This window comes from Longivirga aurantiaca (genome assembly GCF_042660085.1).
GTDB lineage: Bacteria > Actinomycetota > Actinomycetes > S36-B12 > CAIYMF01 > Longivirga > Longivirga aurantiaca.
Map to the genome: position 1 here is coordinate 226,222 of NZ_JBHSTI010000002.1, position 110,481 is coordinate 336,702.

The window sequence follows — 110,481 nt, forward strand, 5'->3', positions numbered from 1 at the left end:
CTGTCACGTCATGTGATGTTCTCGGGAGATACTAGTGAACGTTCCGACCGGACACCTCGCATCTCGAGGCCGTGCGCTCCTGCTCCTCCTGGCGGTCCTCGTCGTGGTGGGCGCGGTCTTCGCGATCCCCACGCCGGACAAGGTCGAGCGCCTCGTGCCGTCTGGCCTTCCGGCGTCGTACCAGTCGACCGAGGCCCAGCTGCGCCAGGACCAGCTCCCCGACGAGGGCGTCGCCCCGGCGTTCGTGGTGGTGAGCCGCGAGGACGGCGGCACCCTCACGGAGGCCGACAAGGCTGCGGTCGCGGCCATCTCCGAGGCGGTCGCCCCCCTGGGGGTGCAGGGGCCGCCGACGACGACGGAGATCTCCGCCGACGGGACGGTTGCCAAGACTCCCGTGTACGTCGACACGTCCGGAGAGATCCTCGACGTGGCCGACGATGTGGCAGCTATCCGCGAGGAGGCCCGAGCCGACGTCCCTGCCGGTCTCGTGGTGCAGGTGACCGGCCCTCCTGCGTTCCAGGCCGACATCGCAGCGGTGTTCGAGGGCGCGAACGTGACGCTCCTCGCCGCGACAGCGCTCGTGGTGGCCGTGCTCCTGCTCATCACCTACCGCAGCCCGTGGCTCTGGATCGTCCCCCTCGTGACCGTCGGCATCGCCGAGCAGTTCACGCTCAAGGTCGTCGGCCTGTTCGCGCCCCAGTTCGGCATCGTGGTCGACGAGTCCGCGGTCGGGATCACGAGCGTGCTCGTCTTCGGCGCCGCGACCGACTACGCGCTGCTGCTGATCGCCCGCTACCGCGACCGCCTGCGCACCGATGAGAGCCGCTTCGACGCCATGCGCTATGCCGTGCGGCGCACGGCCGAGCCGATCCTGGCCTCGGGAGCGACCGTCACCCTCGCCCTGCTCACCCTGCTGCTGGCCGAGCAGGAGACGCTGCGCGGCCTCGGCTTCGCCGCCGCCATCGGTGTCGTGGTTGCAGTGCTCACCGGGCTCATCGTGCTTCCCGCGGCGATGGTCGTCTTCGGCCGCGGCCTGTTCTGGCCGTTCGTCCCGCGCGTGGGCGACGTCGCCCGCGAGGGCAAGGTGTGGGGCCGCATCGGCGAGGCCGTGAAGCGTCGTCCCAACATCGTGGGCGTCGGTGCCACGGTGTTCCTCGTCGTCCTCTCGCTCGGGTCGATCGGCATCAGCGTGGGCCTCACCCAGAACGAGCAGTTCCGCGTGAAGCCCGAGGCCGTCGCCGGCCAGGACACGATCGCGCGGGCGTTCCCTGCAGGCAGCTCCCAGCCCGTGGCGGTCATGACGAACCCGGGTTCGGTCGCTGCGGTCACCGCGGCGGTCGAAGGGCTCGACGGCGTCTCGTCCGTGACCCCCGGCCCCGCCGAGGGCGACATCGCTCAGGTGAACGTCGTGCTCGACTCCGACCCCGGCAGCGACGAGTCGTTCGACTCGGTGCGCGAGATCCGGGCCGCGGTCGCCGAGGTGGACGGTGCCGACGCGGTCGTGGGTGGCGAGACTGCGACGTTGTTGGATGCCAACGAGGCAGCACTGCGCGACGCGAAGCTGATCATCCCGATCGTGCTCGTGCTGGTGCTGCTCGTCCTGGTGCTGCTGCTGCGGGCGCTGCTTGCGCCGGTGCTGCTGGTCGCGACCGTGCTGCTCACGTTCTTCGCCGCGCTCGGCACGTCGTGGCTGATCTTCCAGAACGTGCTCGGCTACCCGGCGCTCGACAACGGCGTGCTGCTGCTGTCGTTCATCTTCCTGGTGGCGCTCGGCGTCGACTACAACATCTTCCTCGCGACCCGTGCGCGCGAGGAGGCGATGGTGAGCGACACCCGCAGCGGGATGCTCACGGCGCTCAAGGCGACAGGCGGCGTCATCACCTCGGCGGGAATCCTGCTCGCGGCGGTGTTCGCGGTGCTCGGCGTGCTGCCGCTCATCGCGCTCGCTCAGATCGGCATCATCGTCGGCATCGGAGTGCTGCTCGACACCCTGCTCGTGCGGACGGTGCTCGTGCCGGCGCTGGCGTTCGTGTTCGGCGAGCGCTTCTGGTGGCCGGGCAGGGTCGACGGGCGCGAGCTGCAGGGCTCCGACCCGGACCCGGACGTGACCGAGCCCGTACCGGTCTCGTCCTGACAGTCGAAGGCCCGCCACCGTCCCTGGGGGGACACGGTGGCGGGCCTTCCTGCGTCAGGAGCCGGACTGGTCCTTGAGCAGCCTCCGCAGGATCTTGCCGGAGGCCGACTTCGGGATCTCGGTGGCGACGACGACCTGGCGGATCTGCTTGTAGTGCGCGACGCGCTCGGCGACGAACGCCATGACCTCGTCCGTGTCGAGCTCAACGCCGGGGCGAGGCACGACGTGCGCGACCGGGATCTCGCCGTGCTCCTCGTCGGGGAGTCCCACGACGGCGGCGTCGGCGATCCCGGGGTGGGTGAGCAGCAGTGCCTCGAGCTCGGCCGGCGGCACCTGGAAGCCGCTGTACTTGATGAGCTCCTTGAGGCGGTCGACGATCCAGAGGTGGCCGTCGGCGTCGATGTGCCCGATGTCGCCGGTGTGCAGCCAGCCGTCCGGGTCGATGGTCGACGCGGTCGCGGACGGGTTGCCGAGGTAGCCGTGCATGACCTGCGGGCCCTGGATGCAGAGCTCGCCGTCCTCGTCGACGCCGAGCTCCTTGCCCGTGGCCGGGTCGACGACCTTCGAGACCGTGTTGGGCGCCGTGACGCCGCACGAGCCCGGCTTGAACATGCCGGGCGGGGTCAGGTGGGACACCGGCGACAGCTCGGTCATGCCGTAGCCCTGCACGACGTCGCAGCCCAGCCGGGCACCGGCCTCCAGCGACAGCTCGGCCGACAGCGGCGCGGCGCCCGAGAAGACCTGGCGTAGCGCGGACAGGTCGTAGTTGTCGACCATCGGGTGCTTGGCCAGGGCCACGACGATGGGCGGCGCGACGAAGGAGCGCGTGATCCCGTGCTGCTGGTGCAGCGAGAGGAACTGCTCGAGGTCGAACCTGGGCATCGTGATGATCGTGATGCCGGCACGCAGGCCGGTGTTCATGAGCACCTGCATGCCGTAGATGTGGAAGAACGGCAGCACGGCGATGAACGTCTCGTCCTCGCGGATGTCGGCGGCGTCCAGCACCTGTGCGACGTTGGCGACGAGGTTGCCGTGGCTGAGCATGACGCCCTTGTTCACGCCCGTCGTGCCCGACGAGTACGGCAGCACGACGAGGGTGTCGGACGTGACGGGCACCTGCTCGGCGAGCGGCGCGCCGAACAGCGCCGTCACCGGCGTCGCGCCCTCGGCCTCGCCGAGGACGAAGATCTCCTTCACCGAGGTGCCCTCGGCGCCCTTCGTGGCGACCTCGAGGAACATCGGGATGGTGACGAGGATCGTCGCCTTCGAGTCGAGCAGCTGCTTGTTGACCTCGTAGTGCGTGTAGGTCGGGTTGATCGTCGTGACGACGCCGCCCGCCATGGCGACGCCGTGGAAGATCACGGCGTACTCGGGGATGTTGGGCGACATCAGCGCGAGGCACTCGCCCGGCGCGAAGCCGCGCGCCACGAGGCCGCCGGCCAGCATGCGGATGGCGCCGTCGAGCGCCGCGTACGTGATCGTCCGGCCCGTGGGGCCGTCGATGAGCGCGGGCTTGTCGCCGAGCTCGGCGGCCCGGGCGAGGACGTATCCGGTGAGCGGCACGTCGGGGATCTCGACATCGGGCAGGGGAGAGCTGAACACCATGGTGGTCTCCGGTCCGGTCGCGCTTCTGGGGTGAGCCGAAGCATGCCGCGACCGGCCGCGTCCCGCAGGGGAAAGCCGGAGTCGTGACCCGTCGTCTGCCGGATCTGACGGCGGTCAGACGGGCTCGAGCACCGCGCAGGTGCACGTGCGCAGCGGGGGGCACGCGCCGCACTCCGGCCCGCTCCGCCAGGCGAGGCGGGCGAGCACCAGTGCAGAGCCGACGGCGGCGATGGCGGCGTAGACGAGGTAGGCCGGGACGTCCGCCAGCACGCCGTACACGGCGCAGACGGCCGACTCGACGAGCAGCAGGATCCAGGCGCCGCGCGACACCCCCGACACGTCGGCGCTGCTCCAGGCCTTCCAGGCGGCCGGCGCGACGTACCAGAGGATCGAGCAGCCCAGGACGAGCGTGATCGGTGCGTCGCTGACGGGCACGAGGGCGGCGGCGGCCGCGATGGTCGCGGTCCAGGCCCAGGTCATCCAGAGGCCATCGCGCGAGGCGTGGCTGCGTAGCAGGACGACGAGCGCGGCGGTCAGGCCGGGGATCGCGGCACCCGAGGTCAGCACCACCCACAGGTCCTGCAGCCAGACGCCGTACGCGACCCACGCGAACGCCGACACGAGGGCGCAGCTGATGCCCGGCACCGAGACGCCCGCGACCGATCCGGTCCGGCGCACCTTCAGCCACTGCGGCACGCCGTACCCGAGGGCGAGCACGGTGGTGAGCACGCCGAAGACGACGACGAGGGTGTCGTGCTGCACGCCGTCCTCCTCGGTCATCGGCCGGAGGGCCGCGCGGTCTCGTCGTTGCTGACTCGCGAGTCAGGAACGCCCAGGATAGCCGGGGCGGGACGGTCCGCGCGAACGTGCGAGAGGCCCACGTGAGCCAGGCGACGGCGTGGCACGGCCTGATCGGTCGCGTGGGGGAGGCCGTTCGTGGCAACGTGGCCCCGACGCCCCGCCGACCCGGTGCGGCGTCGCTGGAGCCCGCGCCCGACGGAGGACCCGTGAGCATCACCGACGACGCCATCGCCTTCGAGCACGAGCACTGCGCCCACAACTACCACCCGCTGCCCGTGGTGATCAGCGAGGCGGAGGGCGCCTGGGTCACCGACATCGAGGGCCGCCGCTACCTCGACATGCTCTCCGCCTACAGCGCCATCAACTTCGGCCACGGGCACCCGGACCTGGTCGCGGCCGCCGAGAAGCAGCTGCACCGCGTCACGCTCACGAGCCGCGCCTTCCACAACGACCAGCTCGGGAAGTTCTGCGCCGACCTCGCGCGGCTCTCCCGGCACGACGCCGTGCTGCCGATGAACAGCGGCGCCGAGGGTGTGGAGACCGCGCTGAAGGTGGCCCGCAAGTGGGGCTACCAGAAGAAGGGTGTGCAGCACGACCGCGCGCAGATCATCGTGTGCGAGGGCAACTTCCACGGCCGCACAACGACCATCGTGTCCTTCTCCGACGACCCCGTCGCGCGCGACGACTACGGCCCCTACACGCCGGGCTTCGTCGCGGTGCCGTACGGCGACGTCGATGCGCTCGCCGCCGCGATCACCGACGACACGGTCGCGTTCCTCGTCGAGCCGATCCAGGGGGAGGCCGGCGTCGTCCTGCCTCCCACGGGCTACCTCGAGGCGGTGCGCGAGCTCTGCACCGAGCGCAACGTCCTCATGATCGCCGACGAGATCCAGGCCGGCATGGGCCGCGCGGGCGCGACCTTCGCCTGCGACCTCGTCGGCGTCCAGCCCGACATCCGCATCCTCGGCAAGGCGCTCGGCGGCGGCATCCTTCCTGTCTCGGCCGTGACGGCCGACTGGGACGTGCTCGGCGTCATCAAGCCGGGCGAGCACGGCAGCACCTTCGGCGGCAACCCGATGGCGGCAGCGGTCGGGATCGCGGTGGTGGCGCTGCTCGAGACGGGCGAGATGCAGGAGCGCAGCAAGCGTCTCGGTGAGCACGTGCTCGCGACGCTGCGCGGAGCGAACCTGCCGGGGGTCAAGGAGGTCCGCGGCAGCGGCCTGTGGTGGGCGGTCGAGCTCGACGGCACTGGGCGCACCGGGCGCGAGGTGAGCCTCGAGCTCCTCGCCCGCGGCATCCTCGCCAAGGACACGCACACCTGGACGATCCGCTTCGCGCCGCCGTTGGTGGTGTCCGAGGCGGACCTCGACGCCGCGCTCGCGACGATCATCGCAGTGCTCGAGGAGTCGGTCGTACCCCGATCGGCCGACAGCGCTCCCTGACCTGCTGAAACCGGGATGCGCCGTCCGTGGCGCCGACGTACCGTCCTTCTACACGTGAAGGGAGGTGGTCCGTTTCATGCATGCACATCGGACTCGTGAGGTGGCTGCCCGCTAGCCAGGACAGCCTGCTGACCGCGAGGTCGCGCCGTCCCCGGTAGCGATTCCACGGCAGTCACCGAGGCCCCCGGGTGCCGGCCCGTCCAGCCGGCCGTCACGCATCTGCGCGACGCCCGCCCGGGTGCCTACCCACGCCGTGACCCTGATCAGTCCGTCGCTTCCCGGCCCCGGAACCGACGGACTGATCAGGCTGAGCTGGTGGGGGACCAGAGCGCGGCGGCCAAGAGCTCGGCCACAAGCACCTCGGTCAGCAGCCGTACGTCGTGATCGTCGTCGTGCGCGTACCGCAGCGAGTACGCCGCCCCGTCGACGTCGGCGCCCACGGCCACGACGGTCGAGCCCCGCTCGGCGCACCAGCGGAGGAGCTCGTCCTCCCACCGCGAGCCGGGCATGAGCAGCAGTCGGTAGTCGGTGGTCTTGGTGAGGTACACGTCGACGTGGCTCCAGTCGCCCGTCTCGTGCGCGTGCGCCACGCGGCGCGGGCCCTCGCGCAGCATCAGTGCGGACTGCTGCGCCGACGATAGCCGGCTCACCGGCGCCACCACGTGGGTGCCGTCGGGCCCGACGAGGAGGTCGTGCATCCGGGGCAGCCAGTCGCCGGCGCGGGACGCGAGATCGGCTCCCGCATCGGCTGACCGACGTACGAGTGCAGACAGGTCACGGTCGAGCCCGAGCAGGTGCCGCTCGAGCGCGAGCAGCGCGATGAGGGTGTGCTGGAAGGTCCGACACGCCACCCCTCCGCGCTCCGCGCCGGCGCGCATGTCGACGACGGTCGAGACCGACTGCGCCAGAGCGGATTCCGGCTTGTTGGTCAGCAGCACCAAGGGAGCGCGATCGCGGTAGTGCTCGACGGCGGCCACGGTCTCTCGCGAGCCTCCTCCCGCCGACACCGCGACCACGACGTCGCCCTCGCGCACGTCGGTCAGCAGGTCGCTGCTCGCGAGCTCGCTCGCGGCGTCGAACCCCCGGGCGCGCAGCCTCGCCGCCGCCACTCCTGATGCGAAAGCCGACGAGCCCATGCCGACCAGCACGATGCGGCGTGCGTCGTCCGGCAGGACTGTCCACGGGTCCTCGGCGGCGAGCACGTCGGCAAGGGCAGCGAGCCGGGCCGGCTTCTCGGCGAGGTCGGCGGCGAACAGGTCGGGCTCCACGGTCACTCCTCGGACGGGATCAGGTCGGCGAGCGCGAGGTCCGGCACGTAGACCCAATGCGGGAGGTGGCGGACGGCGTAGAGGTACTCGCGCACCTCCTGGTGCAGGCGCAGCGGGAGGAGCAGTCGCTCGTCGAGGAGGTCCGCGGACATCATGCCCGCGAGGGTCTCGCGGTAGTCGTGCAGGAAGGCTGCCTGGGCCTGCTCGATCCAGATGCGGACGGCGGCGGCGTCGACGCCCTCGGTCCTGAACAGCACCACCCGCCCCACGTGGTCGAGGGACGCGAGCATCCCGGCGACGTCGACGGCGGCGGGCCTGCGCACGAGCCGCTCGGACGGCGTGAGCACAGGGTTGCCGTCGAGGTCGGTCACGGAGTACTGCGCGGGGTCGCCGTACCGGAGCACCTGGCCCACGTGGTGGTCGCCGTGGACGTCGATGAGCACCGCACCTGCGGCTGAGGCGAGCACGTCGAGCTCAGCCTCGATGCGCGGCGCGCGCGCCCGCAGCCGGTCGCCCTCGTGCCCGCCCACCACCTCGAGCGCCTCGGCGAGGTCGGCACGGGCAGCCTGCGACCAGGCCTCGGCCTGCTCGGCGGTCGCCTCGCCGCGCCCGGTCGCGGCGAAGGCGACGTGCATGCGGGCGGTGAGCGACCCGAGCCGGCGGGACGGCGCGAGCGCGGCGTCGAGGGCGAGGTCGCCGCGCGCGTACGCCCGGACGTCCTCGACCATCCAGTCCCAGCCGTCGACCGCGCCGGGCAGGAACTCGACGACCGCGGCGAGCAGCACGGCCCGGCCGTCGACCACCCGCTCCAGCGTGCCCCACGGCCGCGGGGTCTCGCCGAAACCTGCAGAAGCCAGGGCCGCAAGCCGTTGCGGCGCAGGCGATCCGGGTTCGCCGTCGGAGGGAAGGCGCAGGGACCACTTGACCACGGCTCGCTCGCCGACCACGACCGACTCGTTGGTCTGGTCGACCGTCACGCCCCGTTCTCCGGTCACCGTCTCGTGGTGCCAGGCGCTGACGCGGTACGGCCCGCTGCTCGCGTGCGTGTCCTGCACGAGCAGTGCCACGAGACGCTCTGCCGTGCCGTCACCCGGGAGCGACCGGCGCACGGTGTCGCCCTCGCGGACGAGCGGGACCGTCCAGCGGTCGCCGTCGCCGGTCTGCACGACGCCGACGCTGTGCCCGCCGCCGAGGTCGATCAGGTCGACGAGCGAGAGCGGTCCGGTGACCTCGGTCGTTGCGCCGCGCGGACGCACGGGGAGGACCAGCGACGGGTCTGCCGCCGCGACCAGGTCCGTCCAGGGCGACGTCACGCGCCCGCGCCCTCCGCGGCGTCGACGTGGGCACGACCGACCTGCTCGATGACGTCGGCGCCACGACGCAGCCCGTCCCGGAGACGCACGGCCGCGCCGACCGCCGCGACCCGTGCCTGCAGGCTCGGGTCGAGGACGGTCGCGAGCGCGGCGTCCATCTCCTCGTCGGTGAAGGTGTACGTCGCCAGCCGCACACCGAAGCCGGTCTCGTCCATGCGCTGCGCGTTGTCGTACTGGTCCCAGAACAGGGGGAGCAGGATCATCGGCTTGCCGAAGTGGACGGCCTCAGTGGTGGTGTTGTTGCCACCGTGGGTGATGACCGCGTCCACCTGCGGGATGAGCGTGGTCTGGGGCAGGAACTCCGCGCCGACCATGTTGTCGGCCAGCTCGTAGTCGGCGTGCTGCGGTCCCTTGCTCACGATGTAGCGGTGCGGCGTGCGCCCGAGGACGTCCACGAGGCGCTTCATGAGGTCGACGTCGGCGCTGCCGAGCGAGCCGAGCGACAGGTAGATGAGCGCGCTGCCCTCGGGCCGGTCGCGGACGATCTCGGGCAGCTCGTACTGGACGTCGGTCTCCCGGACGCTGGAGTCCATCCGGTGCCAGGTCGGGCCGAGCGGCCGGGCGTCGGTGTAGTCGGCCTCCTCCGGGAACACGTAGAGGTTGGCGACCTCGGACTCGTGGATGAACTCGAGGTCGGGCAGCGCGGGCGCGCCCTGCTCGACGACCCAGGCGTTGAACGTCTCCCACATCGGTCGGTGCGTGCGGTCGTACTCCGCGAGGAACGAGGCCCACTCGCTGCGGTCGTCTGCGGGGAGGCCGGAGTACGCGGGAGCGATGCCCTCGCCCTTCACCTCGAGCGGGTTGCACGACACGATGCGCACGAACGGGACGCCGGCCGTGACGAGCGCGGGGAAGGCGATGACGTTGTCCTCGACGATGACGTCCGGCTGCACGCGCTCGATGATCGCCTTGAGCTGAGGCTCGCAGTAGAGGGCGCCGTCGATCAGCGCCTGCCAGGTCGGTGCCATGAACGTCTCGAGCTGCTCGACGGTGGGCTTGCGGAACTCCGGTGCCGTGTCGCGGATGAAGTCCTTCCAGAACTGTCCGGCGTCCTGGTCCTCGGCTCCCTCGGCCGGCGGCGAGAGGTCGACGAGGTCCTCGCCGAATCCGAGAGCCTCGAGCTTTCCCCTCCACGAGGCCTCGGCCGCGAAGACGACGCGGTGGCCGCGCTTGGCGAGGACGTCGCCGATCCCGACGCACTGGTTGGTCGGGCCGTAGGCAGACTCTGGCATGAACAGGATGGTTAGCGGTCGGCCCATCGGGTCTCTTCCTCGCTCGTCGGTGGTGGGGAGGGACGTCGGTCAGGTCTCGTCGACGGGCAGAGGATGGCCCGTGGCAAGTCGTGCGTAGTCGAGGATCAGCCGGGTGGCTGTGCCGTGGTCGATGCTGGAATGCCGGGCCATCATGCGGTAGCCGTAGGCGTCCTCGAGCGACACGAGATTGCGCCCGATGGTCAGCGAGCTGTCGGCGAGGTGGAAGGCGCCCTGCGCGGCGCCGGACTCGAGGATCACCTGGTACATCGCGACCTGACGGTCGTAGAGCGAGGTGAGGAGCGCGGCGTACACGGTGTTGCGCGCCGCCGCGCCGCCCAGCTCGCACAGGAGCCGCACGTCGGGGTCGTCGCTGTCCACGGGCAGGCCCGACGCGATGGTGACCACGAGCTTGCGGGCCGGGTCGTCGATGCCCTCCACCGCGCGCATGCGGTAGTCGTGGAACCGCTCCATGCCCGCGCGGTTGGCGTCGAGGAGCAGGTCCTGCAGGTCGGGGTAGTGGTAGAGCACCGCGCCGGATGTGAGACCGGCCTGCTCGGCCACCTGGTTGAGGCGGACGGACGTGCCGTGCTCGAGCATCGCGCGCCGCGCGGCCTCCACGAGGTCTGCACGGCGCTCGGTGCGCGGCTTGGGTCTCGTCGCCACGTCTCACCTCCTCCGGTCGCCGCACAGTACCGGGCGATCCGGCCTGCGAGAAGACTCCACCGCGCATGTTTCGGTTTGAATCCGGATTCAACGATTCGGTAAACCTCGTGTTACGCCAACGGCTCTGACCCTTGCGCCGCTCTGAGTCCCAGTGCAACACTCCGCCCCACGCCGGGCTACGCCGGCGCCGAGCAGCACCGGGGGTGTGCGCTCGACAGGACCCGACCGGGAGCTTGCACATGCGACGTACTGCACGCACGAACCGCCGCACCGCGTGGCTGGCCACCGGGGCTGCCGCCTCCATGCTCGTCCTGTCCGCCTGCGCGAGCAGCGGCGGTGACGGCGGTGGGGCGAGCGCGCTCCCGAGCGACAGTCTCGACGCCAACGCCGATCTCAAGGCGCAGTCCCTCGTGGTCTCCAACTGGGAGGCCTATATGCCCGAGGACCTGCCGACGAAGTTCGAGTCGGCGGTCGGGCCCAAGGTGACGGTCACGAACCACGCCACCAACGAGGAGATCATGGCCAAGCTCACCGCGGGCGGTGACTCGGGCATCGACGTCGCGTTCGTCTCGGGCCAGTTCGCGCAGGCTCTCGCCGAGCAGGGCCTGGTGGAGCCGATCCACGCCGACCTGATCCCGAACCTCGCAAACCTCTACCCCGAAGCGTCTCAGCTCTCCTACGACAAGGGCAACAAGTACTCGGTCCCCTACTCGTGGGGAACCACGGGCATCTGCTACCGCAGCGACCTCGTCGCGACCGCCCCGACGAGCTGGGGCGACATCCTGAACCCGGCCCCGGACGTCACCGGCAAGACCACGGCGCTGGCGACCGAGCGCTGGCTGATGCTCCCTGCGCAGAAGCTGCTCGGCTACTCGGCGAACACCACCAACCCCGACGAGATGGCGAAGGTCAAGGAGCAGCTGCTCAAGACCAAGCCGACGCTCCTGGCCTACGACGACACGACCTTCTACTCGCGCCTGGTCTCGGGCGAGGCGTCGATGGTCGTGGCGTGGGACGGCTGGTGCAACTACGGCATCGCCGAGAACAAGGACATCAAGTTCGTCGTGCCCAAGGAGGGCAGCGACCTCTGGGCCGACACGATGGTGGTCCTCAAGACGTCGAAGAACAAGGAGGCGGCACACGCCTTCATCAACTACGTCCTCGATGCCGACAACGGCGCCTGGGTGATCGACAACATCCTCTACAAGGTGCCGAGCAAGGCTGCCATGGACAAGGCCGCCGGTGCGCTCGTCGCCGACTACCCCAACATGGGCATGACCCCGGCCGAGCTGCTCAAGGGCGAGAGCCTGGTCGACCTGGGTGAGTTCGGTCCGGAGTACACGAAGATCGCGACCGAGGTGACCGCGGGCTGATGGCCTCGACGACCACTCGCCGGGGGCGGGGCTCGCGCCTCGCCTCCGGCGAGCGGCTCGTGCTCACCGGGCCCGGGCTGCTCTACCTCACCGTCTTCATGGCGGTCCCGCTGCTGCTCGTGCTGGTCTACGCGTTCTTCCAGCGCGGCCGGTTCGGCGGGGTCGTGTGGCGGTTCTCGTTCGACAACTTCGTGCGCGCCCTCGACCAGGTCTACGTGTCGGTCCTCGGCAGCTCGCTCGTCATCGCCGGGGTCACCACCCTCCTGGCACTGCTGCTCGGCTATCCGGTGGCGTACGGCATCGCCAAACTGCCGCGCAGCTGGCGCACGGTGGCCCTCGTGCTCGTCGTCCTGCCGTTCTGGACGAACTTCCTCATCCGCACGTACGCGTGGATCGTCCTGCTCAACTCCGAGGGACCGCTCAACAAGGGACTCATCGGCATCGGGCTGATCGACGAGCCGCTCGGCCTGCTGTACACGCCGGGGGCGGTGGTGGCCGGCCTGCTCTACGCCTACCTGCCGCTCATGATCCTTCCGCTCTACGCGTCGGTGGAACGTCTGGACCCGCAGCTGCGCGAGGCCGCAGCCAATCTGGGCGCCACGCCCTGGCGGACCTTCCGAGACGTGACGCTCCCGCTCACCCTGCCCGGCGTCATCACCGGCTGCCTCTTCGTCTTCGTGCCGAGCCTCGGCAACTTCGTCGTGCCGGAGCTGCTCGGCGGGGGCAAGACGGTGATGGTCGGCAACCTCATCCGCGACCAGTTCCTGAAGGCGCGCGACTGGCCGTTCGGTGCCACGCTCGCGCTCGTCGTCATCGCCTTCCTCGTCGTGCTCTTCGTCCTGCAGTCGTGGGTGTCCCGTCGCGTCGCGGGGGGTGCCCGCGATGCGTAGTCTCGGCTGGCTCCGGCTGCCGCTCGTCGTGACGTACGTCTTCCTCTACCTGCCGATCCTCGTGCTGGTGGTGCTGTCGTTCAACGCGTCCAAGCAGCCGTTCTCGTGGGGCGGGTTCAGCACGAAGTGGTACGCCGAGCTCGCCGGCAACGCCGACGTGCTGCAGGGTCTCGGCAACACGCTGATCGTGGCTCTGGGGGCGACGGTGCTGTCGACGATCCTCGGCACCTTGCTCGCGGTGGGCCTGCATAGGCACTCGCGGTCCAGCCTTCTCGACGCGTACGCGCTGGTACCGGCGATCCTGCCGGACCTCGTCCTCGGCATCGGCCTCCTCGCGTTCTTCACGCTGGTCTCGATGACGCTCGGCCTGTGGTCGGTGCTGCTCGCCCATGTCGTGTTCGGCATGGCGTTCGTGACCGCCGTCGTGCGGGCCCGGCTCTCCCAGGTGGATCCCTCGCTCGAGGAGGCGTCGCGCGACCTCGGGGCCGGGCAGGTGTCGACGTTCTTCCGCATCACCGTCCCGGGCCTGATGCCCGCGATCGTGGCCGGCGCCCTGCTCGTGTTCACGCTGTCGCTCGACGAGTTCGTCATCGCCTTCTTCACCAACGGGCCCAGCTCGCCGACGCTGCCGATCGTCATCTACTCCATGGTGCGGTTCGGCGTGACACCGGAGATCAACGCCCTCGCCAGCATCCTCATGCTCGTCAGCTTCACCGCCGTCATCAGCGTGCAGCGGCTGACCCGACCCACGGACACCGTATGAACGCGACCAGCCCCCTCGTCAGCATCCGCGGCGTCTCGCGCGCGTTCGGCGACGTCGTCGCGCTCGACGACGTCAGCCTCGACATCCAGGAGAACGAGTTCTTCGCGCTGCTCGGCCCGTCCGGCTGCGGCAAGACCACGCTGCTGCGCGTGATCGCCGGGTTCGAGCAACCCGACTCGGGCGCCGTCCTCCTGTCGGGCGACGACCTGCTCGGGCTGCCGCCGCACCGACGTCCGGTGAACCTCATGTTCCAGTCGTACGCGTTGTTCCCCCACATGTCGGTGGAGAAGAACATCGCGTACGGCCTCGAGCGCGAGGGTCTTCCGAAGGAAGAGATCCGCACGAGGGTCGCCGAGGTGCTCACCACGGTGGGGCTCTCCGACCTCGCGCGCCGGAGGCCGAACCAGCTCTCGGGCGGCCAGCGCCAGCGCGTGGCGCTCGCCCGCGCGATCGTCAAGCGTCCGCGGCTGCTCCTGCTCGACGAGCCTCTCTCGGCCCTCGACCGCAAGGTGCGCGCCGAGATGCAGCTCGAGCTCAAGCGTCTCCAGCACGAGGTCGGCATCACCTTCGTGGTCGTCACCCATGACCAGGAGGAGGCGATGTCGATGGCCGACCGCATCGCGGTGATGGGTTCCGGCCGCGTGCAGCAGGTCGACTCGCCCATCGACCTCTATCAGCGGCCCGCCACGCGCTTCGTCGCGGACTTCATCGGCACCAGCAACCAGTTCACCGGCACCGCCGCCGAAGGCGGCGTGCTCGTCAACGGCGTCGTGCTCCCGGGCCAGCCCACGGGAGGGGCGCCCACCGGTGCGGCCGTGCTCGTGGTCCGCCCCGAGGACACGCGCCTGGTCGACGAGGCGTCGGCGTACGTCAGCGGCACGGTCGTCGACACGCAGTTCTACGGCGGCGTCTCGACCGTGGCCGTCGAGGTGCCCGGCCACGGTGCCCCCGTGCTGCACACTCGGCCGGGCGCACCCGAGGCTGATCGCGGTGCCGTGGTCCATATCTCCTGGGACGCGGCCAAGGCCGTCGTGCTCGCGGGCTGAGGGGCTGCGCCCGTGACCCTCGCCTCGTCGTCCGCGCTGGTGGACCCCGCACTCCGTGACGCGGAGCACCGGGTCTTCTGGACGGACCGCCCGGATGCGCCTCCGGCGGCGCCGCCGCTCGCCAGTCGGGTGCGCACCGACCTGCTCGTGATCGGCGGCGGTCTCACCGGGCTGTGGACCGCGATCGAGGCGCTGCGCCGCGACCCGTCGCGCGACGTGATGCTGCTCGAGGCCGACGTCGTCGGGTCCGGGGCTTCGGGCCGCAACGGCGGCTTCATCTCCGAGTCGCTGACGCACGGCATCGCGCACGGCAACGAGACCTGGCCGTCCGAGATGCCCGAGCTGCTGCGGCTCGGTCGCGAGAACCTCGCGGAGATCGCGGACTTCGTCGCTGCGGAGGGGATCGACGCGCAGCTGCGGCTCCGGGGCAAGTCGCTCATCGCAGTCACGCCCCACCAGCTGGCCGGCCTCGCCTCCGCCCACCGGCAGCACCAGGCGGCCGGTGAGGACTCCGAGCTCCTCGATGCCGAGGCTGCGCGTACCGACGTCGACTCGCCGACGTACCTCGGTGCGCTGCGGGTGCGGACCGGCGGCGGCACGCTCGACCCCGCGGCCCTGTGCTGGGGCTTGCGCTGCGCTGCCCTCGCACGCGGCGCACGTCTGCACGAGCACTCACCGGTGACCGGGATCGCGGCAACGGCAAGCGGTGTCGAGGTGACGACGGCGAGCGGCTCGGTGCAGGCCCAGCGGGTGGTGCTCGGCACCAACGCCTTCCCGCCGCTGCTCCGCCGGCTGCGCAGCTGGATCCTGCCGGTGTACGACCACGTGCTCGTCACCGAGCCGCTCACGCCGTCGCAGCGCGCGTCGATCGGATGGCGCGAGGAGCAGGGGCTCACCGACGCCGGCAACCAGTTCCACTACTACCGGATCACGCCCGACGGCCGGATCCTGTGGGGCGGATACGACGCGATCTACCACTTCGCCGGTCGTGGCCCGGCCTCGGTGGAGGCGCGCGAGCAGTCGTTCCGCACGCTCGCGACGCACTTCCTCGACACGTTTCCCCAGCTCGAAGGACTCCGTTTCACCCATCGGTGGTTCGGTGCGATCGACACGACGTCGCGCTTCACGCCGCTCTTCGGCACGGCGATGGGTGGGCACGTCGCGTACTCCGTCGGCTACACCGGCCTCGGCGTGGGTGCGTCGCGGTTCGGTGCGCGGACGGCGCTCGATCTTGTCGACGGCGTCGCCAGCGAGAGGACTGCCCTCGAGCTCGTACGCCGTCGGCCCGTCCCGTTCCCGCCCGAGCCGGTGCGCTACCCGCTCGTGCGGCTGACCCAGGCGGCGCTCGCCCGCGAGGACGTCAGCGGGCGCCGCGGCACCTACCTCCGACTGCTCGACCGGCTCGGCGTCGGCTTCAACAGCTGACCGCCGGCCCGACCTCGCACCGCGAACGCACCAGGAGCTGCCATGACCGCTGGCCTGCACATCGACGGCACCACCCGCCCCGGCACCGGTGGCGTCCGCGTGCTGCACGACCCGGCCGACGGATCCGTCACGGCCGAAGTGCACGAGGCGTCGACGTCCGAGGTGGCCGAGGCGGTCTCCTCGGCGCGCTCCGCCCAGGAGGCGTGGGCCGGCCGCACGGCCGGCGAGCGAGCACGCGTCCTCCTGAAGCTGGCAGACCTCGTGGAGGATCGTGGGGAGGCGCTGACCGAGCTCGAGGTGCGCGAGTCGGGCAAGCCCTGGGCGACCTTCCTCGACGGCGAGCTGCCCTTCGCCGCCGACAACCTGCGCTTCTTCGCCGGATCGGCCCGATCGTTGGAGGGCACGGGCGCGGGGGTGCTGTCGTCGGGCTACACGTCGATGCTGCTGCGGCGCCCGGTCGGCGTCGTCGGCTCGATCGCGCCGTGGAACTTCCCGTTCATCATGGGGGTCTGGAAGATAGGCCCGGCGCTGGCCGCGGGCAACGCCGTGGTGCTCAAGCCCGCACCGGCGACGCCGAGCTCGTCGATCCTGCTGGCCGAGCTGGCCGCCGAGGCGGGACTCCCGCCGGGCGTGCTCAACGTGGTGACGGGCGGTGCCGACGTCGGCACGGCGCTCGTCTCGGACCCGGGCACCGACATGGTGTCGGTCACAGGCTCGTCGGCCACGGGCCGTGCGGTGATGGCCGCGGCCGCTGAGACGGCCAAGCGCGTGCACCTCGAGCTGGGCGGCAAGGCCCCCGCGATCGTGTTCGCGGACGCCGACCTCGAGGCGATGGCGCGGGCTGTCGCCCTGGGGGCGACGTACAACTCGGGCCAGGACTGCACCGCGGCGACCCGCGTGTACGTCGATCGCTCCCGCTACGCCGACGCCGTCGACGCGATGGCCGCAGTCATCCGGGCGATCCGCGTGGGCGCGCCGCGCGAGGAGGGCACCGACATCGGTCCGCTCATCACGCGCGAGCACCGCGACCGCGTGCACGGTTTCGTCAGCCGGGCCGCCGAGGCGGGTGCGGAGATCGTCGTCGGAGGCGAGCTGCCGGACGGCGCGGGGGCGTACTACGCGCCGACTCTCGTAGCCGGACCCCGGCAGGACAGCGAGATCGTGCAGGGCGAGGTGTTCGGCCCCGTCCTCGTCGTGCTGCCGTTCGACTCCGAGGACGACGCCGTACGGCTCGCGAACGACTCGCGGTACGGCCTGGCGTCATCGGTGTGGACGCAAGATGTCGGGCGCGCGCTGCGGGTGAGCCACCGCCTCGACGTCGGCGTCACGTGGGTGAACGACCACCTGCCGATCGCGTCCGAGGCGCCGCATGGCGGCGTGAAGGGCAGCGGCTTCGGCAAGGACATGAGCCACGAGGCGGTGCTGGAGTACACCGTGACGCGCCATCTGATGGTCAAGCACGCGGCGCCGGTCGTCGACCTCAGCAGCTTCCGCCCCGCCTGACCCCTCGCCCCCGGGGTGCGAGTGATCAATCCGTCGCTTCCCGGCCCCGGAAGCAACGGATTGACCAGGGTGAGCGGGTGGGGGGTCAGGGGAGCCAGCTGACCTTGCCGCCGAGGAGGGCGTAGCCCACGAACGCGACGGCGTCGATGAGGAAGTGCGCGACGACGAAGGGCATCACGCGGCGCCAGCGGCGGTAGAGCACGCCGAACACCAGGCCCATCGCGATGTTGCCGACGAAGCCGCCGAAGCCCTGGTAGAGGTGGTACGCCCCCCGCAGGAATGCGCTGGTGCCCAACGCCTTCCACGGCTTCCAGCCGAGCTGGTCGGCGCGGTGCAGGAGGTAGGCGAGGACGATGACCTCTTCGACGATCGCGTTGTAGGCGGCGTACAGGATCGGGTATGCGGCGTTCCACCAGCCGCCCTCGAGCGTCACGGCGGCGATCCGCACGCTGAAGCCCATGTTGTAGGCGATCAGGTAGAAGACGAGACCGACGCCCCCGATGCCGGCGGCGAGCGCGGCGCCGCGCAGCAGGTCGCGCTTCCAGTCGCGGAGGTCGAACCCGATCGTGCGCGCACCCTCGCCGCTGCGGCGCAGCAGGTGGATCACGAGCAGCACGGGGATGAGCGCGAGACCGATGCGGGTGGCCTGGTACATGAAGTCGAGCCACGGGCGGTCGATGACGTAGGTCGTGATCAGGGTGGTCGTCTGCTGGCGCAGCGGAGTGCCCTTGGTGAGGGAGTCGACCAACGAGACGAACGAGCGCAGCGCCGACGCCGCGATCGAGACCCAGAGGACCAGCCACACCTCGGCGAGGAGGGTGCGTCGGTCGGGGATAGTCCGCGGGGCGGTCTCCGGTGCCAGGGCGGGCGGGCCCGGGCGCTCAGCCGCCTCGGCGGGCTGGTCGGGCGTGCCGTCCGTGCTGCTCATGCTCCCGACCGTACGGCGTGCGGGCGTGCTCCCGGTCGCCGGGACACGGTGCGGTCTGCGGGCACGGCGTCGTACTCCTGCTCGGTGGGGCCCAGGCGGAATGGGGGCGGGTGCGGTGGCGTTGCCTTCAGGGATGACGTGCGCAGGAGCGCGCGGGTTCCGACTGTTGGAGAATGGGCGCATGCGACCGGAGAACCTGTACGAGATCGTGATCGACGACGTCGACGTCGAGTCGCCCGTCCTCGTGCACGCGCTCGGCGGCTTCCTCGACGCCGGGGCCGCCCGGCAGCTGGCCGTGGCGCACCTGCTCGCGACGTACGAGCACCGGACCGTGGCCGAGTTCGACATCGACGCGCTGTACGACTACCGCGCGCGCCGTCCGCGGATGATCTTCGACACCGACCACTACGAGTCGATCGACTACCCCGAGCTGCGGCTCTCGGAGCTCACCGATCAGAACGGCACCGGCTTCTTCCTGCTGCACGGCCCCGAGCCCGACTTCGGGTGGCGCTCGTTCAACGCCGCCGTGGTGCAGCTCGTCGAGAGGTACGGCGTACGCCGCTCCATCGGTCTCAACGCGATCCCCTGGGCGACTCCGCACACGCGCCCGATCGGTGTGACCGCGCACGCGACCGATCCGTCGATCGTGATGGGACGCTCGACGTTCGTGGGTGCGATCCAGGTGCCCGGCCACCTGGCGGGTGCGCTCGAGCTCGCCATCGGCGACGCGGGGCACGAGGCCATGGGCTTCGCGGTCCACATCCCGCACTACCTCACCCAGGTCGAGTACCCGCGCGCTGCCGTGCAGCTGCTGCAGGAGGTCGCCGTAGCCGGCGATCTCGCGCTCGACTGGTCGGCGCTCGAGATCGCGGCCGACATCGCCGATCGCGAGATCAACGAGCAGGTGGCCGCGAACCCCGAGAACCTCGAGGCCGTGCACGCCCTCGAGGCGCAGTACGACGCCATGGCCCGCGGGGCGGCGACGGCGCTGCGGATGGCCGACCTCGTCGACGACGAGGAGCTGCCGAGCGGCGACGAGATCGCCGCCCAGCTCGAGGACTTCCTCCGCGAGATGGACGAGGGCAAGCCCGAAGACCGCTCCTGACCCTCGCTGGGGTTTGCGATGAAGGCGACCCTCATCCAATAGAGCCGAACAATCCTTCCCATCATCCGATTGCGATGACGGGGGCCTTCGTAGCTCAGAGCGCAACAAACTAGGCCTTCATCAGTCGACCGCGGGGGCGGGCGGCAGCGACGGCGACCGCGGTCAGCGCCACCGTCGTCACGGCCAGCGCCAGCATCGCCGCTCCCGGTCCCCCCGCGTCGACGAGCACACCGGCCAGCGCCGTGCCGAACGCCGTCCCCACGTTGAACGCCGAGTTCACCCACGACGTCGCCTCCGCGCTGGACCCTGTGACGGCATCGTCGGCGATCACGTACGACGCCACCACGGCCGGCGCGACGAACACGCCCGCCACGAGGAACGCCAGCAGCATCGGCACCAGCCAGCCCGAGACCGCCGCCGCGACCAGGACGGCCGAAGCGCTGCCGAGCACCAGCACGACCGCCTGACGCCGTACGCCGCCCGGCCACAGCCGGCGGCCGTAGAGCAGCCCGCCGCCGATGCTGCCGATCGCGATCAGCGCGGCCGGCACGCCGGCGAGCTCGGCACCGGCAAGGCGCAGCACGGCCGCCACCGCCGCGAGCTCGAGGCCACCGAGCAGCAGGCCGACCGCCGTCGCCGGCAGCAGCCCCAGCAGGAACCGCGCGCTGCGCCACGGCACGCGCGGCCGCACCGCGACGGCGTCGCCGACGGCGTCGCGCAAGGTCCGCAGCACCACCGCCATTCCGAGGCACGCGAGGAGCAGGAGCAACGACGACGCGATCAGCACGGGCCCGGGCGCGAGGCGCGCGACGGCGACCGCCGCGATCAGCGGGCCGACGACGTACAGCACCTCCTCGGCCACGGAGTCGAGGGAGAACGCCGCCCGCAGCGACTCGGGCTCGTCGCGCGTGATGTCGCGCCAGGCCGCGCGCATCACAGGCCCGACCGGAGGCGGGAGACAGCCTGCGAGAAGTGCCGCGGCGACGAGCAGCGGCAGCGGCGCGGTCGCGAGCAGGAGCAGCAGCCCGATGCCGAGCGCGTATGCGACGGCGGCGACGACCAGCACTCGGCCATGGCCGAACCGGTCCGCGGCCCGCGCACGCAGCGGGCCGAGCAGTCCGGCGGTCAGCCCGACGGCGGCGGTGGCGGCACCGGCCTCGGCGTACGAGTCGCGGACGTCGGCGAGCAGGAGCAGCGTGACGAGCGGCAGCACGCCGTACTGCAGCCGGGCCAGCGCTGCCCACAGGGTGAGCGAAGCGGCGCTGGGCAGGCGCAGCAGGGCGAGATAGCCGCGAGGAGCGGCGGGCATGGGGACGACCTTCCGGCACGGGGCGCGACGGCACGACAACGGTGCGGACGACGAGGTCCGCGGGCTGCGTGGCGTCAGGTCACGGCGGGGTGCAGGTCACGTCCCGACCGTAGCGCGAGATGACCGGGCACGGCAGGCGACGGCCGCGGGCCGCTGTCGGTGAAGGCCCAGTTTGTTGCGCTCTGAGCAACGAAGGCCCCCTTCATCGCAATCGGATGATGGGAAGGATTGTTCGGCTCTATTGGATGAGGGTCGCCTTCATCGCAAACCCAGAGGCGCTAGGGGAGGGTGAGGGTGGAGCCGGCGGGGTGCTCGACGCGCTTGCCGTGGCCGAGGACCCAGACCGACTGCCGGCCCTGAACGGTCCACTCGTGCGGTCCGCCGACGAGCGCGGTGTCCTCGTCGATGCCGAGCAGTGTCACGCCGTCCGGCAGGCCGAGCAGCGCGTTGCGCAGCATGTCGGGCACCCAGGCAGCCATCTTGTCGAAGTGCGGGATCACGCGGACGTGCGGCACGAGGCCGAGGCCCGTCGGCTGCTCGGCGCGCATCGAGCGCATCCGCGGAGCCCAGCCCGAGAGCGCCATCGCGCCGGCGCTGCACCCAGCGATCGCCGCACCCGCCTCGTGGGCGCGCACGATCGCGTGCCACACAGCCGTCTGGCGCAGGGTCTCGGCAAGGTACGCCGGGTTGCCGCCCGAGAGGTAGATGAGGCCGGCGCCCTCGAGGAGCGCCGCCAGGGACGCGTCCTCGGCGTCCTCGCGGGTGCGGACGTCGACGACGACCTGCTCGACGCCGAGCCGCTCGGCCTGCGCCCGTCCGAGGCTGTGCCAGCGCGCGAGCGACGCGTCGCCCTCGGGCGCGGCCGCGGTGGCGAGCTGCACGTACTTCGGTGCGCGGCCCGCGATGAGCGCGCCCTCGATGTCGGTCATGACGGGCAGGTACTCGCCCGAACCGACCAGTGCGATCGGTGCCGTGCTCATCGGCGTACCTCCCACTCGACGCCGTCGGCGGTGTCGCGCACCTCCACGCCCGCCCCGGCCAGACCGTCGCGGATCGCGTCGCTGTCGGCCCAGCGCTTCTCGGCCCGAGCCGACGTGCGGAGCGTCAGGAGCACCTCGACCAGGGGCCGCACGGTCTCCGTGACGTCGACGGGCTCGCCCACGGCAGCGGCGGTACGTGCCAGCAGCGACCGCACCACGCTGCGCTCGTCGTCGCTCGTCGCCATCCGGTCGAGCTCGCCGACCAGGGCGATCGCGCGGGCCACGTCGCCGTCCGAGAGCGCCGCCTCGACCGTGGACGCGTCGAGGGCGTCGGCAGCCGGAGCAGCCACGGCGACCGGTGACGGGGCGCCGGAACCTGCGCCGTGCGAGGCGATCTCGTCGATCGTCGTGGTGTCTCCGGCGTTGAGGACCCACTCGTCGCCGTGCACGCGCACGACCACCGTTCCCTTGCCCACGACCTCGCAGACCCGCGAGTCGAGGTCGATCACGAGGCCGGTGTGCTCGTCGACTCCGAGCACGAACGCATCGTCCGGCAGCTGCGCCTCGAGCGCGACGAGGCGACGCTCGCCGAGCCAGCAGAAGCGGGTGTCGTGCGTGCCGCCCTCCGCGTTGTTCCAGTGCGGTACGACGGCCGCGCGCAGACCGGTGGCACGGCCCACGACGTCGAGCCCGTCGAGCCAGCGCGGCGTCTCGCCGACCTTGTAGATCTCGTAGACCGGGATCGTGAGCAGCCCGAGCGTGAGGGCCGCCGCGCTCGCGAACGTGACGGCGCCGCCCTCGGCGAGCCGTGCGTGCAAAGCATCCGGCACCGCGCTGCCCGCCCACGTGCGCAGCGCGTACGACGGCGAGCCCGGGCCGGCGAAGATCCAGTCGGCAGCGCGGAGCCTCGCCATCTCCTCGGCGTGCTGCACGGGGTCCGGAGCGGGTGCCGAGCGGAAGCTGACCGCCTCGACCGTGCGGCCGACGCTCTCGCGGAAGTACTGCTGGGCCTTCTCGGTGAGCTCGTCGGCGTTCTCCTGGAAGCCGTACGGCGAGTCGAGGAGGACGGCACGGACGTCGGTGCCGAGCCTGGCGAAGGTCTTCTGATGCGGGGTGACCATCGTCGGGCTGGTCTCGCCCGAGCCGAGGATCGTCAGGACACGGGTCACCCCGCGATCATCGCCCACGGGCGACGATCGTGCGTGCGCGCGGGGGAAGTGTTCACCGAGGGCGCAGCCTCCTGCGGCGGTCAGGCAAGTGCGAGCGACGTGCCGGTGACGCGCATGACGTAGTCGAAGAAGGTGTCGAGGTCGTTGATCGTGTTGGTGAACTGGCCGTCGAGCTCGAGGCTGATGTGGCCGAAGAGCTGCGTGCGGGCCATGACGCCGCCCACCAGCATGGAGTCGGGGATCTCGTAGGGCAGGAAGTCCTTGAGGCCCTGCATGGACGCGGACACGGCCTCGGGCACCTCGGTCTCCGCCGGCGCGCGGCCGGCCTGGAGGGCGTCGCCCAGCACCTGGGTCAGCGTGATCGATACCCGGGTGCCGGGGCCGATGGTGTCCTCGGGCGCCTTGTAGCCGGGCACGGGCGAGCCGTAGATGAGCGCCCATTCCTGCGGGTGGGCGAGGGCCCAGTCGCGGGTCGCATGGCAGACGGCCATCCAGCGGCCCAGGTAGTCGTCGCGCGCGAACGCCGCATCGGCCTGCTCGGCGACATCCCCGACGGCGTTGTAGGCGTCGATGATCAGCCGGGTCAGGAGGTCGTCGCGGCTGGGGAAGTAGCGGTAGATCGCGCTGCTGACCATGCCCAGCTCGCGCGCGACGGCGCGGAGGCTGAGGCCCGACGGCCCCTCGGAGACGAGCTGACGGCGCGCTGCCTCGACGATCTCGCGGGTGAGCTCGGCGCGGGCCCGGGCGCGCGCCGTACGCGGGGCTGCCTCAGGTGCTGCGGACTCGGTCACGACGCCGATGATGCCACAGGAAGGAGAGCGGTGAGCACTTCTGTGAGCACCGATCTTGACACATGGCAGTGCACCGCTCCATAGTGTGAGCAGTGCTCTCGGAACGCGAGGGCAACGAGAGCCAGGAGCACCTCATGAGCCGCACCCACCTCGTCGTCGGCGCCGGACCCATCGGGTCCGCCGTCGCCCGCCGCCTGCTCGCCGCCGGCGACACCGTCCGCGTCGTGACCCGGTCCGGCAGCGGCCCCGAGGGCACCGAGCGCATCGCCGCCGATGCCGCCGACGCCGACCGGATGGCGCAGCTCGCCACCGGTGCCGACGTCGTCTACAACTGCGTGAACCCGCAGTACCACCGCTGGGTCACCGACTGGCCGCCGGTCGCCGCTGCGCTGCTCGGGGCCGCCGAGAAGTCCGGCGCGGTGCTCGTGACGACGGCGAACCTGTACGGCTACGGCCCGGTCGACCGGCCGATGACCGAGGACCTGCCGCTCGCCGGCACCTACTCCAAGGCCCAGGTGCGCAACCGGATGTGGCTCGACGCGCTCGCCGCCCACGAGGCCGGGCGCGTGCGCGTCACCGAGGCGCGCGGCGCCGACTACATCGGGCCGGGTGCGGAGAGCCACCTGGGCGACCGCGTCCTGCCGAAGCTGCTGGCAGGGAAGAAGGTCTCGGTGATGGCGAGCCTCGACTCGACACACACGTGGACCTACACCGAGGACATGGCCGCGACGCTCGTGGCCCTCGGCGCCGACGAGCGCGCCTGGGGCCGGCCGTGGCACGTGCCGAGCGCGCTCACGATGAGCCAGCGCGAGGCGATCACCGAGCTCGCGCGTCTCGCCGGCGTCGCGACGCCGAAGATGGGGGAGTACCCCGCCTGGATGATCAGGGCCATGGGCGTCTTCAGCCCGCTGATGCGCGAGCTGCCCGACGTCGCGTACCAGATGACGGACGACTTCGTCCTCGACTCGAGCGCCGCCCAGCGCGAGCTCGGCCTGGTGCCGACGCCGGCCGCCGACGTGCTCGCTGCCCACCTCGCGCCGTACCTCGCGACGCCGAACGCCGCCCAGCACGCCGCCTGACGGACGCGAGTTGCTGCCCGAATGCGCGTTGAAGGCTCGGCTTCAGCGACGATGTGGGCAGTAACTCGGAGGACCTGAGCGCGCGTCCGGGGGTCGTACGGCGATCGCGTGTGGGAGCGTGCGGCGGTGAGCACACCGACCTCGGGCACCGGAACGGCGACACATCCGCTCGACCTGACGCGGGCTCGTCTCGCCGTCACGGTCGCGTTCGTCGTGCAGGGCGTGTGCTTCGCCGCGCTGGTCACGCGCATCCCCACGCTGCAGTCGCGCTTCGACCTCTCCGACGGCGAGCTCGGCCTCATGGTCGGGCTCGTGCCGATCGTGGCCGGGATCGGCAGCGTGGTCGCCGGTGCGCTGTCGCCGAGGCACGGCAGCCGGATCGTGCTCCGCGTCATGGGCCCGGTGACGCCGCTCGGTCTCGTGGTCATCGGGTTCGCGCAGAGCATCCCGATGCTCATCCTCGGCATGGTGGTCGTCGGCATCGGGCTCGGCTCGGTCGACGCCTCGATGAACATCCAGGGCGTGCGCGTGCAGGACGACCTCGGGCACAGCGTCGTCGCGTCGTACTACGCCGCGTTCAGCCTCGCCGGGCTCGTGGGCGCGGTGCTCGCCTCCTTCGCCGCCGACTCCGCCCTCTCGCTCGGCGGCTTCTTCCTCGCCATCGCGGTCGTCGTGGTCCCGTTCCAGCTGCTCGTAGGGCGCCTGCTCCTGCCCGGCCACCCGACCCCCGACGTGGTGCAGTCGGAGAAGGGCCACATCAGCTGGCGTCCGGTGATCCTGGTCGGCATCGCGCTCATGTGCGTCTACATCGCCGACTCCGGCGCCTCCAACTGGAGCGCCGTCTACCTCAACGACGGCCTCGGCAGCAGCGAGAGCACCGCCGCCCTGGCCTACGGCGTGTACGCGTTCATGACCATGGTCGGCCGCATCGTCGTCGACCGGTACGTCGACCGCATCGGCCCGGTGCCGCTCGTGCGGATCGGTGGGTTCATCGCGGTGGCCGCAGCCCTCGCCCTCGCCGTCGCGCCGTCACCGGCGCTCGCGCTCGTCGCGTTCGGCATCCTCGGCCTCGGCATCTGCCCCGCGATCCCGCTCGCCTTCTCCGCGGCCGCCTCGCACGACAAGGCCGCGAGCGGCGTGGCCGTCGCCCGCGTCAACGTCTTCAACTACGCGGGTTTCGTGGTCGGCGCGCCGCTCATCGGTGGGATCGCCGAGGGGGTGGGCCTGCGCTGGGCGTTCGCCGCCCTCGTGCCCGTGCTGCTCGTCGTCCCGCTGCTGGCGGGCTGGTTCCGGATCGCGCCGCACGAGGCGCCCGACACCGTCGTCGACGGCGCCGTCACCGCCTGAGCCGACACAGCCGCGAATCGGCTGCGAGCGTCGTCGCGCGGCTGCCACCATCACGCTCATGGGGATGCAGACGCAGGTGACCGAGGCCCGGCTCGTCAACTCGAGGGCGGGCCTGACGCAGCGTCGGCTGCTCGTGGCCGCCTGGGTCATGGCCGCGCTGCTCGCCGCCCTCGTCGTTGCCCTGCTGGTGCAGGGAGCGCGCCTCGCCGAGCTGGAGAGGTCCGTGCAGCAGTCGACGCAGTCCGGCGGCTTCAGCGGCAGCGACGCCTCGACCTCGATGCAGCTCGACCAGGTCTGCCGCCTGCTCGGCGCGGTGGCGCAGAAGGACGGCGTCCCTCTCGCGGCCGTGTTCGACGGAGAGACGATGTCCACCTGCGAGGCGGCAGCCGGCAAGGGCGCCTCGGCAGTCCGCGCCGCCGGCTGATCAGAGCCTGAACGCGACAGCCCCCGCCTCGGTGAGGCGGGGGCTGTCGGACGTTCGGGGCGGTCAGGCCTGACGGGACTCGCGCGCCGTGCGCGAGCCGGTGAGCTCGGCGAGCTTCACCGAGCCGGGCTCGACCTCGTGCTCCTCGGCGGAGACGCCGGCCTTCTCGTGCAGGCGCTGCATGCCCTTGCGCTGGTTGCGCAGCACGAGGGTGACGACGCGGCCCTCGGCACCGGCGCGCGCCGTACGGCCGGCACGGTGCAGGTAGGCCTTGGGGTCCTCCGGCGGGTCGACGTGGACGACCAGCGAGATGTCGTCGACGTGGATGCCGCGGGCGGCGACGTCGGTGGCGACGAGGACGTCGATGCGCCCCTCCTTGAACTCCGCCATCGTGCGCGTGCGCGCGTTCTGGCTCATGCCGCCGTGCAGGGCGCGGGCGTTCACGCCGCGGTCGGCGATGTTGCCGGCCACGCGCTCGGCGCCGAGCTGCGACCGGACGAACATGATCGTGCGGCCGTCGCGGCGCGCGATCTCGGTGGCGACGACTGCCTTGTCCTCGCGGTTCACGACGAGCACGTGGTGCTCCATCGTGTCGACCGGCGAGGTCTCGGCGTCGAGCTCGTGGCGCACCGGCTCGTGCATGTGCTCGCGGACGATGGTGTCGACGTCGCCGTCGAGGGTCGCGGAGAAGAGCAGCGTCTGCGCCGCGGGGGAGCAGAGCTCGAGCAGCGCGGTGACCTCGGGCAGGAAGCCCATGTCGCACATCTGGTCGGCCTCGTCGAGCACGACCATCTCGACGTCGTCGAGGAGGCACTCGCCCTGGCGGATCAGGTCGGCGATGCGGCCCGGGGTGGCGACGAGGACGTCGACGCCGCGGCGCAGCGCGTAGACCTGCTTCTCCATCGAGGTGCCGCCGACGACGGTCTTGAAGTGCAGGCCGAGCGAGCGGCCGAGGGGCTCGAGCGCGTCGTTGACCTGCATGGCGAGCTCGCGCGTCGGCACGAGGATCACGGCGCGGGGGTGCTTCGGCTGCGCAGGCATGCCCGCGATGCGGGCGATGAGCGGGAGGCCGAAGGCGAGGGTCTTGCCCGAGCCCGTGCTGCCGCGGCCGAGCAGGTCGTTGCCGGCGAGGGCGTCCGGGATGGTCTCGGCCTGGATCGGGAACGGCGAGGCGATGCCGGCCTTGAGCAGCGCGGCGACGAGCGGCGCGGGCAGGCCCAGCGACGCGAACGTGGGGGCGCTGTCGACCTCGACGGCGGGGGCGGAGGGGTCGGAGACGACGGCATGCGTCGTACGGTCGAGCAGGGTGGTCACGGGGTATCCAGACGGGTTCATCGAGCGCGGTCGCGTCAATGAAAGTCTTCCCAGGTGACGCGGAGTGATCACCACGGTAGCGGGTGACCCCCGGATCGACCGAATCGTGCTCAGCCGCCGTACGCCGCCGAGCACCCGCCGTGAGCACGGTTCCCGCGGGAACGGGAGACGGAGGTCACCCGCGCGGAGCACGCCCGGAGGAGCAGAGTAGGGGCATGGCGAAGAACAGCAGCACGGGTGCAGGCGCCGGCGGCGGCGCGGTCTACGGCCTCGGCCTCATCGGCGCGGCGGTCTGGTACTGGCAGCAGGCGGACGGCTTCGGCGGCCACATCGTGGGCCTGCTCAAGGCCCTGGTCTGGCCGGCGTTCGTGGTCTACGACCTCCTGGCCCACATCTCCTAGGGCTACCCGGGTAAGCAGAGTGCGCTCTACCGCACGGTGGTTACCCGGGTAACGCGGAGTCAGCTGCGGGACAGGACGCCGAGGGCGGCGGCGATGCCGAGCACGCTGCGCGGCGCGTACGCCGAGCGCCACAGCCCGCCGTGCGCGGCCTGCCGCGCCCAGGCGTCGTCCGGGTGCGCGAGCACGGCGTCTGGACGGGCGAGCGACTCGGTCGAGCGCAGGTCGTGCACGAGCAGAGCGGCCATGAGCGTGTTCGACGTCGACGGCTCGAAGATCTCGACGCCGAAGCGGTGCGCACCGGCGTACGCCGCCGCGAGCGCGCGGTTCTTCACCACCGATCTGGTGCGGGTGGCAGGCGCGATGTTGAGCGAGGTCCAGACGCCATCTCGTCGGGACTGCGTCGCGCGCCAGCGCTGCAGCCGCTTGGCCAGCGCGTAGTTGGGGCCCTGCTGCGGCACGAGGCAGTCGGCGATGCCGATCTCGCCGCGCTCGGTCTGCACGGTGTCGGGGTAGTTCGGCGCGAACCGGCCGACCGCGCGCAGCGGCAGCTGGGCGATGCCGCTGAGACCGCGCCCCTCCCACCGGCGGCGCGACTCCTCGACCGCGGTGAGCGGCACGGCGTACACGTCGGTCGGCGTGGCCAGGAACGCGAGACCGACGTCGGCGCGCGCCGCGGTCAGCGACGCCCCCAGCGCGTCCGCGGCGAGGGCGACGCGGACGTGCATCGCGCCGTCGGCGTACGTGTAGGTGCCCAGGGTGAACGGACCCTCGAGCGTGCTGAGCCAGGTGCGCGCCTCGGGGAGCCGCCGCACGAGGTCGATGCCGGCCACCGCCGCGAGCTCGTCGTCGTCGGAGGGTGTTGCACCGAGCGGCACCGGGATGGTGAGCGTTCCGGCCGACGAGCGCGCGGTCGCGATCACACGCGCCCAGACGTCGGGACGTGGGAGATCAACGGCGACGACGTGCGCCCCCCAGCGGAGCAGGGAGCGCAGCGGCCCCATCTCCGCGCCAGCACCCAGCACCACGACCGTGACGCCGCTGAGGTCGAGCCAGTCGGGGTGGTCGAGGACGGTGTGCACCGAGGTGGCGAGCCCGCGCTCGACGATGCCCTCGTGCACCCACGAGTCGAGCTGGCGCCGTACGTCGACCGCGAAGAGCCGCTTGCCGTGGAACGGCATCGTGAGCCCGGGATCGAGGCCGGCGTCGCCGGTGATCGTCACCGACGAGTACGCCGGCTCCGTCCAGCGGGCGCAGGCGTCCAGCAGAGGCACCTGCTCGCCGTCGCGCCGGAACACCGAGCGGGCATGCAGCGCGGCGAGGCCGGTGCGGGCCACGGCGTCGGCGGCGTCGGCCGTCCTCGTGCCGGCGACGACGAGGTCGCGGTACGGCGCGAGATAGCCCGAACGCCACTCGCGCACCGCCGCACTGCGCGCCGCGGCGTCGGGGTCGATCGCTCCGAGGGCCTCGCCGACCACGGCTTTGGCCACGGCGGACGTGCTGACGCGCCCGTCCGGGCCTGCTGCGAGGTCGACGCCGTCGTCGTGGTCGGTCACGGTCCGATCCAACCAGCCGCGCGGGTGCGATGCAGCGAGGTCAGCGGGACGTCTCGGCGAGCAGCACGCCGGCCAGCACCACGGCGCCACCCAGGATCTGCACCGGCGTCAGCACCTCGCCGAGCAGGACGAAGGCGATGACCGAGGCGATGAGCGGCTCGGTCATGCCCACGACCGAGGCCTGGGTGGCGCGCAGGTGGCGCAGCGCCTGCAGCACGAGGGCGAAGGGCACCACGGTGCCGGGCACGACCATCCACGCGATCAGCGCCCAGCCGGGCACGGCAGGGCCGTCGGCGCCGAACGGCTCGGCGGTCAGCGCGAGCGTCTCCCAGGGGAACGACCACCACGGCTGGACCACGGCCCAGAACGCCGTGGCGAAGAAGAAGCCCCACATCGTGAGCGAGACGGGGTCGCGGTCGACGACGAGCTTCTCGCCGAGGACGTAGTACAGCGCCAGCGCGACGGCGGCGCCCAACGACGCCACCACACCGACCACGTCCAGCGAGAAGCCGGCCCAGACCTGCGCGACCATCGCGAGACCGACGAGCGCGAGCAGCAGGGCGAGGAAGACGCGATCGCGCACAGGCTCGCGCATCACGAACCGGAACCAGAGCGCCACCATGATCGGCGCGGTGAACTCGATGAGCAGCGCGACGCCGACGGCGAGCTTCTGGATCCCGAGGAAGTACAGCGACTGCGTTGCGGCGATGCCGAGGATGCCGTAGACCGCGAGCCTGCCGATCTCGGCCCGGCGCAGCCGCAGGCCGCTGCGCCGTACGAGCGCGACGACGAGCAGCAGGATCAGGAACGCCAGCGTGACGCGGAGCTGGGAGAGCCGCTGCCACGGCACTCCGCCGAGGAGCAGGAACTTGCTGACCGACCCGTTGAGCGCGAAGAGCGTCGCGGCGATGAGGTAGGTGCCGTAGCCGAGGGCCGGCCGGCGGTCGATCTGTGCGACCGGCGGAGTCTCGAACACGGTCACGGCGTGGGGGCCCCCGGCACGGCCCCGGCCTGCAGGTAGACCTCGACGGTCTGCTGGGCGATCACGTGCCAGCCGAACTCGGCGATGACGCGGGCCCTGCCCTTCACGCCCATGACGCGGGCGCGCTCGCGGTCGGCGACGAGCGAGTTGACGGCCTCGGCGAACCGGAGGCGGAAGCCCTCCTCGTCGTCGGCGTCGTAGTGCACGAGGAGCCCGGTCTCGCCGTCGACGACGACCTCGGGGATGCCGCCGACGTCGGACGCGACCACGGCGGTCTCGCACGCCATGGCCTCGAGGTTGACGATGCCGAGCGGCTCGTAGACCGAGGGGCAGAGGAACGCGACCGCATGGGTGAGCAGCTGCTGCACGACCGGGCGGGCCGCGTGCTCCTGGATCCAGACGACGTCGCGCATCTCGCGCAGGGTCGCGATCGCCTCGGCTGTCTCGTGCCCGATCTCGGGGGTGTCCGGCGCGGAGGCGCAGAAGACGAGCTGCACCTCGGGGTCGAAGTGGGCCGCGGCGGCCAGCAGGTGCTTGATGCCCTTCTGCCGCGTGATCCGGCCGACGAACACGACGAACGGCCGGCTCATGTCGACGCCGAACGGCTCGATCAGGTCGCTCGTCTCCCGCGGCTGCCACGCGACGGTGTCGATGCCGTTGCGCACGACGTGCACGCGCTCGGGCTCGACGAAGGGGTACGCGTCGAGCACGTCGAGGCGCATCCCCTCGGACACCGCGATGATCGCGGCCGCCTCGCGGTACGACGACGCCTCGACCCAGGACGACATGCGGTAGCCGCCGCCGAGCTGCTCCTCCTTCCACGGCCTGCGGGGCTCGAGGGAGTGGGCGGTGACGACGTGCGGCACCTTCCACAGCTCGGCGGCGAGGTGGCCGGCGAAGTTGGTGTACCAGGTGTGCGAGTGGACGACGTCGACCTGGTCGAGCACCCGCACCATGTCGAGGTCGACGGCGAGGGTCTGCAGGGCCGGGTTGGCCTTCTCGAAGCCGGCCGGCACCTGGTGGCCGATGGCGCCGGTCCGCGAGTTCCCGAAGGCGTGCACCCGGACGTCGGCGAGGGGCCTGAGCTCGCGCACGAGCTCCTCGACGTGGACTCCGGCACCGCCGTAGACGTCCGGCGGCCATTCCCTGGTGAGGATCCCTACGCGCAGCACGGGCGTCAGCCTAGGGGTCCGGCCTCGGGTGCGCGCCGAGAGCGCTCGGAGAGACCGCGAGCCACGGATCGCATCGCCTTACAGGCCACCGTCCACCGGTCTACTGTGAGCGCGTGGCCAACCGTGATGTCCTGGGAATCGTGCTCGCCGGCGGCGAGGGCAAGCGCCTCATGCCCCTCACGGCGGACCGGGCCAAACCCGCGGTGCCCTTCGGCGGCGCCTACCGGCTCGTGGACTTCGTCCTGTCGAACCTCGTCAACGCCGGATACCTGCGCATCTGCGTGCTGACCCAGTACAAGAGCCACTCGCTCGACCGGCACATCACGACCACCTGGCGCATGTCGACGCTGCTCGGCAACTACATCACCCCGGTGCCGGCGCAGCAGCGCCTCGGCCCGCGCTGGTTCACCGGCTCGGCCGACGCGATCTTCCAGAGCCTCAACCTCGTCTACGACGAGAGCCCGAAGTACGTCGTCGTCTTCGGCGCCGACCACGTGTACCGCATGGATCCGCAGCAGATGCTCGACCAGCACATCGCCTCGGGTGCCGGCGTGACGGTCGCGGGCATCCGGGTGCCCAAGGAGCAGGCGTACCAGTTCGGCGTCATCGAGACCGCCGCCGACGGCCGCGGCATCAACCGCTTCGTCGAGAAGCCGCTCGACCCGATCACGATCCCCGGCGACCCCGACCACGTCTACGCGTCGATGGGCAACTACATCTTCACGACCGACGTCCTGGTCGAGGCCCTGCGCATCGATGCCGGCGACGAGGGCTCCGTGCACGACATGGGCGGCAACATCATCCCGATGCTCGTGTCGCAGGGGATGGCCAACGTCTACGACTTCGACGAGAACGAGGTCCCTGGCTCGACCGACCGCGACCGCGGCTACTGGCGCGACGTCGGGACGCTCGACGCATACCACGACGCGCACATGGACCTCGTGTCCGTGCACCCGATCTTCAACCTCTACAACCGGCAGTGGCCGATCCTGTCGCACCTCCCGCCGCTGCCCCCCGCCAAGTTCGTCGAGGGCGGCAACTCGCATGAGTCGATGGTCGGCGCAGGATCGATCGTCGCGGGCGCGCACGTGCGCAACTCGGTGCTGTCGTACGACGTCAACATCCGTGAGGGTGCGTATGTCGAGGGCGCGGTCGTCATGAACGGCGTGAAGATCGGCCGCGGCGCCGTCATCCGTCGCGCCATCCTCGACAAGAACGTGATCGTGCCGGACGGCGCGCAGATCGGCGTCAACCTCGAGACCGACCGCGAGCGCTACACCGTGAGCGACAGCGGGATCGTGGTCGTGGGCAAGGGCCAGAAGGTCGAAGTCAGCTGATGCCGGGCGACGGTCGCACCGCGGTCGTCACCGGCGCGGCGGGGGGCCTCGGCCGGGTGCTCGTCGAGCGCCTCGCCCGCGAGGGCTACGACGTCGTCGGCGTCGACCTGCACGGCACCGACAGGCTCCTCGACGTCACCGACCCCGCGGCCTGCCGGGCCCTCGCGGACGAGCTCCGCCCCCGCGTGTGGGTCAACAACGCCGGCGTCCTCGGAGCCGGCGACGCGGCCACCCAGCCCGACGAGGTCGTCGACCGCGTCGTCCGCGTGAACCTTCTGGGCGTCGTGCACGGCACCCGCGCAGCCGTCGCCTCGATGCGCGCTGCCGGCGGCGGGCACGTCGTGCAGATCGCGTCGCTCGCCTCCTGGGTGCCGGTGCCGGGGGAGGCGCTCTACGCCGCGACCAAGGCGGGGGTGCTGTCGTACACCCTCGGGCTCCAGGCCGAGCTCCGCGCCCAGGGGGTGAAGGACATCGACCTGACCGCCGTCTGCCCCGACGGGATGCTCACCCCGATGCTCATCGACGTGCTCGACGACGACTCGCTCGCGCTGTCGTTCTCCGCGCCGCGGCTGGTGACGCCTGCCCAGGTGGCCGAGCGGCTGGTCGATGTGCTCGAGCGGCCGAGGCTCGTCACGAGCGTGCCGCACTGGCGCGGTGCCCAGGTGCGCCTCATGGCGGGTATGCCCGACGTCGTGCTCAGGGCGGCACCGATCTTCTGGGAGCAGGGGCTGCGCAACCTCCGCAAGGCCCGAGCCCAGGCGGTGCTGACGCGTCGCTAGGAGCGGCTGTCGACGGCCGGCTCTGCGGCCGGCTCCACGACCGTGGCCCGACCGGCGTACAGAAGGGCGTGGTCGCGGGCCTCGCTACGCACGATGCGGCGGTCGCGGCGGGCAGCCGTCCGCCACCCGCACGTGCAGACCGCATGGGAGAACCGGCCGTCCTCGATGTGCACCTCGTGCTCGGGGAGGCGGCCGTCCTGGGGAAGCGGAGCGGTCACATTCCGACGGTAGCCCAGGCACCCGGGCGGCGCGCAAGGAACCCCTCGAAAGGGTTGCCCGGGGGCCCACGACCCGCCGGGACCGAGCGCCCAGCGGCCGCCCTCAGGGTGCCTGGCCGTCCACGGCCCGTCCCATGACCGCCGTGGCGCGGTGGTCGTCCGGCACGGGCCGGTGTCTCTGACGGTCGGGCAGGCTCAGTCCTCGAAGTCGACGACGGTCTTTGCGCTCATCCGGTCCCTGATCCAGGCGCCGAACTCCTGGTGGACGGGGTGGTCCTGGTACGCGCGCAGGCCGTCGACGTCGTCGTGGGTGGAGATGAGCACGACATGCGCCGCGCCGGGATCGCCGAGCATGTCGATCCCGGCGGCGATCGACCGGATGGCCCCGATCTGCGGGCCGAGCGCCTCGATGCGGCTCTTGGTCTCGGCGGCGTCGGCCGGATCGGTCAGCGTGAACGAGACGACATGGGTCAGCACCGGGGCTCCTGAAGGTCGAAGGGGCCCCGCCAGCGTAGGCGGAGCCCCTTCGGAGGTGCTGATCGGCTCAGCCGAAGCGGCCGGAGATGTAGTCCTCGGTGGCCTGCTGGGTCGGCGTCGAGAACATCGTCTCGGTGGGGGCCATCTCGACGAGGCGCCCGGGCTTGCCGACGGCGGACAGGTTGAAGAAGCCGGTCGTGTCCGAGACGCGGGCCGCCTGCTGCATGTTGTGCGTCACGATGACGATGGTGAAGCGCTCCTTGAGCTCCTCGATCAGGTCCTCGATCGCGAGCGTCGAGATGGGGTCGAGCGCGGAGCACGGCTCGTCCATCAGGAGCACCTGGGGCTCGACCGCGATCGCGCGAGCGATGCACAGGCGCTGCTGCTGGCCGCCCGACAGGCCCGAGCCCGGGCGGGAGAGGCGGTCCTTGACCTCCTCCCAGAGGTTCGCACCGCGCAGCGACTTCTCCACGATGTCGTCCATCTCGCCCTTGCGGCGCTTCCCGCCCTCGAGGCGCAGACCCGCGATGACGTTCTCGTAGATCGACATCGTCGGGAACGGGTTCGGCCGCTGGAAGACCATGCCGATGGTGCGGCGCACGTTCACTGGGTCGACATCCGAGGCGTAGATGTCCTGGCCGTCGAGCAGCACCTTGCCCTCGACGTACGCACCGGGGATGACCTCGTGCATACGGTTGAGGGAGCGCAGCACGGTGGACTTGCCGCAGCCGGAGGGCCCGATGAAGGCCGTGACGGAGCGCGGCTCGACGGACAGGGAGACGTTCTCGACCGCCTTGAACGCGCCGTAGTAGATGTCGAGGTCGGCGACGTCGATCCGCTTGGCCATGGTGGTGATGCTCTCTTCGTGGTGTCGGTGGTCAGCGCTTGACGCCGGTGAACCGGGCGATGATCTTGGCGGTCAGGTACAGCACCATCACGATCGTGATGAGGACGAGGGCCGCGGCCCAGGCGCGGTCCTGCGAGGCGTCCGTGCCGCTGTTGAACTGGTCCCAGATGAACGTCGGCAGGGCGGCCTGCGGGCCTGCGAACGGGTTCCAGTTGATCGACGTGGTCATGAAGGTCGTCAGCAGCAGAGGAGCGGTCTCGCCCGCGATACGCGCCACCGCCAGCATGGCGCCGGTGACGATGCCGCTGAGCGCGGTCGGCAGCACGATCTTGAGGATCGTGCGCCACTTGGGGATGCCGAGCGCGTACGACGCCTCGCGCAGGTCGCGCGGGACGATCCGCAGCATCTCCTCGGTCGATCGCACGACCACCGGGATCATGAGGATCGTGAGGGCGAGCGACGCGGCGAAACCGGAGCGCTCCATGCCGAGGGTGAGCACGAACGCCGTGTAGATGAACAGGCCGACGACGACCGACGGCACACCGGTCATGACGTCGACGAAGAAGCTGACGGCCCGGGCCAGCCTCCGCGAGCGGGCCTGTGCTGCGTACTCGACGAGGTAGATCGCGGTCATGATCCCCAGCGGGATACCGATCAGCGCGGCGATCCCCACCTGCTCCAGGGTGCCGATGATCGCGTGGTAGACGCCGCCGCCCTCCTCGCGCGGCGAGACCCCGCGCATGGAGGTCAGCAGGAAGTCCAGGTCGAGCGCCTTCAGGCCGCGCACGACCACGGTCACCAGGATGGCGACCAGGGGCGCGAGGGCGACGAGGAAGGTCGTGTAGACCAGCGTGGTGGCCAGGCGGTCGACCGCGTGACGACGGCCCTCGACGGCGAAGCTCCAGCCCGTCTGGATGGCCGCGAACAGCAGCGCGGCCACGACGAGTGTGCCCGCGACACCGTCGACGGACGTGACGACGTTGAGCACGTAGGCGAGGGCCAGCGAGGCGACACCTGTGGCGGCCGCGGCCCAGCGGGGCAGCTTGCCGCCGGCCAGGGCGTCGTGGAGCAGGCGGTCGCTCTCGACGCGCTCGTCCTGCGCCGGGCTCACGGGGGGCTGGTTGCTCATGAGTTGGCCCCCGAGAACTCGGACCGGCGGGCGATGACGATGCGGGCGATCATGTTCACCGCGAGCGTGATCACGAAGAGCACGAGCCCGCTCGCGATGAGCGCGGACAGGCCGGTGGGGCGGGCCTCGTTCCAGCGCAGCGCGATGTTGGCGGCGAAGGTGTTGCCGCCAGGCTCGGTGATCTGCCAGTTGATCGAGTACGTGGCGGACAGCACGAGTGCCACCGCGATCGTCTCGCCCAGCGCCCGGCCCAGCCCCAGCATCGAGGCCGAGATCATGCCGGGGCGGGCGAACGGGAAGACGGCCATCCGCACCATCTCCCAGCGGGTCGCGCCGAGGGCGAGCGCTGCCTCGACGTGCTCGCGCGGCACCTGCAGGAACACCTCGCGGCTGATCGCAGAGACGGTCGGCAGCACCATGATGGCCAGCACCGTGCCCGCGATCATGATCGACCGGGTGTAGATGCCGAGGTCGTTCTGGAAGAGGGGGATCCACGCGAAGTAGGTGGTGAGCCACTGCAGGAAGCCCTGCATCTGCGGCATGAGGAAGCTGAGGCCCCACATGCCGAAGATGATGGATGGGACGGCCGCGAGCAGGTCGGTGACGAACCCCAGCGCCGAGCCGAGGCGCTTGTTGGCGTAGTAGGCGATGAAGAGCGCGATGCCGATGCCGACGGGGACCGCGAGGAGCATCGCGATGATCGCGGTCATGACGGTGCCGAAGGCCAGCGCTGCGATGCCGAAGTAGGCCGGGTCGGAATCCGGCTTCCAGTCCTGCGTGGTGAAGAAGTTGGCCGTGTTGGCCTGGAGGCCGGGGATCGCCTTCCAGATCAGGAAGACGGCGATCGCCGCCATGATCACGAGGATCAGGACGCCGGCTCCCCGCGACAGGCCGAGGAAGACCTGGTCGCCGCGGCGGACCGCGGCGCCCTTGATCTCCGGCGCTGCCTCGGGGGCGCCCGGGGGCTTGACCGTGGTGCTCATCGGTTGCAACCGCCGTGTGGTGATAGGTGGGTGGGACGGTCCTGGGGCGGCAGGTCAGACCTGCCGCCCCAGGATCCTCGCAGGATCAGCCGAGCGTCGTCACCCGATGGCGGCGACTGCTGCCTGCACCTTGGTCAGGAGGTCGCCGCTGATCGGCACGTAGCCGATCTCCGTGAGCACGGCCTGGCCGTCGTTCGAGGCGGTGTAGGTCAGGAACGACTTCGTCACCTCGAGGTCGGCGCCGGACAGGCCCTTCTCGCAGGTGATCTCGTAGGTCACGAGCACGATCGGGTAGCCCGTGGTGCCCTTGCGGTCGATGTTGAGGGGCAGGTTGTTGCCGGTGCCCTCGATCGTGGCGGTGGCGATGGTGGTCGCCGCGTTGTCCGAGGTGGGCTCGATCGGGCCGTTGCCGTTGTCGATCCAGGCGGCCGACAGGCCGGCGTCCTGGGCGAACGAGAGCTCGACGTAGCCGATCGAGTTGGCGGTGCTCTTCACAGCGCTGGCGACGCCGTCAGAGCCCTTGGCGCCCTGGCCGCCGTCGGCCTCCCACGCCTTGCCGCCCTCGAAGTCCCAGGCGTCCTTGGCGATGAGGTACTTGATGAAGTTGTCGGTGGTGCCGGACTCGTCGCTGCGGTGGAACTGCGCGATGGTGGCGTCCGGAAGCGTCGCGCCCGAGTTGAGGGCGGCGATCTTCGGGTCGTTCCACTTGGTGATCGAGTTGTTGAAGATGCCGGCCAGCGTGGGCGCGTCGAGCACGAGCTTGTCGAGGCCCTCGACGTTGTAGACCACGGTGATGGCGCCGCCCACCATCGGGATGTTCAGGGCGGGGCCGGTGGCGCAGCGGGCGTCAGCCTGGGGCTGCTCGTCCTCCTTGAGCGCCGAGTCGGAGCCGGCGAACGCGGTCTGCTTGTTCAGGAAGTCGGTGACGCCGGCGCCGGAGCCGGTCGCCTGGTAGTCGATGGTGGCGTCGGGGCACGCGGCGATGTAGGCGTTGACCCACTCGGCGATCGCGTTCTTCTGGGCGCTGGAGCCGGAGGCCTTGATCGAGCCGGTGGCGCACTCGATGCTGCCCGCGGGAGCGCTCGACGTCGTCGAACCGCCGCCGTCCGAACCGCAGGCGGTGAGCGCGAGGGCGCTGGTGAGGATGACGGCCGCAAGGCCGCTGGTGCGGGTGAGGGACACTCTGTCCTCCGTTTGTCCGGGACACTTCTGACATCTCGACGCTAGGGAGGGCGGTTGACGGGCTCGGGGGTCGCAGGTGAACGGAAGGTGAACGCCCGTCGTACTCCCGGGGTCGGCGCGCCTATCGGCAGGGCTAGGTCTCGAAGCGGTCGATGGCCACGACCCGCCCGCCGGCGTCGCGGTGCACCACGATGCCGCTGCCGGGGGTCATGCGGGGGTTGAGCCTGCTCGGCAGCTTGCCGTTGTCGAGCCTCAGCCCGAGCGCGTCGGCGACCGCCCCCAGTACCACGCCCATGACGGGACGATGGGTGCACCAGACGGCGGGGACGTCGAGCGCCAGGAGGTCGGTGACCACGGACGCCGCCGCGGCCGGGTCCTCGCGGCAGCCCTCCTCGCTCAGCTCGGGCTGCAGCCGGACCTGGCCGCCGAGGTACTCGGCGTACGGCGCCACGGTGTCGCGGCACCGGCGCGACGACGACGAGACGACCAGCACCGGCGCGTAGGCCGCCAGCACGGCCGCGAGGCGCACTGCCTGCTCCACGCCGTACGGGTTGAGCGTGCGTTCGCTGTCGACCGCGGCGAGGGGGTCTCCCGATGCCTTCCAGACCGCCCGCTTGGTGGCCCGCGCGTGCCGCAGGACGATCGTCGGGAACGAGTCGGGCAGGGCCAGGGCGACGTCGACGAGCTCGCGGTCGTCGCGGTAGGTGAGGAGGTCGTGCGCCGCGTCGCGCCCGAGCCAGCGCAGCTCGTCGATCTCGGACGCAGGGTTGAGCGGGAACTCCTGCAGGACCGTCGCCCGCCAGTAGCGCACGCGCTTGGGGACGCCGGCCACCTCGTACTTCCGGCTGCCGAGCGAAGGGCCGAGGGCGCACCGGACGCCGGTCTCCTCGAACGTCTCGCGCACCGCCGCGACGTCGTGCCGCTCGCCGTCGTCGAGCTTGCCCTTGGGCAGGGACCAGTCCGATCGGTGCGGCCGGTGCACGACGGCGACCTCGGGGGCGTCGCCGCCGTGCCGCACCAGCACGACGCCGGCTGCCTCGACGCGGTTGGGCTTCGCCTTCGCCACGCGGTCAGCCCCCCAGCGACCGTCGGAGGTCGCGGTGGCGGCGCCGGCTCGCGGCCCAGCCGTCCCGTGCCTCGGTCTGCGCCACCAGCTCGCGGTCGTGCGTCGAGGCGACGAACATGCCGCAGGTGAAGGCCTCCCCGGCCGACAGCGGCGCCGCGGGGTCGGCGATGCGCGCGAGGACCAGCTCGCGCTGGACCACGGCGTCCTGCGCGGCTCCGAGCGGCTCGGTCACGTCGATCCAGAGCCTCGCGAGCTCCTGGGCGGGACGTCCGAGGGGTCCGATGCCGACCTCGGCCGCGTAGCGCGCCCGCTTTGCGGCGATGCGGGCGAGGTGCCAGGAGTCGGCGGGAGTCCGCTCGTCGAGGCTCTCGAACCGCGCGGCCGCCCGACGGTCGGCCTCGAGCACCCGCGGTGCGAGGACCTTGTGCGCGGGCTTGCGCGCCTTCGCGGTGAACAGGGGCTCGCGGGCGGTGCGCACGAGGTCGCGCCGCAGGGCCGAGGCACGGGCGGAGCGGACGTCGACGAGCGCGGCCGCGTGGCTGCCGGCACGGCGGGCCTGCAGCCACGGGACCACGGCGCCGGCCAGGGCCTCGAAGTCGGTGGCGGCGTCGTACTCCACGGGCCGAGTGGTGCCGGAGTCCGCGGCCAGCGACGTGAGGAGGCCGCCGAACACCTCGAGGTCGCGGGACGGCGACAGCAGGCCGGCGTACCAGCCGAGCTCTGCGCGCAGGCGCGTGGACGTGCCGCCCTGGAGCAGGTCGCCGTACACCTTGAGGCCGGAGCGCAGCCGACGGGCCGAGACCCGCGCCTGGTGCACGGCCTCCTCGAGGTCGTCGTCGAGGCCTGCATCGGCGCGCAGCAGCGCACCGACGTGCTGGCGCAGGTGCGCCAGAACCGCCACACCGGCCGTGGAATGCGGGCCGACGGGCACGGGCGGCGGCAGGACGAGATCAGGGTCCGGCCGCACCCCTGCCCCCTGCCCCGTCGCCTCGTCGGTCACGAGACGGCGCTCGACCGCCGGCTCTGGCGCGCGATCAGCGCGCTCTGGACGTCGACCAGCGGGGCGCCGTCGAGCCCGGTCGAGACCCTGGTCCACGTCCCGTCCGGGCCGAGGTGCCAGGTGCTCGTGCCCTCGTCGAACGCGAGGTCGAGCAGCGTCCCGAGGCCGGCCACGTGCTTCGGGCTGCCGAGGCGGACGAGCACCTCGATCCGGCGGTCGAGGTTGCGGTGCATGAGGTCGGCGGAGCCGATCCACACCTCCGGCTCGCCGCCGTTCTCGAAGCGGTAGATCCGCGAGTGCTCGAGGAACCGACCGAGGACGCTGCGGACGCGGATGTTGTCGGACATGCCGGGGACGCCCGGGCGCAGCGCGCAGATACCGCGCACCCACACGTCGACGGACACCCCGGCCTGGGACGCGCGGTAGAGCGCATCGATCGTGGCCTCGTCGACGATCGAGTTGCACTTGAACGTGATATGCGCCGGGCGCCCTTCGCGGTGGTGCTCGACCTCGCGCTCGATCCGCTCGACCAGGCCCGACCGCACCGAGTGCGGCGCTACGAGGAGCCGGCGGTACTCCGTCTCCATCGAGTAGCCCGAGAGCACGTTGAACAGGCGCGCGACGTCCTCGCCCACCTCGGGGTCGGTGGTGAGCAGACCGACGTCCTCGTAGAGCCGGGCCGTCTTCGGGTGGTAGTTGCCCGTGCCGATGTGGAGGTAGCGCCGGAGCTTGTCGCCGTCGTCGCGCACGACCATGGAGAGCTTGCAGTGCGTCTTGAGCCCGACCAGGCCGTAGACGACGTGGCAGCCCGCCTGCTCGAGCTTGCGGGCCCAGTCGATGTTGGCCTGCTCGTCGAAGCGCGCCTTGATCTCGACGATCGCGAGGACCTGCTTGCCCTCCTCGGCCGCCGCCACCAGGGCGTCGACGATCGGCGAGTCGCCGCTCGTCCGGTAGAGCGTCTGCTTGATCGCGAGGACCTTCGGGTCGGTCGCGGCCTGCTCGAGGAAGCGCTGCACGCTCGTCGAGAACGCGTCGTACGGGTGGTGCAGCAGGACGTCGTGGTCGCGCATCGACTCGAGGACGTCGGGCGCCGACGCAGTGTCGACGTCGGTGAGCTCACGGCTCGTCCGCGGGAGGAACGCCGGCAGCTTGAGATCGTCGCGCGGCAGCCGGTCGACGGCCCAGAGTGCCGTGAGGTCGAGGAGCCCGGGGATCCGGACGACCTCCTCGCTGCCGATGCCGAGCTCGCGGATCAGGAGGTCGAGGACGTGCGGATCGATCGACTGCGTGACCTCGAGCCGGACGGGCGGGCCGAAGCGGCGTCGCATGAGCTCGCGCTCGAGCGCCTGCAGGAGGTTCTCGGCGTCGTCCTCCTCGACCTCGAGGTCCTCGTTGCGGGTGACGCGGAACGTGTGGTGCTGCAGCACCTCCATGCCCGGGAACAGCTCGCCGAGGTGCGCGGCGATGATGTCCTCGAGGGGGACGAAGCGCTGCGGCCCGACGACGACGAAGCGCTCGAGGATCGGCGGCACCTTCACGCGCGCGAACAGCTCGGTGCCGGTCGAGGGGTTGCGGACGACGACGGCGAGGTTGAGCGAGAGCCCGGAGATGTAGGGGAACGGGTGCGCCGGGTCGACCGCGAGCGGCGTGAGGACCGGGAACACCTTGTTCTTGAAGAACGACGTGAGCTGGTCGCGCTCGGCCTCGGAGGCCTCGTCCCACCGGAGCACCTCGATGCCCTCGGCCGCGAGCGCGGGCTCGATCTGTCCGTGGAAGAGCGCCGCCTGGCGCTGCATGAGGTCGGTGCTCTTGGCGTAGATGCCCTCGAGCACCTCGCGGGGCATCGAGCCGCTGGCCGCGCGGACGGCGATGCCGGTGGCGATGCGCCGCTTCAGACCGGCCACCCGGACCATGAAGAACTCGTCGAGGTTGCTCGCGAAGATGGCGAGGAACTTGGCGCGCTCGAGCAGCGGGAGCGTCGGGTCCTCGGCAAGCTCGAGCACGCGCTCGTTGAACGCCAGCCACGACAGCTCGCGGTCGAGGAAGCGGTCGTCGGGCAGCGGGGGCGCCGACGGCTCCTCAGGATGCGGGGACACCTCGGCGGTCAGGGGTGTCGTCATGGGTCAACCTTGCCAGACCCGGGTCGACGAGATCCGCAGAGAGCCGGATCGACCCAGGTCAGGCGGGCGACGGCCCGGTCGTGAACTCCACGTCGATGTCCCAGCGCGTGAAGCCGAGGCTCTCGTACAGCCGGATCGCGCCCGTGTTGCTGGCGTCGACGTAGAGCATCGCGTCGGGCAGGCCCTTGCTGCGCAGGTGGGCGAGCCCCGCGAGGGTGAGGGCCCGCCCGAGACCCCGCCCAGTCTGGTCGGGGGCGACCCCGACGACGTAGACCTCGCCCATCGGCTCGTGCCCGTGGCCGAGCGTGTGCTGGGGGTCGTCGCTGTGGCCGTGGCTGTGGCCGGGCTCGTGGTCGTGGCCGCCGCCGTGGTGGTGGTCGGCGCCGTGGATCTTCGTCCAGTGAAAGCCCACCATCCGCTCGCCCTGCGGCCCGTCCTCCACCGCGACCAGGAAGCCTGCGGCGTCGAACCACGGCTCCCGCATCCGGACGTGCAGGTCCTCGAGCGTCCACCCGCCCTGGTCGGGCAGGTCGACGAACGCCGCGGCGTTGAGCGCCAGCCACTCGTCGTCGTCCAGGCCGGGGAGGAACGAGCGCAGCCGGACGCCGTCGGGGAGGCTCGCCGCGGGGAGCGCTGCGAACAAGGAGCGGCGCATCTGCCACAGGACGCGGCTGCGGACGAACCCGAGCGAGGCCGCCAGCGGCGCGGCGCCCCCCTGCTCGCCGTGCGACCAGAGGCGCAGGCGCCCGTCCGGGCTCTCGTCCAGGAGGTGCTGCACGATGCCGTGCCCGACTCCCTGGCGGCGCGCGTCGGGGGTGACGGCGAGCTCCGCGCTCGACCCCGCGACCTTGTCGGTGACATCGAGGTGCGCGTAGCCGACGAGGCGGCCCTCGGACCGTGCCAGCACATGCCGGACGTCGACGTCGCCGCCGTACCGGAGGTGCAGCATCACGTGCTCGGACAGCGGACGCGTGCCGTCGGACTCGGTGACCTGCTCGACGAGCAAGCCGACCTCACGCACGTCGGTCTCGTCGAGATGCCGGAGCACCTCCCACTGCACATCCACGCGCCGACCCTACGGGTCGTCCTCGCCCACGGCCCCCGCAGCAGCCCCGGGCGGGTCAGCCGACGGGCGCGGGCGACGGCTCGGGGACGACGCTGACCTCGTCGCGCGGCGGCGCGATCACGAAGCGGTAGCCGACGTTGCGCACGGTGCCGATGACCGACTCGTGCTCCGGGCCGAGCTTGGCGCGCAGGCGGCGGACGTGGACGTCCACGGTCCGCGTGCCGCCGAAGTAGTCGTAGCCCCAGACCTCCTGCAGCAGCTGGGCGCGGGAGAACACGCGGCCCGGGTGCTGGGCGAGGAACTTGAGGAGCTCGAACTCCTTGTAGGTGAGGTCGAGGATCCGGCCGCGGACCCGTGCGGTGTACGTGGCCTCGTCGATGGCGACGTCGCCGCTGCGGATCTCGTCCGGCACGTCGTCGTCGACGGCGCGGGCCAGCCGTCCGATCGAGAGGCGCAGGCGGGCGTCCACCTCGGCGGGACCGGCGGTCTCGAGCACGACGTCGTCGACGCCCCACTCGGCAGTGACACCGACGAGGCCGCCCTCGGTCGTGATGAGCAGGACGGGCACGTCGACACCGGTCGTGCGCAGGAGGCGCGTGAAGCTGCGCACCTGGGGCAGGTCGCGGCGGCCGTCGACCAGGATCGCGTCGCACGCAGGAGCGTCGAGCAGGGCGGTCGCCTCGGCAGGCAGGACGCGCACATGGTGCGACAGGAGGCCGAGCGCGGGGAGCACCTCGGACGAGGGCAGCAGGGCGTTGGTCAGCAGCAGCAACGTGGGCACGCGGCCTCCTCCCATCGGCGCCGGGGTCCGGGTTCTCCGGTCCTCAAAGCGCGTGAGGACCCGTACGGCGTCGTCGCCGGGGTCCTCGTGGGAGAGACTAGCAAGGTGGATCTGCGTCCCTCGTCCCGGCACCCCGTGCACCCGCCCGAGCGGGTCGTCACCCTGCTGACGGCCGACGGCCAGCGCGTGTCCGCGGCGTACGACGCGCCCCTGCCCGGAGCGGTGGACGGGCTGACGATCGTGGTGGCCCACGGGTTCACCGGGAGCTGGCGGCGTCCGGACAACCGCGCGATCGCGCAGGCGCTCTCTGCCCACGCCGCCGTCGTCTCGTACGACGCGCGCGGGCACGGCCGGTCGTCCGGGGCGACGACGCTCGGCGACGACGAGGTGCTCGACCTGGACGCCGTGGCGGCGTGGGCGCGCTGGCTCGGCGCGACGTCGGTGGCGACGGTCGGCTTCTCGATGGGCGGCTCGGTGGTGCTCCGGCACGCGGCGCTCACGGGCCGCTCGACCCGCGAGGGCGCCGACGCCGTCGTGTCGGTGAGCGCTGCGGGCTTCTGGTTCTACAAGGGCACGGCTCCGATGCGGCTCCTGCACACGGCGGTGGCCTCGCCCGTCGGCCGCGGGATCCTGCGGCACGGGTTCGGCACCCGGGTGACCGCCACCGAGTGGCAGGAGCCGTACCCGCTGTCGCCGTCGGAGTCGGCCTCGCTGCTGGCTCCGCTGCCGCTGCTCGTCGTCCACGGCGACCGCGACACCTACTTCCCGCTCGAGCACTCGCGCTCGATCGTGCGGGCCGCCAGGGCCGGAGCGGCGGAGCGCGGCGTGGCCGACCGCGCCGAGGAGTGGGTGGAGCGAGGGTTCGCGCACGCGGAGTCGGCAGCGACCCCGGACCTCGTCGACCGGATCGGCCGGTGGTGCACAGGCGCCGTGGGGCACGATGCACGCGGAGCGGCCGACGGCGCCGTCGCGAGAAGGAGCACCCCGTGAGCGTGACGGTCCGCTACTGGGCGGCCGCCAAGGCGGCGGCCGGGGTCGCCGACGAGCAGCTCGACAGCGGAGGCACCCTGGCCTCCCTCCTCGACGGCGTCCGTGCGGCTCACGGCACCGAGCTCGCCACCGTCCTGGCACGCTGCTCGTACCTCGTCGACGAGGTGAGCCCGGGCAGGACGCCGCACGCCGAGGTGGTCGTGGCCGACGGCTCGGTCGTGGACGTGCTCCCGCCCTTCGCCGGCGGCAGTGGCGCGACGGAACAGACGGAGACCCCCGCGGCGTTGGTAGCCCCGTGACCGGTGTCTACGTGGTGCTCGGCGTGCTGGTGCTCGCCACGGCGTTCGGGCTCTACCGACGCCGTACCGACGGCACGATGCGCGAGGTCGAGATCCCTGCCGACACGCAGGACTCGAAGAAGGTGCCAGGAGCTCCGATCGGCTCGGGCCACGCGCACCAGGGCGACCGCATGGACACCGCCGACCTCGGGGTCGAGCTCGGCGACCGCGCCACGCTCGTGCAGTTCTCGAGCGCCTTCTGCGCCCCGTGCCGCACCACCCGCGTGATCCTCGACGAGGTCGCCGGCCAGGTCGAGGGGGTCACGCACGTGGAGATCGACGCCGAGGAGCACCTCGACCTCGTGCGCCGCATGGACGTGCGGCGCACCCCGACCGTGCTGGTGCTCGACGCCTCGGGGGCCGTCCGGGTGCGTGCCGCGGGCGCCCCGCGCAAGGCCGACGTCGTCGCGGCCCTGGGCACGTTCCTGTGAGCGGCGCTGGCACGCGGGTGTTGCGAACGATTCGCAACACCCCGACCGGTGGCGGAGCAGTCTCACGATCCGGCACCGGGTGTCCAACTCGTGGACCGGCACCTATCCTCGACCCCATGCAGACGGTGGTTCTCACCAAGCGACGCGCAGTGGACTTCTGCCGCGTCGGGTCCTGCATGTGTCGAGCCTCCTGAACCGGTAGCCCGGGTGCCCATGGCACCCCCGCGGATCCGGTCGAACGCAGCCCTTCCGTGCCGCTTCGTAGGAGACACCGTGACCACGCTCGACTCCCGCCCCACCGCGACCGCCCGCCCGCGTCAGATCGACGCGCGTGGTCCCCGGTTCGCTGCCGCGATCACCGTCGTGGTGCTCGCCGCCACGCTCGTGACCATCGACTCCACGCTCTCGGTGGTCCTGCTGGCGGTCCAGGCGGTCGCGTTCGCGCTCGGCTCGCTCGTGGGCCTGCACGCGCAGCCGTACGGCTGGATCTTCCGCTCGCTCGTCCGCCCGCGGCTCGCGCCGCCCACGAAGTTCGAGGACGTCGCACCGCCGCGCTTCGCGCAGACCGTCGGTCTCGTCTTCGCCGTCGTCGGTCTCGCCGGTCTCCTCACCGGCGCGACCGTCGTCGCGTACGTCGCGGTGTCGTTCGCTCTCGCGGCCGCGTTCCTCAACGCCGCGTTCGACTTCTGCCTCGGGTGCGAGATGTACCTGCTCGGCAAGCGCGTGCTCGGCTCGCGCGCCGCAGCCTGACCCACCCGGTCCTCGCGGCGCCGGCCGCCGTCGTGCAGCTTCGCCGCGACCGGCGACGGCACGAACGTCCCTCCGCCCTCACCTCGAAGGACTCCTCATGGCTCCTCAGGCCGTCATCCAGGGCACGGTGTCGCAGGCCGGCCGGCCGGTCGGCGGCGCGTACGTGCGCCTGTCCGTCCCCGGTGGCCGGCTCGCGGCCGAGGTGCCCACGAGCAAGACCGGGACGTTCCGCTTCTTCGCCGCCCCGGGCAGCTGGACCCTGACGACCCTGGCGCCGGGCTCGACCGTCGACCGCACGGTCGCCGTCGAGCAGGACCAGGTCTCCGAGGTCCACGTCGCGATCTGACGCGACCCACCGTCCACACTCCCGACCCTCACCGCACCACCGAAACCGACAGGAGATCCACCCATGTCCATCCGCCTCGGCGACGTCGCCCCCGACTTCAGCGCCGACACCACCGCCGGCCCCATCAGCTTCCACGACTGGAAGGCCGGCAGCTGGGCCGTGCTGTTCAGCCACCCGGCCGACTTCACCCCCGTCTGCACCACCGAGCTCGGCCGCACCGCCTCGCTCAAGGGCGAGTTCGACAAGCGCAACGTCAAGGCCATCGCGGTGTCGGTGGACGGCGTCGAGAGCCACAACGCATGGGCCGGCGACATCAAGGACGTCAGCGGCAGCGAGCTCAACTTCCCGATCATCGGCGACGAGAGCCGTGAGGTCTCGCTGGCCTACGACATGATCCACCCGGGCGAGGGCGACACCTCCACCGTGCGCTCGGTGTTCATCATCGACCCCAACAACAAGGTGCGCCTCACGCTCACCTACCCGAAGTCCGTCGGCCGCAACTTCGACGAGATCGTCCGCGTCATCGACGCCCTGCAGCTCACCGACAAGGCGACCGTCTCGACGCCGGTCGACTGGACGCCGGGCTCGCGCGTCATCGTCGCGCCGACCATCTCGACCGAGGACGCCAGGGAGAAGTTCGGCGAGGTCGAGGAGGTCAAGCCGTACCTGCGCTGGACCCCGCAGCCGAACGTCTGACCCGCCTCACCCCTCAGTCTCCCCGGCTCCCGCCGGTGAGGGTCGGAACGGCCGTGGACCTCTCGAGGTCCACGGCCGTTCTTACGTCCTCCGTGGTCAGGCGGCGGCGGGCCAGTCGGCGATGGGGTCGAGGGCGAGCGTGGCTGTGCGGATCATCTCGCTCAGGTCGCGCGGGGAGTGCCGCAGGTAGAGCGGGCCGCTGCCGTCGACGAGCATCTCGTGCACCAGCGCGACGCCGCGGGCGGACACCGGGACGGGCGCGACGAGCTGGTCGACCAGCTCCGCGAGGTCGCGCTCGACCTCGCGCACGGCGGGCAGGTCGGCAAGCGGGGGCTGGCGACGTCGCAGCGGGCTGGACGCCTCGTGCAGCACACGGCTGATCGCGCGGGCGAGCGCGAGGCGGGTAGAGGGCCGGGCGAGACGCTGGGCGCGCAGCGACAGCAGCGGGTGCGACTCGGGGCTGCGACCTGCGGCGAGCTGGCGGTCGAGCCGTGCGGCGAGGATCCGGGCGAGGACGCGCTCGCGCCGGGTGGCCTCGCGGGCCTCGACGCCCCACGGCCCGGTCTCGACCACGCAGGGCACCGATCGACGACCGTCACTCCGCCTCGCGATCATCGCGACCACTCCCCGGCCCGGCACTCTGGGCATCCATCCGGTGCGTACCCGATGGTTGTCGGCAGTCGGAGCCCCCGTCCTTCGCCTCGTCCAGTGTCACCCTTGCCACAGGCCCACGCCACCGATCGGCGCCTCAGTAGACGAGGGCCTGGGTGTCGTCGGAGAGGGCTTCGGCCAGGAAGGTCGCAGCGCCGGCGATGCGCGCGCCCGGCGCGAGGTCGCCCTCGGCGATGCCGCGGCGCACGGCGCACTGCGTGCACACCGTCACCTGCCCGCCGGCGAGCACGGCCTCCACGAGGTCGGCGAGGGGTGTGGAGTGCGCGAGCGCGAGATCCGGCACCCGACCGGTGACCCCGAGCCAGACGGCATCGCCGGTCAACCACAGCGAGGTCTCGACTCCGGAGGCCACGGCGGTCGCGGCGACGGTGAGGGCTTGGGACAACCGCTCCGGCGCCTCGGCGCCGCAGGTGACCTTGACGACCAGACGGCGTGCCACGACTGCCTCCTCGGGGTGGGTACCGGCCACGGTAACGCGGACGGTGGCGGTGCGGCTCCGAGGGTCGTGGGGGAGGCGCAGATACGATGCGCGCGTGGTGGAGACCGTCATGACCGTGCTGCTGGTGCTGGTCATCGTCGCCGTCGTCGGCGTCGCCGGCACCGTCGTCGTCCGCCTGTACCGCGGCTGACCCCGCCCGATCGAGAGGCCCGCGATGAGCACCCCCGACGAGTCCGCAGCGCCCGCACCGGACCTGCCCGACCTCGGCTACCCGATCGAGCTCGCGCACCTGTCATGGCTCATCGGCAGCTGGGTCGGGGTGGGCCTCGGGCAGTACCCGACGATCGAGGACTTCCGGTTCGGCCAGGAGGTCACCTTCGCGACCGACGGCCGCCCGTTCCTGTCGTACTGGAGCCGCAGCTGGGAGCTCGACGACGACGGCAACCGCATCAAGCCGCGGGCCACGGAATCGGGCTTCCTGCGGCCGCGGCCGGACAACGGCGTCGAGATGCTGCTCGCGCACCCGAGCGGATACGCCGAGGTCTGGGTCGGGAAGGTCGTCGTCGACGCCATCGAGAACGCCGTCATCACCGGCGCCCACGCCGAGCTGCACACCGACGTCGTCGCGCGCACCGAGTCGGCCAAGGAGGTCACCGGTGGCGGCCGGCTCTACGGCCTGCGCGAGGGCGACCTGCTCTGGACGTACGACATGGCAGCGGTCGGCCAGCCGCTCACCAACCACCTGTCGGCGCGCCTCAAGCGGGTGACCCCGTGACCCAGTCCGCCGAGTGGGAGCAGCGCCTGCGTCGGGGCGGGTACCGCATCACGCCCCAGCGCCAGCTGGTCCTCGAGGCCGTCGAGCGGCTGCGGCACGGGACGCCGGAGGAGATCCTCGCCGAGGTGCAGCGCACCGCCTCCGGCGTGAACCTCTCCACGATCTACCGCAACCTCGAGGTGCTCGAGGAGGTCGGACTGGTCACGCACGCGCACATCGGGCACGGAGCACCGACGTACCACGCGGTCGACGACCACGTGCACATCCACCTGGTCTGCGACACGTGCGCCGCCGTGCAGAGCATCGGCGCGGGCATTGCCGAGGACTTCCTCGACGAGCTGCGCCGCACGACCGGGTTCGTGACCGATATCAGCCACGTCGCCCTGCACGGCACCTGCGCCGACTGCAGCGCCAAGGGCGTCGGCACCCACTGACCCGAGCCGGGGGAAGGATCTCGCCCCCCGGGTCGTTGGAGACGCTGTGACCACCTACCGCAGTCCGCTGCTCGAGCTGCCCGGCGCGTGCCCCGCGCCCGAGGGGTCGCCGGACTCCGGCGTGCCGTGGCACTACGGCGACCCGCACGGCGAGCAGCGGCTGCTGGCATCGGGTGAGGGCTGGGTCGACCTGTCGCACCGCGGGGTCATCTCGGTCACGGGCCCTGACCGGCTGACGTGGCTGCACTCGCTGACGACCCAGCACGTCGAGTCGCTCGTGCCGGGGGAGTCCGCGCTCGACCTCGTCCTCGACCCGCACGGCCATGTGGAGCACGAGCTGCACCTGGTCGACGACGGCGAGACCACGTGGATCAGCGTGGAGCCCGCCTCGACCGCGCCCCTCGTGGCGTACCTCGACCGGATGCGGTTCATGCTGCGCGTCGAGGTCGCAGACAGAACCGACGAGTATGCCGTCGTCGCCGAGCCGGTCGGCGAGCCGCACGGCTCGCTCCCGACGTACGTGATCCCCCGCGAGTTCGGGGTGCTCGTCGCGGGCGACGCGGCGTCGGAGAAGTACGTGCCGCTGCGGCCCGACGTCCTCATCGGGCGGGAGGTGCTCGTGCCGCGGGCCGACCTGCTCGCGTACGTCGACGGACGCCGCGGCGCCGGCACCTGGGCCTGGGAGGCGCTGCGCGTCGCTGCGGGCGTGCCCCGATTCGGTCTCGACACCGACCACCGCACCATCCCGCAGGAGCTGGGCTGGGTGCCCTCGGCGGTGCACCTGCAGAAGGGGTGCTACCGCGGGCAGGAGACGGTCGCGCGGGTGCACAACCTCGGCCGTCCTCCGCGCAGGCTCGTGCAGCTGCACCTCGACGGCAGCGCCGCGCGCACACCGTCACCCGGTGACCCGGTGCTCGCCGACGGCCGCGAGGTAGGTCGGCTCACGTCGGTCGCGCTGCACCACGAGCTCGGCCCGGTGGCGCTCGCCGTGGTGAAGCGGTCGGTGCCGCTCGACGCCGAGCTCGTCGTCGGACCGATCGAGTCAGGCGCTGTGTCGGCGTCGCAGGAGACCGTCGTCACCGCCTGACCGACACGTCGGCCTATCCCGCTGATCCGTTGCAGGACAATGGATCCACGGGTTCCCGTCCGGCAGCGGACGACGTGGGAGCGTGATCACGACGGTCGGCGCCGAGCCTCGAGCAGCGCGGTCGGCGAGCGTGCCGATCAACCAGTGTCCGTCGTCACAGCCAGGAAACGCCCGCGGAACGTCGTCTTTGGCATGCTGTGGGTCCGAGCCGCGACGTCGTGGCCCGACTTGGGAGGAGCACCGATGACGAAGGTGACGAAGGCGGTCATCCCGGCAGCAGGTCTCGGCACGCGGTTCCTGCCCGCGACCAAGGCGACTCCCAAGGAGATGCTCCCCGTCGTCGACACCCCCGCCATCGAGCTGGTGGTGCAGGAGGCCGCCAACGCCGGCCTCACCGACGTGCTCATGGTGACCGGCCGCAGCAAGCGCGCGCTCGAGGACCATTTCGACCGCGCCGCCGAGCTCGAGACCACGCTCGAGGCCAAGGGCGACCTGGAGAAGCTGGCCCTGGTACGCCACAGCACCGACATGGCGACGGTCCACTACGTACGTCAGGGCGAGCCGCGCGGCCTCGGGCACGCCGTCCTCTGCGCCTCCCGGCACGTCGGCAAGGAGCCGTTCGCGGTCCTGCTCGGCGACGACCTCATCGACCCGCGCGACCCGCTGCTCACCCGCATGGTCGACCTGCGCGAGCAGCTCGGCGGCAGCGTCGTCGCGCTCATGGAGGTGCCGCGCTCGCAGATCCACCTGTACGGCTGTGCGGCCATCGAGGCGATCGGGGACGACCCCGACGTCGTGCGCATCACCGATCTCGTCGAGAAGCCGGCGACGGACGAGGCCCCCAGCCTCTACGCCGTCATCGGCCGGTACGTGCTCGACCCGCACGTGTTCGACATCCTCGAGCGCACCGAGCCCGGCCGCGGTGGAGAGATCCAGCTGACCGACGCGCTGCGCGTGCTCGCGGCCGACACCCCGTCGGCGATCGGCGGCGGAGTGACCGGCATCGTGTTCCGCGGCCGCCGCTACGACACGGGCGACCGGCAGTCGTACCTCCAGGCCGTCGTCCGCCTCGCCTGCGAGCGCGACGACCTCGGCCCCGAGTTCGCCGCCTGGCTCAAGGAGTTCGTCCCCACCCTCCCCTAGCCCGGGGTTTGCGATGAGGGGGTGGGCCCCCGCCGGGCGAGAATGGCCGAAGGCCCCGCCCGGTAGGGGCCTTCGTTGCTCAGAGCGCAACAAGGTCGGCCTCCATGCTCACCGGGTTGATTCTTCGCCAGGCATCGGGCCGTGGTTCCGACGGTCCCGCCGCAGCGCGTCCGGCTAGTCGGCGTCGACGTCGATCACGAGGGTGATCGGGCCGTCGTTCACCAGCGCTACCGCCATGTCGGCGCCGAACACGCCGGTGCCGACGCTCGCGCCGCGGGCACGGAGCTCGGCGACGACCGCCTCCACAAGTGGTTCGGCCACGGGGCGCGGGGCAGCCGCCGTCCAGGTGGGTCGGCGACCCTTGCGTGCGTCGCCGTACAGCGTGAACTGGCTGACGACGATGAGCGGGAGCCCCAGCTCGGCGGCGGACAGCTCGCGACGGCCGTCGGGCACCTCGCCGTTCGCGTGCCCGGGGTCGAAGATCCGCAGCTCGTGGATCTTGGCGGCGAGGCGGACGGCACGGGCGGGGGAGTCGTCGTGCGTGACTCCGACCAGGACGAGGAGCCCAGGCCCGTCGAAGGCGGAGACGACGTCGCCGTCGACGGTCACCGACGCACCGCGGGCACGCTGCACGATCGCTCTCACGCGCTGATCGTGCCAGGCGTGGCCTCTACCGCCCGAAGAAGCCCTTCTTCTTCTTGCCCTTGGTGTCGGTCGCCTGCACCGGGCGGTGAACCGTCTGACCCTGCTGGCCGTTCGACGCCCCCACCGGGGACATGCCCGCGACGCCGGGGCGCGAGGTCTCGGAGTCGTTGTCGCTGTTGAGGCTCGACAGCTCGCGCAGCAGCGCTGCCATGTCCGCCCCCTCGGATGCACCGGGCTGGGCGATCTCCGGCGACACGACGAAACCACCGCTGTAGTCGGGGGTCGGGCGCGCGGCCACGGACACCGGCTCGGGCATCGGGACGGCGACCGGCACGTCGACGTCGTGGCGGGCCGTGAGCTCGTCGTACGAGTCAGGGGTCACCGGCTCCTGGTGCGCGGTGCCGCCGTAGACGTCGGCGAAGCTCACCGACGCGGCCGGCGCGAGCTCGTCGGGGTGGAAGGCAGGCAGTGCGGTGACGACCGCCGGGTCGCCCCACGGGCTCGGCTCGAGGCTCGGGATCGAGTCGCTGGAACGCTGCGCCTCAGCCTGCTCCCGCTCGAACGCGGCCACGGCTACGGCACGCTCGGCCTCCTCGGCAGCCCAGCGGGCCATCTCGTCGCGAGCCTGCTCCTCGGCGAGGCGCTCGGCCTCGACGCGCTCCGCCTCCTCGGCCGCGATGCGCTCCTGCTCGATGCGCTCCTGCTCGATGCGCTCCTGCTCGAGGCGCTCGGCCTCGAGGCGTGCGGCCTCTGCCTCCTCGGCGGCGATGCGCTCTGCTTCGAGGCGTGCGGCTTCTGCCTCTTCGGCGGCGATGCGCTCTGCTTCGAGGCGCTCGGCCTCGAGGCGTGCGGCTTCTGCCTCCTCGGCGGCGATGCGCTCTGCTTCGAGACGCTCAGCCTCCAGGCGCTCCTGCTCGAGGCGCTCGGCCTCGAGGCGTGCGGCCTCTGCCTCTTCGGCGGCGATGCGCTCTGCTTCGAGACGCTCGGCCTCGAGGCGTGCGGCTTCTGCCTCCTCGGCGGCGATGCGCTCTGCTTCGAGACGCTCAGCCTCCAGGCGCTCCTGCTCGAGGCGCTCGGCCTCGAGGCGTGCGGCCTCTGCCTCTTCGGCGGCGATGCGCTCTGCTTCGAGACGCTCAGCCTCCAGGCGCTCCTGCTCGAGGCGCTCGGCCTCGAGGCGTGCGGCCTCGGCCTCTTCGGCGGCGATGCGCTCTGCTTCGAGACGCTCTGCTTCGAGACGCTCTGCTTCGAGGCGCTCGGCCTCCAGCGCGGCGAGCCGCTCGGCCTCCAGACGTGCGGCCTCCGCCTGCTCCGCGAGCATCCGCTCCTGCTCGCGCCGCTCCTCCTCGATGCGCTCCTGCTCGAGGCGCTCGAGCTCCAGCCGCTCGGCCTCGAGACGTGCAGCCTCGATGCGCTCACGCTCCAGCCGCTCTGCTTCGAGACGCTCGGCCTCCAGGCGTGCAGCCTCTTCCTCAGCGGCGATGCGCTCTGCCTCGATGCGCTCTGCCTCGATGCGCTCCTGCTCGAGACGCTCGGCCTCGAGGCGCTCCTGCTCGAGACGCTCTGCTTCGAGGCGCTCGGCCTCCAGCCGTGCAGCCTCTTCCTCAGCGGAGATGCGCTCTGCCTCGAGGCGCTCCTGCTCGAGACGCTCTGCTTCGAGGCGCTCGGCCTCCAGACGTGCGGCCTCTTCCTCGGCGGCGATGCGCTCTGCCTCGAGGCGCTCCTGCTCGAGGCGCTCCTGCTCGAGGCGCTCCTGCTCGAGGCGCTCTGCTTCGAGGCGCTCCTGCTCGAGGCGCTCGGCCTCCAGGCGCTCCTGCTCGAGGCGCTCTGCTTCGAGGCGCTCCTGCTCGAGGCGCTCGGCCTCCAGGCGTGCGGCCTCCTCCTCTGCGGCGATGCGCTCTGCCTCGAGACGCTCGGCCTCCCGCTGCTCCTGCTCCAGGCGGTCGGCCTCGGCGCGCTCGGCCTCGAGCCGCTCGACCTCGTCGCGCGCCTCGCGCTCGGCGTCCAGGGACACGACCTCGGCCAGCTGGGCCGCCGGCGCGGTGGAGAACGGCGACGTACGCGACGGCTGGTGGGTGGTGCGAGCACCGCGCAGCGGGGCCGCGGTGAACGGCGAGGTGGCGGCGGGCATGCCCATGTCGGTGAGGGCGGCCGTCACCTTGGCGACGGAGGCCGCGACGTCGTCGTCCGACGGGTTGTCCTCGTTCCACCAGGGGGTGCCCGGCTCCTCGGCCTCACCGCCGTCGATCTCGACCAGCCCGGCCTCGAGCAGGCCCACCACGACCATGCCGGCCTCGAAGATCGTGAAGCCGCAGTCGTCGGCGAGGTCGGCGATGGTCCGGTTGCCGTCCACCTTGCACAGCAGCGCCCAGTCGTAGGGGCCGAGCACCACGTCAGGGGCGGCGGGAGCAGCGGTGGACAGAACGGGGACGGCGTCGGCGCCACCGATGAACGGCACGACCGAGGCCCACTGCTCGTCGCGGCGACGGGCGGCACCGAGCAGCTCGGTCACCTCCATCGGCGGGGCGACGTCCTGGCGCGTGCGCTTGCCGTTGCGGAACTTCTTCTCGGCGACCTGCCAGTGCAGCAGGTCGGCGACCTGGTCGCGCACCTGCTCGCAGACGAACGACTCGACCACGGCCCGGTCCACGAACCCGAGGTGCACGAGGAGCTCGCCGAGACGCCAGCCCTGGAGCTCGGTGCGCTGCACCTCGAGCGCCTCGGCCAGAGCCTCGGGAGTCAGGACACCGGAGGACATGAGGCGGACGCCGAGCAGCGGTCGCCGGCCGGGGACCGACACCGCATAGACGTAGCCGTCGCGGAACCACACCGTCGACTGCTCGCCCTGGGGCTCGGTCACGACGAGGCAACCGGTGGCTTCCTGCGAGGCAAGCTCGAGCAGGAGGCTGTCCGCGCGGGCAGTGAAGCCGCCGTCAGGCACGCCTGACCTCCTCCGTCGATCGCCCGCACGCCCGGACCGGGCGCTGTAGTGCTCTTCGGCCGACTACCCCCTCGGATTGAGCGCTCGCGGCCGACTCGTCGCCGCGGGTGGCGCCTGACGTGCCACGATGGGCGTCGTGCCCGCTGAGACCCTCATCACCGTGGCCCCGACCGGGGCCGAAACCGACAAATCGGACGCTCCGGCCCTGCCCGTGACGCTCGACGAGCTCGTGGCCACCGCGAAGGCCTGCGAGGCGGCTGGCGCCGGCCTCATCCACGTCCACATCCGCGACGCCGATGCCCGGCCCACGCTCGACCTCGGGCGGCTGACCGACACGGTCCAGGCGCTCCGCGAGGGCACCGACCTCGTCGTCCAGCTGAGCACGGGCGGAGCGGTCACCGACCCCTTCGAGCACCGTCTGCGGGTCCTCGACGCCGACCCCGACTCGTGCTCGCTCACGTGCGGCACGGTCAACTTCGGGTCCGACGTCTTCATGAACCCCTGGGACTTCATGGTCGAGCTCTACCGCAAGACCCAGGCTCTCGAGGTGGTGCCCGAGTTCGAGCTCTTCGACCTCGGTCACGTGGCCGCGCTCAACCGGCTGCTGGACAAGGAGGGCCTCCCGTACGGCGGGAAGGTCCACTGCGACCTCGTGCTGGGCGTCCCGGGCGGGGCTCCGGGAACGACGGAGTCGGTCGTGACCATGGCCCGGATGCTCCCCGAGGGCGCGACCTGGTCCGCCACCGGTGTCGGCCGGTCGACCATGCCGGTGGCCCTCGCGGCCCTCTCGGCCGGCGGCCATCTGCGCGTCGGCATGGAGGACACGCTCACGTACGCCCCGGGCCGCCCGGTGCGTGACAACGCAGAACTTGTAGAAAGAGCCGCTGAGCTCTCAAGGTTGGCCCTGCGCGTGCCGATGACCGTGGAAGGGGCGCGTGCAATGCTCAACATCAAGGACCGAAGGACTGGGGTGGCCGCATGACCAAGCCGATGCCGGGTGGACGCCGTCGCGTCGACCGAGTGCTCGACCCCGCGTTCGTCCAGGGCGTCGAGGACCTGACCATGGCCGAGGTGCGCGAGCGTCGCGCCGACGCCGATCAGGAGGAGACCGACCTCTCGCACAACCGCTCCAAGCTGATCGCGCGCATCGACCTGCTGAAGGCGGAGCAGTCGCGTCGCGCGGGCACGATGGAGGGCTCGATCATCGACGCGCTCCCGCAGATCCTCGCCGGCCCGGGCCAGCGTCGGACCCACGGCAGCGGCCGGCACATCCACACCGAGCCGAGCCGTCTCGACGAGCACCGTCGCAAGGAGGAGGCGATCGTCGCCGACACCGAGCTGTCGGACGTCTCGCACCTGACCGACGACGAGCTCGTCGCTGGGATCGCGGCGCTGCAGGAGGCCGAGCACGAGGTGTCCGAGGTCCGTCACGACGTCCAGCAGGTCATGGACTTCTTCCAGGCCGAGATCGGACGTCGCTACCGCGAGGGCCTCGCGAACGTCGACGACCTGCTCACCGCGCCTCCCGGTGCCTGACCGCTCGTCGGTCGTCCTCGCCGAGGTCGTCCGGAGCGGTTTCGTCGAGGGCGTCCACCGGGGCTCCCTCGTCGTCCTGGACGCCGACGGCACCCTGCTGCACGCGTACGGCGACATCACGTCGCCGGTGTTCCCGCGCTCGTCCAACAAGCCGATGCAGGCCGCGGGCCTGGTCGAGCTCGGCTACGCCGGGCGCGACGCCCGGCTCGCGATCGCGGCGGCGTCCCACTGGGGCGAGCCGCACCACCTCGTGACGGTCCGCGAGGTGCTCGCCGCCGCCGGGCTCGACGACTCCCACCTCCGCACGCCGGCGGACTGGCCCGCGGGCGACGCCGCACGGGACGAGCTCGTCCGGGCGGGCGGGCACGCCGCTCCGATCTTCATGAACTGCTCGGGCAAGCACGCGGCGATGCTCGCGACCTGCGTGGCGCAGGGCTGGCCGCTCGACGACTACCGCGCCGCCGACCACCCGCTGCAGCAGCACCTCGCCGGCACCGTCGCGCGGATCGCGGGCGAGACGCCGTCGGACGTCGGCATCGACGGCTGCGGCGCCCCCGTGCTCTCGCTGTCCCTGACTGCCCTCGCCCGAGCCTTCTCCCGGTGCGTCACGGCCGAGCAGGGCTCCCCGGAGAGGCTCGTCGCCGACGCCATGCGGGCCCATCCCGCCCAGGTCGGCGGCCACGGACACGACGCCACCCTGTTCATGCAGGGCGTGCCCGGGCTCCTCGTGAAGGACGGCGCGGAGGGTGTATACGCCGCCGCTCTCGGCGATGGCCGTGCGGTGGCGCTCAAGGTCGACGACGGCGCAGCGCGTGCGCGGCCGCTGCTCCTCGCTGCGGCGCTGCGCTCGCTCGGGGTGCAGGCGCCAGTGCTCGAGGAGTTCGTCGAGCTCACGCTGCTCGGCGGCGGCGTGCCTGTCGGCGCCGTCCGCGTCGAACCCGCTCTTTTCGCCTGACGCACGGATGTGCCCGAGAACCCTGAGGTTCTCGGGCACATCCGTGCGTGCGGTCGCTCAGCAGCAGGCAGGGGCTCCGGCGGTGGCGGGCTCCGGCTCGGTCGCGGCGGCGTCGGGAGCGCAGCAGCCGGCCTCGGTCGACGTCGTGATGTCGTCGGCGAAGAAGGTCGGGCTGTCCGACAGCACCGTGTAGATCTCCCAGCGCTCGCCGTCCGGGGAGCCCTCGACCCAGAACTTGTCCTGCTTCGCGTAGCAGCAGGTCGTGCCACGCTCGTCGATCGAGGCCAGCCCGCCCTCCGCGAGCCGGGTCTGGGCGGCATCCACGTCGTCCACGGACGGCATCTCGACACCGAGGTGGTTGAGCGTGCCGCCCTGGCCCTTGTTCTCGAGCAGCACGAGCTTGAGGGGCGGGCTGGTGATCGCGAAGTTGGCGTATCCCGGTCGCGTCTTGGCGGGCTCGACGCCGAAGAGCTTGGAGTAGAAGGCGGTGGCGGCCTCGACGTCGTCGACGTTGAGAGCGAGCTGCACGCGGGCGGGGGCGGTCGTTCCCATGGTGTCCTCCGAGAGTTTCATCGATGTTCATCAATATCGATCTGTATCGATGTTGCCCCGAAGGATCGACCCATGTCAATATTCATGCATGTCGAAGAATGCAGCGGTGCCGGCCAGCCCCGCACTGGAGCTGCCGGTGCTCGACCTGGCCGACTGCTGCGCGCCCATCCGGCGCGAGCCGATCGACGCCGATGGCGCGGTGACGCTGGCCGAGGCGTTCAAGGCCCTGGCCGATCCGGTGCGGTTGCAGCTGCTCAACCTCATCGCTACCGCCGACACCGGCGAGGCCTGCGCGTGCGACCTCGTCGAGCCGGTCGGCAAGAGCCAGCCCACCGTCAGCCATCACCTCAAGGTGCTGCGCGAGGCCGGCCTCATCGAGGGCGAGAAGCGCGGCACCTGGGTCTGGTACTCCGTCGTTCCGTCCCGGCTCGACGAGCTGCAGCGTGTCCTCGGCCGGCGCTGACCCACCGACGAATCCGCACCTCACCAACCCCTCAGACCGCTGGAGCCCACGTGTCGACCAAGCCCTCCGTCCTGTTCGTCTGCGTGCACAACGCGGGCCGTTCCCAGATGGCGGCGGCCTACCTCACCCACCTCGCGGGCGACCGCATCGAGGTGCGCTCGGCGGGATCCGCGCCGGCCGACTCGGTGAACCCGGCCGTGGTCGAGGCGCTGCTCGAGGAGGGCATCGACATCTCGGCGGAGACCCCCAAGGTGCTCACCACCGAGGCGGTCCAGGCGTCCGACTACGTCATCACCATGGGCTGCGGCGACGCGTGCCCGTTCTTCCCCGGCAAGACCTATCTCGACTGGGTCCTCACCGACCCGGCCGGCCAGGGCGTGGACGCCGTGCGCCCGATCCGCGACGAGATCCGCGGTCGCATCGAGGGGCTGATCGCCGAGATCGACGCGGCTGCGGCCTCCTCGGCGTCGTGACGCCGCTGCCCCTTCCCCGGCGCCTGCTCGCCGAGGGCCTCGGCACGCTGCTGCTCGTGGCCACCGTCGTCGGGTCCGGGATCGCGGCGGCGTCCCTCTCTCCGGGCAACGTCGGTCTGCAGCTCCTCGAGAACGCGCTCGCCACGGGTGCGGTCCTGTTCGTGCTGATCGCCACGCTCGGCCCGGTGTCGGGCGCGCACTTCAACCCCGTGGTCACCGGCATCGACGCCTGGCTCGGCGGCCTCCCCAAGCGGGATGCGCTGCCCTACGTCGTGGTGCAGGTGGTCGGCGCCTGCCTCGGTGCGGTGCTGGCCAACCTCATGTTCGGGCTCGCCGCCGTGTCGGTCTCGACGCACGAGCGCACCGGCTCGGCGCTCTGGCTGTCGGAGGTCGTGGCCACCTTCGGGCTCCTGCTCGTCATCCTCGGCCTCGTGCGCGCCGGCCGATCGTCGTGGATCCCGGCCGCCGTGGCGTCGTACATCGTGGGCGCCTACTGGTTCACGGCCTCGACGTCGTTCGCGAACCCGGCCGTCACCATCGGACGCACGCTGTCCGACACGTTCGCCGGTATCGCGCCGGCGAGCGTGCCCGGCTTCGTCGTGGCGCAGGTGCTCGGAGCGGTCCTCGCGACGGTCGTCGTCCTCGTGATCTGGCCGCGCCACTCGGCGGCGGTGGCGGTGGCCATCGACGTCCAGGAGGAGACGCGCTGAGCGTCACGCCCTGAGCACGCGACTCAGCCGGTCGCGCGGACGAGACCGGCGCTGACGCCGTGGTGGCGCCGTGGAGGTGCCATGAACGACCGCCACGCCGACGACGAGGCAGCGGTGGTCGGCAGGCTCCCGCCTGGACCGCTTCCTGCCCGTGCGGATCCTGCTGGCCCTGGCCGGCGGTCTCGCGCTGGGACGGCTGCTCCCCAGCGTGCTGGGTGCGCTCGACGCCGTGAAGATCGGCCAGACGTCCTTGCCGATCGCGCTCGGGCTGCTGCTGATGATGTACCCCGTCCTGGCCAAGGTCCAGGGCGAGGCCATCACGTCCGACCCGCTCGCGGTGGTGAGCATCGCCGTCCCGCTGCTCGTCTACTTCGCGATCATGTGGGGGTCTCGTTCCTCGTCGGATCCCGGTCGGGGATGACCTACCCGAAGACGGCGGCCCTCGCGTTCACCGCGGCCGGCAACAGCTTCGAGCTCGCGATCGCCGTGAGCATCGGGGTCTGGGGCGTCACGTCGGGCCAGGCGCTGGCCGGTGTGATCGGCCCGCTCATCGAGATGCCCGCGCTGGTCGCGCTCGCGTACGTGAGCCTCGCCCTCCGTCGTCGCTGGCACCGGCCGCTGGTCCGATCCGGGTGACGGCGGCGGCCACCTCGCGCTGGCACGATGAACGCGTGACGTCGGACTCCGTGCCTCGGCTCGAACGCAGGCTCGGGCTGGGCGGCGCGGTCGCGATCGGCCTCGGCGCGATGCTCGGCACCGGTGTGTTCGCCGCGTGGACACCGGCGTACCGGCTGGCCGGCCCCCTGCTGCTGGTCTCCCTCGGCATCGCGGCCCTGGTGGCCGGCCTCAACGCGTGGTCCACCGCCGCGCTGGCCCGCGTGCACTCCGAGTCCGGTGGTGCGTACGCCTACGGTCGCGCCCGGCTCGGCCGTGCGGCCGGCGTCCTCGCCGGCTGGGCCTTCGTCGTCGGGAAGATCGCGTCGGCGGGAGCGGCCGCGTTGACCATCGGCGCGTACGTCGCCCCCGCGTACCAGCGACCTCTCGGGGTCGCGGCGATCGCGCTCGTCCTGCTGCTCGACCTGCGCGGTGTCACGAAGACGGCCGCGGTCTCGGCGGTCGTCTCGGGTGTCGTCATCGCGGTGCTGCTGTGGCTGTCGCTCGCGGCCCAGGTGGGTCGCGCGTCGCTCGCGTCGTCCTCCATCGCCCCCGGCGTTCCCGGGAGCGGCGCCGGCGGCGTGCTCGGTGCCGCCGGCCTTCTCTTCGTCGCCTTCGCCGGGTATGCGCGTATCGCGACCCTGGGCGAGGAGGTGCGCGAGCCGCGGCGCACCCTGCCGAGGGCGATGGCCATCTCCTTCGCCGTCGTCGTGTCGGTCTACGTGCTCGTCGCCGTCGCGCTGCTCACGCTCCTGGCGGCCCTGCCGGTGCAGGAGTGGACCGCCGCGCCCCTCGAGACGCTCGCCCGCTTAGCCGGGGGCGGACTGCTCACCCCTGCGGTTCGCCTTGCCGCGGTCCTGGCCGCCGGCGGCGCCCTGCTCTCCCTGCTGGCAGGCGTGGGTCGCACGCTGTTCGCGATGGGCCGGGGCGCAGACGCCCCCGCGGCGCTTGCCGCGGTCTCCCGGCACGGCGTACCGCACCGGGCCCAGATCGTGGCCGCGGTCGGGGCCGCGGTCGTCGTGCTGGTCGGCGGGATCGGCGCCGCCCTGGCGCTGTCGGCGGTCTCGATCCTCACCTACTACGGGGTGGCCCACCTGGCCGCGCTGCGGCTCGGCACCGAGGAGGGCCGGCCCCCGCGCATCGTCCCGCTGGCGGGCCTCGCCGGATGTGCGGCCGTGGCTCTGAGCCTGCTGCTACTGGTCAGTAACACTGGGTAGAGCAAGCACTCACGCACCGTCCTGTGAGGGAGCACACCCTCAGAATGCTTGCTCCCCGCTTGCTATAGCAAGCACCCAGGGTGCATGGTTAAGTCATGGCCACCATCGACGTCCGCAGCCTCGGGGAGTACATCCGCGAGCAGCGCACGTCTGCCGAGGTCTCGCTGCGACAGCTGGCGAAGAGCGCCGGGGTCTCCAACCCCTACCTCTCCCAGGTGGAGCGAGGGCTGAAGAAGCCCAGTGCCGAGATCCTCGGGCAGATCGCGGGGGCCCTGCGCATCTCCGCCGAGACGTTGTACGTCAAGGCGGGGCTGCTCGAGGCCCGCGACGGCGACGCTGCCGTCACCGAGGCGATCAGCACGGACGAGACGCTCTCCGAGCGTCAGCGCCAGGTCCTTCTCGAGATCTACGCCGCCTTCCAGAAGGAGAACGCCGTGATCCGTGAGGCCACCACCCCGAGCCCCGACGATGCCGGCACCATCCCCGCCGACGTCACGACCAGCTGAAGGAAGAAACGACATGACTGAAAACATCACCCCCCAGGTCGACGAGGTCGTCGAGGCCGTCGTCGAGACCACCGCCGCTGCGAAGAAGACGGCTGTGAAGAAGACCACGGCCGCCAAGAAGACGGCTGCGAAGAAGACCACCGCCGCCAAGAAGACCGCGGCGACCAAGACCACGGCTGCGAAGAAGACCGCTGCGAAGAAGGCCACGACCGCGAAGAAGAAGGTCGTCGTCGCCGCCGAGGCCGTGACCGAGAAGGTCGCCCCGAAGCCCGAGCACCACACCGCGATGGACGAGGCCGCGAAGATCTTCGAGGCCCAGGTCGCCAAGGTCCGCTCGCTCCTCGAGCGCCCCGAGGTCGTCGAGGTCAAGAGCCGCGTCGAGGGCCAGATCGCCGTCGCCGCCAAGACCGTCGAGCCCTACGTCGCCGACGTGACCGAGAAGGTCACCGAGGGCTACAAGGCCGCCGAGAAGGTCGTCGCGCCGTACGCCACCGAGGTCTCGACCAAGGTCGAGGACGCCGTCGGCCCGTACGTCTCGGTCCTCACGGTGAAGGCCGCCAAGGCTGCCAAGACCGCCGAGGAGGCCGTGAAGCCGTACGTCGCCACCGTGCAGAACTCCGCCGAGGACGCCGTGAACGCGGCCGAGCGCGTGGTCGTCGACCTCCGCGCCCGTGCCGACGCCCGCGCCGCCTTCGCGACCGACACGGTCAAGCACGGCACCGACGAGCTGAAGCTGCGCGCCGACGAGGTCGTGGCCCGCGTCCGCAAGGTCGCCGGTCTCTGACCCACCCGCTGCCGATCCGGCAGCAGCACGAACTCACGAGCCCCTCGCAGTGATCCTGCGGGGGGCTCGTGTCACGTCCGATCCCGACGCCGGAGCGGCGGTGGGCGATGAGGGGGGCCTTCGTTGCTCAGAGCGCAACACACTCGGCCTTCACGGACGTCGTTGTCCACAGGAGAGGGTCGGCGGATCCGACCTCAGACGAGCTCGAGGCTGCGGCGGGAGAGTCCCATCATCTGGCCCTCGATGACGGTGCGCGCTGAGCTGAGATCCGTGGCGGCACCCAGCGTGACGAACAGCGGTATGAAGTGCTCGACCGTCGGGTGCGCGTACGGCAGCCCCGGCGCCGACTGGCGGAAGCCGGCGAGGGCGTCGACGTCGCCGGCGGCGATCGCGCCCCAGGCCCAGGCGTCGAAGTCGCGCGACCAGCCCGGCACCTTGCCCTCGATCATGGCCGGCGTGATGAACGGCAGGCCGTGGGTCATGAAGCCCGAGCCGATCACGAGCACGCCCTGCTCGCGCAGGTCGCGAAGGCGGGCGCCCATCCGCAGCAGGATGTCGGCGCGGTCGGTCGGCAGGCTGAGCTGCACCACCGGTACGTCGGCCAGCGGGTACATCACCTTCAGCGGCACCCAGGCGCCATGGTCGAGGCCCCGCGGACGGTTGACGACCTCGCCGATGCCGGACAGCCGCTTGGCGACGTCGGCGCCGAGGGTCGAGGAGTCCGGCGTCGCGTACTCCATCGAGTAGTAGCGCGGGTCGAAGCCGCCGAAGTCGTAGACCAGGCGCGTCGACGGGTCGGGCGTGGTGATGGTGATCGGGGCCGTCTCCCAGTGGGCGCTCACGATCACGATGCCCGTCGGCTTGGGCATCGACGTCGACCAGGCGAACAGCTCGTCCATCCAGCCGGCGTCGTCGAACAGCGGCGGGGCGCCGTGGCTGAGGTAGATCGACGGGAGGGCGGCGTCTCCGGGCTGCCAGACGACCTGCTCGGCGCTCGCGGCGAGTGCCGCCGGCTCGAAGGCGTCGAACGCCGCTGCTGCGCGTGCCATGGGGGTGCTCCTCGGGTGGGGTCTGCGGTGAGTCTGTCCCACTTAAGATTGAAGCGTCAACTAATATTCCTGAGCCCGGTCGTGGGGCCGCCGTCCGCTGCTTATGCTGGCGCAGTGCTGACCGCGGCCTTCGGGCTCACCCAGATCCTGTCGCTCGCGTGCATCGCGCTGGCCATCTGGGGGCTGGTCGACGCCGCGCTTCGCAAGCCCGACGCCTTCGCCGCCGCCGATCGTCAGACCAAGCAGTTCTGGCTCCTGATCCTCGGCGTGGCGATCCTCGTCCTGGTCTTCTTCGGAGTCATCTCGTTCTTCGGGGTGCCGGCGGTGGTCGCCGCGATCGTCTACATCGTCGATGTGCGACCGAAGGTCGCCGAGGTCTCGCGCGGCCCGCGGTACTGACCGCACGGGCATGACGCGTCGTCGCCCGGCGGTGCGGCCGCTGGGCGCGATCACCCGGGGCACCACCCATCCGAACCGGCTGCGCCGCGTCGACCGCTGGATCGCGCACGCGCTGGCCGCGCCGCTGCGGGCGGCGTCCGACCCCGTCGTCGTCGATCTCGGCTACGGCGCCGCCGCGTGGACCCCGCTCGACCTGCGTGACCGGCTGCGGGCGGTGCGGCCCGACGTCGAGGTGGTCGGCATCGAGATCGACCCTGCTCGCGTCGCCGCGGCTGCGCCGTACGCCGACGGCACGCTCTCGTTCCGCCGCGGCGGGTTCGAGGTGCCGCTCGACGGACGGTCTCCCGTGGTGGTCCGCGCCTTCAACGTGCTGCGCCAGTACGACGAGGCCGAGGTGCCCGGTGCCTGGCAGGCGATGACCTCGCGCCTCTCCGCCGGCGGCGCGCTGGTCGAGGGCACCTGCGACGAGCTCGGCCGGCACGCGTGGTGGGTCGTCCTGCGCGCGGGGTCGAGCGTGCCGGAGTCGCTCACCCTCTCCACCCGGCTCGCCGGGCTCGAGCGGCCCTCGGACCTCGCCGAGCGGCTGCCCAAGGCGCTCATCCACCGCAACGTGCCGGGCGAGCCTGTGCACGCGTTCCTGCAGCAGCTCGACCGCGCCTGGGCGGCCGCGGCGCCGCAGGGCTCGTTCGGCGTGCGCCAGCGCTGGATCGCCGCGGTGCGGTCGCTGCGCGTCACCGGCGTACCTGTCCTCGACGGCCCGTCGCGCTGGCGCCTCGGCGAGATCGCCGTCCCCTGGTCGTACGTCGCCCCCGCTGCGTTGTCGCACCCCTAGGGTCGAGCACGGCAGTTGAACTGCGCCCCGTGACCCGTACTCGTGATCTTGGTCGGCGGCCGACGCGCCTCCATCGCCCATCGCGCGGTGCGCAGGTCCAGGATGGCGGGCAGGAGGTACGACGATGACGCTCATCGAGACCGAACGCGGTGACCTCACCGAGCAGCACGTCGACGTGATCGTGAATGCGGCGAACTGGTCGCTGCTCGGCGGTGGAGGCGTCGACGGGGCGATCCACTCGCGCGGCGGCGACGAGATCCTGCGCGCGTGCGAGGAGGTACGCCGTACGACGTGGCCCGACGGCCTGCCCGTCGGCGAAGCCGTCGCGACGACCGCGGGCCGCCTGTCGGCGCGCTGGGTCGTGCACACCGTGGGGCCGCGCTACCGCGAGCCGCACGGGCACGAGGAGACGCTGCTGACGTCGTGCCACCGGCGTTCGCTCGAGGTGGCGCACGGGCTCGGCGCACGCACGATCGCGTTCCCCGCCATCTCCTGCGGCATCTTCGGCTACCCCGCTGCCGAGGCTGCGCCCGTCGCCGTGCGCGCGGTGCGTGCCTATGCGCGCCAGCACCCTGATGCGTTCGACGTGATCCGCTTCGTGCTCTTCGCTGCCGACGTCGATGCCGAGTTCCGCACCGCCGTCGCCGATCTCGCCGGCGACGCCCCCAAGGGCTGACCCGCTCGCTCCTCAGACCCCTGGGGTCGATCAGGGCAGTTCAACTGCACTCGATGACCCGTACTCGCGATCTTGATCCGAGGGCCCGCCGCGGGTCAGAGCGCGAGGACGTGGTCGACGAGCTCGACGCCGTACCACTGGTCGGTGACGCCGAGGCGCGTCATGCCGAGGCGGTCGCAGACCGCGAGCGACCGCACGTTGTCCGGGTAGACGACGGCGTGCACCTCGCCGAGACCGTTCGCGCGCGCCTGGCCGATGAGGGCGCGGGCCGACTCGGTCGCGATCCCGAAGCCCCACGCGTCCGGGTGGAAGTGCCAGCCGATCTCACGCGTGTCGGACTTCTCGCCGGACGACGTCGTGAGCGGCACGAGCAGCGCCGTGCCGCACGGCTGCGGCGAGATCCCCGAGATCCCCGGCGTCTCTACGGCCCAGAGACCTTCGCGCGCCGACGTCGAGAGGGCGTTCCAGCGAGCGATGCGCGCGCGGGCGGCGTCGAGGTCGGGGCACGGCGTCGGCGGGTTGCCCAGCCAGCGGTAGACGTCCTCGCGCGAGTAGATGTCGAGCACTGCGTCGGCATCGGAGTCCTCCCACGCGCGGAGCAGGAGCCGTTCGGTGCGCAGCGGCGTCACGGGCATGGGCCGATCCTGCGCCGTACGCCGCCCCACGTCGAGCGCGTTTGGCGTCCATGATCGCGAGTACGGGTCATCGAGTGCAGTTGAACTGCCGTGATCGACCCTAAGGGCGCCAAAGTCAGGGGGCGAGGGCGATGCGGATGCGGCGGAAGCCCTTGCCCTTGTTCTCGATCTTCGTCACGCGCATCGCGCCGATCTGGCGCGTCGAGGCCACGTGCGTGCCGCCGTCCGCCTGCACGTCGAGACCTGAGATGTCCACGATCCGCACGATCTCGATCGTCGGCGGCAGCAGGTTGGTCGCCGTCCGGATGATGTCCGGGATCGCGAAGGCCTCGTCGCGCGGCAGCTCGTACGCCGAGATCGCACGGTCGGCATCGACCTCGACGTTGCACGCAGCCTCCACGGCGTCACGGAACCCCTCCGGCACGCTCTCGAGGTTGAAGTCGAGGCGCGCCTCGAGCGGCTCCATGTTGCCGCCGGTCACGAGGGCGCCGAAGTCACGGAACACCACGCCCGACAGCAGGTGCAGGCCGGAGTGGGTGCGCATCAGCGCCGTACGCCGGTCGTCCTCGATTGCCCCGCGCACGGCCGTGCCCACCGGCGGCAGCGGGTCGTCGTCGTGCGCGACCAGGCGTACGTCGTCACCCTTCAGCGCACCCACGATGCGTGTCTGCACGCCGCCCCACAGCAGCACGCCGTGGTCCGGAGGCTGACCGCCGCCGCCGGGGTAGAACGCGCTGCGGTCGAGCACGATCCCCGTCTCGCGGTCCGACTCCAGGACGATCGCGTCCCACTCGCGCAGGGTGGCGTCGGACAGCTCGAGGCGCTCGGTCATCCCGACATCCTGCCGCCCATCGCCGGCGACGACCCCAGGAACTCAGGAGACGACGATGCGGAGGCCGGCCGACCTACCGCCGCCCACGCCGCCACCGGTCGGCGACGTCACGTACACCGTCCAGGTCCCTCGCGGGAGGCTGCCGCGGATGCCGTAGGTCGAGTCCGCGGCGACCCGCGCCGTCCCGAGCGGGGTGGCGGACCCGACCCGCCGCAGCGTGACGGTCGTCCCTGCGAGCGACGGCGCGACCTTGCCGAAGACCCGCACCGGCTCGGACCCCGCGATCGTGGTGTCGGACGGCGTCGCCCAGATCCTCGCCGTCACGTCGACGCGTCGGGTGGCCGACACCGCCGCGGCGTAGCCGGGCTCGTCCACGCGCCACCGCACGTACGTCTGCCTGACCGGCGTGAACGTCGTGGTGAACCGGCCCTCCGCACCCGTCGTCACGGTCCGCGCCTTCACCCAGGTGCCGGTGCCCCAGACCTTGGTCCAGAGCTCCACCGGCAGCGAGGCGACGGGGTCGCCCGAGGGCCGCTGCACCCGTCCCGAGAGCGGCGTCGACGCGCCCGCCTTGAGCGACACGGTGGCTGTGCTGGAGGTGATCACGGGGATGGGGTCGGTGTCGAGGTCGATGGTGGTCACGTCGCCGGCGGTGCCGTACCGGACGGCGTCGACGTACGTCGTCTGCACGGTCAGGTTGGGCATCACGAGGAGCCCGAGGGAATCGATGGTTGCCCCCGGGAAGGCGGCCTTGAGCGCCGCCCACGTGAACGGGCTGCCGGGCGCCTCGCTCTGCTTCGGATCGACGAGCTGATGGATCGGCTGGTCGAGCAGGTCGACCGTCGTCCACGTGGCGGTCGCCGGCAGGTCGACGACGGCCTGGCCCTCGAAGGTCGGCGTGTAGAAGCCGAGGTCGAGCGAGAGCGGCGCGGTCGAGCGGTAGGTGATCTCGTAGGTGGAGAGCGTCGCCGCGGGGAGGGCCGCACCCAGGCCCATCAGCAGCTGCATCGTGAACGTGTGGACGCCGGAGGTCATCGCGAGGCTGCCGAGGCCGGTGGGCACCGACGCCGGTCCCTCCACATGGGCGTACGACGCGTCTGCGGGCTTACCGTCCCTGCGCGTGCTGGTGAACGACCAGCCGGCCGGGAGCCCGGCGTCGGACACCACGGTGGTGTCCGCCTGGGCCGGCGGTGCCACGACGACGAGCAACCCGGCGAGGAGCGCCGGGACGAGTGCGAACGGCAGACGGCGCATGACGACCACTCCGATCGGTCCAGGAGCCTCCACCCTGGCACTCGGCAGCGGGCTCATGCGTGCCCGTCCGCCCTCGTGCCGTGGCAGGTCACCAGGTATCGGACGTCACGACGAAGGCCCGCGTTCCGCGGAGCGGACGCGGGCCTTCGTCGAGCGGGCGTACGTCGATGCGCTACTTCTTGCCCTGGTTGGCGACCGCGGCCGCGGCGACCTTCGCCGCCTCGGGGTCGAGGTACTCGCCGCCGGGCACGATCGGCTTCAGGTCGGCGTCGAGGCGGTAGACCAGCGGGATGCCGGTGGGGATGTTGAGGCCCGCGATGTCGGCGTCGGAGATGCCGTCGAGGTGCTTCACGAGGGCGCGCAGCGAGTTGCCGTGCGCGGCGACGAGGACGGTCTTGCCGGCGCGCAGGTCGGCGACGATGACGTCCTCCCAGTACGGCAGGAGGCGGTGGACGACGTCCTTGAGGCACTCGGTCGCCGGCAGCACCTCCGGCGGCATCCAGGCGTAGCGGGGGTCGTGCGTCTGCGCGAACTCGTCGTCGGGCTCGATCGCCGGCGGCGGGACGTCGTACGACCGGCGCCAGAGCATGAACTGCTCCTCGCCGTACGCCGCGAGGGTGGCCTTCTTGTCCTTGCCCTGCAGGGCGCCGTAGTGGCGCTCGTTGAGCCGCCAGTTGCGGACGACCGGGATCCAGTGGCGGTCGCAGCCGTCGAGCGCGATCTGGCTCGTGCGGATCGCGCGGCGCAGGAGGCTCGTGTGCACGACGTCCGGCAGGATGCCGCTCTCCTTGAGCAGGACGCCGCCTCGCTCGGCCTCGCCGACGCCCTTCTCGTTGAGGTCGACGTCGACCCATCCGGTGAAGAGGTTCTTGGCGTTCCACTCGCTCTCGCCGTGGCGGAGCAGGACCAGGGTGTACGGCGCGTCGCTCATGGCGTCCATCCTGCCGCAGCCTGTCGCCGTGACGGGAGGCTGGTCGGGGATCGGGGCCGTGACGCGACCAAGATCACGAGTAGGGGTCTTCGGGTGCAGTCGAACTGCCGTGATCGACCCTAGGGGTGCAGAAGCGTCAGTCGGGGTCGGTGAGGCGGGTGAAGGCGGCGAGGTTGGCCGTGGACTCGCCGCGGCTGACGCGCCAGGCGTGCTCGCGCTTGATGGCGCTCGCGAACCCGAGCTCGAGGATCGTGTTGAACGAGCCGTCGGCGTACTCGAGCACCGAGCCGAGGATGCGGTCGACCTCGTCGGGCGTGACCGACCCGAGCGGCAGGCGGCCCGAGAGGTAGATGTCGCCGAGGTGGTCGACGGCGAACGCGACGCCGTACATCTTCAGGTTGCGCTCGAGCAGCCAGCGGTAGACGGCCTCGGCGTTCTCGTCGACGTGCCGTGCCACGAACGCCTGCACGGTGAGCGCGTGCTCGCCGACGACGAGCGAGCAGGTGGTCTTCTGCTTGCGCTCGCCCGGCAGGACCACGACGAAGGTGCCCGGCGCGGTCTCCTCGACCTCGAGCTCATGCGCGGCGAGGACCGTGCGCAGGACGGAGGCGGCGTCCTCGCGGGCCACCGGGGTCATGTGCCGGCGACGACGAGGCGGGCGCTGCGTCCGGCGAGGGCGTCGCGGTAGACCTCGAGGGTGGCGGCGGTGGTGGCGTCCCAGCCGAAGCTCGCGGCGTGGCCCACGGCGGCCTGCGACATCCGCTGCAGAGCCACGGGATCGGCCACGGCACGGCAGAGCGCGGCGGCCCACACGTCCGGGTCGTGCCCGTCGACGAGCACGCCGCTGACGCCGTCGGCCACCGCGGTCGGCAGACCTCCGACCCGGGCGGCGACCACGGGAGTGCCGCAGGCCTGAGCCTCCACGGCCACGAGCCCGAACGACTCCGAGTACGACGGCACCACGCAGAGGTCCGCTGCGCGGTACCAGTCGGCGAGGCGCACGCGGTCGACCGGAGGCACGAACCGCACGAGGTCGGCGACCCCCAGCGAGCCGGCGAGCTCCTGCAGGGCATGCGGGTGCTCGAGGCCCGAGCCCGACGGGCCGCCGCAGATGACGACCTGCAGTGTCGAGCGGAGCGACGGCGTACGGGCGACCATCGCGGCCACGGCGCGCACGAGGACGTCGGGGGCCTTGAGCGGCTGGATGCGGCCGACGAACAGCAGCACGACGGCGTCCTCGCGCAGCCCCACCTTCGCGCGGGCGTGCGAGCGGCCCACGGGCGTGAAGACGTCGAGGTCGACGCCCGGGTGCACGACCGCGACCTTGGACGGGTGCGCGCCGTACAGCTCGACGAGCTGGTCGGCCTCGGCCGCGGTGTTGGCGAGGATGCGGTCGGAGGCGTCGACCACCTGCTGCTCGCCGATGATGCGACCCTCGGGCTCGGGGCGGTCGCCCTCGGCGAGGGTGAGGTTCTTGACCTTGGCCATCGTGTGCATCGCGTGCACGAGCGGCACGTTCCAGCGCTCGGCGGCCAGGAAGCCCACCTGGCCCGACAGCCAGTAGTGGGACTGCACGAGGTCGTAGTAGCCCTCGGGCTGCATGGCCTCCACGCGCAGGACCCCGTTGGCCACCGCGCACAGCTGGCCCGGCAGGTCCTCCTTGGAGAGGCCCTGGAACGGTCCGGCGGTGACGTGGCGGACGGTCACGCCGGGGGCCATCTCGACCGAGCCGGGGAGGTCGCGCGAGGTGGCGCGGGTGAAGACGTCCACCTCGACACCGCTGCGTGCGAGGCGCGTCGCGACCTCGGTGACGTAGACGTTCATGCCACCGGCGTCGCCCGTGCCCGGCTGGTCGAGGGGAGAGGTGTGCACAGAGAGGACCGCGACGCGGCGGGGCATCGGACGGGGGCCGCGCGACGCCGGCCGCGCGGCGCGCAGACGACGGGATTCGGGCTCGAGCGGAAGGACCGCCACGCCACGCACCTCCTCGTCGTCACGCCGGCCGGGGGATGGCCCACCCTGCTCGAACGGCAACGAAGTCTCCCGCATTCCGCCCCGATGTGCAGAGGGAGGTCTCGGGACGTCAGCAATTCTTCATCTCCGCTCAGCGCGCGGTCACCGCGCGCTCACCTCGCTGTACGCCGTGTGCACGCCGAGGTCGCCGGAACGGACGTGCCCCGGGACGCCGCTCGGCGTCCCGGGGCACGAGGTGCCGTGAGGCGAGGTCAGGAGAGGTTCTCGACGATCGCCTCGGGGTCGACGGTGGCGTACGGCTCACCGGTCGCGACGTAGACGACCCGCTTGGCGATGGTGACGGCGTGGTCGGCGAACCGCTCGTAGTACCGCGACAGCAGGGTCACGTCGACGGCTGCCTCGACCCCGAAGTCCCAGGAGGGCGCGAGGACCGTGGAGAAGAGCTCCTTGTGCAGGCGGTCCATCTCCTCGTCCGTGCGGGCGATGTCCGCGGCGAGCGAGACGTCCTTCGTGGCGATGACCGAGCCGGTCTTGGCGACGACGTTCTGCGCCACCGCACCCATGGCCTGGAAGGTCGGCCGCAGCTGCACGGGGACGGCCGACGAGGGGTAGCGCATGCGGGCGGCCTTGGCGATGTGCTCGGCGAGGTCGCCCATGCGCTCGAGCGAGGCGGAGATGCGCAGGGCCGCGACGATGATGCGCAGGTCGGTCGCCACCGGCTGCTGACGGGCCGACACCTGGAAGCAGTCGGCCTCGACCTTGGAGGCGATCGCGTCGATGGCCTCGTCGCCCGCGATGACGCTCTCGGCCAGGGCGAGGTCGGCATCGAGCAGGGATTGCGTGGCGCGGTTCATGGCCGAGCCGACGAGCCGCGTCATCTCGACGAGCTCGTCGCTCACCTGGTCGAGCTGGGAGTGGTAGGTCTCGCGCATCGCTGGTCCTCGCCTCGCGCCACTGGGGCCGGTCTGCGGAGCCGGAGGGAGCCGGCTTCCCGATCGGCCATGAGCCTAGGCCCGGCTGGGTACCAGCCGGTGCCTCAGAGTGAACGAACCCCGACCGCCAGATGAACATCGGGTGTCGAGAGTGAACACGGGGCGAAGTCTTGCACTGCAGGCCGTTCGCCGTTCGTTCGCACTCCCGCTCGGCCCTATCGTGGTCGTTGTGGACGGCGCCCTGGGCCTCATCGTGGCCTCCGTTGCGGCGTTCGCCGTCGGCGTCCTGGCCACCTACGTCGTCCTCCGACGCCGGGCCGGGCCTCACGCGGACACCGCGCGGCTGGCCCTGGAGCGGGACGACGTCCCCTCGCCGAACGTCCCCGAAGGCCTCGGGCGGCTGCTTGCGGTGCTGCCCGGTGCGGCATTCGTCGTGGGTGCTGACGACGGCGTCCTGCGCGCGTCCACCCAGAGCGCGGCGCTCGGCGTCGTGCAGGGCCGGCGCCTGGACATCCCCGAGATCCGCGCGCTCGTCGCCGCGGTGCGCCGGGACGGCGTCATCCGCGAGGAGGACCTCGAGCTCCGGCGCCCGCCGCTGGGCAAGGGCGTCATCCATGCCCGCGTCCGGGTAGCGACGCTGTCACCGACCGCAGCCCTCGTGATCGTCGAGGACCTGTCGGAGGCCCTGCGTCTCGACGCCGTCCGCCGCGACTTCGTGGCCAACGTGTCGCACGAGCTGAAGACCCCTGTGGGCGCGCTGTCGCTCCTCGCCGAGGCTGTGCAGAGCGCGAGCGACGACCCCGAGGCCGTGCAGCGCTTCTCCGCCCGCATGCAGGTCGAGTCGAGACGGCTCACCAACCTCATGAACGACCTCGTCGACCTCTCCCGGCTGCAGGGCGCCGAGGTGGCCCAGGCCGAGCCGGTCGAGGTCGACCGCGTCGTGGCCGAGGCCGTCGACGCCACGAAGCTGCTGGCCGGTTCCCGCGACATCGAGGTGGTGATCGGGAGCCCGGTGGGTGCGGTGGTCCTCGGCAGCGAGGCCCAGCTCGTCATGGCGCTGCGCAACCTGCTCACGAACGCCATCGCCTACTCGCCGACGGGCACCCGGGTGGTCGTCGCGGCGCGCCGCGGCGACCAGGCCGTCGAGATCGGCGTGACCGACCAGGGGATCGGCATCCCCGAGGGCGAGCAGGCCCGGATCTTCGAGCGCTTCTACCGCGTCGACCCGGCACGGTCGCGCATCACCGGCGGCACCGGCCTCGGCCTTGCCATCGTCAAGCACGTCTGCGTCAACCACGGCGGCGAGTGCACCGTCTGGTCCGTCGAGGGCGAGGGCTCGACGTTCACCCTCAGGCTTCCGCTGGCACCCGCCGGCACCACCGAAGGAGACACCCCCCAGTGACCCGTGTTCTCGTCGTGGAGGACGAGGAGTCCTTCTCGGACGCCCTGTCCTTCATGCTGCGCAAGGAGGGCTTCGAGGTCGGCATCGCGGCGACGGGCACCGATGCCGTCGCCCAGTTCGACCAGAACGGGGCCGACCTCGTGCTGCTCGACCTCATGCTGCCCGGCATGTCCGGCACCGAGGTGTGCCGCGCGCTGCGCCAGCGCTCGAGCGTGCCGATCATCATGGTCACGGCCAAGGACGGCGAGGTCGACAAGGTCGTCGGCCTCGAGCTCGGAGCAGACGACTACGTGACCAAGCCGTTCTCCTCGCGCGAGCTCGTGGCGCGCATCCGCGCCGTCCTGCGACGCGCGTCCGAGCCCGAGGAGCTCGTGCCCCCGACGCTCGAGGCCGGGCCCGTGCGGATGGACGTCGACCGCCACGTGGTCACGGTGGGCGGCGATGGAGTGACGCTGCCGCTCAAGGAGTTCGAGCTGCTCGAGGTGCTCCTGCGCAACGCCGGACGCGTGCTCACCCGCGGCATGCTCATCGACCGCGTCTGGGGCTCTGACTACGTCGGCGACGGGAAGACCCTCGATGTCCACGTCAAGCGCCTCCGCGCGAAGATCGAGACGGACCCGGCCGCCCCGCGCCACCTGGTCACCGTGCGCGGCCTGGGCTACAAGTTCGAGCCGTGACCTGACCGCACCCGACCGTGCTCCCGACGAACGACGACGGCCCCCCGGATCGCTCCGGGGGGCCGTCGTCGTACGGCGAGGTGCCTCAGCTGAGGCCGAGGGGGGCGATGCCCTCGTAGATGCCGGTCGGCGGTACCGCCATGACGTCCATCCGGACGGTCCCGGCCCGCTGGAACTGGAGCTCCACCGTCACGTACTGCGTGGGCGAGGCCTCGAGACCCGTGATGTCGACGTGGTCCTCGGCGTTGTAGCCGATGCGCGTGTAGGTGCTCGTCTTGAGCGGCAGGGTGCCGGCGACGGCGGCCGTACCGCCGATCGTGGCCTTGCCCGTCGGCTCGACGAGCGTGACGCCGGTGAGGGCGTCGTCCTCGGTGCCCCGGTTGACGATCGTGCCGATCAGGGTGCCCTGGGGCGAGCCGTCCACCTTGACGATGGTGATGTCGCGGATCTGGAGATCGCCGAGGTTGGTGTTGGCGCCGTTGCCCGATGCTGCCTGGAGCCCGGTGGCGGCGCTGAAGCCGGTGGAGCAGCCGGTGAGGCTCGAGACCAGCGCCAGGGTGAGCGCCGAGGCGGCGACGACGTGGCGCGTACGGCGGGTGGCTGGCACGGGATCGCTCCTAGCGGTACCGGTCGGATCGGGCGGTCGCCAGCCTAGGGCATCACCGCCCTCCCACCGGGCGTGACCTGCGACGGAGCAGCGCCGCGCGACGCGTACCCCCGGGGGCGCGCGGCCCCCCAGCCGCCCGGAGGGGCCGTCCGGCCGACCCCTCCGGGCGGTGCCGCTCCCGGCCCGGGCCCGACGTCGGACCCCGCGCCTACCCTGGCGCGACGCCCCGTGACCGCGTGCTCCATGCCCGCGACCGCCGGGGACAAGCGCGTCCGCCGCCGTTTGTCAAGCCCCGATCAGGCCTCTGACCTGCGACAACGCCCTCCGAGCGGCTCTGGGAGCGTGGTAAACTCGTCGGTACCTGGAAAGGGGAGCCCCACCTATGACGTTCACGGTCGGTGACACGGTTGTCTACCCGCATCACGGTGCAGCACTCATTGAGGCTGTTGAGAAGCGGGTGATCAAGGGGGTCGAGAGGGACTATCTCGTCCTGCGTGTCGCGCAGGGTGACCTGACCGTCCGGGTCCCCGCCGACAACGTCGACCTCGTCGGCGTGCGCGACGTGGTGAACCAGGAGGGCCTCGATCGCGTCTTCGACGTGCTGCGCCAGCCGTACACCGAGGAGCCGACCAACTGGTCGCGCCGCTACAAGGCGAACCTCGAGAAGCTCGCGAGCGGCGACGTCATCAAGGTGGCCGAGGTCGTGCGCGACCTCTGGCGCCGTGAGCGTGAGCGTGGCCTCTCCGCCGGCGAGAAGAGAATGCTCGCAAAGGCGCGTCAGATCCTTGTGTCGGAGCTCGCACTTGCCGAGAACACAAACGAGGACAAGGCAGAGGCGATCCTCGACGAGGTTCTCGCCTCCTGACCGGCGCGCCCGCGTCGGCGTCGGCAACGGCGTCAGCAGCACCACTGCCCAGTCCTCGTGAGGAGGAATCGGCAGCATGGCCCTCAAGCTCTCGCGCGTGCCCAGCGTGATGGTCGAGGCACTGCGTCTCACCGTCGTGGTGTTCGGCGCCGGTGTCGGCTACGAGATCGCCGATCGGATGGGCGCTGAGCCCTCGGGCGAGGTCCTCGGCCCGTTCTCCGGGCTGTGGCTCGGCGCGATCGTCGGCGCCATGCTCGGCTACGTCCTCGGTGGCGTCGTCGCCCGGCTCACCGTCCGCACGCTCGACCGCGGCGAGCGCGTGCTCGACGGCCTCTCCCCGGAGCAGGCCGTCGCGGGCTCGTTCGGCGCCATGGTGGGCGCGGTGTTCGGCGCCGTCGTCACCTGGCCGCTCTTCCTCATCGGGCCGCCGCTCATCGTGGTGCCCGTCTTCGTCTTCGTCGTCGCATGCGTCAGCCTGTTCGGCTTCCGCGTCGGCCGGGCCCGCCGGGACGCCGTCATGCAGGCGGTCGGGGGGCGTGGCGGCCTCGCGGCCGTCAAGGCGCCCTCGGTCACGCTGCCCCGTCTCGTGGACACCTCGGTGGCGATCGACGGCCGGGTGCTGGACGTCGTCCGCTCGGGCTTCCTGCACGGTCGCTTCCTGGTGCCGCAGCCGGTTCTGGACGAGCTGCAGTCGATGGCCGACTCCGGCGACGAGCACCGCCGGGCCAAGGGCCGCCGCGGCCTCGACGTCTTCGAGGCCCTCCGCCACGAGCAGGGGGTCGACCTGCAGACCATCCCCGACGAGGCCATCTCCGTGACCGACGTGGACGCCAAGCTCGTGCGGATGTCGATCGACCGCAACTGCGCGCTGCTCACCTTCGACACCAACCTCGCCAAGGCCGCCGCGATCGCCGGCGTCCGCGTGCTCAACCTGCACGGGCTGGCGCTCGCGCTGCGCCCGCTGGTCGTCGTCGGGGACGAGGTCGACCTCCACCTGCTCAAGGCGGGCAAGGAGCAGGGCCAGGCCGTGGGCTACCTCGACGACGGCACGATGGTGGTCACCGAGCACGCACGGGACCGCGTGGGCCAGGATGTGCGCGTGATGGTGACCAGCGTGCTCACGACGGCCAACGGCCGCCTCGTGTTCGCCAAGCCGACCGTGACCAACGGCGCCGCCCGGTGACGCTGACGGCAGCAGTCGTCCCAGCAGCGGGACGAGGGGAGCGGCTCGGGCCTGGAGCGCCCAAGGCGCTGCGCCTCCTCGGAGGCGTCCCCATGCTCGTGCACGCCGTCCGTGCGCTCGCCACAGCCCGATCTGTCGACCTCGTCGTCGTCGCCGCACCTGAGGACGGCGTCGGCGACGTCGTCGCGCTCCTCGCCGAGCACAACCTCCTCGACGCCTCTCCCGGTGTCGCGCCGTCGATGGTGGTCTCGGGCGGCGAGACGCGGCAGGACTCGGTCGCCCGCGCGCTCGTGTCGCTGCCCGCCGAGGTCGACGTCGTCCTCGTCCACGACGCCGCCCGCCCGCTCGTGCCCTCGACCCTGATCGACGCCGTCTCCGCCGCCGTGCGGGCCGGGGCGGACGCCGTCGTGCCCGGTATCCCCGTGGCCGACACCATCAAGGCGGTGGACGCCGACGGCGGCGTGGTGGCCACCCTCGACCGCGGAGCGCTCCGCGCGATCCAGACGCCGCAGGGCTTCCGCCGCACTGTCCTGACCTCCGCGCACGCGGCGTCCGACCCGGATGCCCCCGCCACCGACGACGCGGGCCTCGTGGAGGCCCTCGGCGTCGAGGTGCTGGTGGTGCCCGGCGACGAGGAGGCCTTCAAGGTCACCCGTCCGATCGACCTCGTCCTCGCCGAGGCAGTCCTCGCCCGACGGAGGGCTGCCGGTGTCGTCAGCTGACCTGCCGCGCGTGGGCACCGGGGTCGACGTGCATCCGTTCGAGGACGGGCGCGAGCTCTGGCTCGCCTGCCTCGACTGGCCGGGGGAGACCGGCGTCGCCGGCCACTCGGACGGCGACGTCGCGGCGCACGCGATCTGCGACGCCCTGCTCGCCGCCGCGGGCATCGGCGACCTCGGCTCGGTCTTCGGCACCGACCGTCCCGAGCTCGCCGGGGCCTCGGGAGCCGCGCTGCTCACCGAGACCGTGCGGCTCCTGGCCGAGGCCGGCTGGGCGGTCGGCAACGTGAGCGTCCAGATCATCGGCAACCGCCCGAAGGTCGGCCCTCGTCGGCTGGCCGCCGAGGCCGCCCTGACCGAGGTCGTCGGGGCGCCGGTCTCGGTGTCGGCGACGACCACCGACGGTCTCGGCCTCACCGGCCGGGGCGAGGGCCTCGCCGCGATCGCCACCGCGCTCGTCGTCCGCGCCTGACCCCGGAGAGTCACCGAGCACCGCCTATCCGTGCGGATCGGCGTGTTCCCGCCACGCTGCGTGACGCTTCACACGCCCGTCGTCAGGTGTGCCCGCCGGATATCGGGGCAAGTCTGTGCGTGACCGGAACAGGTGATTGAGGATGGATCGCATGCCGACGACACTCACGGACGTTGAGAAGGCGTGGTTCGACTCCGCGGAGTTCGCGACCATCGCCACGATCGAGCCCGACGGCCGCCCTCAGCTCTCGGTGGTCTGGGTCAGCCGCGACGGTGACGACATCCTCGTCTCCACCGTCGAGGGACGCCGCAAGCACCGCAACCTCACGGCCGACCCGCGGTGCACCGTGCTGCTGTCGCCGAAGGACTCGCCGTACACCTACGTCGAGATCCGCGGCACGGCGAGCATGACCCGCGAGGGCGGGCGCGAGCTCATCGACGAGCACTCGCACAAGTACCGCGGCATCGACCGCTACCCCGGCGACGACGGCACCGACAACATCCGCGTGGTCGTGCGGATCACCCCGGACAAGGTCGTCCACTACTGAGCCCCGCGCGCTGACACGGATCGAGCCCGCCGTCTCCCGGGACCACGAGCGAGGGGACGATCAGTCTCAGCGGTCAGGGGTGACCGGCTGGCGCCGTTAGGCTTGCGCCCGTGACCCTGCGCCTGCACGACACCGCCACGAGGGCGGTCCGCGACTTCGTCCCGCTCGAGCCGGGCCGGGCGTCGCTGTACCTCTGCGGCGCGACCGTGCAGGCGGCGCCGCACGTCGGGCACATCCGGTCGGGCATCAACTTCGACGTCCTGAGCCGGTGGCTGCGCGCGAGCGGCTACGAGGTCACCTTCTGCCGCAACGTCACGGACATCGACGACAAGATCATCGCCAAGGGCGAGGCGGAGGGCCGGCCCTGGTGGGCGGTCGCGACCGAGTTCGAGCGCGAGTTCGGCTGGGCGTACGACGTCCTCGGCTGCACGAGGCCGACCATCGAGCCCCGGGCCACCGGCCACGTGCCGGAGATGATCGAGCTCATGGAGGCGCTGATCGCCTCCGGGCACGCCTACGCCACCGGGTCGGACGTCTACTTCGACGTGCGCTCGTTCCCGGAGTACGGCGCCCTCTCGGGCCAGCGCCCGGACGAGATGCAGGCCGCCGGCGACTCCGCCGGCGACTCGCGCAAGCGCGACCCGCGCGACTTCGCGCTGTGGAAGTCGGCGAAGGAGGGCGAGCCCTCCTGGGCCACCCCCTGGGGCCGGGGTCGGCCTGGTTGGCACCTGGAGTGCTCGGCCATGGCGGGCAAGTACCTCGGCGACGCGTTCGACATCCACGGCGGCGGGCTCGACCTGATCTTCCCGCACCACGAGAACGAGATCGCGCAGTCCCAGGCGCTCGGCCACTCGTTCGCTCAGTACTGGCTCCACAACGCGTGGGTCACCACGAGCGGCGAGAAGATGAGCAAGTCGCTCGGCAACTCCTTGCTGGTCAAGGAGGTCGTGAACCGCGTGCGACCGATCGAGCTGCGCTACTACCTCGTCTCGGCGCACTACCGCTCGATGATCGAGTTCTCGTTCGAGGCGCTCGAGGAGAACGCCGTCGGCTTCCGTCGGCTCGAGGGCTTCGTCGAGAGGGCGGCCGACGCGCTCGGCATCGCGACCGTGGACGTGGACGGCTCGGCGCGCGCGGCAGCGTTCGACGCCGCGATGGACGACGACCTCGGCGTTCCGCAGGCCTTGGCCGTGCTGCACGACACCGTGCGCGAGGGCAACGGCGCGCTCGCGTCCGGAGACCTCGAGGCCGTGCGCGTCACGCTCGTCTCGGTGGTCGCGATGCTCGACGTGCTCGGCGTGAACCCGTTCGCTGCTCCGTGGAACGAGGGTGGCTCCGGCGACGACGAAAGGCTGCGCGCCGCGGTCGACCACCTCGTGGTCGGCCTGCTCGAGTCGCGCGCAGCCGCGCGCGAGAACAAGGACTGGGCCGCGGCCGACGCGATCCGGGACCAGCTGAAGAGCGCAGGGATCGTCGTGGACGACACCGCCGGCGGATCCCGCTGGTCGCTCGCCGACGGGAAGGTCGACTGATGGCCGGCAACAGCCAGCGCAAGGGTGCGATGCGCAAGGAGGGCACCAAGAAGGGGCAGGTCGTCGGCAGCGGCGGCCAGCGCCGTCGCGGCCTCGAGCCGAAGGGCCCGACGCCCAAGGCGACCGAGCGCACCAAGCACCCTGCTGCACGGCGTACCCGGGCGGTGGAGAAGAAGGCCGAGGCCGAGGCGAAGAAGGCTCCGGCTCCCCGCTCCGGCGCTCGCGGCGGCACGTCCGTCCGCGCGAGCAAGGACGGCGTCGAGATGGTCTTCGGCCGCAACTCCGTGCTCGAGGCGCTGCGTGCGGCCGTGCCCGGCAAGGCGCTCTACGTGCAGCAGTTCCTCGAGAGCGACGACCGGGTGCGTGAGGCGTTCACGCTCGCGGCCGAGCTCCACCTGCCGATGCTCGAGGCCCAGCGGTCGCATCTCGACAAGATGACGGCCGGCGCGGTGCACCAGGGCCTCGTGCTCGAGGTGCCGCCGTACAAGTACGCCGAGGCCTCGGACCTGCTCGACCGCGCCGCGGCCGCCGGTGAGCCCGCGCTCATCGTCGCGCTCGACGGCATCACCGACCCGCGCAACCTCGGCGCCGTCGTGCGCTCCGCGGCGGCGTTCGGCGCGCACGGCGTGCTGGTGCCCGAGCGGCGCGCCGCCGGGATGACGGCGTCGGCCTGGAAGACCTCGGCCGGCGCGGCCGCGCGCGTGCCGGTGGCCCGTGCGACCAACCTGACGCGCGCGCTCAAGGCGTACGCCGAGGCGGGCTGCTTCATCATCGGCCTCGCCGCGGGCGAGACCTCGCTCGACGACCTCGACACGGACCTGTCGACGGGCCCGATCGTGGTGGTCGTCGGCAGCGAGGGCGAGGGCCTGTCGCGCCTGGTCTCCGAGGCGTGCGACCTCATCGTCGGCATCCCCATGACGAGCACGACGGAGTCGCTCAACGCAGGCGTCGCTGCCAGCGTGACGCTGTACGCCGTCAGCCACGCGCGCCGCAACGCCCGCTGACCCTGCGCATCACCGCGCTTCCCGTCGTGGGCAGGCGCATACTCGGCCCATGGGCAGGGTCGAGCATGCGTCGTGCGGGTACAGCGAGTACGCGCCCGGGTGCTCCGACTGGGAGTGCCTGGTGCACCGGCTCGACGTCGCGACGTTCAAGGGCTGGCCGACCGAGGCGCTGCAGGCCCGGCTCGACGAGTCGCTCTCGGCCGCTCTTGACGAGCTGGTCTCGACCGCGCGGTCTCGGCGCGCCCACCCGAGCAGCCGGACGAGGGGCTGACGCCCGCCGGGCCGGTCAGCGGGCTGGCTCCGCCTCCACCTCGTCTTGCGCGGCCGTCTCGCGTCGAGGGTTGATGCGGTCGCCGAGGAGCGGGAAGACGAGCACCGACAGCGCACCGGCGCCGACGAGTGCGGCGGCGTTCTCGGGCAGCATGACGCCCGCGCCCACCTGGATCGTGGTGATGGCGACGAGCAGCGGGAGGCCCGTGGCGATGTACAGCGAGAACTGCCAGCGCTCGCGGGTGTCGGGCAGCGCGTACCGGTAGAGGACGTACTGCGGGAGGCCGCGCACCAGCAGCAGCAGCGCGAAGAAGAGCAGGAGCCGCAAGGGGTTCTTCGCGATCGAGGCGATGTCGAGGTTGGCGCCGCTGACGATGAAGAACAGAGGGATGAAGAAGCCGAAGCCGATCGCCTCGACCTTGGGCAGGAGCCGGTTCCCGGCGTCAGGCGGCGAGTAGCGGCGCAGGATCACGCCGGCGACGAAGGCGCCGAGAACGGCGTCGAAGCCGAACGACGCGGCGATGGTCAGGAGGAAGAGCAGGAGGACGACGGTCCAGCGGACGGCGGTCTGCGAGCTCGTGTGGTGGCTGCGGTCCATGAGCTCGCGTACGCGGGTGGACATCAGGTGCCCCGGAGCACGCCAGACGAGGTAGGCGAGCACCGCGAACACCGCGAGCACGAGGATCGTGATCCACATCGACTTCGAGCCGAGCAGCAGCGCGATGGCGAGGATCGGTCCGAACTCGCCTGCCGCACCGCCGCCCATGAAGAACTGGCCGAACGGAGTCGAGAGCTGCCCGCGGTCGCGCACGACCGGCAGCAGCGTGCCCATCGCCGTGGTGGTGAGCGCGATGGCGATGCCGACGAGGTCGTTGACGACCCCGAGCTCCCACAGGCCCCACACCACGACGAGCGCGATGACCAGCGACACGACCCACCCGCTCGCGGCGAGCCGGCCGGAGCGGCCGCGGATGGTCGACTGCTCGAGCTCGTAGCCGGCGAGGAAGAAGAGGAGTCCGAGGCCGAGCTCGTTCATGAGCTGGACGCTCTCGTCGATCTCGATGAGGCCGAGGACGTTGGGGCCGAGCAGGATGCCGAAGCCGAGCAGCAGCACCACCTCGGCGACGCGCAGGCGGAGCAGGCCCACCACGAGCGGCACGCTGGCCGCGACCAGGCCGATGATGAGCAGTGACACGAGCTCACGCTCGAGGGTCTCGCTGGTGGCGAGCAAGGCGGTCAGGCTGTGCGCGTCCACGGCGTCCCTCCGACGGAGCGGGTGCTGTCGGGGTCGAGGCTAGGGGACGTCGCGGACCCCGTGTACGCCGGTCGGCGATCCGGAGGGAGCTGCAATCCGAAGCGCGCACCGGTTGAAACGGTTACGCGCCAGGGGATTGCGGCCTCAGGGCAGGTCGAGCTCGCTGAGATCCATCTCGGTCGTCTCCTCGAAGCGCACACCCATCGTGTCGCTCGGTGTGCCGAGCCGCTGGCCGAGCACGGCTTTCTCATCGGGCTTGTCGACGAGGACGGTGGCCACGTAGTCGGCCGCGGCCTCCCAGATCGTGACGTCGCGCTTCAGCCGCTCGCCCATGAACCACCGGTGCTCGAGGACCTCGTGGTAGATCTCGGCCGGCTCGAGCTTGCCGCGCAGGTCCGCCGGCACGACGCCCGTCACGGGCTCGAACCGCTCGGCCACCCAGCGGTGCGCGACGAGCTCCTCGGACTCGTCCGTGAGCGCCTCCTCGACGCGGTAGGTGTCGAGGTCGTTGAGGAGGCGGCGCGCCTGGTTCTCCTCGACGTCGAGGCCGGTGAGGCGCAGCAGGCGCCGCGAATGGTGGCCGACGTCGACGACCTTGGGCGTGACGCGCACGCAGTCGCCGGCCTCCTCCGACACGACCGAGAGCTCGGCGATGTCGAAGCCGAGGTCGTTGAGGCGGCGTACCCGTGCGTCGAGGGCGTGCCGGTCTCCGACGCTGATCGACACCGGGCCGGTGACCTCCTTCCACAGCGTCTCGTAGCGCTGGCGCACGATGTGCGAGGTCGCGATGGGGTCGATGCTCGGGTGCAGGCGGCCCGAGGCCTCGACGTCGAGCAGCTCGCCGGCCACGTTGACCTCGGCGGTCTGGAGGTCATACTCGCGCTGGCCGTCCGAGAGCTTGTCGTGCAGCTCGCCGGTCTCGGCGTCGACGAGGTACGCCGCGAACGCGCCGGCGTCGCGGCGGAAGAGGGTGTTCGAGAGCGAGCAGTCGCGCCACACGAAGCCGACGAGGTGCAGACGCACGATGAGGACGGCGAGGGCGTCGATGAGCCGGTGCATCGTGTCGGGCCGCAGCGTCGTGGAGAACAGCGCGCGATAAGGGAGCGAGAACTGCAGGTGCCGCGTGATGATCGCGGCGGGCAGCTCCTCGCCCTCGGGCGTCGTACGGCCGGCGACGATGCCGACGGGGTCGACGCACGGGACGTCGCGGCGTCCGAGCTCGAAGAGCAGGTCGTACTCGTGCCGCGCGATCGGCTCGACCGTCTCCTTCACGGCGTACACCGCGCCGGCCAGCTTGACGAAGCGGACGATGTGGCGCGAGATGCCGCGGGGCAGGGCCACCAGCGTCGACTCAGGCCACTCCTCGAGCGGCACCTCCCACGGCAGGAACAGCAGGTCGTGCTCGCCCGCCGCAGCGGTCACTCGCAGCGCCATGCCGCTCCTCCCGCTGTGGCACGAAGGGGGCCTTCAGCGCGACTCGGTGATGGGTAGGAATGTTGCGCTCTGAGCAACGAAGGCCCCCTTCATCGCACAGGCGGAGGGGGTGGCGGCGCGAGTGCGCGGCCACCCCCTCCGGTGCTCGATCAGGCGCCGAGGCGCTCGCCCGAGACGGCGTGGAACGTGTGCATGTGGTCGGAGTTGATCGCCACGTGCACGGTCTCGCCCTTGCTCGGCGGCACGCGGCCGTCGGTGCGGACGATGATGTCCTTGCTGGCGCCGTCGGCCGTCGAGACGTGGCCGTAGACGTAGGCGTCGGCGCCGAGGCTCTCGACGACGTCGACCTCGATCGGCCAGCCCTCCTCGGCGGACACCATGCGCAGGTCCTCGGGACGGAAGCCGATGGTGACCTCGCCCGAGCCGGCCGCAGCGGCGCGGCTGATCTCCGGCGCGAGCGGGATGAGCTTGGGAGAGCCCACCTTGCCACCGACGGTGGCGCCGCCCTCGGCCAGCGGGACCGTGAGCAGGTTCATCGCGGGCGAGCCGATGAAGCCGGCGACGAACACGTTGTTCGGGTGGTCGTACAGCTCACGCGGCGAGGCGCACTGCTGCAGGATGCCGTCCTTGAGCACCGCGACGCGGTCGCCCATCGTCATGGCCTCGACCTGGTCGTGGGTGACGTAGACGGTGGTGACTCCGAGACGGCGCTGCAGCGACGCGATCTGCGTACGGGTCTGCACACGGAGCTTGGCGTCGAGGTTCGACAGCGGCTCGTCCATGAGGAAGACCTGCGGGTTGCGGACGATCGCGCGACCCATCGCGACGCGCTGGCGCTGACCGCCCGAGAGCGCCTTCGGCTTGCGGTCGAGGTACTGCGAGAGGTCGAGGATCTTGGCGGCCTCGGCCACGCGGGTGGCGATCTCGTCCTTGCTCACGCCCGCGATCTTCAGGGCGAAGCCCATGTTGTCGGCGACCGACATGTGCGGGTAGAGCGCGTAGTTCTGGAAGACCATCGCGATGTCGCGATCCTTGGGCGGGAGCATCGTGACGTCGCGGTCACCGATGCGGATGGCGCCCTTGTCGACGTCCTCGAGGCCCGCGAGCATGCGCAGGCTGGTGGACTTGCCGCACCCGGAGGGACCGACCAGGACGAGGAACTCGCCGTCTGCGATCTCGAGGTCGAGGGCGTCGACCGCCGGGACGGTGGAGCCCGGGTAGATGCGGGACGCCTTGTCGAACGTGACTGTAGCCATAGCAGAGCCAAACCCTTCACCGGCAGGAACGTGCCGGACGATCCGTAGTGGAAGGACGCCGGACTACTGCCCGGCACCGCGAGAGTAACCGGTTGCGGCGCGCTCCGGTAGGCCTTCGCGGGGATGCCGCCGACGGGTGGGGCGCTAGGAGCGGGCGAGCCAGGCCGCGCGCTCGGTGGCGAGGAGTGCCAGCGCGTCGGCGACCACGTGGGGGTCGGGCACCCGGTGCTCGGCCCCGGTCACGCCCGGACCCACCTTGACGCCGACGTCGCCGGGGAGCAGGCGCTCGAACGCCGTCTCGTCGGTGAGGTCGTCGCCCAGGAACACGGTCGCGGTCGCGGTCGCACGGCGGCGCAGCACCTCGAGCGCAGCACCCTTGTCGGCGCTCACCACCGAGAGCTCGAGCACCTCCTTGCCGGCGAGGGCGACGACCCCGGGGAGCTGCGCGGGCCCGGCGCGCAGGGCGTCGAGCACCCGGGCCGCGTCGGTGCGGGCGGCTGCCCGGACGTGCACGGCGACACCTGCGGGCTTGGGCTCGAGGTCGACCCCGTCGACGCCCGCGGTGACCGACCGCACCGCGTCGATCAACGCGTCGCGGCGGGCCACGACGTCATGGTCGGGCTCGTCGTCGCCGAGCTCCGCCCCGTGGCTCCCGACGAGCAGCACGCCCTCCGGGAGGTGGCCGACGTCCGCGAGGTCGCGCAGGGCCCGGCCTGACACGACGGCGACCGTCGTGTCGCGCAGAGCGGTGAGCAGGCCGAGCGCGTCGAGCGAGGGGGTAAGGGCGCGGGCGTCGTCGCGATGGGCGACGATCGGCGCGAGCGTGCCGTCGAAGTCGCACGCGACGAGCAGGTGAGCCGCGCGGGACGCCGTGCTTAGGGCCTCACGCAGCAGCGGCTCGACCGCGCCGGTGCTCATCGGTTCTGCTCCGACTCCTCGAGCGCGTCGAGGAACGACGCCGCCCATCGTGCGACGTCGTGCTCGAAGAGGTGCTCGCGCATGGCCTTCATGCGCATCGAGAGGTCGGCCGGGTCGTCGCGCATCGCGTCGACGAGCGCCTGCTTCACGCCCTCGGCGTCGTACGGGTTCACGAGGAACGCGTCGGTCAGCTCGACCGCGGCCCCCGCGAACTCCGACAGCACGAGCGCCCCGGTGCCGTCGGTGCGGGACGCGACGTACTCCTTGCACACGAGGTTCATCCCGTCGCGGTACGGCGTCACGAGCATGACGTCGGCCGCGAGGTAGAACGACACGAGCGTCTCGCGGTCGAACGGCTGGTGCAGGTACTGGATGGGCGGCGCACCGATGAGGCCGTGGTCGCCGAGGGCTCGGCCGACCATCAGCTCGATCTCGTCGCGCAGGCGCTGGTAGTCCTCGACGTTCTCGCGGCTCGGGGTCGCGATCTGCACGAAGACGGCCTCGCCGGGCTCGATCGTGCCGCCCTCGAGCAGCTCGGTGAAGGCCTTGAGGCGTACGTCGATGCCCTTGGTGTAGTCGAGGCGGTCGACGCCGAGGATGACCCACCGCGGGTTGCCGAGCTTCTCCCGGATCTCGATCGCGCGGTCATGGATCTCGGCCGTGCGCGCCATGGCGTCGTACTCGCGCGTGTCGATGGAGATCGGGAAAGCGCCGACCGTCACGCGCCGTACGCCGGAGGCACGGGAGGAGTCGGGCACGTCGACGCCGGTCTCGTCGAAGTCGAGACCGAGCAGGCGGCCGGTGATGCGCAGGAAGTTCGCCGCGCCTCCGGGCGTGTGGAAGCCGACGAGGTCCGAGCCCAGCAGGCCCTCGATGATCTGCTTGCGCCACGGCAGCTGCAGGAACAGCTCCTCGGGCGGGAACGGGATGTGCAGGAAGAAGCCGATGCGCAGATCGGGGCGCATCTCGCGCAGCATCTGCGGGACGAGCTGCAGCTGGTAGTCGTGCACCCACACCGTGGCACCCTCGGCGGCCAGCTCGGCGGCACGGCGCGCGAAGCGGCGGTTGACCGCGACGTACGGCTCCCAGTGGTGGCGGTGGTAGACCGGCGTGGCGATGGCGTCGTGGTATAGCGGCCAGATCGTGGAGTTGCTGAAGCCCTCGTAGAAGCCCTCGAGCTCGTCGCGGCCGAGCTCGACCTCGGACAGCGCGCACGGGCCGACGTCGTCGGGCAGGGGCTCGAGCTCGCGGCCGAGGTCCTCGGTGGAGTACGGGTCGGGCGCGAACCGACCGGACCACCCGATCCACACGGCGTCGTGCTCGCGGAGCACGGGCTCGAGCGCGCTGACGAGGCCACCGGGGGAGCGGTTCCAGGCGGTGGTGCCGTCCGCATGCTCCTCCGCCGACACCGGCAACCGGTTGGCGATCACGAGCAGGTCATGGGAGGCGGTCATCTCATGACCGTAGATGCTCCGCGCACGGCGTGGTCAAACCTCGAGGTGCCCGCTGAGCGGGCGGGTGTGGGATGTCCCACGATCACGTCACGCTGCGTGCACCCGCGTTCACCCGAGTGCCTCGAGCAGCGCCCGCAGCGAGGCGATGCCGTCGTGGACGTCGGTGAAGCGCGTGGTCAGCGGCGCGAGGCCGACCCGGACGCCGTCGGGGTGGCGGAAGTCGGGGATCACGCCGCGGTCGGTGAGCGCCTGCGTCAGCGCGAGCGCATCCGGGTGCCGGAGCGTCACGTGCGCCCCGCGCTGGGACGGGTCGCGCGGTGTCGCGACCTCGACGCCGAACGGCGCGAGCCACGAGTCGGCCAGGTCGATGCAGTACGACGTCAGCGCGGTCGACTTCGCCCGCACGGCGTCCATGCCGGCCTCCTCGAGCAGCGCGACGCCGGCGTCCACCGCGGCCAGCGCGATCGCGGACGGCGTACCGGTCATGAACCGGCGGATGCCGGGCGCGGGGGCGTAGTCGCCGGTCATGGCGAAGACGTCCTCGTGCCCCATCCATCCCGGGATCGGGTTGGTCATCGAGCCGTGGTGCCGCGGTGCGGCCCAGATCCACGCGGGTGCACCCGGGCCGCCGTTGATGAACTTGTACGAGCACCCGACGGCGAAGTCGGCGCCGGATCCCGGGAGGTCGAGCGGGACCGACCCGCCCGCGTGCGAGCAGTCCCAGACGACGAGGGCTCCCTCGTCGTGCACCGCGCGCGTGATGGCCCCGATGTCGGCGAGCGCGGCCGACCGGTAGTCGACGACGGACAGCAGCACGACGGCCACGTCGTCGTGCAGCGCCGCCGCGACGTCGTTCGCCGTCACCGGCGAGACCGGGAACGGCACCGACGGATCCAGCGGGCCCAGCCACTTCACCGAGCCGCTGCGCGATCGTGCGACCTCGGCGGCCACGTAGCGGTCGGTGGGGAACTCGCCGCGGTGCGCGACGACGGTGGACCGGTCGGGCCGCATCGACATCGCCGCGCCGAGCACCTTGTAGAGGTTGACCGTGGTGTTGTCGCAGACGACCGTCTCGCCCGGCCCTGCGCCGAGCAGAGCCGCGCCCAGCCGGTCCCCGACCTCGAACGGCCGGTCCATCCAGCCCTCGCTCCACGAGCGGATGAGCCGGTCGCCCCACTCGCCGTGGACGACCGTGGAGATGCGGTCGGCCGTCGCGGCGGGCAGCCGGCCGAGCGAGTTGCCGTCGAGGTACACGACCGCCGGGTCGGGGATCTCGAACCGGAGCCGGAACCCGGCGAGCGGGTCAGAGCCGTCGAGGCTCTCGGCGTACGTGCGCGACGTGGCTTCGGTCATGGGCAGAGGCTGCCACGAACGCGCCGCCCACGTACGACGTCAGCCGATGGCGCCCGAGGCGCCGTCGGACCGCGGTGCCGCCGGCTTCGCCGGGCGCAGAGGCATCCCTGCCGAGCCGACGACCTTCTCGCCCGGAAGCGCGAGCACCCGGCGCGCGACGAGGAACGTGTGCGAGCCCTCGTTGGGGAAGCCCCAGAAGCGCTCGACCTTCGCGACGTCGCCGCAGGAGTTGGTGTGCAGCATCCACTCGGCGCCGGACGTGTCGGCGCCGAGGTACATCACGACGTGCTTGTAGGGGCAGCCGCCCTGCGGGCACGTGTCGTAGAGGACGAGGTCGCCGGGGCGCAGCGCGGTGGGTGAGACCTTCGCGTAGTGCGGGTCGAGCGTGACCCGTCCCACGGCACCATGTTGCGCGTGGACGGCGCCCACGTGTCGCCGGCCGTGGCCAGGCCCGCGCCCTCGGCGTACGCGCGGGAGACGAACGACGAGCAGTCGGCGCGGAACGGCAGCATGCGGCCCGCCCCGCCGCAGGCGTACGCCGCACCGAGGTGCTGGAACGCCCAGGTCACCGCGAGAGCGGCCTGCGGCGTCGCCGCCTCCGTGATCGCCGTGGCGCACAGGGCCGCCGCGCCGACGAGCTCCGCGCCGTCGCGAAGCGTCGCCGGGACGTCGGCGGTCGGGCAGCCCTCAGGGCCGACCTGGACCTGCGGCGCGACGAGGCCGAGCCGTGACAGCTGCGCCTCGGCCCGCCGCTCGCCGTCCGCTCATCCGTCGTCCCCCGGCCTCGCGCCGCCTCGCGGGACGACGAGTTCACAGATCCCGCGACGGGCGAGGGGGCAGGAGGCCGTCGAGAAGGGCGGCGAGGCCGTGGTCGAACTGCGTGTCCGTGACCCAGTCGGTGCGGGCGAGGTCGGTCTGGGCCGCGAGCATGTCCTCGCTCGGGGTCGCGCGTTCGGCGTACCCGCCGAGCGAGCCCGGGAACGCGCCGTCGACCCGGCGGGGTGCGGCGAACACCCCGAAGCCGAGCGCGTAGATCGAGACGGCGTCCCACGCGCGGGTGGCGTCGTCGACGGAGAGGCCGAGCTGCACGAAGGCGCTCAGCGCGCGCTCGCCCATGCGGTACGCCGCCGGCGTGAGCGAGGGCCGCAGGACGAGGGCCGGGACGAGCGCGGGGTTGTCGACGACCTGGTCGCGGATCCCCCGTGCGAGGCGCTCGAGCGCAGAGCGCGGCGCGACGCGCGGGCCCGGGATCGGCACCCGTGCGGTGAGCAGGTCGAGCAGCCCGTCGAGCAGGTCGTCCTTGTCCTGCACGTGGCGGTAGAGCGCCATCGGCACGACGCCGAGACGCTGCGACAGCGCCCGCATCGACAGGCCGTCGGTGCCCTCGGCGCGGATGAGCTCCCACGCCTCGTCGAGCACGCGCTCGCGGGTCAGCGTCTGCCGCGGCTTCTTCGGGTCGCTTGACATGTGTACACCGTACACTCCACACTCGCTCCTGTGAATGTGTACGCCGTACACATCGGACTCAAGGAGCTCGTCGTCATGGTCAGCAAGCCCTGGCTCTTCGCCCTCACGTTCCTCGCCTTCCCGCCTGCGGGGCTCCTCGCCCGCGCCGTGGTGGGACCTGTCGACTCGGTCACCGCCGGCCTCGTCGGGGGTGCGATCGTCGGGCTGGTCGTCGGTGCCGCGCAGTGGCTCGTCCTGCGGACGGTCGTCTCTGCCTGGTGGATCGCGGCCACGACGGCGGCGGTGGGCATCGGCCTCGCCGTCACCGCCGGGCTCGGCCTCGTGAGCACCGACCGATCCGACCTGCTCGCCATCGGCCTCGTCACCGGCGTGCTGGTCGGAGCCGCGCAGGCCCTGGTCCTGCCGGCCCGGCTGCGCGTGGCCTGGGGCGCTGCCGTGGCCGTGCTCTGGCCGCTGGCGTGGCAGGTGACCGCGCTCGTCGGCGTCGACCTCACCCAGGGCTGGGCGGTCTTCGGCGCCTCGGGCGCGCTGGTCTACTCGGCGTCGCTCGCCGGCCTCCTCGCGCTCGCCGGCCGCCGCATGGCCGTCGAGGCGACGGCATGAGCGCCGCGGTCGTCCTCCTCGTCGCCGTACCGATCCTGTTCAACGCGGCCTTCGCCGAGCTCGGACGCACGTTCTCCTACCCCGATGTCCTGCGCCGTCCCGCCGCCGAGGTGATGGAGCGCGTGCGCGCCGGTGGATCGGCGCTCGCCCTGCGGTGGTGGGCCTTCCTGCTGTCGGCGCTGCTCATGGTGCCGCTGGCGGTCCTCACCACCGACGCCGTCGGACTGCGCGGGGGATTCGCGCAGCTCGTGACCACCGTCGGCGTGCTCGCCGCCGTCGTGCAGGTGCTCGGCCTCGTGCGCTGGGTGCAGGTCGTGCCGTGGCTCGCGGCCCGGCACGAGTCCGCGGACGACGCGGGCAAGGCCGTCCTCGAGTCCGAGCTCGCCCTGCTCAACCGTCTTCTCGGAGTCGCGGTCGGTGAGCACCTCGGCTATCTGCTGACGGGCGCCTGGACGGCGTTGCTCGGCCTCGGCCTGCTGTCGACGTCGCTCCCCGTCGCCCTCGGTGTCGCAGGCATCGCCCTCGGCGTGCTGCTCGTGCTGTGCTCGCTGGAGTTCGTCGCTCGTCCCGGCGAGCACGGATGGCGCGCAGCCGAGGCGGCTACGCCCTTCGTCTACATCGCGTGGTCGGTATGGCTCGTCGCCCTCGGGGTCCTGCTCGCCCTGGCCTGAGGCGGGCGAGCCGTCGGGTGCCGCTCGACTACCCTGGTCCGGCGCCCGACGGGCGCAGGCCGGCGTGGCGCAACTGGCAGCGCACCGCTCTTGTAAAGCGGTGGTTAGGGGTTCGAGTCCCCTCGCCGGCTCACGTGTGAAGTCCCGGGACATCGTTAACGGATGTCCCGGGACTCTGTTTGTCTCGGGGGTGTCTTCTTCCTGACTCCGCCGCGTTGCGGGCTGCCGGGCGCTGGTCCGGGTTTGCGTCCCAGGGGCTGGTAGTCCCGGTCGGGGTCGAGGGTGAGCTCGCGCAGGATCTCAGCGCCCCGGTGATCGCGATGTTCTGCAGGACCACCCGGGCGCCCGGCGACGCGATGTCGATCCCCTCGGTCAGGGCGCCGACCGTCGTCGACACGAAGCGGACGCCCTCGATGTACGTCGTCCCGTTCGGCGTCGCGTCCTTGAGGTAGGCACCGCGGCGTACGCCGGACACACCGTCGCGCACGTCGACCGTCCCGCCGACGATCACGACGTTGCGGCCGCCGATGATCGTGAGGCCCATCGTGTTCACGAGCGGCCGGTCGCGCGGAAGCGTGAGGATGTAGTCGCGCGTCACATCGAGCTTGATGCTGACCGAACCTTCGGGGAACGCCATCACCTGAGGGTTGCTGAGCGCGGGGGGCGAGAAGCGCAGGGCGGCGTCCGAGACGGGTCCCGGGGTCACGGGCGGGGTGCCGGGCGCCCACGTGGTCGGCGCCGGTGACGGGGTGGGCTCGTACGACGGCGTCTGCGACGGCGTCGGCTCAGCACTCGCCGACGGCGTCGGCTCGGGAGTGGGTGCCTCGGTCGGGAACTCGGTCGGGAACTCGGTCGGGACGGGCGTCGGGTCCGGCGTGAACTCGATCGGCACGACGGGGACGTCGACGAGCGTCTCGTCGCTGGGTGTTGTGTCGGTGGGCGCCTCCGAGCCGCTCGGGCTCGGTGTGCCGTCCGCTTCCAGCGGCGGGAACCACGGCGTGAACGCAGACGTGGCAGCGGGGTCGAACGGCTGGTCGAGCCCGTCCACCACGACCTGGCCGCTGCTGGTCGTGGTCACCTGCACCGGGTCCGCTCCGGGGCCGGAGACGTCGGACCCACCCGGGCCCATCGTCGCGTCGTCGGCCGAGGCCGTGCCGCTGGCTCGGTAGAGGCCGTCGGCACCCATGGCCTCGGTCTGCGGCGCACCCGGTACGCCGGTCAGCACGCCACCCACGGCGCGGGCCGCGTCCGACGCACCGGTTCGCACCACCGGGATCGCCATCATCGCGATCGTCAGCACCGCGATGGAGGCGAGAATCGGCGCGGTTAGGCGGATCCGCGGGCCCGACGCCGCGTGCCGGGGCCCGCCGACGCGCTCATGCGCGCCGCGGACGACGGCCGCCTCGTGACGACCGCGGGGCGCCGATCCTCGGCGTACCTCGTGCACGAGAGCTCCTCCGGGCGGGGCTGCTGGTGGCCGCGACGTTAGGCCGAACGGGTGAACGGAAACCGAACGGAGGAAGGCGCTGGGAGGTAGTCGCGCCGAGCCCTCAGCGAGCCCCGCGGCGATTCCCGCGCTCGGCCCTGGGCCCCGTCGCGCTAGCGTCACGGGGTGGCCACGGACAGCAACACGGCGACGTCGAGCGTCGCCGACGTCGCCGCGATCCAGCAACGGACCGTCCGCTCGTTGTCGGCGGCCGCCGTGGCCGGGGGCATCGCGGTCGCGGGGTCCATCCCCGCGGGCGCCCTGATCGCCGCCTCGCTTGCGGACGAGGCGGTCGCCGGTCTCGCCCAGACCACGGGTGTCATCGGGGCCGCAGCCCTGGCGCTTCCGCTGGCGCGCATCGCGTTGTCCCGCGGGCGGCGGGCCGCCCTCTCGCTCGGCTACGGCCTCGGCGCACTCGGGGCGGTCTTCGTCGTGGTCGCGGGAGCCACGCGGTCGCTCCCGCTCGTCTTCCTCGGTTCGTTCTTCGTGGGCGTCGCCTCCGCCGCCAGCCTTCAGGCGAGGTACGCCGCCACCGACCTCGCCGTGCCGTCTCATCGCGCGCGGGCGCTCGCGATCGTCGTGTGGGCGGGCACTGTCGGCGCGGTCCTCGGCCCGAACCTGCTCGAGATGTCGGGGCGGGCAGCGGTGGAGCTCGGACTTCCCCAGCTCACCGGCCCCTACCTCGTCGCAGCGCTCATGTTCGGTGCCTCCGTGGTCGTGCTGCAGCTCTTCATGCGACCGGACCCCTACCTGCTCTCGCGGTCGTTGGCAGCGGAGGCGTCCGGGGTGCAGCTGCCGAAGGCGAGCCTGCGCGACGGGCTGCAGCATCTGCGACGGCATCGTCGGGCGGTGCTCGGCGTGACCAGCGTCTCGCTGGGCCACGTGGTGATGGTCATGGTCATGGTCATGACACCGGTCCACATGGCGCACGTGGACGTGTCGTTGAACCTCATCGGGCTCGTGATCTCGGTGCACGTGCTCGGGATGTACGCCTTCTCGCCCGCCGTCGGCTGGCTCGTCGACCGGTACGGCAGGGTGCCGATGATCCTGGTGGGAGCCGCCATCCTGCTCGTCTCCTGCGTGGTGTGCGGGCTCGCACCGTCCGACGCCGTGCCCGTTCTCGCGGTCGGCCTGTTCCTCCTCGGGCTCGGCTGGTCGTTCACCCTCATCGCCGGGTCGACCCTCGTGAGCGACGACGTCGAGGAGAACGAGCGCCCGTCGGTGCAGGGCCTGTCCGACCTCTGCATGAACCTCGCTGCGGCCGTGGGCGGGGCGATCGCCGGCTTCATCGTCGCGGGGTCGTCGTACGCCGTGCTCTGCGCCGTCGCAGTCGTGCCCGTCCTCCTCCTCGTCGCGATGGCCGCGAGCCCGGCCATGCGCCGACCCGCGGCGCCGGTGTCGTGACCGCGATCCCGTTACGCGTGCCGCAGGCAGCCAGCGCCGTGCGGCCGACCTGGGACGGCCTGCCGGCCGAGGTGCGCCACGCCATCGAGGAGTGCGCGGGATCGTCTGTGCGCCAAGCGGTTTCGCAGGGCGGCGGATTCACCAGCGGGTTTGCGAGCCGCCTCGAGCTGGAGGACGGACGACGCCTGTTCGTGAAGGCAGCGACGTCCGAGCAGCACGTCTTCGCCCGACCGTCGTACGAGCGGGAGTCGGCGGTGGTGCGGGGGCTTCCGGCTGCCGTTCCTGCACCGCGGGTGCTCTGGACGCGTGATCTCGGCGCATGGTTCGTGGCTGCCTTCGAGGACGTCGAAGGCCGGCATCCCCTGCGGCCGTGGGACCCGTCGGAGCTGTCGGCGGTGGTCGACCTGTGCGTGCTGCTCGCCGACGAGCTCACGCCCGTGCCTGAGGCGCTGCCTGCGCCCCACCCGCTGACGGAATGGGACGACGACTTCTCGTTCTGGCGTCGCCGCTCCTCCGGCGACCAGGCGGCGCTGGCCGTGCCGCTCGCGGAGGGGTGGGCGCCGCTGGTCGGCGACCTCGCGGCCGCCGAGGCGTCGTGGACCGTGCGGTGCGCGGGGACGACGGGCCTGCACTTCGACCTGCGCGACGACAACCTCCTCGTGCGGCCGGACGGCTCGGTGGTCGTGTGCGACTGGAACCACCTCACCCTCGGGGCCGCCTGGCTCGACCTCGCGGCGCTGCTCGTGTCGGTGCACGGGGACGGCCTCGACGCCGACACGCTGTGGGCGGCGAGCCCGCTCACCGACGGCGTCGACGAGGACGCGCTGGTCGCGTTCCTTGCTGCTGTCGCGGGCTTCTTCGTGGACGTCGCGGCGCAGGAGGAGGTGCCGGGATCGCCGTACCTGCGCGAGCACCAGGCCTGGTGGCGCGATGCGTCCCTCTCCTGGCTGGACTCCCGGCTCCAGGGCTGAGCGCCCGCCCCGACGGGACCGTTCACGGATCCACCTCCGCCCGTTCACCCGGAGGTCGGCCTCCGGCATGCCCGGCTCGGCAGGCTGCGGTCGCCGCCGGAGCTCCGTCGGCTTCTCGACGTGCGCAAAGGGGGCGATCGCGTGTCCGCTCCCCGGTTCCGGCTCGTCCCGGGCGGCCGCCTGGTGCACGAGCCAGGCAGGGGAGGCGTCGGCTGGCGCCTCCTCGGGGCCAACAACCGGGAGCTCGGCCGGTCCGCCCTCGCCTACGCGGACGCCGAGGCGGCCCTCGCGGCGATCGGGGACGTCCGGGTCCTCGCAGCGGGCGGCGGGGCGCACATCGTGCACAACCCGACCACCGGCCGGTGGGCGTGGCACCTCATCACGGCCTATGACCTGGTGGTCGCGACGTCCGGGCGAGGGTTCCGGCACGAGCGCGAGTGCCGCTACAACCTCGAGCAGTTCCGTGCCCATGCGCCCTCGGCGACAGTCGTGGATGCATGACGTGCTCGGCCCCGCCGTTCGCTACAGGGCGCGCGAACCCGAGTCGCCGACGGTTCCGTCGGTGCGGACGAAGAACCAGGACCAGCCGGTGGAGCGCAGGCGGAGGTCGAGCACGCCGTACGTGCCGGAGATGCGCTTCACCGTGAATGGCCCGTAGCCCGTCGCGAAGCTGCGCAGCGACGCGCCGCCGGTGCCGACGACGAACGCCTGCACGCTGTGAGTGCTCGTGACAGGCACGCTCATGCGCTCGTAGTCGTGGTCGTGCCCCCAGAGGACGATCCTCACGTCGCGGTCGCGCGCAGCAGTGGCCCACATCGTCTGGGTGTCCGTGGCGTTGCGGTGCTCGCCCGTCGAGTAGCGCGGCCTGTGCCAGACCACGATCGTGGGGCGCCCGTTGTTGGCGGCGAGCGCCGACTTCAGGTACGCGATCTGCGTGCTGCTGCCGGCCTTCTCGCTGTCGAGGCCGATGACGGTCCAGGCGCCGATGCGGTGCGTCCACCACGTGACGCCGGTGATGCCGAAGTAGGCCTTGTAGCCGGAGGCCCCCGAGGTCATGTACTCGTGATTGCCAGGCACCGGCCAGGTGATGGCCTTGAACTTCCCGTACGACGGGTTGTAGTAGTTCGCGAAATTCGACTTCGACCCGGCGTTGTACGCCAGGTCGCCGAGGGCGATCAGGCGCTGCGGCTGACGCTTGGTGACGATGGCGGCGGTGCGCGCCTGCGCCCCGCCGGCGCTGGCGATGTCGCCGACCGCGACGATCCGGGTGCCGAGGGCGGACGTCGCCGCAGGGACGACAGCGCCGGGTGTGGCGGGAGCCGCTGACGCGACGCCCCCGGCAGTGGCGAGCAGAGCCAGGGCGGCGAGCGCGGCAGCGGTGCGCAGACGGAGCAGGGCGGTGGTCACGACGACTCCTCGGGTCGGACCGATCATTGCCCCGCAGGACCGCGCCTGTCCTCTGCCGGTCCGCATGACGGACTCGACGGGGCTGCGCGTTGTGGTCAGCGGCCGACCGTCTGGGCGACCGGCGTCCGCTGCTGTACCGGCGCGGGTCCTGCGTCGGCGGGATGGGCGAGGGCAGCGACGAGCCCCAGCGCGAGCAGCGGCGGTACGACGATCCGGACGGTGTCCCTCGTGATCCTCATGACGCATCTCCTTGACGTGGCGTCATGGCGGTGATCGGCGCGGGCTAGCCGTGGTCTCGAATCCCGTCCCCCGTACGGCGTAGAGGTACGCGGGCGAGGCCCTGCACCAGCGCGACGCCCGACAGCACGATCAGCGCTCCGACCGGCTGGTTCCACGTGAGCGCCTCGCCCAGGAGGAGCACGCCGGCGGCCGTGGACACCACGGGCATGGCGTAGGTCACCGAGGCGGCCACCACGCCGCCCGTGTCGGCGATCAGCCGGAAGTTCAGCAGGAACGCCCACCCGGTGCCGAGCACGCCGAGGAACACCATCGACCAGGCCGCCACCGGCGTGACGTCGGACGGTGCCGAGCTGAACAGCAGGGTCAGCACGCCGAGCTGCAGCGACGACATCAGCAGCTGGCCCGACATCAGCGACACGGCGGGTTCTGCGCGATGGACGAGACGCCGTCGCGTGTAGGGCATCCCGATGCCGTAGCAGGCGGTCGCCGCGATGCACGCGAGGCTGCCGAGCGGGTCGCCCCCGTTGCCGAGGTCCCAGAAGCCGAGCACGACGAGGGCGCCGAGGAAGCCGATCGCCAGGCCGACGAGCTTCTCGCGCGTGGCCTTCTCCCACGGCGTGATGAGCAGCCCGAACGCCAGCACGAAGAGCGGCGTCGCCGCGTTCCAGATGCCGGCCAGCACGGATGACACGCGCGTCTCGGCCCACGCGAACAACAGGTACGGAAGCGTGTTCAGCAGGAGGGCGACGACGGCGAGGTCTATCCACACCACCCGTCCGCGCGGCAGCCGCGTTCGGGTGGCCGCCGCGACGAGCAGGAGCGTGAGCGCGCCGAGGAAGCAACGCCCGAAGGCGACCTGCACCGGCTCGAACGACTCGAGCGCGAGCTTGATGAAGTAGAAGACGAAGCCCCACACGACCGTGAGACCGACCCACGCGCCCAGCCACTCGCGCGGCGGGGGCGTGTGCCGCTCGGCGGAGGGATGCGTGGTGGCCACCGGCACAGGCTGCCGTACGGCGGATCGCTCTGCCGGACCGGGCGCTCGTGCTCGTGTCGCACCGGGGCCAGGGCCCCGCGGCGAGAGGATGGCCGCGTGACCGAGACACCCCTCGCCCATCGGCGTCACACCTACGAGGACCGGTCCTCGATCGTCCTGTTCGCCGCCGCCGTGCTGTTCCTCGCCGGGCTCCTCGAGTTGATCGCAGGCGCGGGCGACACCGCGACCGGCAGCTTCCTCATCGCGATCTCGTGGGTCGTGTTCGCGCTCGACCTCGTCATCCGCATCGCGCTCGACGACGACAGGCGGGCCTTCCTCCGCAGGCACTGGTTCGAGGTGGTCGCCGTCGCGATCCCCTTCTTCCGGATCGGCATGATCGCGTACGTGTTCGTCCGGCTGGCCTTCCACCGGGGACGGCTCATCCAGCGCGTACAGGTCTACGCCGCGTACCTGACCGTGCTCATCGTCATCTTCGGCGCGGTGCTCGTGCTGGCGGCCGAACGCGACTACCCGGACTCGAACATCCACTCGTACGGCGACGCGATCTGGTGGGCTCTGGTCACGGTCACCACCGTCGGCTACGGCGACTACGTGCCGGTGAGCCCGACCGGGCGGGTCATCGCCACGCTCATGCTCGTCAACGGCGTGGTGCTCATCTCGGTCGTCACCGCCATCATCGCCGCGCGCTTCGTGCAGGACCCCGACCAGGGCGAGAACGCGGTCACTCTCGACGTGCTCGACGAGCGGCTCGCCCGCATCGAGGTCGCCCTCGCGCGCCTGCAGTCCGCTGGTGGCACCGACCCGGACGACCCGCCGGGCCAGGCCGAGGGCCATCCCTCCTGACGAGCCCGGCCCGGACCACCGGTCGGCCTCGTAGGGTCGGGGCATGGCCTTCACGCAGACCGCCCACGTGGTGCACGCCGTCGCCCTGCCCGACGCCGACCTCACCGAGTCGCCGCTCGCGCCCGACCAGGTGGTGTCTGGCGCCCCGGAGGTGCGGTTCCTCGCCCTGCACGAGAGCGACGACCTCGCGGTCGGGCTGTGGCAGCACTCGACCGGCGTGAGCACCGACGTCGAGGCCGACGAGGTCTTCGTCGTGCTGAGCGGTCGAGCCACGATCGAGATCGCGGACGGCCCGACGCTGGAGGTCGGCCCGGGCGACGTGGGGCTCCTCCCGGCCGGTGCGGTCACCCGCTGGACCATCCACGAGACCCTCCGCAAGGTGTACGTCGTCCGCCCCTAGGAGGGGCTCTGACCTGCGACGACGCAGCGGCGATCGAGCGCCGCCCGCACTCCGTGCACCCGTGCGGTGGACAGTCGGAGGACCCTTTCCCGGGGTGAATGACACGGGTGGGATTCGACCCGTAGAGTGGCCGCACGCACCCGGGCCGAAGGCGCGCGGGAGCGACCGCAGGACGCACGAGAGGGGACCGCCGCGATGGACGCCGCGCGCGCCGTAGGGAGCACGCAGAGCCGCGAGGTGCTCTCCGACCGCGACCGCGAGATCCTCGAGTTCGAGCGCCAGTGGTGGAAGTACGCCGGCGCCAAGGAGCAGGCGATCCGCGAGCTCTTCGACATGAGCGCCACCCGCTACTACCAGGTGCTCAACACCCTGCTCGACAACCCGGCCGCGCTCGAGGCCGACCCCATGCTCGTCAAGCGGCTGCGCCGCATGCGCGCCTCGCGCCAGCGCGCCCGGTCCGCCCGGCGTCTCGGCATCGAGCTGTAGCTCGGCCCTCGCCCCGGCAACCCGGAGGCTGCGATGACGACGAACGGCGACGATCCCGGCACAGGCGCACGCCCGCAGCCGGGCACGCCTCCCGACCCCACCCCCTCCGGGCCCGAGGACGTCCTCCCCGCCCGTCCCCCGGGACGCCGCGCCAAGCCGCCCGTCGAGGGCACGCCGTCCCCCCTCGGCCGGGTCCTGCTCCCCGTGGCCCTGCTCGTGGTCGCCGTCGTCGCCGTGCTCGCAGCCTGGGGCCGGCTGCAGGCGGACGAGTCCGTGGTGGCCGGCGGCCCGACCAGCCCGGCCGCCAGCCCGACCTCCTCCTCCTCCTCCTCGCCGTCGCCCTCGTCGTCCTCGCCCACCCCGAAGCCCTCGAAGACCACGACGCCCACCCCGACCCCGTCGGACACGCCGACCGAGAGCCCGAGCCCGACCGCGGTCGTCATCGACCGGTCGGTGCCGGTCACGGTGCTCAACGGCACGCGTCGCACGGGGCTCGCGGCCAAGGTCGCGGCCGACCTCAAGTCCAAGGGCTGGACGGTCGTATCGATCGGCAACTGGCGTGGGGGCGGCGTCGACACCACGACGGTGTTCGTCGACGGACGCGACGACGCCGCCGCCACGATGCGCCGCGACCTCAAGGCAGCTGACGCCACCGAGGAGCCGATCGGCGCCATGCGGACCAACCGCATCACGGTCGTGATCATGGACGATTACCCGACGAGCTGAGGCCTCACGTGGTGCCGCGGCGTCGCGCGCTGCGCAGCGGGCGCTCGGTGTAGCCGCCGTCGGCCAATCCGGCCCGTCGCTCGAACACGTTGCGGCTGAAGTGATCCCCGGTGCGGGCGTAGGACCACGCGACGGCGACCAGGTAGAGCGGCAGGAAGACAAGGACGCACCAGGCCCACTGCGTCGCGTGCCGGCCCTCGTGCCGCAGCAGCTCGTCGGTCACGTGGTCGGTGCGCAGGATGACGACGTTGCCGACGGTCACCGCGCGCGCCTTCGGGAAGGTGCCCGTTGCGCCCCGGCCGAGCACCAGGCCGTGAGGGCCCTTCTCGAGCCGCGCGCCCTCGCTCTTGGCGAGCAGGAGGCCGGCGAGGGTCGAGAAGTTGAGCGCGTTGACCAGCCGACGCAGCCGGTACCCGGGTGCGATCGGCTCAGCCATGGACCGAGGGCGCGCGCACCGACGCCATCGGAGGCATCTCGACGCCGGCCACTGGGTGCTCGGTGACGGAGAACCCGGAGGCACCACGGTCGAACTGCAGCAGCGAGGCGGAGACGTCGGCCGCGAGAGAGAGGTCGCCGCGACGGCGCAGCCGCTCGGTCGCCGCCCGCATGATCTCCGCCGCCATGACGCCGAGGAACCGCTCCTCGTGGTGGCGGTGCACGCGGACGCCGAGGTCGACCTGCGCGATGGCGTCGAGACCGAGCCGTTCGTAGGTGTCGACGAGGAGCGCGATCTCCACGCCGTAGCCGCAGGGGAACGGCAGCGACTCGAGCAGCGGGCGTCGGGCGGCGTACTCCCCGGCCAGCGGCTGCACCACCCCTGCGAGCTCGGGCCAGAGCAGGTTCAGCAGCGGCCGCGCGACGAGCTCGGTGACGCGCCCTCCGCCTGCCGGGACGACGGTCGCGCCCTCGACCAGGGGCCGCTCGTACACGGCCTTGACCAGGTGCACGGAGTCGTCGGTGAGGAGAGGCCCGAGCAGCCCTGTGACGTACGACGGTGTGAACGACTGGAGGTCGGCGTCGACGAACACCACGATGTCGCCCGTCGTGACGGCGAGGGATCGCCACATGGCCTCGCCCTTGCCGCCGCTGCCCGTGTGCTCCGGCAGGATCTCGGCGCGCTGCACGACGCGTGCACCCGCCGCCGCGGCGATCTCGGCGGTCCGGTCGCTGGAGCCGCCGTCGATCACGACGAGCTCGTCGACCAGGCGTCGGTGCTCGGGCGCGGCCGCCCCGAACGAGCGGTGCACGATCTCGACGATCCGGCCGACCGTGGGCTCCTCGTTGAGCGCGGGGAGCACGACGCTCACCGTGGTCGGGCCCTTCACGGTCGCGAGGAGGTCGACCGGCCAGTCCGAGGCCGTGGTCGTGCGACGCTCGAACCAGGCTGCGACGTCCTCGCGCACGGCTCTCCTTCATCTCAGCGATGTCTCACGATCCGGACCTGCGTCGTCCCGAGGGGCGGGACTCCCGTACAGTCTTGCGCACGGAGTGAACGTCGGCCCCCGGGCCGGGTGTTCCCTCCCGTCGAGGCTTCCGGCCCGGCACAACAGAACATCGCTCATCCAGAGGGGCAGAGGGATACGGCCCGATGAAGCCCCGGCAACCACCCGGACAACCTCCGAGCGACGTGCAGACGTCGCGCGAGGCCGACCGGAGAAGGTGCCAACTCCGTCCTGTCGGCCGAACGGTCAGGCAGGGAAGATGAGGAGAGAGGCCTCGCCATGTCCACGTCGTTCATCCCCGCGTCCGAGCTGCCGGCCGACGACGCTCCCCCCGCCGCCCCCGACTTCGGTCCGGCCGCGCGCCTCACCTGTCGTGAGTGCGGCTCCTCCTATGCGCTCGGTGCCGCGTACGCCTGCATCGAGTGCTTCGGCCCGCTCGAGGTCGGCTACGACTACGTCGACGTGACGCGCGAGCGCATCGAGTCCGGCCCGCAGAACATGTGGCGCTACGCGTGCCTGCTGCCGGTCGCGTCGTACGCCGGCGACGAGCCCAACCTGAACCCCGGCATGACGCGCCTCGTGCGCGCCGACAACCTGGCGCGGGCGCTCGGGATGACCGGCACGCTCTGGGTCAAGGACGACAGCGGCAACCCGACGCACTCGTTCAAGGACCGCGTCGTCGCCGTCGCGCAGAGCGCGGCCCGCCGCCTCGGCCTCGGCACCATCGCGTGCGCCTCCACCGGCAACCTCGCCGGTGCCGTGGCCGCGGCTGCGGCGCGCGGCGGCCAGAAGTCGGTCGTGGTCATCCCGTCCGACCTCGAGGACGGCAAGGTCGTGACGGCGGCGACGTACGGCGGCACGCTGCTCGCGGTCAACGGCAGCTACGACGACGTCAACCGCCTCTGCTCCGAGCTCATCGGCGACCCGCTCACCGAGGACTGGGGCTTCGTCAACGTCAACCTGCGCCCGTACTACGCCGAGGGCTCGAAGACGGTCGGGTACGAGATCGCCGAGCAGCTCGGGTGGCGCCTCCCGCAGCAGGTCATCTCGCCGATCGCGTCGGGGTCGCTGCTCACCAAGGTGGACAAGGCGTTCCGCGAGTTCGTGCAGCTCGGTCTCGTAGCGGACACGCCGTACCGCGTCTTCGGTGCGCAGGCCACGGGGTGCTCGCCGGTCTCGGTGGCGTTCCGCGAGGGCCACGACGTCGTGCGCCCGCAGCGGCCGAACACCATCGCCAAGTCGCTCGCGATCGGCAACCCGGCCGACGGCCCCTACGCGCTCGACGCCGTACGCCGCTCCGGCGGCGCGATCGGCGACGTGAGCGACGCGGAGGTGACCGAGGGCATCCGGCTGCTCGCCGAGACCGAGGGCATCTTCGCCGAGACCGCGGGCGGTGTGACCGTGGCCGTGCTGCGCCAGCTGCTCGCCTCCGGCGCTGCCGACCCGGCCGCAGAGACCGTGCTGCTCAACACCGGAGACGGCCTCAAGACCCTCGACGCCGTCCTCGGCCACGTCGGCCCCACCGCCGTGATCGACGCCGACGTCGACGAGGTCACCCGAGTCCTCACCACCCCCTGACCTGACCCGAGCTACTGCCCAAACGGTCGTTGAGCGAAGTGCTTCAGCGACCATGTGGGCAGTAACTCGCGGAGCAACGAGAGAAGGCAGTGCCATGAGCGTGTCGGTCCGGATCCCGACGATCCTGCGCACCTACACCGACGGCGCCAGCGAGGTGACCGTCGAGCCGGCCGAGGACACCCTCACATCGGTGCTCGACGCCCTCGAGGCCGCCGCGCCCGGCATCAAGGCCCGCGTGCTCGACGACGAGGGCAAGCTGCGCCGGTTCGTCAACGTGTACGCCGACGACGAGGACGTCCGCTTCGTCGGCGGCCTCGACACCCCGACGCCCGCGGGCACGAAGGTCTCGATCATCCCCGCCGTGGCCGGCGGCTGATCGTCGTACGCCGAGAGCCCCGCATCCGTCTGCGCGACGGGTGCGGGGCTCTCGCGGTCTGTGCTCCGACGAAGGACGGCACCGGGCGCTCGCGCGCTCGGTGCCGTCGGGCGATCCGGGGTCCCTCCCGGGGGAGGGCTGGGTACCCGTTCCTGAGGGACGTGTGGCGACCTACTCGGGGATCGGGTCGTACTCCGGGTCGACGTAGTGGAGAGCAGCCTCCTCGGCGGTGAGGTCGTCGTCCTCGCCGGAGTCGTGCGCGGTCACGTCGTCGTGCTCGCTGTCGAGGGCGTCGCGGTCCTCGGTCAGGCGCCCGACGATGACCTCGCGGTGCCCCTCGCGGTGCGGCGCGAAGGCGGCGGCGGGGTCGTCCGAGCCGTACTGCTCGGTCAGGTCGGCCTCGAGCGCGTCGGCGACCTCGTCGCCCGCCTGGCCGCGCCCGGGGTACGCCGGGCCGTCGTACTTCTCGTCCTCGGTCCCGTGCCCGAGACCCGTGTACTCGCGCTCGTTGGTGCTCATGAGGTCATTGTGTCCCGCTGGCACCCGGGACGCGCGGCATGTGCGGGAGCCGTCCGGGTGCCTCCCGGCAGGGGTCCGGAGGGCGGTCGCGGCTTGCACTCGGACCCCGAGAGTGCCAACAATGGCGTTAGCACTCGACCCACCCGAGTGACAGCCGAGCTGTCGCGACGGTCGGGCACGGGTGGTACGCGAGACCTCCGTGGGTGAGGTCGGGCCGGGCAGGCGCCACCGTCGTCCCGGGCCGTCCGTCCGTCGCGGGCACCGACGAGGTCGTCCAACCTGAAGCGAAAGGGATCGGCAGCCACATGGCGAAGATCATTGCGTTCGACGAGACCGCCCGTCGCGCGCTCGAGCGGGGTATGAACACCCTCGCCGACGCGGTGAAGGTGACCCTCGGCCCGAAGGGCCGCAACGTCGTCCTGGAGAAGAAGTGGGGCGCCCCCACGATCACCAACGACGGTGTCTCCATCGCCAAGGAGATCGAGCTCGACGACCCGTACGAGAAGATCGGCGCCGAGCTGGTCAAGGAGGTCGCGAAGAAGACCGACGACGTCGCCGGTGACGGCACGACGACCGCGACCGTTCTCGCCCAGGCGCTCGTGCGCGAGGGCCTGCGCAACGTTGCCGCGGGTGCCAACCCGATGGCGCTCAAGCGCGGCATCGAGAAGGCCGTCGAGGCCGTGAGCGCCGAGCTCCTCTCGATGGCCAAGGAGGTCGAGACCAAGGAGCAGATCGCTGCGACCGCGTCCATCTCCGCCGCTGACCCCATGATCGGCGAGATCATCGCCGAGGCGATGGACAAGGTCGGCAAGGAAGGCGTCATCACCGTCGAGGAGAGCAACACCTTCGGTCTCGAGCTCGAGCTCACCGAGGGCATGCGCTTCGACAAGGGCTACATCTCCGGCTACTTCGTGACCGACGCCGAGCGCATGGAAGCCGTGTACGAGGACACCTACGTCCTCATCGCCAACTCCAAGATCTCGGGCGTCAAGGACCTCCTGCCGATCCTCGAGAAGGTCATGCAGTCGGGCAAGCCGCTCGTCATCATCGCCGAGGACGTCGAGGGCGAGGCCCTGTCGACGCTCGTCGTCAACAAGATCCGCGGCACCTTCCGCTCGGTCGCCGTCAAGGCCCCCGGCTTCGGCGACCGTCGCAAGGCCATGCTGCAGGACATCGCGATCCTCACCGGCGGCCAGGTCATCTCCGAGGAAGTCGGCCTCAAGCTCGACACCGTCGGCCTCGAGCTGCTCGGCAAGGCCCGCAAGGTCGTCGTCACCAAGGACGAGACCACGATCGTCGAGGGTGCGGGCGACTCGGAGCAGATCGCCGGCCGCGTGAACCAGATCCGTGCCGAGATCGAGAAGTCGGACTCGGACTACGACCGCGAGAAGCTCCAGGAGCGCCTCGCCAAGCTCGCCGGCGGCGTGGCCGTCATCAAGGCGGGTGCGGCCACCGAGGTCGAGCTCAAGGAGCGCAAGCACCGCATCGAGGACGCCGTGCGCAACGCCAAGGCGGCCGTCGAGGAGGGCATCGTCGCCGGCGGCGGCGTCGCCCTGCTCCAGGCGAGCGTGGCGGCCTTCGCCAAGCTCGAGCTCGAGGGTGACGAGGCCACCGGCGCGAACATCGTCCGCGTCGCGGTCGAGGCCCCGCTCAAGCAGATCGCGATCAACGCCGGCCTCGAGGGCGGCGTCGTGGCGGAGAAGGTGCGCAACCTCGAGCCGGGCTGGGGTCTCAACGCCGCCAACGGCGAGTACGTCGACCTCATCAAGGCCGGGATCATCGACCCCGCCAAGGTGACGCGCTCGGCGCTGCAGAACGCCGCCTCCATCGCGGCGCTCTTCCTCACCACCGAGGCCGTCATCGCCGACAAGCCGGAGAAGACCCCGGCCGGCGGCGGCGCGCCCGACATGGGCGGCATGGACTTCTAGTCCGTCCGCACCACCACGCACGACCTCGTACCGCCCGGGCCCCCACGGTCCCGGGCGGTACGCATGTCTCCGGCCGCACTTCTGCGCCCCTAGGGTCGATCACGGCAGTTGAGCTGCACCGGATGACCCGTACTCGTGATCATGAGTGCCGTATCCGGTGCCGGGCGCGTGCGGCCCGGGCACTACGCTCCGGGGCGTGTCCAGCGATTCCGCGTCCCTGCCAGACGGCGCCCGCATCTCGTACCAGGGCGAGCCGGGGTCGAACTCCGACGCCGCCTGCGAGGCCGTCTTCCCCGGCGTCCCGACGCTGCCGAACGCCACCTTCGAGGATGCCCTCGCCGCCGTGGTGAACGGCGAGGCCGACCTCGCGATGATCCCGATCGAGAACTCGATCGCCGGTCGGGTGGCCGACATCCACCACCTGCTGCCCGGGTCGGGCCTGTCGATCATCGGCGAGTACTTCATGCCGATCCACTTCCAGCTCATGGCCGTGCCCGGCACCCGGCTCGACCAGATCACGACCGTGCGCAGCCACATCCACGCCCTCGGGCAGTGCCGCAGGCTCGTGCGCGAGCACGGGTGGCGCCCCGTGGTGGCCGACGACACTGCCGGGGCCGCCCGCGTCGTCGCCGAGCTCGGCGACCCGGCCGTGGCCGCCCTTGCGCCGCACCGCGCCGCCGCGCTCTACGGGCTCGAGATCCTCGCCGAGGACGTCGAGGACGAGCACACCAACACCACGCGGTTCGTCGTCCTCGCCCGGGAGCCGCAGGTGCCCGAGCACGACGGCTCGCTCGTCGTGACGTCGTTCGTCTTCCGGGTGCGCAACGTCCCCGCTGCCCTCTACAAGGCGCTCGGAGGTTTCGCCACCAACGGCGTCAACATGACCAAGCTCGAGAGCTACCAGCTCGACGGCACGTTCACCGCGACGGAGTTCTACGCCGACGTCGAGGGCCACCCCGACGACCGCCCGCTCGCCCTGGCGCTCGAGGAGCTCGCGTTCTTCTCCAGCTCGGTGCGGATGCTGGGCACCTACCCCGCGAGCCCGTTCCGCACCTGACCGCCCCGGTAGGTGGGTGGCGATCCCGTCGTGGAGCGCACCCTCGTTACCCGGGTACGACGGCGCTGCCGGTTCCGGACGCGCGAAGGCCCGGGGCAGGTGCCCCGGGCCTCCGTCGACGTTCGTCAGATGCGATCAGAGGGCCACCAGCTCGGCCACGTAGAGCTCGGCAGAGCGCGGACCCGACGGCTCGGCCAGGTCGAGCAGCAGGGACAGCGAGACGCCGCTGCGGAGCAGGTCCATGACGGCCTGGGTGCCGTCGTACGTAGTCGCGGTCCACATGGCCGCCACCTCCTTGATCACAGTCCGTTCATCGAACGGACACGCGCGACGCTGGTGAGCCGTTCGGGTGGTGCAACCCGTGGTGCTCCGAACGGGCTACCGCGGGCACCGGCCGTTCGTGCCGTCTTGAGCAGGACGAGAGGCAGGACGGGTGACAGGCAACTCGCGCGCGCGGGACACCGTCCCGCTGCGAGCATCGGCAGATGGACCTCGTCGCGCCGGACCGCGCCTACCTCGACGGCTACCTCGACGCCCTGCGCCGGGAGTGGTCGCCGACGACGACCGACCCCGGCTACTGGCGCGCCGAGCTCGCCCGGGTCTCGGCCGACCCCGACCTCGCGCTGGCGCAGTTCAACGAGCGCGACGGAGGCGGCCGGACGATCACGCTGCCCGACGGCACCGAGGTGGCCCGCATCCCCGGCGTGGTGCGCTGGCTGTGGGACGGCGAGTTCTGCGGCGCCATCAACGCCCGCTGGCAGCCCGGCACGCCCGACCTCCCGCCGCACGTGCTCGGCCACATCGGC

General features: G+C 71.8%; 117 protein-coding genes, 1 tRNA gene, 1 pseudogene and 1 riboswitch (1 of these 120 only partly in view). Of the genes and pseudogenes, 63 read left to right on the forward strand and 56 right to left on the reverse strand.

The window, feature by feature from the left end; all coding sequences use genetic code 11:
• Nucleotides 1-34 precede the first annotated feature (34 nt).
• Entirely contained in the window at nt 35-2,134 is a 2,100-nt protein-coding gene (locus ACFQGU_RS01230; RefSeq protein WP_386763527.1) for an MMPL family transporter, read from the forward strand.
• 54 nt (nt 2,135-2,188) lie between these two features.
• Here the strand turns inward: ACFQGU_RS01230 and ACFQGU_RS01235 are convergent, their stop codons facing one another.
• Nucleotides 2,189-3,739: a 4-coumarate--CoA ligase family protein gene (locus ACFQGU_RS01235; protein ID WP_386763528.1), complete on the reverse strand. Its 1,551-nt coding sequence runs from the start codon at nt 3,737-3,739 to the stop codon at nt 2,189-2,191.
• Nucleotides 3,740-3,853: 114 nt separating this feature from the next.
• Nucleotides 3,854-4,519 (reverse strand): SemiSWEET family transporter, encoded by a 666-nt coding sequence (locus ACFQGU_RS01240; protein ID WP_386763529.1) that lies wholly within the window; start codon nt 4,517-4,519, stop codon nt 3,854-3,856.
• Nucleotides 4,520-4,746: 227 nt separating this feature from the next.
• Here ACFQGU_RS01240 and rocD point away from each other — a divergent pair, with 227 nt between their 5' ends.
• On the forward strand, nt 4,747-5,982 hold the full coding sequence (gene rocD / locus ACFQGU_RS01245) for an ornithine--oxo-acid transaminase (RefSeq protein ID WP_386763530.1): 1,236 nt from the start codon (nt 4,747-4,749) through the stop codon (nt 5,980-5,982).
• Between the two features lie 302 nt (nt 5,983-6,284).
• On the opposite strand, the gene ACFQGU_RS01250 is transcribed toward rocD, so the two are convergent.
• From ACFQGU_RS01250 to ACFQGU_RS01265, 4 genes are all read right to left on the reverse strand, one after another.
• Nucleotides 6,285-7,250 carry an SIS domain-containing protein gene (locus ACFQGU_RS01250; RefSeq protein ID WP_386763531.1) on the reverse strand — a complete coding sequence of 322 codons (966 nt, stop codon included), beginning with the start codon at nt 7,248-7,250 and terminating at the stop codon, nt 6,285-6,287.
• A 2-nt stretch (nt 7,251-7,252) separates the two neighbouring features.
• Nucleotides 7,253-8,563, reverse strand: coding sequence for an aminoglycoside phosphotransferase (locus ACFQGU_RS01255; RefSeq protein ID WP_386763532.1), 1,311 nt, complete (start codon nt 8,561-8,563; stop codon nt 7,253-7,255).
• Nucleotides 8,560-9,855 (reverse strand): glycosyltransferase, encoded by a 1,296-nt coding sequence (locus tag ACFQGU_RS01260; RefSeq protein ID WP_386763533.1) that lies wholly within the window; start codon nt 9,853-9,855, stop codon nt 8,560-8,562. Before ACFQGU_RS01260 ends, ACFQGU_RS01255 begins: the two co-directional genes overlap by 4 nt.
• Nucleotides 9,856-9,924: 69 nt before the next feature.
• The gene (locus ACFQGU_RS01265; protein WP_386763534.1) at nt 9,925-10,539 is read right to left on the reverse strand and encodes a TetR/AcrR family transcriptional regulator; all 615 of its coding nucleotides are present in this window, start codon (nt 10,537-10,539) and stop codon (nt 9,925-9,927) included.
• Nucleotides 10,540-10,778: 239 nt separating this feature from the next.
• On the opposite strand from ACFQGU_RS01265, the gene ACFQGU_RS01270 reads away from it, so the two are divergent.
• The 6 genes from ACFQGU_RS01270 to ACFQGU_RS01295 are packed head-to-tail and all read left to right on the forward strand — an operon-like array spanning nt 10,779 to nt 17,539.
• A complete protein-coding gene (locus ACFQGU_RS01270) occupies nt 10,779-11,912 on the forward strand; it encodes a polyamine ABC transporter substrate-binding protein (protein WP_386763535.1) in 1,134 nt (377 codons plus the stop codon).
• Nucleotides 11,912-12,802 carry an ABC transporter permease gene (locus ACFQGU_RS01275; RefSeq protein WP_386763536.1) on the forward strand — a complete coding sequence of 297 codons (891 nt, stop codon included), beginning with the start codon at nt 11,912-11,914 and terminating at the stop codon, nt 12,800-12,802. The genes ACFQGU_RS01270 and ACFQGU_RS01275 overlap by 1 nt, the downstream gene beginning before the upstream one ends.
• Entirely contained in the window at nt 12,795-13,565 is a 771-nt protein-coding gene (locus ACFQGU_RS01280; protein WP_386763537.1) for an ABC transporter permease, read from the forward strand. The genes ACFQGU_RS01275 and ACFQGU_RS01280 overlap by 8 nt, the downstream gene beginning before the upstream one ends.
• Nucleotides 13,562-14,611, forward strand: a complete 1,050-nt coding sequence (locus ACFQGU_RS01285; protein WP_386763538.1) for an ABC transporter ATP-binding protein — start codon at nt 13,562-13,564, stop codon at nt 14,609-14,611. Before ACFQGU_RS01280 ends, ACFQGU_RS01285 begins: the two co-directional genes overlap by 4 nt.
• A 12-nt stretch (nt 14,612-14,623) precedes the next feature.
• On the forward strand, nt 14,624-16,036 hold the full coding sequence (locus ACFQGU_RS01290) for an NAD(P)/FAD-dependent oxidoreductase (protein ID WP_386763539.1): 1,413 nt from the start codon (nt 14,624-14,626) through the stop codon (nt 16,034-16,036).
• 42 nt (nt 16,037-16,078) lie between these two features.
• On the forward strand, nt 16,079-17,539 hold the full coding sequence (locus ACFQGU_RS01295) for an aminobutyraldehyde dehydrogenase (protein WP_386763540.1): 1,461 nt from the start codon (nt 16,079-16,081) through the stop codon (nt 17,537-17,539).
• An 85-nt stretch (nt 17,540-17,624) separates the two neighbouring features.
• Here ACFQGU_RS01295 and ACFQGU_RS01300 read toward each other — a convergent pair whose 3' ends face one another.
• The gene (locus ACFQGU_RS01300) at nt 17,625-18,467 is read right to left on the reverse strand and encodes a CPBP family intramembrane glutamic endopeptidase (RefSeq protein WP_386763541.1); all 843 of its coding nucleotides are present in this window, start codon (nt 18,465-18,467) and stop codon (nt 17,625-17,627) included.
• Between the two features lie 181 nt (nt 18,468-18,648).
• Here ACFQGU_RS01300 and ACFQGU_RS01305 point away from each other — a divergent pair, with 181 nt between their 5' ends.
• A complete protein-coding gene (locus ACFQGU_RS01305; RefSeq protein WP_386763542.1) occupies nt 18,649-19,572 on the forward strand; it encodes a PAC2 family protein in 924 nt (307 codons plus the stop codon).
• Between the two features lie 109 nt (nt 19,573-19,681).
• On the opposite strand, the gene ACFQGU_RS01310 is transcribed toward ACFQGU_RS01305, so the two are convergent.
• From ACFQGU_RS01310 to ACFQGU_RS01325, 4 genes are all read right to left on the reverse strand, one after another.
• Nucleotides 19,682-20,881 carry an MFS transporter gene (locus ACFQGU_RS01310; RefSeq protein ID WP_386763543.1) on the reverse strand — a complete coding sequence of 400 codons (1,200 nt, stop codon included), beginning with the start codon at nt 20,879-20,881 and terminating at the stop codon, nt 19,682-19,684.
• A gap of 278 nt (nt 20,882-21,159) precedes the next feature.
• Entirely contained in the window at nt 21,160-21,861 is a 702-nt protein-coding gene (locus tag ACFQGU_RS01315) for a Type 1 glutamine amidotransferase-like domain-containing protein (RefSeq protein ID WP_386763544.1), read from the reverse strand.
• Nucleotides 21,858-23,030, reverse strand: a complete 1,173-nt coding sequence (locus ACFQGU_RS01320) for a CysS/YqeB C-terminal domain-containing protein (RefSeq protein WP_386763545.1) — start codon at nt 23,028-23,030, stop codon at nt 21,858-21,860. The genes ACFQGU_RS01315 and ACFQGU_RS01320 overlap by 4 nt, the downstream gene beginning before the upstream one ends.
• A gap of 80 nt (nt 23,031-23,110) precedes the next feature.
• The gene (locus ACFQGU_RS01325; RefSeq protein WP_386763546.1) at nt 23,111-23,821 is read right to left on the reverse strand and encodes a TetR/AcrR family transcriptional regulator; all 711 of its coding nucleotides are present in this window, start codon (nt 23,819-23,821) and stop codon (nt 23,111-23,113) included.
• Nucleotides 23,822-23,913: 92 nt separating this feature from the next.
• On the opposite strand from ACFQGU_RS01325, the gene ACFQGU_RS01330 reads away from it, so the two are divergent.
• The 3 genes from ACFQGU_RS01330 (at nt 23,914) to ACFQGU_RS01340 (ending at nt 26,671) form a co-directional block, all read left to right on the forward strand.
• Nucleotides 23,914-24,900 (forward strand): NAD-dependent epimerase/dehydratase family protein, encoded by a 987-nt coding sequence (locus ACFQGU_RS01330; protein WP_386763547.1) that lies wholly within the window; start codon nt 23,914-23,916, stop codon nt 24,898-24,900.
• 126 nt (nt 24,901-25,026) lie between these two features.
• Entirely contained in the window at nt 25,027-26,247 is a 1,221-nt protein-coding gene (locus tag ACFQGU_RS01335) for an MFS transporter (protein ID WP_386763548.1), read from the forward strand.
• 58 nt (nt 26,248-26,305) lie between these two features.
• The gene (locus tag ACFQGU_RS01340; protein WP_386763549.1) at nt 26,306-26,671 is read left to right on the forward strand and encodes a hypothetical protein; all 366 of its coding nucleotides are present in this window, start codon (nt 26,306-26,308) and stop codon (nt 26,669-26,671) included.
• A 63-nt stretch (nt 26,672-26,734) separates the two neighbouring features.
• Here the strand turns inward: ACFQGU_RS01340 and ACFQGU_RS01345 are convergent, their stop codons facing one another.
• Nucleotides 26,735-27,985, reverse strand: coding sequence for a DEAD/DEAH box helicase (locus tag ACFQGU_RS01345; protein WP_386763550.1), 1,251 nt, complete (start codon nt 27,983-27,985; stop codon nt 26,735-26,737).
• Nucleotides 27,986-28,200: 215 nt separating this feature from the next.
• Between ACFQGU_RS01345 and ACFQGU_RS01350 the strand changes: the two genes are divergently transcribed.
• A complete protein-coding gene (locus ACFQGU_RS01350) occupies nt 28,201-28,386 on the forward strand; it encodes a hypothetical protein (RefSeq protein WP_386763551.1) in 186 nt (61 codons plus the stop codon).
• A gap of 59 nt (nt 28,387-28,445) precedes the next feature.
• On the opposite strand, the gene ACFQGU_RS01355 is transcribed toward ACFQGU_RS01350, so the two are convergent.
• Genes ACFQGU_RS01355 through glgA form a run of 3 tightly spaced genes read right to left on the reverse strand, consistent with a single transcriptional unit; the run spans nt 28,446 to nt 32,090 of the window.
• Nucleotides 28,446-29,939, reverse strand: a complete 1,494-nt coding sequence (locus ACFQGU_RS01355) for a hypothetical protein (RefSeq protein ID WP_386763552.1) — start codon at nt 29,937-29,939, stop codon at nt 28,446-28,448.
• A 40-nt stretch (nt 29,940-29,979) separates the two neighbouring features.
• Nucleotides 29,980-30,915, reverse strand: coding sequence for an EamA family transporter (locus ACFQGU_RS01360; protein ID WP_386763553.1), 936 nt, complete (start codon nt 30,913-30,915; stop codon nt 29,980-29,982).
• 2 nt (nt 30,916-30,917) lie between these two features.
• On the reverse strand, nt 30,918-32,090 hold the full coding sequence (glgA, locus tag ACFQGU_RS01365) for a glycogen synthase (protein WP_386763942.1): 1,173 nt from the start codon (nt 32,088-32,090) through the stop codon (nt 30,918-30,920).
• Between the two features lie 173 nt (nt 32,091-32,263).
• Here glgA and ACFQGU_RS01370 point away from each other — a divergent pair, with 173 nt between their 5' ends.
• Nucleotides 32,264-33,430, forward strand: a complete 1,167-nt coding sequence (locus tag ACFQGU_RS01370; RefSeq protein ID WP_386763943.1) for a glucose-1-phosphate adenylyltransferase — start codon at nt 32,264-32,266, stop codon at nt 33,428-33,430.
• Nucleotides 33,430-34,209: an SDR family NAD(P)-dependent oxidoreductase gene (locus tag ACFQGU_RS01375; protein WP_386763554.1), complete on the forward strand. Its 780-nt coding sequence runs from the start codon at nt 33,430-33,432 to the stop codon at nt 34,207-34,209. Before ACFQGU_RS01370 ends, ACFQGU_RS01375 begins: the two co-directional genes overlap by 1 nt.
• Here ACFQGU_RS01375 and ACFQGU_RS01380 read toward each other — a convergent pair.
• From ACFQGU_RS01380 to ACFQGU_RS01430, 11 genes are all read right to left on the reverse strand, one after another.
• Nucleotides 34,206-34,427, reverse strand: a complete 222-nt coding sequence (locus tag ACFQGU_RS01380; protein ID WP_386763555.1) for a hypothetical protein — start codon at nt 34,425-34,427, stop codon at nt 34,206-34,208. The two genes, ACFQGU_RS01375 and ACFQGU_RS01380, sit on opposite strands and share 4 nt — an antisense overlap.
• A gap of 195 nt (nt 34,428-34,622) precedes the next feature.
• Nucleotides 34,623-34,904, reverse strand: coding sequence for a Dabb family protein (locus ACFQGU_RS01385; protein WP_386763556.1), 282 nt, complete (start codon nt 34,902-34,904; stop codon nt 34,623-34,625).
• Between the two features lie 67 nt (nt 34,905-34,971).
• Nucleotides 34,972-35,751: a phosphate ABC transporter ATP-binding protein PstB gene (gene pstB / locus ACFQGU_RS01390; protein ID WP_386763557.1), complete on the reverse strand. Its 780-nt coding sequence runs from the start codon at nt 35,749-35,751 to the stop codon at nt 34,972-34,974.
• Between the two features lie 31 nt (nt 35,752-35,782).
• Nucleotides 35,783-36,880 carry a phosphate ABC transporter permease PstA gene (gene pstA, locus ACFQGU_RS01395; RefSeq protein ID WP_386763558.1) on the reverse strand — a complete coding sequence of 366 codons (1,098 nt, stop codon included), beginning with the start codon at nt 36,878-36,880 and terminating at the stop codon, nt 35,783-35,785.
• Nucleotides 36,877-37,863, reverse strand: coding sequence for a phosphate ABC transporter permease subunit PstC (gene pstC / locus ACFQGU_RS01400; protein WP_386763559.1), 987 nt, complete (start codon nt 37,861-37,863; stop codon nt 36,877-36,879). The genes pstA and pstC overlap by 4 nt, the downstream gene beginning before the upstream one ends.
• A 99-nt stretch (nt 37,864-37,962) precedes the next feature.
• Complete coding sequence (gene pstS / locus ACFQGU_RS01405; RefSeq protein ID WP_386763560.1) at nt 37,963-39,045, reverse strand: phosphate ABC transporter substrate-binding protein PstS; 1,083 nt, start codon at nt 39,043-39,045, stop codon at nt 37,963-37,965.
• A gap of 133 nt (nt 39,046-39,178) precedes the next feature.
• Nucleotides 39,179-40,111 carry an NUDIX domain-containing protein gene (locus tag ACFQGU_RS01410; RefSeq protein WP_386763561.1) on the reverse strand — a complete coding sequence of 311 codons (933 nt, stop codon included), beginning with the start codon at nt 40,109-40,111 and terminating at the stop codon, nt 39,179-39,181.
• Between the two features lie 4 nt (nt 40,112-40,115).
• Nucleotides 40,116-41,111, reverse strand: coding sequence for a CHAD domain-containing protein (locus ACFQGU_RS01415; protein ID WP_386763562.1), 996 nt, complete (start codon nt 41,109-41,111; stop codon nt 40,116-40,118).
• Entirely contained in the window at nt 41,108-43,231 is a 2,124-nt protein-coding gene (locus ACFQGU_RS01420; protein WP_386763563.1) for an RNA degradosome polyphosphate kinase, read from the reverse strand. Before ACFQGU_RS01420 ends, ACFQGU_RS01415 begins: the two co-directional genes overlap by 4 nt.
• Nucleotides 43,232-43,289: 58 nt before the next feature.
• Nucleotides 43,290-44,297 (reverse strand): mycothiol synthase, encoded by a 1,008-nt coding sequence (gene mshD / locus ACFQGU_RS01425; RefSeq protein WP_386763564.1) that lies wholly within the window; start codon nt 44,295-44,297, stop codon nt 43,290-43,292.
• Between the two features lie 55 nt (nt 44,298-44,352).
• Nucleotides 44,353-45,078 carry a winged helix-turn-helix transcriptional regulator gene (locus ACFQGU_RS01430; RefSeq protein ID WP_386763565.1) on the reverse strand — a complete coding sequence of 242 codons (726 nt, stop codon included), beginning with the start codon at nt 45,076-45,078 and terminating at the stop codon, nt 44,353-44,355.
• Nucleotides 45,079-45,183: 105 nt separating this feature from the next.
• On the opposite strand from ACFQGU_RS01430, the gene ACFQGU_RS01435 reads away from it, so the two are divergent.
• From ACFQGU_RS01435 to ACFQGU_RS01460, 6 genes are all read left to right on the forward strand, one after another.
• The gene (locus ACFQGU_RS01435; RefSeq protein ID WP_386763566.1) at nt 45,184-46,068 is read left to right on the forward strand and encodes an alpha/beta hydrolase; all 885 of its coding nucleotides are present in this window, start codon (nt 45,184-45,186) and stop codon (nt 46,066-46,068) included.
• Complete coding sequence (locus ACFQGU_RS01440) at nt 46,065-46,367, forward strand: MoaD/ThiS family protein (protein ID WP_386763567.1); 303 nt, start codon at nt 46,065-46,067, stop codon at nt 46,365-46,367. Before ACFQGU_RS01435 ends, ACFQGU_RS01440 begins: the two co-directional genes overlap by 4 nt.
• The gene (locus ACFQGU_RS01445) at nt 46,364-46,837 is read left to right on the forward strand and encodes a TlpA family protein disulfide reductase (RefSeq protein WP_386763568.1); all 474 of its coding nucleotides are present in this window, start codon (nt 46,364-46,366) and stop codon (nt 46,835-46,837) included. Before ACFQGU_RS01440 ends, ACFQGU_RS01445 begins: the two co-directional genes overlap by 4 nt.
• A gap of 273 nt (nt 46,838-47,110) precedes the next feature.
• Complete coding sequence (locus ACFQGU_RS01450; protein WP_386763569.1) at nt 47,111-47,587, forward strand: DUF4395 domain-containing protein; 477 nt, start codon at nt 47,111-47,113, stop codon at nt 47,585-47,587.
• Nucleotides 47,588-47,684: 97 nt separating this feature from the next.
• Complete coding sequence (locus tag ACFQGU_RS01455; RefSeq protein WP_386763570.1) at nt 47,685-47,933, forward strand: DUF1416 domain-containing protein; 249 nt, start codon at nt 47,685-47,687, stop codon at nt 47,931-47,933.
• A gap of 63 nt (nt 47,934-47,996) precedes the next feature.
• Nucleotides 47,997-48,629 (forward strand): peroxiredoxin, encoded by a 633-nt coding sequence (locus tag ACFQGU_RS01460; RefSeq protein ID WP_386763571.1) that lies wholly within the window; start codon nt 47,997-47,999, stop codon nt 48,627-48,629.
• A gap of 96 nt (nt 48,630-48,725) precedes the next feature.
• Here ACFQGU_RS01460 and ACFQGU_RS01465 read toward each other — a convergent pair whose 3' ends face one another.
• Complete coding sequence (locus tag ACFQGU_RS01465; RefSeq protein WP_386763572.1) at nt 48,726-49,202, reverse strand: hypothetical protein; 477 nt, start codon at nt 49,200-49,202, stop codon at nt 48,726-48,728.
• A gap of 175 nt (nt 49,203-49,377) precedes the next feature.
• Nucleotides 49,378-49,740, reverse strand: a complete 363-nt coding sequence (locus tag ACFQGU_RS01470; protein ID WP_386763573.1) for a DsrE family protein — start codon at nt 49,738-49,740, stop codon at nt 49,378-49,380.
• Nucleotides 49,741-49,954: 214 nt separating this feature from the next.
• Here ACFQGU_RS01470 and ACFQGU_RS01475 point away from each other — a divergent pair, with 214 nt between their 5' ends.
• From ACFQGU_RS01475 to ACFQGU_RS01490, 4 genes are all read left to right on the forward strand, one after another.
• The gene (locus tag ACFQGU_RS01475) at nt 49,955-50,515 is read left to right on the forward strand and encodes an FABP family protein (protein ID WP_386763574.1); all 561 of its coding nucleotides are present in this window, start codon (nt 49,955-49,957) and stop codon (nt 50,513-50,515) included.
• A complete protein-coding gene (locus ACFQGU_RS01480; protein ID WP_386763575.1) occupies nt 50,512-50,949 on the forward strand; it encodes a Fur family transcriptional regulator in 438 nt (145 codons plus the stop codon). Before ACFQGU_RS01475 ends, ACFQGU_RS01480 begins: the two co-directional genes overlap by 4 nt.
• 46 nt (nt 50,950-50,995) lie before the next feature.
• The gene (gene ygfZ, locus ACFQGU_RS01485; protein WP_386763576.1) at nt 50,996-52,036 is read left to right on the forward strand and encodes a CAF17-like 4Fe-4S cluster assembly/insertion protein YgfZ; all 1,041 of its coding nucleotides are present in this window, start codon (nt 50,996-50,998) and stop codon (nt 52,034-52,036) included.
• Nucleotides 52,037-52,279: 243 nt separating this feature from the next.
• Nucleotides 52,280-53,179, forward strand: coding sequence for a UTP--glucose-1-phosphate uridylyltransferase (locus ACFQGU_RS01490; RefSeq protein ID WP_386763577.1), 900 nt, complete (start codon nt 52,280-52,282; stop codon nt 53,177-53,179).
• Nucleotides 53,180-53,353: 174 nt separating this feature from the next.
• Here the strand turns inward: ACFQGU_RS01490 and dtd are convergent, their stop codons facing one another.
• Nucleotides 53,354-53,824: a D-aminoacyl-tRNA deacylase gene (gene dtd / locus ACFQGU_RS01495; RefSeq protein ID WP_386763578.1), complete on the reverse strand. Its 471-nt coding sequence runs from the start codon at nt 53,822-53,824 to the stop codon at nt 53,354-53,356.
• Between the two features lie 25 nt (nt 53,825-53,849).
• Nucleotides 53,850-56,762, reverse strand: coding sequence for a DUF4388 domain-containing protein (locus ACFQGU_RS01500; protein WP_386763579.1), 2,913 nt, complete (start codon nt 56,760-56,762; stop codon nt 53,850-53,852).
• A 127-nt stretch (nt 56,763-56,889) separates the two neighbouring features.
• Here ACFQGU_RS01500 and ACFQGU_RS01505 point away from each other — a divergent pair, with 127 nt between their 5' ends.
• From ACFQGU_RS01505 to ACFQGU_RS01515, 3 genes are read left to right on the forward strand one after another with little or no spacing between them, the layout of a single operon-like run.
• The gene (locus ACFQGU_RS01505; RefSeq protein WP_386763580.1) at nt 56,890-57,744 is read left to right on the forward strand and encodes a BKACE family enzyme; all 855 of its coding nucleotides are present in this window, start codon (nt 56,890-56,892) and stop codon (nt 57,742-57,744) included.
• Entirely contained in the window at nt 57,741-58,298 is a 558-nt protein-coding gene (locus ACFQGU_RS01510; RefSeq protein ID WP_386763581.1) for an RsiG family protein, read from the forward strand. Before ACFQGU_RS01505 ends, ACFQGU_RS01510 begins: the two co-directional genes overlap by 4 nt.
• A complete protein-coding gene (locus ACFQGU_RS01515) occupies nt 58,291-59,253 on the forward strand; it encodes an asparaginase (RefSeq protein WP_386763582.1) in 963 nt (320 codons plus the stop codon). The genes ACFQGU_RS01510 and ACFQGU_RS01515 overlap by 8 nt, the downstream gene beginning before the upstream one ends.
• A 57-nt stretch (nt 59,254-59,310) precedes the next feature.
• On the opposite strand, the gene ACFQGU_RS01520 is transcribed toward ACFQGU_RS01515, so the two are convergent.
• Nucleotides 59,311-59,805 carry an ArsI/CadI family heavy metal resistance metalloenzyme gene (locus ACFQGU_RS01520; RefSeq protein ID WP_386763583.1) on the reverse strand — a complete coding sequence of 165 codons (495 nt, stop codon included), beginning with the start codon at nt 59,803-59,805 and terminating at the stop codon, nt 59,311-59,313.
• An 88-nt stretch (nt 59,806-59,893) separates the two neighbouring features.
• Between ACFQGU_RS01520 and ACFQGU_RS01525 the strand changes: the two genes are divergently transcribed.
• The 7 genes and pseudogenes from ACFQGU_RS01525 to ACFQGU_RS01560 all read left to right on the forward strand — a co-directional run bounded on the left by ACFQGU_RS01525 (nt 59,894) and on the right by ACFQGU_RS01560 (nt 64,612).
• The gene (locus ACFQGU_RS01525) at nt 59,894-60,268 is read left to right on the forward strand and encodes a metalloregulator ArsR/SmtB family transcription factor (protein ID WP_386763584.1); all 375 of its coding nucleotides are present in this window, start codon (nt 59,894-59,896) and stop codon (nt 60,266-60,268) included.
• A gap of 50 nt (nt 60,269-60,318) precedes the next feature.
• Nucleotides 60,319-60,741 carry an arsenate reductase ArsC gene (locus ACFQGU_RS01530; RefSeq protein WP_386763585.1) on the forward strand — a complete coding sequence of 141 codons (423 nt, stop codon included), beginning with the start codon at nt 60,319-60,321 and terminating at the stop codon, nt 60,739-60,741.
• A complete protein-coding gene (locus ACFQGU_RS01535) occupies nt 60,738-61,451 on the forward strand; it encodes an aquaporin (protein WP_386763586.1) in 714 nt (237 codons plus the stop codon). Before ACFQGU_RS01530 ends, ACFQGU_RS01535 begins: the two co-directional genes overlap by 4 nt.
• Nucleotides 61,452-61,704: 253 nt before the next feature.
• Nucleotides 61,705-62,087 (forward strand): annotated as a pseudogene (locus tag ACFQGU_RS17930) (arsenic resistance protein); the annotation flags it as partial.
• 35 nt (nt 62,088-62,122) lie between these two features.
• Complete coding sequence (locus ACFQGU_RS01550) at nt 62,123-63,322, forward strand: APC family permease (protein WP_386763589.1); 1,200 nt, start codon at nt 62,123-62,125, stop codon at nt 63,320-63,322.
• Between the two features lie 95 nt (nt 63,323-63,417).
• Nucleotides 63,418-63,828 (forward strand): helix-turn-helix domain-containing protein, encoded by a 411-nt coding sequence (locus ACFQGU_RS01555; protein ID WP_386763590.1) that lies wholly within the window; start codon nt 63,418-63,420, stop codon nt 63,826-63,828.
• 13 nt (nt 63,829-63,841) lie between these two features.
• Entirely contained in the window at nt 63,842-64,612 is a 771-nt protein-coding gene (locus ACFQGU_RS01560) for a hypothetical protein (RefSeq protein WP_386763591.1), read from the forward strand.
• 194 nt (nt 64,613-64,806) lie between these two features.
• Here the strand turns inward: ACFQGU_RS01560 and ACFQGU_RS01565 are convergent, their stop codons facing one another.
• Nucleotides 64,807-65,661: a dioxygenase family protein gene (locus ACFQGU_RS01565; protein ID WP_386763592.1), complete on the reverse strand. Its 855-nt coding sequence runs from the start codon at nt 65,659-65,661 to the stop codon at nt 64,807-64,809.
• A 114-nt stretch (nt 65,662-65,775) separates the two neighbouring features.
• Here ACFQGU_RS01565 and ACFQGU_RS01570 point away from each other — a divergent pair, with 114 nt between their 5' ends.
• From ACFQGU_RS01570 to ACFQGU_RS01580, 3 genes are all read left to right on the forward strand, one after another.
• Nucleotides 65,776-66,060, forward strand: a complete 285-nt coding sequence (locus ACFQGU_RS01570) for a DUF2516 family protein (protein ID WP_386763593.1) — start codon at nt 65,776-65,778, stop codon at nt 66,058-66,060.
• A 10-nt stretch (nt 66,061-66,070) separates the two neighbouring features.
• A complete protein-coding gene (locus tag ACFQGU_RS01575) occupies nt 66,071-66,892 on the forward strand; it encodes a class I SAM-dependent methyltransferase (RefSeq protein ID WP_386763594.1) in 822 nt (273 codons plus the stop codon).
• Between the two features lie 124 nt (nt 66,893-67,016).
• Nucleotides 67,017-67,568, forward strand: a complete 552-nt coding sequence (locus ACFQGU_RS01580) for an O-acetyl-ADP-ribose deacetylase (protein WP_386763595.1) — start codon at nt 67,017-67,019, stop codon at nt 67,566-67,568.
• A gap of 95 nt (nt 67,569-67,663) precedes the next feature.
• Here the strand turns inward: ACFQGU_RS01580 and ACFQGU_RS01585 are convergent, their stop codons facing one another.
• The 7 genes from ACFQGU_RS01585 to phoU form a co-directional block, all read right to left on the reverse strand.
• Nucleotides 67,664-68,203, reverse strand: coding sequence for a GNAT family N-acetyltransferase (locus tag ACFQGU_RS01585; RefSeq protein WP_386763596.1), 540 nt, complete (start codon nt 68,201-68,203; stop codon nt 67,664-67,666).
• 115 nt (nt 68,204-68,318) lie between these two features.
• Nucleotides 68,319-69,035 carry an alanyl-tRNA editing protein gene (locus ACFQGU_RS01590; protein ID WP_386763597.1) on the reverse strand — a complete coding sequence of 239 codons (717 nt, stop codon included), beginning with the start codon at nt 69,033-69,035 and terminating at the stop codon, nt 68,319-68,321.
• 42 nt (nt 69,036-69,077) lie between these two features.
• Nucleotides 69,078-70,346, reverse strand: a complete 1,269-nt coding sequence (locus tag ACFQGU_RS01595; protein WP_386763598.1) for a hypothetical protein — start codon at nt 70,344-70,346, stop codon at nt 69,078-69,080.
• Nucleotides 70,347-70,461: 115 nt separating this feature from the next.
• The gene (locus ACFQGU_RS01600; protein WP_386763599.1) at nt 70,462-71,220 is read right to left on the reverse strand and encodes a phosphoglyceromutase; all 759 of its coding nucleotides are present in this window, start codon (nt 71,218-71,220) and stop codon (nt 70,462-70,464) included.
• 136 nt (nt 71,221-71,356) lie between these two features.
• On the reverse strand, nt 71,357-71,857 hold the full coding sequence (locus ACFQGU_RS01605; protein ID WP_386763600.1) for a type III secretion system chaperone family protein: 501 nt from the start codon (nt 71,855-71,857) through the stop codon (nt 71,357-71,359).
• Nucleotides 71,854-73,119, reverse strand: coding sequence for a D-inositol-3-phosphate glycosyltransferase (gene mshA, locus ACFQGU_RS01610; RefSeq protein ID WP_386763944.1), 1,266 nt, complete (start codon nt 73,117-73,119; stop codon nt 71,854-71,856). Before mshA ends, ACFQGU_RS01605 begins: the two co-directional genes overlap by 4 nt.
• Before the next feature lie 326 nt (nt 73,120-73,445).
• Entirely contained in the window at nt 73,446-74,126 is a 681-nt protein-coding gene (gene phoU, locus ACFQGU_RS01615; RefSeq protein ID WP_386763601.1) for a phosphate signaling complex protein PhoU, read from the reverse strand.
• Between the two features lie 229 nt (nt 74,127-74,355).
• Here phoU and ACFQGU_RS01620 point away from each other — a divergent pair, with 229 nt between their 5' ends.
• Entirely contained in the window at nt 74,356-75,528 is a 1,173-nt protein-coding gene (locus ACFQGU_RS01620) for a sensor histidine kinase (protein ID WP_386763602.1), read from the forward strand.
• Nucleotides 75,525-76,205 (forward strand): response regulator, encoded by a 681-nt coding sequence (locus ACFQGU_RS01625; RefSeq protein WP_386763603.1) that lies wholly within the window; start codon nt 75,525-75,527, stop codon nt 76,203-76,205. Before ACFQGU_RS01620 ends, ACFQGU_RS01625 begins: the two co-directional genes overlap by 4 nt.
• Nucleotides 76,206-76,290: 85 nt before the next feature.
• Here ACFQGU_RS01625 and ACFQGU_RS01630 read toward each other — a convergent pair whose 3' ends face one another.
• The gene (locus tag ACFQGU_RS01630) at nt 76,291-76,812 is read right to left on the reverse strand and encodes a hypothetical protein (protein ID WP_386763604.1); all 522 of its coding nucleotides are present in this window, start codon (nt 76,810-76,812) and stop codon (nt 76,291-76,293) included.
• Nucleotides 76,813-77,194: 382 nt separating this feature from the next.
• On the opposite strand from ACFQGU_RS01630, the gene ACFQGU_RS01635 reads away from it, so the two are divergent.
• The 8 genes from ACFQGU_RS01635 to ACFQGU_RS01670 all read left to right on the forward strand — a co-directional run bounded on the left by ACFQGU_RS01635 (nt 77,195) and on the right by ACFQGU_RS01670 (nt 83,405).
• On the forward strand, nt 77,195-77,677 hold the full coding sequence (locus ACFQGU_RS01635) for a CarD family transcriptional regulator (RefSeq protein WP_386763605.1): 483 nt from the start codon (nt 77,195-77,197) through the stop codon (nt 77,675-77,677).
• A 76-nt stretch (nt 77,678-77,753) separates the two neighbouring features.
• A complete protein-coding gene (locus ACFQGU_RS01640; RefSeq protein WP_386763606.1) occupies nt 77,754-78,860 on the forward strand; it encodes a PIN/TRAM domain-containing protein in 1,107 nt (368 codons plus the stop codon).
• A complete protein-coding gene (ispD, locus tag ACFQGU_RS01645; protein ID WP_386763607.1) occupies nt 78,857-79,582 on the forward strand; it encodes a 2-C-methyl-D-erythritol 4-phosphate cytidylyltransferase in 726 nt (241 codons plus the stop codon). Before ACFQGU_RS01640 ends, ispD begins: the two co-directional genes overlap by 4 nt.
• Entirely contained in the window at nt 79,569-80,051 is a 483-nt protein-coding gene (ispF, locus tag ACFQGU_RS01650; protein ID WP_386763608.1) for a 2-C-methyl-D-erythritol 2,4-cyclodiphosphate synthase, read from the forward strand. Before ispD ends, ispF begins: the two co-directional genes overlap by 14 nt.
• A 151-nt stretch (nt 80,052-80,202) precedes the next feature.
• On the forward strand, nt 80,203-80,598 hold the full coding sequence (locus tag ACFQGU_RS01655; protein WP_386763609.1) for a PPOX class F420-dependent oxidoreductase: 396 nt from the start codon (nt 80,203-80,205) through the stop codon (nt 80,596-80,598).
• Between the two features lie 110 nt (nt 80,599-80,708).
• Entirely contained in the window at nt 80,709-82,130 is a 1,422-nt protein-coding gene (cysS, locus tag ACFQGU_RS01660; RefSeq protein WP_386763610.1) for a cysteine--tRNA ligase, read from the forward strand.
• Entirely contained in the window at nt 82,130-83,134 is a 1,005-nt protein-coding gene (gene rlmB / locus ACFQGU_RS01665; protein WP_386763611.1) for a 23S rRNA (guanosine(2251)-2'-O)-methyltransferase RlmB, read from the forward strand. Before cysS ends, rlmB begins: the two co-directional genes overlap by 1 nt.
• A 49-nt stretch (nt 83,135-83,183) precedes the next feature.
• Nucleotides 83,184-83,405, forward strand: coding sequence for a hypothetical protein (locus ACFQGU_RS01670; RefSeq protein ID WP_386763612.1), 222 nt, complete (start codon nt 83,184-83,186; stop codon nt 83,403-83,405).
• A gap of 15 nt (nt 83,406-83,420) precedes the next feature.
• On the opposite strand, the gene ACFQGU_RS01675 is transcribed toward ACFQGU_RS01670, so the two are convergent.
• From ACFQGU_RS01675 to ACFQGU_RS01710, 8 genes are all read right to left on the reverse strand, one after another.
• The gene (locus ACFQGU_RS01675; protein ID WP_386763613.1) at nt 83,421-84,659 is read right to left on the reverse strand and encodes a cation:proton antiporter; all 1,239 of its coding nucleotides are present in this window, start codon (nt 84,657-84,659) and stop codon (nt 83,421-83,423) included.
• A 144-nt stretch (nt 84,660-84,803) separates the two neighbouring features.
• Nucleotides 84,804-86,093: a DUF4032 domain-containing protein gene (locus tag ACFQGU_RS01680; protein WP_386763614.1), complete on the reverse strand. Its 1,290-nt coding sequence runs from the start codon at nt 86,091-86,093 to the stop codon at nt 84,804-84,806.
• Between the two features lie 149 nt (nt 86,094-86,242).
• The gene (locus ACFQGU_RS01685; protein ID WP_386763615.1) at nt 86,243-87,349 is read right to left on the reverse strand and encodes an ABC transporter ATP-binding protein; all 1,107 of its coding nucleotides are present in this window, start codon (nt 87,347-87,349) and stop codon (nt 86,243-86,245) included.
• 144 nt (nt 87,350-87,493) lie between these two features.
• Nucleotides 87,494-88,267, reverse strand: a complete 774-nt coding sequence (gene otsB, locus ACFQGU_RS01690) for a trehalose-phosphatase (RefSeq protein ID WP_386763616.1) — start codon at nt 88,265-88,267, stop codon at nt 87,494-87,496.
• Nucleotides 88,264-89,721 (reverse strand): alpha,alpha-trehalose-phosphate synthase (UDP-forming), encoded by a 1,458-nt coding sequence (locus tag ACFQGU_RS01695; protein ID WP_386763617.1) that lies wholly within the window; start codon nt 89,719-89,721, stop codon nt 88,264-88,266. The genes otsB and ACFQGU_RS01695 overlap by 4 nt, the downstream gene beginning before the upstream one ends.
• 108 nt (nt 89,722-89,829) lie before the next feature.
• A complete protein-coding gene (gene kynU, locus ACFQGU_RS01700) occupies nt 89,830-91,074 on the reverse strand; it encodes a kynureninase (protein WP_386763618.1) in 1,245 nt (414 codons plus the stop codon).
• 39 nt (nt 91,075-91,113) lie between these two features.
• The gene (locus ACFQGU_RS01705) at nt 91,114-91,473 is read right to left on the reverse strand and encodes a hypothetical protein (RefSeq protein ID WP_386763619.1); all 360 of its coding nucleotides are present in this window, start codon (nt 91,471-91,473) and stop codon (nt 91,114-91,116) included.
• A 411-nt stretch (nt 91,474-91,884) separates the two neighbouring features.
• Entirely contained in the window at nt 91,885-92,541 is a 657-nt protein-coding gene (locus ACFQGU_RS01710; protein WP_386763620.1) for a TetR/AcrR family transcriptional regulator, read from the reverse strand.
• Between the two features lie 30 nt (nt 92,542-92,571).
• Between ACFQGU_RS01710 and ACFQGU_RS01715 the strand changes: the two genes are divergently transcribed.
• The 3 genes from ACFQGU_RS01715 (at nt 92,572) to ACFQGU_RS01725 (ending at nt 93,946) form a co-directional block, all read left to right on the forward strand.
• On the forward strand, nt 92,572-93,144 hold the full coding sequence (locus ACFQGU_RS01715; RefSeq protein ID WP_386763621.1) for a hypothetical protein: 573 nt from the start codon (nt 92,572-92,574) through the stop codon (nt 93,142-93,144).
• Entirely contained in the window at nt 93,141-93,815 is a 675-nt protein-coding gene (locus ACFQGU_RS01720) for a DUF4386 family protein (protein ID WP_386763622.1), read from the forward strand. Before ACFQGU_RS01715 ends, ACFQGU_RS01720 begins: the two co-directional genes overlap by 4 nt.
• Nucleotides 93,816-93,873: 58 nt before the next feature.
• A tRNA-Thr gene (locus ACFQGU_RS01725) sits at nt 93,874-93,946 on the forward strand.
• Here the strand turns inward: ACFQGU_RS01725 and ACFQGU_RS01730 are convergent.
• Nucleotides 93,946-95,100 (reverse strand): hypothetical protein, encoded by a 1,155-nt coding sequence (locus ACFQGU_RS01730; protein WP_386763623.1) that lies wholly within the window; start codon nt 95,098-95,100, stop codon nt 93,946-93,948. The genes ACFQGU_RS01725 and ACFQGU_RS01730 overlap by 1 nt on opposite strands.
• A 327-nt stretch (nt 95,101-95,427) precedes the next feature.
• On the opposite strand from ACFQGU_RS01730, the gene ACFQGU_RS01735 reads away from it, so the two are divergent.
• The 3 genes from ACFQGU_RS01735 (at nt 95,428) to ACFQGU_RS01745 (ending at nt 98,177) form a co-directional block, all read left to right on the forward strand.
• On the forward strand, nt 95,428-96,705 hold the full coding sequence (locus ACFQGU_RS01735; RefSeq protein WP_386763624.1) for an MFS transporter: 1,278 nt from the start codon (nt 95,428-95,430) through the stop codon (nt 96,703-96,705).
• Nucleotides 96,706-96,722: 17 nt separating this feature from the next.
• A complete protein-coding gene (locus ACFQGU_RS01740) occupies nt 96,723-97,676 on the forward strand; it encodes a hypothetical protein (RefSeq protein WP_386763625.1) in 954 nt (317 codons plus the stop codon).
• Nucleotides 97,677-97,817: 141 nt separating this feature from the next.
• On the forward strand, nt 97,818-98,177 hold the full coding sequence (locus ACFQGU_RS01745; RefSeq protein WP_386763626.1) for a hypothetical protein: 360 nt from the start codon (nt 97,818-97,820) through the stop codon (nt 98,175-98,177).
• 21 nt (nt 98,178-98,198) lie between these two features.
• On the opposite strand, the gene ACFQGU_RS01750 is transcribed toward ACFQGU_RS01745, so the two are convergent.
• The 3 genes from ACFQGU_RS01750 to ACFQGU_RS01760 all read right to left on the reverse strand — a co-directional run bounded on the left by ACFQGU_RS01750 (nt 98,199) and on the right by ACFQGU_RS01760 (nt 100,320).
• Nucleotides 98,199-99,083, reverse strand: a complete 885-nt coding sequence (locus ACFQGU_RS01750) for a metallophosphoesterase family protein (protein WP_386763627.1) — start codon at nt 99,081-99,083, stop codon at nt 98,199-98,201.
• A gap of 95 nt (nt 99,084-99,178) precedes the next feature.
• Complete coding sequence (locus ACFQGU_RS01755) at nt 99,179-99,322, reverse strand: hypothetical protein (RefSeq protein WP_386763628.1); 144 nt, start codon at nt 99,320-99,322, stop codon at nt 99,179-99,181.
• A gap of 44 nt (nt 99,323-99,366) precedes the next feature.
• The gene (locus ACFQGU_RS01760; protein WP_386763629.1) at nt 99,367-100,320 is read right to left on the reverse strand and encodes a DMT family transporter; all 954 of its coding nucleotides are present in this window, start codon (nt 100,318-100,320) and stop codon (nt 99,367-99,369) included.
• A 96-nt stretch (nt 100,321-100,416) separates the two neighbouring features.
• On the opposite strand from ACFQGU_RS01760, the gene ACFQGU_RS01765 reads away from it, so the two are divergent.
• The 4 genes from ACFQGU_RS01765 to ACFQGU_RS01780 all read left to right on the forward strand — a co-directional run bounded on the left by ACFQGU_RS01765 (nt 100,417) and on the right by ACFQGU_RS01780 (nt 102,775).
• The gene (locus tag ACFQGU_RS01765; RefSeq protein WP_386763630.1) at nt 100,417-101,163 is read left to right on the forward strand and encodes a potassium channel family protein; all 747 of its coding nucleotides are present in this window, start codon (nt 100,417-100,419) and stop codon (nt 101,161-101,163) included.
• A gap of 43 nt (nt 101,164-101,206) precedes the next feature.
• The gene (locus ACFQGU_RS01770) at nt 101,207-101,563 is read left to right on the forward strand and encodes a cupin domain-containing protein (RefSeq protein ID WP_386763631.1); all 357 of its coding nucleotides are present in this window, start codon (nt 101,207-101,209) and stop codon (nt 101,561-101,563) included.
• 195 nt (nt 101,564-101,758) lie between these two features.
• Nucleotides 101,759-102,049, forward strand: a complete 291-nt coding sequence (locus tag ACFQGU_RS01775; RefSeq protein WP_386763632.1) for a DUF3263 domain-containing protein — start codon at nt 101,759-101,761, stop codon at nt 102,047-102,049.
• A 33-nt stretch (nt 102,050-102,082) separates the two neighbouring features.
• Nucleotides 102,083-102,775, forward strand: a complete 693-nt coding sequence (locus tag ACFQGU_RS01780; RefSeq protein ID WP_386763633.1) for a LytR C-terminal domain-containing protein — start codon at nt 102,083-102,085, stop codon at nt 102,773-102,775.
• A gap of 4 nt (nt 102,776-102,779) precedes the next feature.
• Here ACFQGU_RS01780 and ACFQGU_RS01785 read toward each other — a convergent pair whose 3' ends face one another.
• Both ACFQGU_RS01785 and ACFQGU_RS01790 read right to left on the reverse strand, forming a co-directional pair.
• On the reverse strand, nt 102,780-103,211 hold the full coding sequence (locus ACFQGU_RS01785; RefSeq protein WP_386763634.1) for a hypothetical protein: 432 nt from the start codon (nt 103,209-103,211) through the stop codon (nt 102,780-102,782).
• A complete protein-coding gene (locus tag ACFQGU_RS01790) occupies nt 103,204-104,178 on the reverse strand; it encodes a glucosyl-3-phosphoglycerate synthase (protein ID WP_386763635.1) in 975 nt (324 codons plus the stop codon). The genes ACFQGU_RS01785 and ACFQGU_RS01790 overlap by 8 nt, the downstream gene beginning before the upstream one ends.
• 152 nt (nt 104,179-104,330) lie before the next feature.
• Nucleotides 104,331-104,483, forward strand: a riboswitch (SAM riboswitch).
• A gap of 13 nt (nt 104,484-104,496) precedes the next feature.
• On the opposite strand from ACFQGU_RS01790, the gene thrC reads away from it, so the two are divergent.
• Together thrC and ACFQGU_RS01800 are read left to right on the forward strand one after the other, a co-directional pair.
• The gene (gene thrC / locus ACFQGU_RS01795) at nt 104,497-105,795 is read left to right on the forward strand and encodes a threonine synthase (protein WP_386763636.1); all 1,299 of its coding nucleotides are present in this window, start codon (nt 104,497-104,499) and stop codon (nt 105,793-105,795) included.
• Between the two features lie 94 nt (nt 105,796-105,889).
• Nucleotides 105,890-106,171 carry a MoaD/ThiS family protein gene (locus ACFQGU_RS01800; protein WP_386763637.1) on the forward strand — a complete coding sequence of 94 codons (282 nt, stop codon included), beginning with the start codon at nt 105,890-105,892 and terminating at the stop codon, nt 106,169-106,171.
• Nucleotides 106,172-106,342: 171 nt separating this feature from the next.
• On the opposite strand, the gene ACFQGU_RS01805 is transcribed toward ACFQGU_RS01800, so the two are convergent.
• Entirely contained in the window at nt 106,343-106,690 is a 348-nt protein-coding gene (locus tag ACFQGU_RS01805; protein ID WP_386763638.1) for a DUF5709 domain-containing protein, read from the reverse strand.
• A gap of 305 nt (nt 106,691-106,995) precedes the next feature.
• Here ACFQGU_RS01805 and groL point away from each other — a divergent pair, with 305 nt between their 5' ends.
• Together groL and ACFQGU_RS01815 are read left to right on the forward strand one after the other, a co-directional pair.
• Nucleotides 106,996-108,618 carry a chaperonin GroEL gene (gene groL, locus ACFQGU_RS01810; protein ID WP_386763639.1) on the forward strand — a complete coding sequence of 541 codons (1,623 nt, stop codon included), beginning with the start codon at nt 106,996-106,998 and terminating at the stop codon, nt 108,616-108,618.
• 196 nt (nt 108,619-108,814) lie between these two features.
• Nucleotides 108,815-109,675 (forward strand): prephenate dehydratase, encoded by an 861-nt coding sequence (locus ACFQGU_RS01815; RefSeq protein ID WP_386763640.1) that lies wholly within the window; start codon nt 108,815-108,817, stop codon nt 109,673-109,675.
• 135 nt (nt 109,676-109,810) lie between these two features.
• Here ACFQGU_RS01815 and ACFQGU_RS01820 read toward each other — a convergent pair whose 3' ends face one another.
• Entirely contained in the window at nt 109,811-109,957 is a 147-nt protein-coding gene (locus tag ACFQGU_RS01820) for a hypothetical protein (protein ID WP_386763641.1), read from the reverse strand.
• A 203-nt stretch (nt 109,958-110,160) separates the two neighbouring features.
• Between ACFQGU_RS01820 and ACFQGU_RS01825 the strand changes: the two genes are divergently transcribed.
• Nucleotides 110,161-110,481 carry the 5' portion of a GNAT family N-acetyltransferase gene (locus ACFQGU_RS01825; protein WP_386763642.1) on the forward strand. The gene runs 234 nt beyond the window's last position, so the window shows 321 of its 555 coding nt (coding positions 1-321); it begins with the start codon at nt 110,161-110,163; its stop codon lies beyond the right edge, outside the window.

Excerpts from the sequence above, each read along its gene's own strand:
- ACFQGU_RS01235 (WP_386763528.1), bottom strand. The coding sequence starts at position 3,739 with ATGGTGTTCAGCTCTCCCCTGCCCGATGTCGAGATCCCCGACGTGCCG.
- ACFQGU_RS01240 (WP_386763529.1), bottom strand. The coding sequence starts at position 4,519 with ATGACCGAGGAGGACGGCGTGCAGCACGACACCCTCGTCGTCGTCTTC.
- ACFQGU_RS01260 (WP_386763533.1), bottom strand. The coding sequence starts at position 9,855 with ATGCCAGAGTCTGCCTACGGCCCGACCAACCAGTGCGTCGGGATCGGC.
- ACFQGU_RS01270 (WP_386763535.1), top strand. The coding sequence starts at position 10,779 with ATGCGACGTACTGCACGCACGAACCGCCGCACCGCGTGGCTGGCCACC.
- ACFQGU_RS01275 (WP_386763536.1), top strand. The coding sequence starts at position 11,912 with ATGGCCTCGACGACCACTCGCCGGGGGCGGGGCTCGCGCCTCGCCTCC.
- ACFQGU_RS01280 (WP_386763537.1), top strand. The coding sequence starts at position 12,795 with ATGCGTAGTCTCGGCTGGCTCCGGCTGCCGCTCGTCGTGACGTACGTC.
- ACFQGU_RS01285 (WP_386763538.1), top strand. The coding sequence starts at position 13,562 with ATGAACGCGACCAGCCCCCTCGTCAGCATCCGCGGCGTCTCGCGCGCG.
- ACFQGU_RS01295 (WP_386763540.1), top strand. The coding sequence starts at position 16,079 with ATGACCGCTGGCCTGCACATCGACGGCACCACCCGCCCCGGCACCGGT.
- ACFQGU_RS01300 (WP_386763541.1), bottom strand. The coding sequence starts at position 18,467 with ATGAGCAGCACGGACGGCACGCCCGACCAGCCCGCCGAGGCGGCTGAG.
- ACFQGU_RS01305 (WP_386763542.1), top strand. The coding sequence starts at position 18,649 with ATGCGACCGGAGAACCTGTACGAGATCGTGATCGACGACGTCGACGTC.
- ACFQGU_RS01310 (WP_386763543.1), bottom strand. The coding sequence starts at position 20,881 with ATGCCCGCCGCTCCTCGCGGCTATCTCGCCCTGCTGCGCCTGCCCAGC.
- ACFQGU_RS01315 (WP_386763544.1), bottom strand. The coding sequence starts at position 21,861 with ATGAGCACGGCACCGATCGCACTGGTCGGTTCGGGCGAGTACCTGCCC.
- ACFQGU_RS01340 (WP_386763549.1), top strand. The coding sequence starts at position 26,306 with ATGGGGATGCAGACGCAGGTGACCGAGGCCCGGCTCGTCAACTCGAGG.
- ACFQGU_RS01350 (WP_386763551.1), top strand. The coding sequence starts at position 28,201 with ATGGCGAAGAACAGCAGCACGGGTGCAGGCGCCGGCGGCGGCGCGGTC.
- ACFQGU_RS01370 (WP_386763943.1), top strand. The coding sequence starts at position 32,264 with ATGCCCCTCACGGCGGACCGGGCCAAACCCGCGGTGCCCTTCGGCGGC.
- ACFQGU_RS01375 (WP_386763554.1), top strand. The coding sequence starts at position 33,430 with ATGCCGGGCGACGGTCGCACCGCGGTCGTCACCGGCGCGGCGGGGGGC.
- pstB (WP_386763557.1), bottom strand. The coding sequence starts at position 35,751 with ATGGCCAAGCGGATCGACGTCGCCGACCTCGACATCTACTACGGCGCG.
- pstA (WP_386763558.1), bottom strand. The coding sequence starts at position 36,880 with ATGAGCAACCAGCCCCCCGTGAGCCCGGCGCAGGACGAGCGCGTCGAG.
- pstC (WP_386763559.1), bottom strand. The coding sequence starts at position 37,863 with ATGAGCACCACGGTCAAGCCCCCGGGCGCCCCCGAGGCAGCGCCGGAG.
- ACFQGU_RS01420 (WP_386763563.1), bottom strand. The coding sequence starts at position 43,231 with ATGACGACACCCCTGACCGCCGAGGTGTCCCCGCATCCTGAGGAGCCG.
- ACFQGU_RS01455 (WP_386763570.1), top strand. The coding sequence starts at position 47,685 with ATGGCTCCTCAGGCCGTCATCCAGGGCACGGTGTCGCAGGCCGGCCGG.
- ACFQGU_RS01460 (WP_386763571.1), top strand. The coding sequence starts at position 47,997 with ATGTCCATCCGCCTCGGCGACGTCGCCCCCGACTTCAGCGCCGACACC.
- ACFQGU_RS01475 (WP_386763574.1), top strand. The coding sequence starts at position 49,955 with ATGAGCACCCCCGACGAGTCCGCAGCGCCCGCACCGGACCTGCCCGAC.
- ACFQGU_RS01490 (WP_386763577.1), top strand. The coding sequence starts at position 52,280 with ATGACGAAGGTGACGAAGGCGGTCATCCCGGCAGCAGGTCTCGGCACG.
- ACFQGU_RS01505 (WP_386763580.1), top strand. The coding sequence starts at position 56,890 with ATGGGCGTCGTGCCCGCTGAGACCCTCATCACCGTGGCCCCGACCGGG.
- ACFQGU_RS01510 (WP_386763581.1), top strand. The coding sequence starts at position 57,741 with ATGACCAAGCCGATGCCGGGTGGACGCCGTCGCGTCGACCGAGTGCTC.
- ACFQGU_RS01520 (WP_386763583.1), bottom strand. The coding sequence starts at position 59,805 with ATGGGAACGACCGCCCCCGCCCGCGTGCAGCTCGCTCTCAACGTCGAC.
- ACFQGU_RS01525 (WP_386763584.1), top strand. The coding sequence starts at position 59,894 with ATGTCGAAGAATGCAGCGGTGCCGGCCAGCCCCGCACTGGAGCTGCCG.
- ACFQGU_RS01555 (WP_386763590.1), top strand. The coding sequence starts at position 63,418 with ATGGCCACCATCGACGTCCGCAGCCTCGGGGAGTACATCCGCGAGCAG.
- ACFQGU_RS01560 (WP_386763591.1), top strand. The coding sequence starts at position 63,842 with ATGACTGAAAACATCACCCCCCAGGTCGACGAGGTCGTCGAGGCCGTC.
- ACFQGU_RS01565 (WP_386763592.1), bottom strand. The coding sequence starts at position 65,661 with ATGGCACGCGCAGCAGCGGCGTTCGACGCCTTCGAGCCGGCGGCACTC.
- ACFQGU_RS01575 (WP_386763594.1), top strand. The coding sequence starts at position 66,071 with ATGACGCGTCGTCGCCCGGCGGTGCGGCCGCTGGGCGCGATCACCCGG.
- ACFQGU_RS01580 (WP_386763595.1), top strand. The coding sequence starts at position 67,017 with ATGACGCTCATCGAGACCGAACGCGGTGACCTCACCGAGCAGCACGTC.
- ACFQGU_RS01585 (WP_386763596.1), bottom strand. The coding sequence starts at position 68,203 with ATGCCCGTGACGCCGCTGCGCACCGAACGGCTCCTGCTCCGCGCGTGG.
- ACFQGU_RS01590 (WP_386763597.1), bottom strand. The coding sequence starts at position 69,035 with ATGACCGAGCGCCTCGAGCTGTCCGACGCCACCCTGCGCGAGTGGGAC.
- ACFQGU_RS01595 (WP_386763598.1), bottom strand. The coding sequence starts at position 70,346 with ATGAGCCCGCTGCCGAGTGCCAGGGTGGAGGCTCCTGGACCGATCGGA.
- ACFQGU_RS01600 (WP_386763599.1), bottom strand. The coding sequence starts at position 71,220 with ATGAGCGACGCGCCGTACACCCTGGTCCTGCTCCGCCACGGCGAGAGC.
- ACFQGU_RS01605 (WP_386763600.1), bottom strand. The coding sequence starts at position 71,857 with ATGACCCCGGTGGCCCGCGAGGACGCCGCCTCCGTCCTGCGCACGGTC.
- mshA (WP_386763944.1), bottom strand. The coding sequence starts at position 73,119 with ATGCCCCGCCGCGTCGCGGTCCTCTCTGTGCACACCTCTCCCCTCGAC.
- phoU (WP_386763601.1), bottom strand. The coding sequence starts at position 74,126 with ATGCGCGAGACCTACCACTCCCAGCTCGACCAGGTGAGCGACGAGCTC.
- ACFQGU_RS01635 (WP_386763605.1), top strand. The coding sequence starts at position 77,195 with ATGACGTTCACGGTCGGTGACACGGTTGTCTACCCGCATCACGGTGCA.
- ACFQGU_RS01640 (WP_386763606.1), top strand. The coding sequence starts at position 77,754 with ATGGCCCTCAAGCTCTCGCGCGTGCCCAGCGTGATGGTCGAGGCACTG.
- ACFQGU_RS01655 (WP_386763609.1), top strand. The coding sequence starts at position 80,203 with ATGCCGACGACACTCACGGACGTTGAGAAGGCGTGGTTCGACTCCGCG.
- rlmB (WP_386763611.1), top strand. The coding sequence starts at position 82,130 with ATGGCCGGCAACAGCCAGCGCAAGGGTGCGATGCGCAAGGAGGGCACC.
- ACFQGU_RS01670 (WP_386763612.1), top strand. The coding sequence starts at position 83,184 with ATGGGCAGGGTCGAGCATGCGTCGTGCGGGTACAGCGAGTACGCGCCC.
- ACFQGU_RS01680 (WP_386763614.1), bottom strand. The coding sequence starts at position 86,093 with ATGGCGCTGCGAGTGACCGCTGCGGCGGGCGAGCACGACCTGCTGTTC.
- ACFQGU_RS01685 (WP_386763615.1), bottom strand. The coding sequence starts at position 87,349 with ATGGCTACAGTCACGTTCGACAAGGCGTCCCGCATCTACCCGGGCTCC.
- otsB (WP_386763616.1), bottom strand. The coding sequence starts at position 88,267 with ATGAGCACCGGCGCGGTCGAGCCGCTGCTGCGTGAGGCCCTAAGCACG.
- ACFQGU_RS01695 (WP_386763617.1), bottom strand. The coding sequence starts at position 89,721 with ATGACCGCCTCCCATGACCTGCTCGTGATCGCCAACCGGTTGCCGGTG.
- kynU (WP_386763618.1), bottom strand. The coding sequence starts at position 91,074 with ATGACCGAAGCCACGTCGCGCACGTACGCCGAGAGCCTCGACGGCTCT.
- ACFQGU_RS01710 (WP_386763620.1), bottom strand. The coding sequence starts at position 92,541 with ATGTCAAGCGACCCGAAGAAGCCGCGGCAGACGCTGACCCGCGAGCGC.
- ACFQGU_RS01720 (WP_386763622.1), top strand. The coding sequence starts at position 93,141 with ATGAGCGCCGCGGTCGTCCTCCTCGTCGCCGTACCGATCCTGTTCAAC.
- ACFQGU_RS01730 (WP_386763623.1), bottom strand. The coding sequence starts at position 95,100 with ATGATGGCGATCCCGGTGGTGCGAACCGGTGCGTCGGACGCGGCCCGC.
- ACFQGU_RS01755 (WP_386763628.1), bottom strand. The coding sequence starts at position 99,322 with ATGAGGATCACGAGGGACACCGTCCGGATCGTCGTACCGCCGCTGCTC.
- ACFQGU_RS01770 (WP_386763631.1), top strand. The coding sequence starts at position 101,207 with ATGGCCTTCACGCAGACCGCCCACGTGGTGCACGCCGTCGCCCTGCCC.
- ACFQGU_RS01775 (WP_386763632.1), top strand. The coding sequence starts at position 101,759 with ATGGACGCCGCGCGCGCCGTAGGGAGCACGCAGAGCCGCGAGGTGCTC.
- ACFQGU_RS01780 (WP_386763633.1), top strand. The coding sequence starts at position 102,083 with ATGACGACGAACGGCGACGATCCCGGCACAGGCGCACGCCCGCAGCCG.
- ACFQGU_RS01785 (WP_386763634.1), bottom strand. The coding sequence starts at position 103,211 with ATGGCTGAGCCGATCGCACCCGGGTACCGGCTGCGTCGGCTGGTCAAC.
- thrC (WP_386763636.1), top strand. The coding sequence starts at position 104,497 with ATGTCCACGTCGTTCATCCCCGCGTCCGAGCTGCCGGCCGACGACGCT.
- ACFQGU_RS01800 (WP_386763637.1), top strand. The coding sequence starts at position 105,890 with ATGAGCGTGTCGGTCCGGATCCCGACGATCCTGCGCACCTACACCGAC.
- ACFQGU_RS01805 (WP_386763638.1), bottom strand. The coding sequence starts at position 106,690 with ATGAGCACCAACGAGCGCGAGTACACGGGTCTCGGGCACGGGACCGAG.
- groL (WP_386763639.1), top strand. The coding sequence starts at position 106,996 with ATGGCGAAGATCATTGCGTTCGACGAGACCGCCCGTCGCGCGCTCGAG.
- ACFQGU_RS01820 (WP_386763641.1), bottom strand. The coding sequence starts at position 109,957 with ATGTGGACCGCGACTACGTACGACGGCACCCAGGCCGTCATGGACCTG.